General features: G+C 37.8%; 87 protein-coding genes, 4 tRNA genes, 1 rRNA gene and 1 pseudogene (2 of these 93 cut by a window edge). 77 read left to right on the top strand and 16 right to left on the bottom strand.

What is annotated here, in order from left to right; genetic code table 11:
- From HHT355_RS11030 to HHT355_RS11020, 3 genes are all read left to right on the top strand, one after another.
- Nucleotides 1-1,672 (top strand): 23S ribosomal RNA (locus HHT355_RS11030) (it extends 1,235 nt beyond the left edge of the window).
- Nucleotides 1,673-1,761: 89 nt separating this feature from the next.
- A tRNA-Asn gene (locus HHT355_RS11025) sits at nt 1,762-1,833 on the top strand.
- A gap of 29 nt (nt 1,834-1,862) precedes the next feature.
- Nucleotides 1,863-1,933 (top strand) — tRNA-Cys (locus HHT355_RS11020).
- A 122-nt stretch (nt 1,934-2,055) separates the two neighbouring features.
- On the opposite strand, the gene HHT355_RS11015 is transcribed toward HHT355_RS11020, so the two are convergent.
- On the bottom strand, nt 2,056-2,739 hold the full coding sequence (locus HHT355_RS11015; protein WP_103203501.1) for a SanA/YdcF family protein: 684 nt from the start codon (nt 2,737-2,739) through the stop codon (nt 2,056-2,058).
- Nucleotides 2,740-2,976: 237 nt separating this feature from the next.
- Between HHT355_RS11015 and HHT355_RS11010 the strand changes: the two genes are divergently transcribed.
- Nucleotides 2,977-3,047: transfer RNA gene (locus HHT355_RS11010), tRNA-Cys, on the top strand.
- Between the two features lie 177 nt (nt 3,048-3,224).
- Entirely contained in the window at nt 3,225-4,163 is a 939-nt protein-coding gene (locus tag HHT355_RS11005) for a DUF1848 domain-containing protein (RefSeq protein WP_103203500.1), read from the top strand.
- 186 nt (nt 4,164-4,349) lie between these two features.
- On the opposite strand, the gene HHT355_RS11000 is transcribed toward HHT355_RS11005, so the two are convergent.
- The gene (locus tag HHT355_RS11000) at nt 4,350-5,030 is read right to left on the bottom strand and encodes a hypothetical protein (RefSeq protein ID WP_103203499.1); all 681 of its coding nucleotides are present in this window, start codon (nt 5,028-5,030) and stop codon (nt 4,350-4,352) included.
- 579 nt (nt 5,031-5,609) lie between these two features.
- Between HHT355_RS11000 and rbsK the strand changes: the two genes are divergently transcribed.
- From rbsK to HHT355_RS10935, 13 genes are all read left to right on the top strand, one after another.
- Nucleotides 5,610-6,566, top strand: a complete 957-nt coding sequence (gene rbsK, locus HHT355_RS10995) for a ribokinase (protein ID WP_334293594.1) — start codon at nt 5,610-5,612, stop codon at nt 6,564-6,566.
- A 48-nt stretch (nt 6,567-6,614) separates the two neighbouring features.
- On the top strand, nt 6,615-7,769 hold the full coding sequence (locus HHT355_RS10990) for a BMP family ABC transporter substrate-binding protein (RefSeq protein ID WP_103203497.1): 1,155 nt from the start codon (nt 6,615-6,617) through the stop codon (nt 7,767-7,769).
- A gap of 79 nt (nt 7,770-7,848) precedes the next feature.
- Complete coding sequence (locus HHT355_RS10985; protein WP_103203496.1) at nt 7,849-9,408, top strand: ABC transporter ATP-binding protein; 1,560 nt, start codon at nt 7,849-7,851, stop codon at nt 9,406-9,408.
- Entirely contained in the window at nt 9,396-10,493 is a 1,098-nt protein-coding gene (locus HHT355_RS10980) for an ABC transporter permease (RefSeq protein ID WP_103203495.1), read from the top strand. Before HHT355_RS10985 ends, HHT355_RS10980 begins: the two co-directional genes overlap by 13 nt.
- On the top strand, nt 10,490-11,428 hold the full coding sequence (locus HHT355_RS10975) for an ABC transporter permease (RefSeq protein ID WP_103203494.1): 939 nt from the start codon (nt 10,490-10,492) through the stop codon (nt 11,426-11,428). The genes HHT355_RS10980 and HHT355_RS10975 overlap by 4 nt, the downstream gene beginning before the upstream one ends.
- A 35-nt stretch (nt 11,429-11,463) precedes the next feature.
- Nucleotides 11,464-12,423, top strand: coding sequence for a nucleoside hydrolase (locus tag HHT355_RS10970; protein WP_103203493.1), 960 nt, complete (start codon nt 11,464-11,466; stop codon nt 12,421-12,423).
- Nucleotides 12,424-12,513: 90 nt separating this feature from the next.
- Complete coding sequence (locus HHT355_RS10965; RefSeq protein WP_242967660.1) at nt 12,514-13,140, top strand: YczE/YyaS/YitT family protein; 627 nt, start codon at nt 12,514-12,516, stop codon at nt 13,138-13,140.
- Between the two features lie 72 nt (nt 13,141-13,212).
- Nucleotides 13,213-14,220, top strand: a complete 1,008-nt coding sequence (locus HHT355_RS10960) for a nucleoside hydrolase (RefSeq protein WP_103203492.1) — start codon at nt 13,213-13,215, stop codon at nt 14,218-14,220.
- A 160-nt stretch (nt 14,221-14,380) separates the two neighbouring features.
- A complete protein-coding gene (locus HHT355_RS10955) occupies nt 14,381-16,306 on the top strand; it encodes a PfkB family carbohydrate kinase (RefSeq protein WP_103203491.1) in 1,926 nt (641 codons plus the stop codon).
- A gap of 428 nt (nt 16,307-16,734) precedes the next feature.
- Entirely contained in the window at nt 16,735-17,721 is a 987-nt protein-coding gene (locus HHT355_RS10950) for an ABC transporter permease (RefSeq protein WP_103203490.1), read from the top strand.
- Nucleotides 17,706-18,677, top strand: coding sequence for an iron chelate uptake ABC transporter family permease subunit (locus HHT355_RS10945; protein ID WP_242967659.1), 972 nt, complete (start codon nt 17,706-17,708; stop codon nt 18,675-18,677). Before HHT355_RS10950 ends, HHT355_RS10945 begins: the two co-directional genes overlap by 16 nt.
- Nucleotides 18,674-19,432 carry an iron ABC transporter ATP-binding protein gene (locus tag HHT355_RS10940; protein WP_103203489.1) on the top strand — a complete coding sequence of 253 codons (759 nt, stop codon included), beginning with the start codon at nt 18,674-18,676 and terminating at the stop codon, nt 19,430-19,432. Before HHT355_RS10945 ends, HHT355_RS10940 begins: the two co-directional genes overlap by 4 nt.
- Before the next feature lie 50 nt (nt 19,433-19,482).
- The gene (locus HHT355_RS10935) at nt 19,483-20,541 is read left to right on the top strand and encodes a siderophore ABC transporter substrate-binding protein (RefSeq protein WP_103203488.1); all 1,059 of its coding nucleotides are present in this window, start codon (nt 19,483-19,485) and stop codon (nt 20,539-20,541) included.
- A gap of 169 nt (nt 20,542-20,710) precedes the next feature.
- On the opposite strand, the gene hydF is transcribed toward HHT355_RS10935, so the two are convergent.
- From hydF to HHT355_RS10910, 4 genes are all read right to left on the bottom strand, one after another.
- A complete protein-coding gene (gene hydF / locus HHT355_RS10930) occupies nt 20,711-21,901 on the bottom strand; it encodes a [FeFe] hydrogenase H-cluster maturation GTPase HydF (RefSeq protein ID WP_103203487.1) in 1,191 nt (396 codons plus the stop codon).
- A gap of 46 nt (nt 21,902-21,947) precedes the next feature.
- Complete coding sequence (gene hydG, locus HHT355_RS10925) at nt 21,948-23,366, bottom strand: [FeFe] hydrogenase H-cluster radical SAM maturase HydG (protein WP_103203486.1); 1,419 nt, start codon at nt 23,364-23,366, stop codon at nt 21,948-21,950.
- An 873-nt stretch (nt 23,367-24,239) separates the two neighbouring features.
- Entirely contained in the window at nt 24,240-25,295 is a 1,056-nt protein-coding gene (gene hydE / locus HHT355_RS10915; RefSeq protein WP_199179191.1) for a [FeFe] hydrogenase H-cluster radical SAM maturase HydE, read from the bottom strand.
- A 612-nt stretch (nt 25,296-25,907) separates the two neighbouring features.
- A complete protein-coding gene (locus HHT355_RS10910) occupies nt 25,908-27,038 on the bottom strand; it encodes an FprA family A-type flavoprotein (protein WP_330403398.1) in 1,131 nt (376 codons plus the stop codon).
- 443 nt (nt 27,039-27,481) lie between these two features.
- Here HHT355_RS10910 and HHT355_RS10905 point away from each other — a divergent pair, with 443 nt between their 5' ends.
- The 11 genes from HHT355_RS10905 (at nt 27,482) to rpsR (ending at nt 40,120) form a co-directional block, all read left to right on the top strand.
- Nucleotides 27,482-28,018, top strand: a complete 537-nt coding sequence (locus HHT355_RS10905) for an inorganic diphosphatase (protein ID WP_103203482.1) — start codon at nt 27,482-27,484, stop codon at nt 28,016-28,018.
- A 251-nt stretch (nt 28,019-28,269) separates the two neighbouring features.
- Entirely contained in the window at nt 28,270-28,650 is a 381-nt protein-coding gene (locus HHT355_RS10900; protein ID WP_103203481.1) for a GntR family transcriptional regulator, read from the top strand.
- Between the two features lie 78 nt (nt 28,651-28,728).
- Entirely contained in the window at nt 28,729-29,481 is a 753-nt protein-coding gene (locus tag HHT355_RS10895; RefSeq protein WP_330403397.1) for an ATP-binding cassette domain-containing protein, read from the top strand.
- 15 nt (nt 29,482-29,496) lie between these two features.
- Nucleotides 29,497-30,237 carry a hypothetical protein gene (locus HHT355_RS10890; protein WP_103203480.1) on the top strand — a complete coding sequence of 247 codons (741 nt, stop codon included), beginning with the start codon at nt 29,497-29,499 and terminating at the stop codon, nt 30,235-30,237.
- Between the two features lie 533 nt (nt 30,238-30,770).
- On the top strand, nt 30,771-33,581 hold the full coding sequence (locus tag HHT355_RS10885; protein WP_103203479.1) for a glycoside hydrolase family 48 protein: 2,811 nt from the start codon (nt 30,771-30,773) through the stop codon (nt 33,579-33,581).
- 139 nt (nt 33,582-33,720) lie between these two features.
- On the top strand, nt 33,721-36,699 hold the full coding sequence (locus HHT355_RS10880) for a glycoside hydrolase family 9 protein (protein WP_103203478.1): 2,979 nt from the start codon (nt 33,721-33,723) through the stop codon (nt 36,697-36,699).
- Nucleotides 36,700-37,079: 380 nt separating this feature from the next.
- Nucleotides 37,080-37,919 (top strand): FGGY family carbohydrate kinase, encoded by an 840-nt coding sequence (locus HHT355_RS10875; RefSeq protein ID WP_103203477.1) that lies wholly within the window; start codon nt 37,080-37,082, stop codon nt 37,917-37,919.
- A gap of 391 nt (nt 37,920-38,310) precedes the next feature.
- Nucleotides 38,311-38,832: an STM3941 family protein gene (locus tag HHT355_RS10870; protein ID WP_103203476.1), complete on the top strand. Its 522-nt coding sequence runs from the start codon at nt 38,311-38,313 to the stop codon at nt 38,830-38,832.
- A gap of 204 nt (nt 38,833-39,036) precedes the next feature.
- Nucleotides 39,037-39,327 (top strand): 30S ribosomal protein S6, encoded by a 291-nt coding sequence (gene rpsF, locus HHT355_RS10865; RefSeq protein WP_103203475.1) that lies wholly within the window; start codon nt 39,037-39,039, stop codon nt 39,325-39,327.
- A 42-nt stretch (nt 39,328-39,369) separates the two neighbouring features.
- Nucleotides 39,370-39,816, top strand: coding sequence for a single-stranded DNA-binding protein (locus HHT355_RS10860; RefSeq protein WP_103203474.1), 447 nt, complete (start codon nt 39,370-39,372; stop codon nt 39,814-39,816).
- Between the two features lie 34 nt (nt 39,817-39,850).
- Nucleotides 39,851-40,120: a 30S ribosomal protein S18 gene (rpsR, locus tag HHT355_RS10855; RefSeq protein ID WP_103203473.1), complete on the top strand. Its 270-nt coding sequence runs from the start codon at nt 39,851-39,853 to the stop codon at nt 40,118-40,120.
- Nucleotides 40,121-40,348: 228 nt separating this feature from the next.
- Here the strand turns inward: rpsR and HHT355_RS10850 are convergent, their stop codons facing one another.
- Entirely contained in the window at nt 40,349-41,098 is a 750-nt protein-coding gene (locus HHT355_RS10850) for an SDR family oxidoreductase (RefSeq protein ID WP_330403396.1), read from the bottom strand.
- Nucleotides 41,099-41,440: 342 nt separating this feature from the next.
- Between HHT355_RS10850 and HHT355_RS10845 the strand changes: the two genes are divergently transcribed.
- From HHT355_RS10845 to HHT355_RS10825, 5 genes are all read left to right on the top strand, one after another.
- On the top strand, nt 41,441-42,061 hold the full coding sequence (locus tag HHT355_RS10845) for a DUF2284 domain-containing protein (protein ID WP_158245958.1): 621 nt from the start codon (nt 41,441-41,443) through the stop codon (nt 42,059-42,061).
- A 225-nt stretch (nt 42,062-42,286) separates the two neighbouring features.
- Nucleotides 42,287-44,344 carry a DHH family phosphoesterase gene (locus HHT355_RS10840; protein ID WP_103203470.1) on the top strand — a complete coding sequence of 686 codons (2,058 nt, stop codon included), beginning with the start codon at nt 42,287-42,289 and terminating at the stop codon, nt 44,342-44,344.
- Between the two features lie 40 nt (nt 44,345-44,384).
- Nucleotides 44,385-44,831: a 50S ribosomal protein L9 gene (rplI, locus tag HHT355_RS10835; protein ID WP_103203469.1), complete on the top strand. Its 447-nt coding sequence runs from the start codon at nt 44,385-44,387 to the stop codon at nt 44,829-44,831.
- Between the two features lie 24 nt (nt 44,832-44,855).
- Complete coding sequence (dnaB, locus tag HHT355_RS10830; protein WP_103203468.1) at nt 44,856-46,184, top strand: replicative DNA helicase; 1,329 nt, start codon at nt 44,856-44,858, stop codon at nt 46,182-46,184.
- 307 nt (nt 46,185-46,491) lie between these two features.
- Nucleotides 46,492-47,175 (top strand): helix-turn-helix domain-containing protein, encoded by a 684-nt coding sequence (locus HHT355_RS10825; RefSeq protein WP_103203467.1) that lies wholly within the window; start codon nt 46,492-46,494, stop codon nt 47,173-47,175.
- An 83-nt stretch (nt 47,176-47,258) separates the two neighbouring features.
- Here the strand turns inward: HHT355_RS10825 and HHT355_RS10820 are convergent, their stop codons facing one another.
- Nucleotides 47,259-47,426 carry a DUF362 domain-containing protein gene (locus HHT355_RS10820; RefSeq protein ID WP_103203466.1) on the bottom strand — a complete coding sequence of 56 codons (168 nt, stop codon included), beginning with the start codon at nt 47,424-47,426 and terminating at the stop codon, nt 47,259-47,261.
- A gap of 204 nt (nt 47,427-47,630) precedes the next feature.
- Here HHT355_RS10820 and HHT355_RS10815 point away from each other — a divergent pair, with 204 nt between their 5' ends.
- On the top strand, nt 47,631-47,831 hold the full coding sequence (locus tag HHT355_RS10815; RefSeq protein WP_103203465.1) for a DUF1858 domain-containing protein: 201 nt from the start codon (nt 47,631-47,633) through the stop codon (nt 47,829-47,831).
- A 94-nt stretch (nt 47,832-47,925) separates the two neighbouring features.
- Here HHT355_RS10815 and HHT355_RS10810 read toward each other — a convergent pair whose 3' ends face one another.
- Nucleotides 47,926-48,681, bottom strand: coding sequence for an adaptor protein MecA (locus HHT355_RS10810; protein WP_103203464.1), 756 nt, complete (start codon nt 48,679-48,681; stop codon nt 47,926-47,928).
- Nucleotides 48,682-48,978: 297 nt separating this feature from the next.
- Here HHT355_RS10810 and HHT355_RS10805 point away from each other — a divergent pair, with 297 nt between their 5' ends.
- From HHT355_RS10805 to HHT355_RS10775, 8 genes are all read left to right on the top strand, one after another.
- Nucleotides 48,979-50,352: a serine/threonine-protein kinase gene (locus HHT355_RS10805; RefSeq protein ID WP_103203463.1), complete on the top strand. Its 1,374-nt coding sequence runs from the start codon at nt 48,979-48,981 to the stop codon at nt 50,350-50,352.
- The gene (locus HHT355_RS10800) at nt 50,349-50,972 is read left to right on the top strand and encodes a hypothetical protein (RefSeq protein WP_103203462.1); all 624 of its coding nucleotides are present in this window, start codon (nt 50,349-50,351) and stop codon (nt 50,970-50,972) included. Before HHT355_RS10805 ends, HHT355_RS10800 begins: the two co-directional genes overlap by 4 nt.
- 720 nt (nt 50,973-51,692) lie before the next feature.
- A complete protein-coding gene (locus HHT355_RS10795; protein WP_103203461.1) occupies nt 51,693-53,399 on the top strand; it encodes a glycosyl hydrolase family 18 protein in 1,707 nt (568 codons plus the stop codon).
- A 112-nt stretch (nt 53,400-53,511) separates the two neighbouring features.
- Nucleotides 53,512-54,240 (top strand): N-acetylmuramoyl-L-alanine amidase CwlD, encoded by a 729-nt coding sequence (cwlD, locus tag HHT355_RS10790; RefSeq protein ID WP_103203460.1) that lies wholly within the window; start codon nt 53,512-53,514, stop codon nt 54,238-54,240.
- Between the two features lie 139 nt (nt 54,241-54,379).
- Nucleotides 54,380-55,438 carry an L-threonylcarbamoyladenylate synthase gene (locus HHT355_RS10785; protein WP_170124941.1) on the top strand — a complete coding sequence of 353 codons (1,059 nt, stop codon included), beginning with the start codon at nt 54,380-54,382 and terminating at the stop codon, nt 55,436-55,438.
- An 18-nt stretch (nt 55,439-55,456) separates the two neighbouring features.
- Nucleotides 55,457-55,927 carry a low molecular weight protein arginine phosphatase gene (locus HHT355_RS13750; RefSeq protein ID WP_170124942.1) on the top strand — a complete coding sequence of 157 codons (471 nt, stop codon included), beginning with the start codon at nt 55,457-55,459 and terminating at the stop codon, nt 55,925-55,927.
- Nucleotides 55,924-56,355 (top strand): ribose 5-phosphate isomerase B, encoded by a 432-nt coding sequence (gene rpiB, locus HHT355_RS10780; protein WP_103203459.1) that lies wholly within the window; start codon nt 55,924-55,926, stop codon nt 56,353-56,355. Before HHT355_RS13750 ends, rpiB begins: the two co-directional genes overlap by 4 nt.
- A gap of 107 nt (nt 56,356-56,462) precedes the next feature.
- Nucleotides 56,463-57,269: a YwmB family TATA-box binding protein gene (locus HHT355_RS10775; RefSeq protein ID WP_103203458.1), complete on the top strand. Its 807-nt coding sequence runs from the start codon at nt 56,463-56,465 to the stop codon at nt 57,267-57,269.
- A gap of 163 nt (nt 57,270-57,432) precedes the next feature.
- On the opposite strand, the gene HHT355_RS10770 is transcribed toward HHT355_RS10775, so the two are convergent.
- Complete coding sequence (locus HHT355_RS10770) at nt 57,433-58,668, bottom strand: hypothetical protein (protein WP_103203457.1); 1,236 nt, start codon at nt 58,666-58,668, stop codon at nt 57,433-57,435.
- A 264-nt stretch (nt 58,669-58,932) separates the two neighbouring features.
- Between HHT355_RS10770 and HHT355_RS10765 the strand changes: the two genes are divergently transcribed.
- The 3 genes from HHT355_RS10765 to HHT355_RS10755 all read left to right on the top strand — a co-directional run bounded on the left by HHT355_RS10765 (nt 58,933) and on the right by HHT355_RS10755 (nt 63,723).
- Nucleotides 58,933-61,506, top strand: coding sequence for a cysteine peptidase family C39 domain-containing protein (locus HHT355_RS10765; protein ID WP_103203456.1), 2,574 nt, complete (start codon nt 58,933-58,935; stop codon nt 61,504-61,506).
- A 66-nt stretch (nt 61,507-61,572) separates the two neighbouring features.
- Nucleotides 61,573-62,691, top strand: coding sequence for an aminopeptidase (locus HHT355_RS10760; protein WP_103203455.1), 1,119 nt, complete (start codon nt 61,573-61,575; stop codon nt 62,689-62,691).
- 15 nt (nt 62,692-62,706) lie between these two features.
- Nucleotides 62,707-63,723 (top strand): glycosyltransferase family 2 protein, encoded by a 1,017-nt coding sequence (locus HHT355_RS10755; RefSeq protein WP_103203454.1) that lies wholly within the window; start codon nt 62,707-62,709, stop codon nt 63,721-63,723.
- A gap of 154 nt (nt 63,724-63,877) precedes the next feature.
- On the opposite strand, the gene HHT355_RS10750 is transcribed toward HHT355_RS10755, so the two are convergent.
- Nucleotides 63,878-64,564: a phosphatase PAP2 family protein gene (locus HHT355_RS10750; protein WP_103203453.1), complete on the bottom strand. Its 687-nt coding sequence runs from the start codon at nt 64,562-64,564 to the stop codon at nt 63,878-63,880.
- Nucleotides 64,565-64,808: 244 nt separating this feature from the next.
- On the opposite strand from HHT355_RS10750, the gene HHT355_RS10745 reads away from it, so the two are divergent.
- The 20 genes and pseudogenes from HHT355_RS10745 to HHT355_RS10650 all read left to right on the top strand — a co-directional run bounded on the left by HHT355_RS10745 (nt 64,809) and on the right by HHT355_RS10650 (nt 84,013).
- On the top strand, nt 64,809-65,987 hold the full coding sequence (locus HHT355_RS10745) for a phosphopentomutase (protein WP_103203452.1): 1,179 nt from the start codon (nt 64,809-64,811) through the stop codon (nt 65,985-65,987).
- 22 nt (nt 65,988-66,009) lie between these two features.
- A complete protein-coding gene (locus HHT355_RS10740; protein ID WP_103203451.1) occupies nt 66,010-66,498 on the top strand; it encodes a DNA-deoxyinosine glycosylase in 489 nt (162 codons plus the stop codon).
- A gap of 44 nt (nt 66,499-66,542) precedes the next feature.
- Complete coding sequence (gene dtd, locus HHT355_RS10735) at nt 66,543-66,989, top strand: D-aminoacyl-tRNA deacylase (RefSeq protein WP_103203526.1); 447 nt, start codon at nt 66,543-66,545, stop codon at nt 66,987-66,989.
- Nucleotides 66,990-67,126: 137 nt separating this feature from the next.
- Entirely contained in the window at nt 67,127-67,903 is a 777-nt protein-coding gene (locus HHT355_RS10730) for an ABC transporter ATP-binding protein (protein ID WP_103203450.1), read from the top strand.
- Between the two features lie 2 nt (nt 67,904-67,905).
- A complete protein-coding gene (locus HHT355_RS10725; RefSeq protein ID WP_103203449.1) occupies nt 67,906-69,123 on the top strand; it encodes an ABC transporter permease in 1,218 nt (405 codons plus the stop codon).
- 340 nt (nt 69,124-69,463) lie between these two features.
- Nucleotides 69,464-71,170, top strand: a complete 1,707-nt coding sequence (locus tag HHT355_RS10720) for a S8 family peptidase (RefSeq protein WP_103203448.1) — start codon at nt 69,464-69,466, stop codon at nt 71,168-71,170.
- A gap of 45 nt (nt 71,171-71,215) precedes the next feature.
- The gene (locus tag HHT355_RS10715; protein WP_103203447.1) at nt 71,216-72,919 is read left to right on the top strand and encodes a S8 family peptidase; all 1,704 of its coding nucleotides are present in this window, start codon (nt 71,216-71,218) and stop codon (nt 72,917-72,919) included.
- Between the two features lie 137 nt (nt 72,920-73,056).
- A complete protein-coding gene (spoVT, locus tag HHT355_RS10710) occupies nt 73,057-73,602 on the top strand; it encodes a stage V sporulation protein T (protein ID WP_103203446.1) in 546 nt (181 codons plus the stop codon).
- Between the two features lie 185 nt (nt 73,603-73,787).
- The gene (mazG, locus tag HHT355_RS10705) at nt 73,788-74,495 is read left to right on the top strand and encodes a nucleoside triphosphate pyrophosphohydrolase (protein WP_103203445.1); all 708 of its coding nucleotides are present in this window, start codon (nt 73,788-73,790) and stop codon (nt 74,493-74,495) included.
- Between the two features lie 76 nt (nt 74,496-74,571).
- The gene (locus tag HHT355_RS10700) at nt 74,572-74,847 is read left to right on the top strand and encodes an HU family DNA-binding protein (protein ID WP_103203444.1); all 276 of its coding nucleotides are present in this window, start codon (nt 74,572-74,574) and stop codon (nt 74,845-74,847) included.
- Between the two features lie 126 nt (nt 74,848-74,973).
- Nucleotides 74,974-75,213: an RNA-binding S4 domain-containing protein gene (locus HHT355_RS10695; RefSeq protein ID WP_103203443.1), complete on the top strand. Its 240-nt coding sequence runs from the start codon at nt 74,974-74,976 to the stop codon at nt 75,211-75,213.
- A 95-nt stretch (nt 75,214-75,308) separates the two neighbouring features.
- Nucleotides 75,309-75,596, top strand: coding sequence for a sporulation protein YabP (gene yabP / locus HHT355_RS10690; RefSeq protein ID WP_103203442.1), 288 nt, complete (start codon nt 75,309-75,311; stop codon nt 75,594-75,596).
- Between the two features lie 9 nt (nt 75,597-75,605).
- The gene (gene yabQ / locus HHT355_RS10685; RefSeq protein ID WP_103203441.1) at nt 75,606-76,199 is read left to right on the top strand and encodes a spore cortex biosynthesis protein YabQ; all 594 of its coding nucleotides are present in this window, start codon (nt 75,606-75,608) and stop codon (nt 76,197-76,199) included.
- Between the two features lie 23 nt (nt 76,200-76,222).
- A complete protein-coding gene (locus HHT355_RS10680) occupies nt 76,223-76,507 on the top strand; it encodes an FtsB family cell division protein (RefSeq protein ID WP_158245957.1) in 285 nt (94 codons plus the stop codon).
- An 80-nt stretch (nt 76,508-76,587) separates the two neighbouring features.
- Nucleotides 76,588-76,661 (top strand) — tRNA-Met (locus tag HHT355_RS10675).
- 300 nt (nt 76,662-76,961) lie between these two features.
- Nucleotides 76,962-79,277: pseudogene (gene spoIIE / locus HHT355_RS10670) on the top strand (stage II sporulation protein E); the annotation flags it as partial.
- Between the two features lie 146 nt (nt 79,278-79,423).
- Nucleotides 79,424-80,857, top strand: a complete 1,434-nt coding sequence (gene tilS, locus HHT355_RS10665; protein WP_103203438.1) for a tRNA lysidine(34) synthetase TilS — start codon at nt 79,424-79,426, stop codon at nt 80,855-80,857.
- Nucleotide 80,858: 1 nt separating this feature from the next.
- Nucleotides 80,859-81,374 carry a hypoxanthine phosphoribosyltransferase gene (gene hpt, locus HHT355_RS10660; RefSeq protein ID WP_103203437.1) on the top strand — a complete coding sequence of 172 codons (516 nt, stop codon included), beginning with the start codon at nt 80,859-80,861 and terminating at the stop codon, nt 81,372-81,374.
- A gap of 72 nt (nt 81,375-81,446) precedes the next feature.
- On the top strand, nt 81,447-83,273 hold the full coding sequence (gene ftsH / locus HHT355_RS10655) for an ATP-dependent zinc metalloprotease FtsH (protein ID WP_103203525.1): 1,827 nt from the start codon (nt 81,447-81,449) through the stop codon (nt 83,271-83,273).
- 311 nt (nt 83,274-83,584) lie between these two features.
- Nucleotides 83,585-84,013 (top strand): putative ABC transporter permease, encoded by a 429-nt coding sequence (locus tag HHT355_RS10650; RefSeq protein ID WP_103203436.1) that lies wholly within the window; start codon nt 83,585-83,587, stop codon nt 84,011-84,013.
- Nucleotides 84,014-84,095: 82 nt separating this feature from the next.
- Here the strand turns inward: HHT355_RS10650 and HHT355_RS10645 are convergent, their stop codons facing one another.
- Nucleotides 84,096-84,989 carry a DUF2156 domain-containing protein gene (locus HHT355_RS10645; protein ID WP_103203435.1) on the bottom strand — a complete coding sequence of 298 codons (894 nt, stop codon included), beginning with the start codon at nt 84,987-84,989 and terminating at the stop codon, nt 84,096-84,098.
- A gap of 201 nt (nt 84,990-85,190) precedes the next feature.
- Between HHT355_RS10645 and HHT355_RS10640 the strand changes: the two genes are divergently transcribed.
- Complete coding sequence (locus tag HHT355_RS10640; RefSeq protein WP_103203434.1) at nt 85,191-86,939, top strand: B12-binding domain-containing radical SAM protein; 1,749 nt, start codon at nt 85,191-85,193, stop codon at nt 86,937-86,939.
- Nucleotides 86,940-87,056: 117 nt separating this feature from the next.
- Entirely contained in the window at nt 87,057-87,755 is a 699-nt protein-coding gene (gene nth, locus HHT355_RS10635; RefSeq protein ID WP_103203433.1) for an endonuclease III, read from the top strand.
- 55 nt (nt 87,756-87,810) lie between these two features.
- Here the strand turns inward: nth and HHT355_RS10630 are convergent, their stop codons facing one another.
- A complete protein-coding gene (locus HHT355_RS10630; protein ID WP_103203432.1) occupies nt 87,811-88,425 on the bottom strand; it encodes a hypothetical protein in 615 nt (204 codons plus the stop codon).
- 340 nt (nt 88,426-88,765) lie between these two features.
- Between HHT355_RS10630 and HHT355_RS10625 the strand changes: the two genes are divergently transcribed.
- From HHT355_RS10625 to HHT355_RS10600, 6 genes are all read left to right on the top strand, one after another.
- On the top strand, nt 88,766-90,325 hold the full coding sequence (locus tag HHT355_RS10625) for a VanW family protein (protein WP_103203431.1): 1,560 nt from the start codon (nt 88,766-88,768) through the stop codon (nt 90,323-90,325).
- A gap of 22 nt (nt 90,326-90,347) precedes the next feature.
- The gene (locus tag HHT355_RS10620) at nt 90,348-91,331 is read left to right on the top strand and encodes an AIR synthase family protein (protein ID WP_103203430.1); all 984 of its coding nucleotides are present in this window, start codon (nt 90,348-90,350) and stop codon (nt 91,329-91,331) included.
- A 133-nt stretch (nt 91,332-91,464) separates the two neighbouring features.
- Nucleotides 91,465-91,947 (top strand): Lrp/AsnC family transcriptional regulator, encoded by a 483-nt coding sequence (locus HHT355_RS10615; protein ID WP_103203429.1) that lies wholly within the window; start codon nt 91,465-91,467, stop codon nt 91,945-91,947.
- Complete coding sequence (locus tag HHT355_RS10610; protein WP_103203428.1) at nt 91,944-93,113, top strand: aminotransferase class I/II-fold pyridoxal phosphate-dependent enzyme; 1,170 nt, start codon at nt 91,944-91,946, stop codon at nt 93,111-93,113. Before HHT355_RS10615 ends, HHT355_RS10610 begins: the two co-directional genes overlap by 4 nt.
- Nucleotides 93,114-93,162: 49 nt before the next feature.
- Nucleotides 93,163-93,630: a chemotaxis protein CheX gene (locus HHT355_RS10605; RefSeq protein ID WP_103203427.1), complete on the top strand. Its 468-nt coding sequence runs from the start codon at nt 93,163-93,165 to the stop codon at nt 93,628-93,630.
- Between the two features lie 11 nt (nt 93,631-93,641).
- Nucleotides 93,642-94,139, top strand: a complete 498-nt coding sequence (locus HHT355_RS10600; RefSeq protein WP_103203426.1) for a tRNA (cytidine(34)-2'-O)-methyltransferase — start codon at nt 93,642-93,644, stop codon at nt 94,137-94,139.
- Nucleotides 94,140-94,164: 25 nt separating this feature from the next.
- On the opposite strand, the gene HHT355_RS10595 is transcribed toward HHT355_RS10600, so the two are convergent.
- The 3 genes from HHT355_RS10595 to HHT355_RS10585 are packed head-to-tail and all read right to left on the bottom strand — an operon-like array spanning nt 94,165 to nt 98,725.
- Nucleotides 94,165-95,574: a sensor histidine kinase gene (locus tag HHT355_RS10595; protein ID WP_103203425.1), complete on the bottom strand. Its 1,410-nt coding sequence runs from the start codon at nt 95,572-95,574 to the stop codon at nt 94,165-94,167.
- Between the two features lie 38 nt (nt 95,575-95,612).
- Nucleotides 95,613-96,329: a response regulator transcription factor gene (locus HHT355_RS10590; RefSeq protein ID WP_103203424.1), complete on the bottom strand. Its 717-nt coding sequence runs from the start codon at nt 96,327-96,329 to the stop codon at nt 95,613-95,615.
- 20 nt (nt 96,330-96,349) lie between these two features.
- Nucleotides 96,350-98,725, bottom strand: coding sequence for an endonuclease MutS2 (locus HHT355_RS10585; protein WP_103203423.1), 2,376 nt, complete (start codon nt 98,723-98,725; stop codon nt 96,350-96,352).
- Between the two features lie 276 nt (nt 98,726-99,001).
- On the opposite strand from HHT355_RS10585, the gene HHT355_RS10580 reads away from it, so the two are divergent.
- The 3 genes from HHT355_RS10580 to rlmD all read left to right on the top strand — a co-directional run.
- The gene (locus HHT355_RS10580; RefSeq protein WP_103203422.1) at nt 99,002-100,411 is read left to right on the top strand and encodes a S1C family serine protease; all 1,410 of its coding nucleotides are present in this window, start codon (nt 99,002-99,004) and stop codon (nt 100,409-100,411) included.
- A gap of 386 nt (nt 100,412-100,797) precedes the next feature.
- Nucleotides 100,798-101,751 (top strand): 3'-5' exoribonuclease YhaM family protein, encoded by a 954-nt coding sequence (locus HHT355_RS10570; protein ID WP_103203420.1) that lies wholly within the window; start codon nt 100,798-100,800, stop codon nt 101,749-101,751.
- 27 nt (nt 101,752-101,778) lie between these two features.
- On the top strand, nt 101,779-102,329 hold the 5' portion of the coding sequence (gene rlmD, locus HHT355_RS10565) for a 23S rRNA (uracil(1939)-C(5))-methyltransferase RlmD (protein ID WP_103203419.1). The gene runs 808 nt beyond the window's last position; 551 of the gene's 1,359 nt are visible here — the first part of the coding sequence; its start codon is at nt 101,779-101,781; its stop codon lies off the right edge, out of view.

The raw sequence follows: 102,329 nt of genomic DNA, 5'->3' as shown, positions 1-102,329 counted from the left end.
TCTTAAATCGGCGAAGCTGTACCGGAAGGAGCAGTGGAGATTTAAGAAGAGAGAATGCCGGAATGAGTAGCGAGATAGAAGTGAGAATCTTCTAGGCCGAATATCCAAGGTTTCCAGGGTAAAGCTGATCTGCCCTGGGTAAGTCGGGACCTAAGGCGAGGCCGAGAGGCGTAGTCGATGGATAACAGGTTGAAATTCCTGTACCTCATACAGACAGAACTGTGGGGACACGGAAGGGTAGGAAGAGCCGGGAAAGGAAAGACCGGTGCAAGCACAAAGGCGAGCCATAGAGGCAAATCCCTAAGGTGATGCTGAAGTGTGATGCGGAGCGAAGATAGAAGTAGCGAAGCTTCCGAACCCATGCCGTCGAGAAAAGCCGCTATTGTTCTGTATGAGCCCGTACCGTAAACCGACACAGGTGGATGAGGAGAGAATCCTAAGGCCGACGGGTGAAGCATTGTTAAGGAACTCGGCAAAATGGCCCCGTAACTTCGGGAGAAGGGGCGCCTGAGAGATCAGGCCGCAGAGAAATGGCCCAAGCAACTGTTTAGCAAAAACACAGGTCTATGCGAAACCGAAAGGTGAAGTATATGGGCTGACGCCTGCCCGGTGCTGGAAGGTTAAGGGGAGAGGTTAGCCGAAAGGCGAAGCTTTGAACTTAAGCCCCAGTAAACGGCGGCCGTAACTATAACGGTCCTAAGGTAGCGAAATTCCTTGTCGGGTAAGTTCCGACCCGCACGAAAGGCGTAATGATTTGGGCACTGTCTCGACAATGCACCCGGTGAAATTGAAATACCAGTGAAGATGCTGGTTACCCGCGCCAGGACGGAAAGACCCCATGGAGCTTTACTCTAGTCTGATACTGGGACTCGGTAGCACATGCACAGGATAGGTGGGAGGCTATGAAGCGGCAACTCCGGTTGCCGTGGAGCCGCCGTTGGGATACCACCCTTGTGTTACTGGGTTTCTAACACGCGGCCGTGATCCGGCCGGTGGACAATGTCAGGCGGGGAGTTTGACTGGGGCGGTCGCCTCCGAAAGGGTATCGGAGGCGCTCAAAGGTTCCCTCAGAATGGTTGGAAACCATTCGAAGAGTGCAAAGGCATAAGGGAGCTTGACTGCGACACCGACGGGTGGAGCAGGTACGAAAGTAGGACTTAGTGATCCGGTGGTATAAAGTGGGATTGCCATCGCTCAACGGATAAAAGCTACCCTGGGGATAACAGGCTGATCACTCCCAAGAGTTCACATCGACGGAGTGGTTTGGCACCTCGATGTCGGCTCATCGCATCCTGGGGCTGTAGCAGGTCCCAAGGGTTGGGCTGTTCGCCCATTAAAGCGGTACGCGAGCTGGGTTCAGAACGTCGTGAGACAGTTCGGTCCCTATCCGGCGCGGGCGCAGGATATTTGAGAGGATCTGACCTTAGTACGAGAGGACCGGGTTGGACGAACCGCTGGTGTATCGGTTGTACTGCCAAGTGCACCGCCGAGTAGCCAAGTTCGGAAGGGATAAACGCTGAAGGCATCTAAGCGTGAAGCCTCCCTCAAGATAAGATATCCCATAGCGTTAAGCTAGTAAGACCCCTTGAAGACTACGAGGTAGATAGGACAGAGGTGTAAGTGTGGTAACGCACTAAGCTGACTGTTACTAATAGGTCGAGGGCTTGACCTAAGTAAGGTTTGGATGTTTAGACGTATGGAAGTTTTCAAAAAGTATCTGATGAGAATTTTTGAAAACACTCTATGTGTAGTTATTAATATTCCTCGATAGCTCAATGGTAGAGCACGCGGCTGTTAACCGCGGGGTTGTAGGTTCGAGCCCTACTCGGGGAGTTATTGTTATATTAAGAATAATTATAATCGGCGACATAGCCAAGTGGTAAGGCAAGGGTCTGCAAAATCCTGATCACCAGTTCGAATCTGGTTGTCGCCTTAAAAAAGCAGATGTATCACTATATGTGATACATCTGCTTTTTTTTGGTGTCAGGTACTGTAAATAAAGTGTTAACAAAACTACTATCTTTGTTCACAATTTGTTAACAGTGCCTGACACCATTAATCGTTTGTTACGTCTCCGTTACCGCTTACCGGGATGCTGTCTCCAAGATAAGTTGGCTTAGGTTTTACAATTACATAAAAGAAATCTTTTACTCTGGCAAGAATTTCTCTGACATCCCGTGCCCGCTGTCCCACATACTGGCGGGGATCTGAGGCGACTCCATATGCTTCAAGACCCAGCTTGTCTGCTACATATAAGGCTCTGTACAGGTGATATTCTTGTGTTACGATAATTATCTTTTTAGCCTGAAAAATATCTCTTGCCCGGTAAAGGCTTTCATAAGTTGAAAAACCTGCATGATCCATGAAAATATGGGATGATAATACGCCTTCATTTATAGCATACGATTTCATTACATTTACTTCATCGTAATCTTTTCTGCCGTGATCTCCGCTCATAAGTAAACGGTCTGATACACCCTTTTTATATAACTCAATACCGAAATCAAGACGGTCCTGAAGCATAAGGGTAGGCCTGTCTCCCCATACACCTGCACCCAGTATCAGGATGCAATCTATTCCTTCAAGGTTTGAGGCTTGATCAAAGGATATAATTCTCTTTTTTGCTGATGATTTTATATAGGCATTTATACTGAAAACTCCTGCAGCCGCAAGTGCCACAAATATCATAAGTATAATAAATGTTCTTAGGATTATTTTTTTAGCAGATAATTTATGCATAACCTGTCGACCCTTTTTATACGAAGTATAATAATGGATGTTTGTTTTATACAATATAACATAATCATATGTAAAAATAAAGCATATACGGAGAACTGAATGTGTGGAATTGCCAATGACATGAAAAAGACAAGGTTTAAAAGATATAACATAATAAGTTATATTTTATATTTGTTAGCTATTGACGTATAAATGGACAATTGCTATAATAAAATAACCATAAGAAAACATAATTATGGCGACATAGCCAAGTGGTAAGGCAAGGGTCTGCAAAATCCTGATCACCAGTTCGAATCTGGTTGTCGCCTTGAATATGAAATCTCTAAACCTTAATAGAATAGGGTTTAGAGATTTTTCTTTTGTTATTTAGTATTTTGTGATAGTATAAATATATAAATACTTAGCAAATTTAGTTAACAGCTTTATCTGTATAATAGTTAAACAGAATATTTGTGAAAAATACTTTATTTCATAGAGGTAATAATATGATTTTAAGTGTAAGCAGACGTACGGATATACCAAATTATTATTCTGACTGGTTTTTTGAACGTATAAAAGAAGGATATATACTGGTACGCAATCCTTTCAACATGCATCAGTTATATAAAATCTCACTGTCTCCGGAGGTTATTGACTGCATTGTTTTCTGGACAAAAAATCCTCTGCCTATGATGTCCAGGTTAAACGATCTTGATAAATATAAATATTATTTTCAGTTTACCTTAACCGGTTACGGTAAAGATATTGAACCTAACGTACCTCATAAAAAGGATGTAATGATACCGGTCTTTATAGAGCTTTCAAAAAGAATAGGAAAAGAAAGAGTTATATGGAGATATGACCCTATATTAGTAAATGACAAGTATACCGTGGAATATCATGAAAAAGCTTTCGGGCAAATTGCGGAAAGGCTTTATCCATATACGAATAAGGTTGTAATAAGTTTTATTGACTTATACGCCAAGACCAAAAGAAATACAAACGGTTTGTCAATTGAAGAAATAAATCCGGACATTATTTTTGATATTGCCGGACGGCTTTCTAAAATAGCCAAAGAATATAATTTAGTTATCCAATCCTGTGCCGAAAAATTTGATCTTTTGCAGTTTGGTATTAAGCACGGAAGCTGCATTGATAAAGAAACTATTGAGAATATTATAGGATGCAAAATCAATTGCGGGAAGGACAAGAATCAGCGACCTGAGTGCGGATGCATTGAAAGCATAGATATAGGCACTTATAATACATGCAAAAATGGCTGTAAATATTGCTATGCAAATTTTAATGAGGATATGGTAATAAAAAATTCTAAGTTGTATGATATCCATTCACCTATATTATGCGGGGAAATAACAGATAAGGATCTTATAACAGAAAGACAGGTAAAAACATTAAAAGATAGTCAGCTCAGCTTTTTTACTTAATAATAAATTTGTACAACAATAAATTTTTCTCTCCATTCTAAAATATTATGTTCTTATAGCATCTAATACTGTCTTATTTCTACGTTATAAGAGTATTTTCTATGAAAACAAATATACATCCAAAATGTTATTATGCCTAACATTTTGGATGCAGTTCATACTAAAAACAGAGTTTGTCATATTGTTTCAGTTATTAAATAAGGATATTTCCTTTTCTCCTAAAATAAATTTTACATCACTTAATCTGTAAGGTGATTTTATTAAGAGATAAGCCCGCTTTTTTTCATTCGTTTTTGAGTCGGCAATTTCGACAATTCTTCCGCCGATAACTCCGTCCGGTATTAATTCACAATCAACAGGATTAATAAAGTGGTTAAAAATTTTTATGTCATTCATTATATCAGCCGAAAAAGTTTGTAAAAATAGTATATTTTCTTCCACGGCATATACATACATCATATCACTTGATAACGGATGTAAAAATACATAACTGCCGTCTTCTGATACAAGAGTCTCACAGTAATTATCTCCTTCAATATAATGACAATCTATATATTGCAGATCCAGTGTTCTATAAATGCTTTCCGTATCAATATTATACACAAACAATCCGGTATTGACTCTAAAAATAACAAATTTATCGGATGCAAAATATAAATTTGAAAAATCGGGTGCCAAAACAGGATCGTTTTTGCTCCAGCTTACAGGTACTGCTTCTGCTTTATTGGATTTCTTAAATAAATTACTATATACATTTTTTCTGTAAATTTTAGAAGATAAAAAAGATATAAATAATATGCTTATAATAATTGCAGAGAAAATAAACATAATCATTAATGAGAATAACTTATGGTTTTTATTAATCATATAAACTTACTCCCATAAAGAATATATATTATAGAGTTATTTGATATTTGAGGAGTTGCAACCTTTGATAAATGTTATATTAAAAAAATTTCACAGCAGCGTCAAGAAGATAATGTAAAATATTACCTGTATTTGTACTTGCATCAGTTAAATAAATTCACATTATTAGCCTTGAAATTGGGAAAACTTCATATGCTCTGGACCGTATTTTTTAATCAATGCAAAAGCTATAAACAGTACGGTCTAGAGTATTTTTTTAACTGTTATTACGAGTAGTATATTGCATTAATCTAAAACCGATGTATAAACTCCCTAAATTACCAAGTATTTTTATTATATCGGTATTCTTTAAACTGACTTGAGTAAAATGGATACAGATTCCAATTATATGGGAAAAATGCAACAAGCACAATAAAAAATACAATTTATGGATAATAGTTTGTTTATAATATACAAAATAGGTCTTAAAATATTGTGGATATATAATAAACATTATAAACGTTATTGACAGAAATAATAAACAGAGTTATATTTTATATAAAGAAATATGTTTAGGAAAGTATTTTCGTAAAAGGGAGAATGACATTGAAACAGAAGATTTTAGTAGTTGGAAGCTTGAATATGGATATGGTTATTGACATGGTACAAATGCCTGCGGTGGGAGAAACTGTACTTGGATCATCACTAACCTATAATCCGGGAGGAAAGGGAGCAAACCAAGCTTGTGCTGCGGCAAGACTGGGAGGCAATGTGAAAATGCTTGGTTGTGTCGGAAATGACGAATTCGGTGAGCTCCTCAAAAAAAATCTTTCCCGCTGCGGAGTAGATGTTTCAGATATAAAGACGGGTTCTAAAAACACAGGGTTGGCATGTATCTATGTGGACAGTCAAGGTAATAACAGTATCGTCGTGATACCCGGTGCAAACCTTGAATGTGATGTGGAATATTTAAAAGCATGTGATAAAGCATTTCAGGAATGTGATTATTTGATACTTCAGATGGAAATACCCAAAGAAGCAATTTACTATGCGATAAACAGGGCAAAGGAACTGAGTAAAACCGTTATATTAAATCCGGCACCTGCACCGGATGAATTTCCTGAAGACATATTTCAGAAGCTGGATTACATAACACCGAATGGCACAGAGCTATTGAAGCTTGGCGGCGGATCGGGAAATACTATTGAAAAATATACTCAGGTGGCTAGGAAGTTGGTTGATAAAGGAGTAAAAAATGTATTGGTCACTATGGGGGAAAAGGGAGCTTTGCTGGTCAGCGAGAAAGGTGCTGAAATTTTCCCGGCCAGAAAGGTTACGCCGATTGATACTACTGCAGCAGGTGATTGCTTTAACGGTGCTTTTCTGGTGGCACTTTCGGAAGGGATGGACCATAATAAGGCAGTGATGTTTGCCAATGCTGCCTCGTCGATTGCGGTTACAAGAAACGGTGCACAGGCATCCATTCCGGACAGAAATGAAACAGATGAAGTTTTAGAAGACTGGATTTATAAAATTTCAAAAACTTCATTTGAATAAAAGTAAAAGACAACTAATCTTGTAGGGAAAGAAAGAGAGGTAATGTTAATGAAAAAGTTTTTAGCAGTATTACTTGTTGGGGTTATGATGCTAGCACTTGTAGCATGCGGTACAAAGAAAACCGAATCCAACAACAATAGTAACCAACAGAATACCGGTAGCGATACCAAAACAACAACCGAAACACAGACAAATGACAATCAAACCGGCGACAAAAAGAAAGCTATTCTTATTGTAAACGGTAACCTTGGTGATCTTGGTTTCTTTGATTCAGCCAATGCAGGTATGCAAAGGGTGAAGAGCGAACTGGGACTTGACATTCAGGTAATTGAAACAGGCGATGATGAGTCAAAATGGGAACCTGCCCTTGCAGATGCTGCAGAGGAAGATGTAGATTATGTTATTGCAGTATCACCTTCCATGGTTGAGCCTATTATGAACATAGCTCCGCAGTATCCTGAAAAGAAATTCCTGCTTCTTGATAACACTGTAGACTATTCAGCAGGAGATTTCAGCAATGTTTACTGCGCAACCTTTAAGCAGAACGAAGGATCCTTCCTTGCCGGCGCAGTTGCTGCCATACTTGCAAAAGAGACAGGCAAGATCGGTTTTGTAGGCGGTATGGATATTCCTCCTATAAATGATTTCCTTGTAGGTTATATTGAAGGCGCACTTGCCATTAATCCTGATATCAAAGTTATTGCTACATATCCCGGTGATTATTATGATCCTGCAAAGGGTAAAGAACATGGTATCGTATTAAGTGACCAGGGTGTAGAAGTAATATTCCCGGCTGCAGGACCTACCGGACTTGGTACTATTGAAGCTGCTGTAGAGGCTGACAGATATGTCATCGGCGTTGACTCCGACCAATCTTTGGGTTATGCTGCAAACGGCGATATGCAGACAGCACTAAAGATTGCTACATCTATGATGAAGAACGTAGGAGATGCAATTTTCAGAGCAATCGAACTGGATTTAAAGGGAGAGCTTAAGATGGGTCAGACCGAAAGCCTTGGTATAGCTGAAGGCGGAGTGGGCCTTGCAAAGAACGACGTTTATAACAGCACTCTGACTGAAGAAGAAAGAAAGCAGATTGAGGACTTAGAAGCAAAAGTTGTCAGTGGAGAACTTAAGGTTAGCACAGCTATCGGTATGACAACCGAAGAACTTGATAGCTTAAGAAACAGTGTAGCTCCGTAAAAGAAATAGGTTAATATTGAGGATGTCCTCATATTATAAAGGGCATCCTCAAAATTTAGTAAAGGACATAGGGTATCGTATGAAGGAGAAAGTAATATTAAAAGTTGAAAACATATTAAAAGTATATCCTAACGGCATAGTAGCCAACCGTAATGTAAATTTTGAAGTTTATGAGGGCGAGATACATGCGCTTATTGGTGAAAACGGCGCAGGAAAATCCACCCTGATGAAGATACTTTTTGGTATAGAAACACCTGAGGAGGGCAGAATCATCCTCAATGGTGAAGAGGTAAAGATAGAGAATTCGAAGAAAGCTATAGGCCTTGGTATCGGTATGGTACATCAGCATTTTATGCTGGTGGATTCCCTGACAATTGCAGAAAACATTGCCCTTGGTAACGAACCGAAAAAACGTGGCCTGTTCATCGATAAGGCCAAAATGATAAAGCAGGCTGAGGAATATGCAAAGAAATACAATTTCAAAATTAATGTTACCGATAAAATTGAGGACGTAAGCGTAGGCGTAAAGCAAAAAACTGAAATTTTAAAAGCACTGGTTAGAGGAGCAAAGGTTCTTATTCTGGACGAGCCTACAGCAGTACTCACGCCACAGGAAACCAGAGAACTTTTTGCCGAGCTAAAAACCCTTAAGAAACAGGGCCATACCATTATATTCATCTCCCATAAGCTGAATGAGATAATGGAGATATGCGACAGGGTAACAATTATGAGGCATGGTACAACAGTGGAAACATGCTATGTAAAGGATACCAACCCACAAGAGATCTCCAACAAGATGGTAGGAAGAGAAATAGTTCTGCATGTAGACAAAAAACCGGCAAAGCGCGGAGAAGTATGCCTTGAGGCCAATAACCTTGTATACGTAAACGGCATAGGAAAGAAAATGCTTGACGGAGTCAGTTTAAAGCTAAGAAGGGGCGAGATCTTAAGTGTAGCCGGTGTTGAAGGCAACGGTCAGGCAGAGCTTGCGGAAGTTTTAACCGGCATGAAGGTACCCATTAACGGTACGATAAAAATACTGGGGAAGGAAATCAAAACCTTTACTCCCGCTACAATGCGAGGCAACAAGGTGACATACATTCCGGAAGACAGAATGAGAAACGGCTGTGCTGCAAAGTTAAGTATTATGGACAATTTATTTACCGATAAAATAGAAAAGTATTTAAAATTAAAAATTTTCCTGGACAGAAAAAAGATGAAAAAGCAGTCTGAAGAATTGGTAAAAGATTTTAAAGTTAAATGCAGCTCAATAAACAATCAGGTCCAGGTACTTTCGGGCGGTAATATACAGAAGGTTGTTGCAGCAAGGGAATTGACTGAGGAAGCCCAGATTATCATCGCCGAACAGCCTACCAGAGGAATTGATGCGGGCGCATCCGAACTTATAAGAAGAAAAATAGTCGAATACAGAGATAAAGGTGCTGCAGTACTGCTTATTTCTGCAGATTTGAACGAAGTACTGGAATTAAGCGACAGTGCTATTGTAATGCATAACGGCAGGATTAATGCATATTTCAAAGATACAAGTACACTTACGGAAGAAGAGCTTGGTTATTACATGCTTGGAGTTAAGAACCAGTCTGAAGAGGAGGTGAATGCAATATTATGCGAAAAGTAACAAAAATGAGCGTAAACCGCTTTAACACATGGTTTGAAGTATTGAGATTTTTAATTGCGATTTTCATTGCATTTGCCATCTCCTTCATTATAATGAGTTTTTCGACAGATTCACCGTTTGCAGCAATCGGCAACCTGTTTATAGGACCCTTAACTTCAGTCAGAAGGTTTAGTACAGTACTGGAGATGATGATACCGTTAACCTTTGCCGGCCTTGCAGTAAATGTTATGTTTAAGGCCAACCAGTTTAACCTTTCTGCAGAGGGTGCCTTTTTCATGGGAGCACTGATATCGGCAATACTGGCAATATATATGCCTGGTCAGGCAAAACTTGTCCTCATAATAGCGATTATTGCCGCAGGCATCGTAGGCTCTCTGGTATGTGCAATTCCCGGAGCACTTAAGATTAAATGGAACTGCAGTGAGATGGTAGTATCTCTGATGCTTAACTATGTTATGCTATATTTTGGCACATATATTTTTAACCAGGTTGCAAGGGATCCGAATTCTGCATATAAGGCTTCTTATAAATTCAGGACGGGTGTGGGCTTGTCAAACATTATTCCGAAAACCCGTCTGCATTCGGGAATCTTTATAATGATTGCATTTGTAATATTGACCTATATATTCATGTACAAAACCAAATGGGGATATAAGCTGAGGATGACCGGAAGCAATATTCATTTTGCAAAATGTGCCGGTATAGGTGTTTCAGGTGTTATTATGAGCTCCCAGCTTATCGGTGGCTTTATTGCAGGCGTAGGCGGAAGCGTTGAAATGCTTGGAATGTATACCAGATTTCAGTGGTCGGCACTTCCGGGTTATGGTTTTGACGGTGTTATCCTGAATATTATAGCAAAAGAAAATCCGGCCTTTATTCCGGTTGCCGCATTCTTTGTAGCATACTTAAGAATCGGGGCTGACTATATGTACAAGCAATCCGATGTTGCAGCGGAAATTGTATCAATAATTGAGGGACTGGTTATTGTTCTTGTGGCTGCAACCGCATTCCTGGCAAAATTCAGGCACAGGATGACGACCAAGGTTTCCAAAAATATGCTGGAGGCAGGAGGTGCTAAAGAATGAGCCAGGTATTTGAATCAATATTTAGTACAGGATTTTTCTTTTCAGTTATTCGTGTGGCGACACCATTGATATTGGCATCAATGGGTGCGGTAATAACCTCAAATGCCGGAATAACCAATATCGGTATTGAAGGTGTTATGCTGGTTTCCGCCCTTACAGGTGTTTTTGCCAGCGCTTATGGCTTTGGCCCCTGGTTTGGACTTTTGATATCCATAATTACGGGTGTTCTTTGTTCACTTGCCATTGGTTATGTATCCATGAGCCTTAAGGCAGACAGTGCCTTGACATGCATAGCCTTCAATACTATGGCTGTAGGCGGTACCGTATATTTCATGTATGCTGTTGTAAAAGACAAGGGAACTACCATTGCCCTTAATTCAGGAAAGCTTCCTTCGCTGGAAATACCTTTGATTAAGGATATTCCGGTTTTAGGAGAGATTTTGTCCAACCACAATGTGGTATCATATATGGCTCTGGTAATGATTTTTGTGGTGTATGTTTTACTGTATAAAACACCGTTAGGGCTTAGAATCAGATCAGCCGGCAAGGCACCGAATGCACTTTCGTCCGTCGGAGTAAGCTTTTTAAAGACAAGATATATAGCGCTTGGAATCTCGGGAGTTTTGGGTGGAATGGCAGGTGCTTTCATGTCCATGGGATATGTTACATGGTTCTCAAAGAACATGACAGCGGGACGCGGCTTTATCGCACTGGCGGCAGATGCTATGGGAAACTCTACACCGTTAGGCGCCGCATTATCAGCCATGCTGTTTGCCATAGCGGAAGCACTCTCATATGCCCTCCAGATTACAACAATATCACCGGAACTGGTACAGATGCTTCCTTATGCAGTGACCATATTAGGACTTATTATATATTCGGTCAAAAAGAGTTCATCCGACAAGAAGAAACGCGAACAGCTTGCCAAAAATTAAGTGCAGGTGACGCAACTTAATACAAGGAGGTAATCATGAGTAAGAAAATCCCTATAATAATAGATTGTGATCCGGGTCATGACGATGCCATGGCTATACTGTGGGCATTGGCATCCGATAAGCTGGAGCTTAAAGCCGTGACAACGGTTGCGGGCAACCAGACTATTGAAAAGGTGACCACAAATGCAATAAAGGTACTGACAAAGGCCCGCAGATACGACATTCCGGTCGCAAAAGGAGCCGATAAGCCCCTAATCAGAAAGCTTACCGTAGGCGGCGAGGTTGTTCACGGAAGCTCAGGCCTTGAAGGGCCGATACTGCCGGAGTGCGGTTTTGAGCCAAGTAATCTTAGCGCATTGGAATTGCTGATAAAAACCATAGAAGAATCCGATGAAAAGATTACGCTGGTACCGATCGGTCCGCTTACTAATATAGCAACCCTGCTTATAGTAAGACCTGACCTTAAAGAAAAAATCGAAAGACTTTCAATTATGGGCGGCGGAGCTTATATGGGCAACTGGACACCGGCAGCCGAATACAACATATGGGCTGATCCGGAGGCTGCCAAGGTAGTATTCAATTCCGGCTTACCAATTATCATGTCGGGCCTTGATGTTACCCATAAGGCTTACGTCACAAGAGAAGAAAACGAAATTTTAAGGGCTCAGGGCAATGAAATTTCGGTATTTGCCGCAGAGCTTATAGACTTCTTCAGCAAATACCATTATGAAGTGGAAGGCTTCCCCGGATGCACCCTGCATGACCCGACTGCTATCGCCGCATTAATCCATCCTGAAATATTTACAGGTGTACAATGCAATGTTGATGTAGAAGTAACCGGTGAGCTTACCACAGGAATGACAGTGGTAGATACAATCGGCTATAAAGAAAAGATATTCGGAGAAAAGGTGGACAAGAACACCTACGTTTTATTCAATGTAGACAGGAAGAAATATGTAGAGTACTTCTTTGAAGCTATGAAGGCTCTAAATTAAATAACATAATTAATTCATTGCGAAACTCTATAGCAAAGCTTGAGTTTCGCAATTACATGAACAGACATTAGAAGTAAGAGGAGATATACTGTGAAAAAGGATCATTTACTTAGAAGAATTTTTGTTGCTATAGTAGGACTTATGATTTGCGGTATCGGAGTAGGTATATTTTTATACAGCCAGTTGGGGGTTGATCCCGCCAGTGTACTTGAATTAGGGCTTGGAAATGTATTTAACATAAGCTATGGTACGGCTTCTGCTCTTACCAATGTTATTATACTTGTAATAGTATTTTTCGTGGATAAATCCTATCTTAACATATCCACTCTGCTTGCCATATTCGGCATAGGATACACCGCAGACGTGATGTCATTTATACTTGACTCTGTAATTACAGGAGAACTTAACCTGGCAGTAAGAATTATAATGATACTTGTAGGTTGCGTAATTATGGGAATAGGTATTGCTACATATATAAGAGCCGATCTTGGAGTAGGAGCCATAGATTTGGTTTCCGAAATAATTAGCGATAAAACCAAATTCCCTTACAGAATAGTCCGTATAGTCGGTGATGTTACATTTGTAGTAGTAGGATATTTGCTTGGTGGTACCGTAGGTATAGGTACATTGGTTGCTGCTTTCCTTACAGGTCCGGTGGTACAGTTTGTAAGGCCTTATGTATACAAAGTTACTGATAAAGTAATCGGTACGAAATAATAATGTATCAGCCCGGAAGTTTTACCGGCATTATGCCTGTAAATTCCGGACTATAAAAAAGAGGTGAATACTATGGTTGATGTTATTCTTGATATAGATTCCGTGGGTGATGATATACTCGCGGTTATATTTGGCGCGTTAAATCCGAAAATCAATCTGCTTGGAGTTACGACGGTAAACGGAGCCTGCGGAAGCATTGAACAGGCAGTTAATGTAGCGCTTAATACGGTAGAGCTTACCGGAAAAAATATACCCGTATACGCAGGTGCCGATAAAATGCTTTCTCCCAGAAAATCCGATGATGAAGGAGATCCCGTAAATTTTGACGAGGAGCTTAGATGGAAGTTTGGCGACAGGCTGGATAAATTCAATGAAAAAGCCCCGACTCCTGTAAGAAAGCCCGAACCTATAAGCGCCAAGGAGTTTCTTATAAAATCCTTTAATGAGCGGCCGGGTGAAATCACTCTGGTTACGACAGGACCGCTCACAAATATTGCACAGGCATTACTTGACGATCCTTCTATTGCAAGTAAGGTAAAGAGGGCTTATATCCTTGGGGGAGCCTTCAACATTTACGGAAATATTACACCGGTTACTGAGTATAATATCTGGGCTGATCCGGAAGCGGCTAAAATAGTATTGAATTCGGATATGAAAATTACCCTTGTTCCTTTGGATGTATGTGAAAATAACCGCTTTGCCGACGGAATGCTGACAAGAGACCATCTTGCGGATTTAACTTATGGCGGCAAGGGAAAAGTAATAGATTTTATAACGGACAAATTTCCGATATATATCGATTTGTGGCGTGAGTTTTTCCAACTGGGCGGTTTCCCGATGGATGATGTAATTACTCTTGCGCTTGCTGCCTATCCCGAATTATGCGAGTATACAGAAGAGGTATTTGTTGACGTGGAACTGGAAGGTAAGATATCTCGCGGACAGACAGTTGCATATTTCGGAAGGCAAATTATAAAGAATAAAATGCGGGAGCATAAAAATACCGTAATAGCCAAGAGCATAAAGGGCAAGGAGTTTATGGATTTATTTGTGAATACAATAATCGGAAAGGAAGTCTAAGGACTTTGCATAAAGCATCTTTTATGCGGCTTAATTTTACAGTCGGGGAAATTAGTCCGCATAACAAGATGCTTTAATTAATATTGCATTTTTTTTATAAAAAATAGATAATATATGCAAGTATTGTAATTTTAGATATGACAAAAGGGGGTGAAAAGCAATGAACATAAGAGATATAGCCAAAATATGCGGGGTTTCACCATCAACGGTATCGAAAATATTACATAACAAGGATCAGGATATAAGCGCCGAAACCAGAAAAAGGGTATTGGAAGTAATCAAGGAGTACCAATATGTCCCGTATTCAAAAGTAATAAAAAGTGTTTCTCCAAAGACTAACATTATCGGAGTTATTTTAACTGCGGATGCTTATGGAGTCCAGGATATTCTTTACGGCATTGAAAGAACAGCGGCGGACAACGGTTACAGTATAATGGTCTGCAATACGGACGGCAGCAGGGATAAAGCCGTAAAGTACATGAAAGTCATGGAAAACAAAGGTGTAGACGGTATTATTGCCGTTTATCAGGACGAGGACATTTTTAACGGCTCAGGTGTGCCGGCAGTATGCATATTTGACCATAAAGTGCCTTCACGGCAAAGAAAAACCGCCGATATCTATTATGAAATGAGCGATCTAGGGTATCTGGCAACAAACTGCCTGATTAAGAAAGGGCATTATAAAATCGGCGCATTGCTCACGGAAAAGGATACCGGAATCGAAGAAGGGTATTACCGGGCTTTTAAAGAAAGCTTTCTGTCCCCGAGAAAAGAATGGATATTCAGGGGTACGGATGAAGATATAATAAACATAGGAATTGACAGGTGCCTTAATAATGACGTTACGGCAATTTTATGTACCGATGCGGAGATAGGAAATATTTTATATGGCAGGCTTAGGGAACGGGGGGATATGATACCCGGCAAGGTGTCAGTAATTAGCGCCAGAGACAGCAGACTTGCCGATAAAATGAAGCCAAAATTGACAGCAGTCAGTATATCTCCGTCAGAAATCGGGAAAACATCCGTGGAAAGTTTAATTCATATTATTGAAGGCAAGAAGCCTGTACATGAATGCAGGAAAAAGATTGAAGCAAAAGTTATAATCAGAAACAGCGTTGATGTGCCGATTAACCATAAACAGGGCGGGAAGCTGGTCGTAGTCGGCAGCATGAACATGGACTGCATGATAAATGTATCAAATATCCCAACGGACGGAGAAACCATCAGGTCAAGTAGTATTGTTATGCTGCCCGGCGGAAAAGGCGCCAACCAGGCAGTAGGAGCCGGAAAACTGGGCGGACAGGTTTATATGATAGGGCGCCTGGGAAATGACAGTGACGGCAAAGAGATATATAACAGCCTTCTAAACAGCGGTGTAAAGACGGACGGGGTTGTTTTTGACGATTCCATACCAACGGGTAAGGCGTATATTAACGTTGCCGCCGACGGAAAAAGTACGATTGTAATATATTCCGGAGCCAACGAAAAGTTGGACAATGCCCAGATAAAACAGTTTGAGCATCTTTTGGACGACGCAAAATATTGCCTGCTCAATCTGGAGATATCAGAGCAAACAGCCGCATACGCCATTAAGAAATGCAAGAAAAAGAATGTGGAGGTTATTTTGAAACCTTCTTCAGTCGAAAAAATCAGTGACAGCCTGCTAAATAACATTGATTATTTTATACCTAACGAGAAGGAACTTAAGCAGCTTATTCCGGACGACACATCAATTGAGGAAAAAGCCGAAGCCCTTCTAAAAAAAGGTGTTAAAAATGTCATAGTCACCTTAGGCGAAAAAGGCTGCTATCTTCGTAATGAAAAATATTCAATGTATTTTCCGGCAGCCGATTTCCACCCTGTGGACACTACCGGTGCGGCTGACGCATTTATAAGCGCCCTTGCCGTATGCTTAAGCGAAGAAAATGACATCATATACTCTATATGTTTTGCCACTTATGCTGCAGGTATCAGCATAACAAGACAGGGCGTACAGCCTGCCATGGTAGACAGGGTCGGCCTGGATATATACAAAGAGGATATTAACGCACTCTATATGAACAGCCTGCAGCAGGTACAATAATCGGACCAATGGCTTACAAAAATTAATTATACATATTAATATGCCGCTTTTTGTGATGAATTAAATTCATCATATAAAGCGGTATTTTTTTGCTTATTTTCCAGTGTCAATTCAAATTACACTTAATAACTTTTTGGCTGCTCTATAACGTTTAATATTTTTTGACTCTTAAACAAGCAAAAAGCTACACGGAATATCACTAGCCTGCCAAGCTGATTTGTCATTTGGGCTAAAGTGTATAATATTTAAAATTTATAATGAATTGAATGATTCTAGAAACTAGATTCCGGTAAGTGGACAAGTATCAGCCTGTTAATTTACATATAATTGTTAAAATTATAACATATTATTGATATTGACATTCATTCTCATTTATGTTACATTATTGCAGGACTTAAAAGTGATATGCATATCAGCCGGAGGTGATAATGAATCTTAAGATTTCTAATTTGCTACATAGGAAGCTGTTTTGGCTAATTATCCTGATTGCAGCTTCTGTCTATTCCCTCACCTTGGGAGTAAAGGATTTTAGCCTTTTGGGCCTATTTACCCGAAACGGTGAGGACATCAAACTGGCAATTATCAGCAGGTTTCCAAGACTTATAAGTATTTTGGTGACCGGAGCCAGTCTTAGTATATCAGGTCTTATCATGCAAACTATTACCGATAACAAGTTTGTTTCCCCTTCGACCGCAGGAACAATGGAGTGGAGCAGATTTGGAGTAATGATAGCCATAATGTTTTTCGGCGGAGAGGCGAAACTGTTTAAAATGCTGATTGCCTTTATATGTTCGTTGTTTGGAACTCTTATTTTTATGCAGATACTGCAAACTATGAAATTTAAAAATGCCATGATTGTACCTTTGGTAGGTATGATGCTGGGAAATGTTATAAGTGCCATAACAAGTTTTATTGCCTACAGGTTTGATATTATACAGAATATGTCGTCCTGGCTGCAGGGAAACTTTTCTCTGGTAATTAAGGGCAGATATGAGCTTTTATATCTGGGGATACCGTTTTTGTTTATAGCTTATATTTATGCCAATAAACTTACTATCGCAGGTATGGGAGAAAGTTTCTCAAAAAGCCTGGGAGTAAATTATAAGGCGATTGTTCTTTTGGGTATGGTTATAGTTGCGGTTATTACATCCACCGTGGTCGTAACGGTAGGAAGCATTTCCTTTGTCGGCATTATTATTCCCAATATTGTTTCCATGATGATGGGAGACAACTTAAGAAATTCACTGCCTGTCACTGCATTATTCGGGGCACTGTTTTTATTGATATGTGACATGATTGGAAGGGTAATTATATTCCCCTATGAGATTTCCATCAGCCTTATAGTCAGCATTGTGGGCAGCATTATGTTTTTAGCTTTACTGTTTAGGAGGAAGAAGAAGTGGAGTACATCTTAAAAGACAAAAAAAGCAAAAAAGTCATAATCCTTCTGCTTCTTCTGGATATAATGCTGATTGCGGCATTTTTGTTGCCGGGGCTTACTCCTAAAAACTTTCATTTTTTCATGCCCAGAAGAATAACAAAGATTCTCGCGGTTATTATAGTCAGTTATGGTATCGGATATTCCTCCCTCATTTTTCAGACGGTAACAAACAACCATATCTTAACACCAAGCGTAATGGGTTTGGATTCGCTGTATCTGTTTATTCAGACTTTTATTATATTTGTTGCCGGTTCACAAACTCTGTCGCAAATGATTGGCTATAAGCACTTTATTATCTGTGTCGGATTAATGATATTTGCTGCCTGCATTTTATTTTTGCTGCTTTTTCGTGGCAGCAGCAAAAATGTGTATTTTCTGATCCTTACGGGTATGATTATGGGAAGCCTTTTTAACGGAATGGCTACCTTTATGCAGGTACTTTTGGATCCGAATGAATTTGCGGTATTGCAGGGAAGAATGTTTGCAAGCTTTAACAATATTAACTCCAATTTAGTAGGGATAAGTATACTTATCATAATTTTGGTCTGCATCATATCCGTAAAGGACTTACCCTATCTGGACGTACTGCTTTTGGGTCCGGAAAATGCAATCAGCCTGGGTGTTGATTATAAGAAGCTGATATTAAAGACATTAATCATTTGTGCAGTCTTGGTTTCAGTTTCAACTGCACTGGTCGGGCCGATAACTTTCCTTGGTATATTGATTGTTAATCTGGCAAGGCATATGCTGGGCACATATTCACACAGAAGCTTAAGCTTTGGAACTACGTTTCTGGGTATTCTGTTTTTGACCGGTGGGCTTTTAGTCACCGAAAGGATATTCAAGTTTGAAACTACAATGAGTGTAATTATTAATTTTATCGGAGGTATCTACTTCCTGTACCTTATGTTAAAGGAGAGAAAGCGATGATAGCGGTAAGAAACATAACAAAGATATATGGTGACAAAAAGGTTGTGGACAGTGTAGATTTGGATATTCCCAAGGGAAAGATTATTGCCTTCATCGGCAGCAACGGTGCAGGCAAAAGTACCTTGATATCCATGATATGCAGAACCTTAAAAAAAGACGACGGAGAAGTATATATTGATGATAAAGAGCTGAAAGACTGGAAGAGCAACGAGCTGTCCAAACGGTTGTCTATATTAAAGCAGTCCAATTTCCTGAATATCCGCCTGACTGTTCGGGAGTTGGTATCCTTTGGCCGTTTCCCATATTCAAAAGGACGGCTTAATGATGAAGACATAAGGCACATAGATAAGGCCCTGGAGTATATGGGGCTTAAGGAGCTGCAGAACAGATACCTTGATGAGCTAAGCGGAGGTCAAAGACAGATGGCTTATATAGCCATGGTAATAGCCCAGGATACGGAATATATTTTTCTTGATGAGCCGCTTAACAATCTTGATATGAAGCACTCGGTAAAAATAATGAAAGTGTTAAAAAGGCTGGTCGGAGAACTGGGAAAGACTATTATGGTTGTTATCCATGATATAAATTTCGTATCCTGCTATGCGGATTATGTAGTAGCCATGAAGGACGGCAAGATAATAAAACAAGGGGACACATGCCAGATAATACAAAGCGGGGTACTGTACGATATATACGGAATGAATATTGATGTGCAGAATTACTGCGGAAAAAATATTTGTTTATATTACAGCTAGTTGATGATGCAAACTAATACGTTTGATTTAATAAATGGAGGAGATTTGACATGAAGAAAATACTTTACGTTATTTTATCTATTTCCTTGATTATGAGTTTATTTGCCGGTTGCGGAAAGAAAGGCGAGTCGGTTAAAAGTGATGCCGATTCCCAAATTACAACGGAAGCAGGAAACAGCGAAGAAACGGATGAAAATAAAAACGAAGAAAACACCAATGTAAAAAATGATGACGCAGAAGAAAATAGTGATACAAATGGTACGGTTAAGAATTCTGAGATAACTATAGAACATACCAAGGGAACTGTTACAGTATCTGCTGATGTAAAGAAGGCTGTTGTATTTGATTTCGGAATTCTTGATATAATGGATGCATTAAAAGTTGAAGTGGAAGTTGCGGCTCCTGTAAGCAGCCTGCCTTCATACTTAAGTAAATATGAAAATGCTTACAATGCAGGGTCAATTATGGAGCCTGACCTGGAAGCTATATTTGAATTTGAGCCCGATGTTATATTTATAGGCGCAAGGCAGCAGAATTATTACGATCAGATGTCTGAGATAGCTCCTACCGTTTATGTGCAGACAGGCGCCGATACATATTTGGAGGATGTTAAAAAGAATATAGGGTATGTGGCACAGATTTTCGGTAAAGAAAAAGAAGCGCAGGATGCTATAAATTCGTTAAGCAGTCTTGTGGAAGATGTAAAAGCTCTTACGGCAAACAGTAACGAAAGAGTACTTATAATGTTAACCAATGACGGGTCTATAAGCGTGTACGGATCAGGCTCCAGATTTGGCATGGTTCATGACCTTCTGGGAGCAAAGGCAGCAGATGAAAATATCGAAGCATCCACTCACGGTCAGTCGGTAAACTTTGAATATATCGCAGACGTAAATCCCGATATTATTCTTGTTATTGACCGAACATTGGTTGTAGGCGGATCAAATACGGCAAATACCGTACTTGATAATGATTTGGTAAACGGAACCAATGCGGCTAAGAATAATAAAATCATATCTTTAGATCCGGACATCTGGTACCTGTCCGGTGGCGGAATTACATCAACAATGCAGATGATCACGGATGTTAAAAATGCCTTTGTAAACTAAAAAATTTGATGTAATATTTTTAAACAGTATTATTAAAAGAGATTTTATATTTGTATAAGATTAAGAAGATATAGATTAATAGTAATGCGTCGCTAAAATAACGTAATTAGTGTTAATAGAAATGCAATTTAATTCATATTCCCCGGATCAATATTATCCGGGGAAATTTTTATATACTTATTTTATTCAGGATTCCTGTTAAATGGGCAATAGCAATCCCGTAGTTTGTCATCGGTACTTTTTGAGCCTTTGCTTTGGCTACCCGGTTAAGTACAAATTTACGGTTAAACATACAGGAACCGCATTGGATAATAAGGTCAAAGGGTGTAAGATCTTCGGGAAAATCATTTCCGTGGACGTTAACTATTGTGATTCCGTTGCCGGCTTTTTCACGCAACATTCGCGGAATTTTTACGGTGCCGATATCTTCGTTTATGGGAACATGGGTACAGGCTTCGGCTATAAGTACTTTGGATTTAGAAGTTAAGCGGTCAATTACGGCCGCACTTTTTATAAAGTAATCGATATCTCCTTTTAATGCTGCAAAGAGTACGGAAAAACTGGTAAGCATACTTTCCTGCGGTTTAAGACTGTAAACCAAAGGAAAGACCTGTGAATCTGTTATTATTAACTTTGGAGGCTTTGATAAGGCCGAAAGGGCTTGAGGAAGTTTATCTGCCGTACTTGATACCACTATACATTTTTTGTCAAGCAAATCCCGTATAGTTTGTACTTGAGGCAAAATGAGCCTTCCCTTTGGGGCTTGTATATCCTGAGGCATAACAAGAAGCACTAAGTCGTCTTCTGCAACCAGGCTGCCTGTTATGCTTGTATTGTTATAATCATCCGGAAGTTTTCGAAGAATTGCCTCCCGTATCTGATCTATACCGGTTTTTGAAACGGCGCTTATAATGATAGGCTCTTCTTTGCATATTTCAATTATCTTACTGCGGATAGTATCTGTATTTTTTAGTATATCGGCTTTATTTATCAATGGAATAACCGGGGTTTTTCTTTCACGGAACTTATGTATCCATTCGGTTTCCTGTGTGATATCCACATCGGTAAAAAGTATGAGGGCAATATCTGTTTTTTCCATGGCAACCTTTGTTTTATCAACCCGCATAGATCCCAAATACCCTTCGTCATCAAACCCTGCCGTATCTATAAGCACACAGGGACCGATACCATAAATTTCGATAGTTTTATAAACGGGGTCGGTAGTGGTTCCGGCTATTTCAGATACCACAGATACGTCATGGCCGGTAAGGGCGTTAATTAAAGTTGATTTACCGCTGTTACGTTTGCCGAATATGCCGATATGGATCCGATTGGCTCTTGGAGTATCATTTAAACTCATAGGTTCTCCTTTCAAGTTATCTGGCAATAAATTTAAAATAAATATTCTAGAATCTGAAATCTCTGTGTCCCTGTTTGATAAGACGCAGTTTCTCAATAGTTAAATTTCTTACCTTTTCGTTTGGAATGTTTTTTAGTTCCTTTTCTATTAATGCTTCCCCTTTAAGTCTGGTATCGTCAGATGCATAGTCTTCAAGGTATTCCTTTAAGGTCATAAGAGCGTTAGGATGGCAGCAGTTTGCAATTTGGCCCGATTTTACCAAAGTCATAAAACGGTCGCCTGTCCGCCCTTCCCGGTAGCAGGCCGTACAAAAGCTTGGAATATAGCCCAGGGATAAAAGCCAATTGACCACTTGATCCAGAGTTCTTTTGTCTTCTACTTCAAATTGGGAAGTGTCTTCATCTACGGGTTCTTCTTCCGCATATCCGCCCACATTGGTTCTTGAGCCGCCGCTGATTTGGGATACACCAAGATTGAGAACCCTTTCCCGGCTTTTTTGGGATTCACGGGTTGACACAATTATGCCTGTATAAGGAACTGCAATTCTAAGTACTGCAACAATTTTAGCAAAAAGATCATCACTTATTCCGTTGGAAAACCGGCTTGGATCTATATCGTCTGCAGGGCGGATTCTCGGTACGCTGATGGTATGAGGCCCAACCCCGAAAGCGGCTTCAAGGTGTTCTGCATGCATCAGAATACCGATAAAATCATATAGGTAATTATTTAAGCCAAATAATACTCCAAGGCCTACATCATCTATTCCGCCTTCCATAGCCCTGTCCATGGCTTCGGTATGCCAAGCATAATTATGTTTCGGGCCTGTAGGATGAAGCATTTCATAATTTCCCTTATGATATGTTTCCTGGAAAAGGATATAAGTGCCTATACCTGCTTCCTTTAATTTACGGTAGTTTTCCACAGTGGTTGCGGCAATATTGACATTTACCCGGCGGATTGAGCCGTTCTTGTGCTTTACCGAGTAAATGGTTTCAATGCTCTCAAGAATATATTCAATAGGATTGTTGACCGGGTCTTCGCCTGCTTCAATAGCCAGTCTTTTATGTCCCATATCCTGAAGGGCAATAACTTCGTTGCGGATTTGTTCCTGGGTTAATTTTTTCCTAGGGATATGTTTGTTGACATAATGGTAAGGACAATATACACATCCGTTGACACAGTAGTTGGAAAGATAAAGCGGGGCAAACATTACAATTCTGTTGCCATAGAACTTTTCTTTGATTTTTCTGGCAAGCTGACAGATTCTTTCTATTTCATCCGGAATATCGCATTCCAATAAGACAGCCGCTTCTCTATGGCTTAATCCTTTCATATCTTCAGCTTTTTTAATAATTTCGTCAATCAAAGCCTTGTTGTTTTTGTTTGCCCTTGCAAACTCAATTGAGTCAAGAATTTCCTCATGGTTAATAAATTCTTCTGCTACTTTCGATTTTACGTCATACATGATAACAGCCTCCTTCTTACATCCGCATTTATCCGATTAATTTTTGTTCCGGACGAGTCTGAAGGGAAGTAAAAATCCCTGTGTCCAAAACTGCTCTAGACACAGGGTAAGTAGGAAGCTGTATGTTAAATATTTCTCAGATGAAAATATATTTCATGCAAGGATACAAAAGTCACGGCAATCAATACATTTCCATAAAAAATATTTAATCTAAGATTTTCCTAACATGCCTTCCTACTTGGGCGAACCCTTGTCGTCAGAACATTTGTTATTTATTTAACAAAAATTATATAACATTATAATAGGGTTGTAAATGTTAAATACAACCAATTTTAAGCTGAATTACTGCCCTTATATGGTATATTTGATGAAGTATATTAGTTAGTTTGTGCCAATATCATAATAATTTGTATTACGTAAGGAGTATTACAATAATTAAAGGCTTCCAGAGCCGGAAACTTTGGAAGCCTTGGTTTTTAACATTTTTAAAATGGATAACTAAAATCTTAAATGGCTCTAAATCAGTCCATTTCTATGATCACGTATGGTCTGTTTTGCATAATCTTCCAGCAATCCAATATCATGCAGCAACCACAATACGGTATAGCGGTCTTTTGTATTACAAAGATCTGTTGAATCCGGCATTAAAAGGCCGTATCGTTTTCTCAGATCCTAACTCTTCATCAGCGGCATGGAACAACATTTGTATGCAAAAGCTCTTTTCTTCATACAATTGGGCTAATGTTATATGACCAGCCCAACTAATATTTAAGGGAAAAGACTGTAAACAACATATATAGGTAAATACATATAAATCTGATTATTACATGAATTTAACTATTATATCTGAACTGATTGCTTTATGAGTATAGCTTAATAGCTTAGGGGCTTATAATCCCCACGGTCAACAACAATTCTGTAACCTATGCGGTTAATCCTTCGTTCCAGGCAGTACCTGCATTCTGCAGCTTCGTCACCGGTGCAGATCTTATTGTCATAAAGTTCGTAATTCTTTCTGACATATGTGGGAGAAAGATTTGGCATGACTACGTTGGCACCGGATAGAATGCCCATTTCCCTGCCCTCGGGGTGTATGGTTCCCAAAGCCGTTGTGGCAGGAAGAAGCACATTCGGCAGCATAAGGCGGATTATACTAAGAAGCATTAAAGTAAGCCGCAAAGAGCCGGCCGCTTCGTTTGAAAAAGGGGTTTGGTGGTGGGGAATAAAGGGGCCGATACCTACCATATGAGGGTTTAGTTCTTTTATAAATAACAGGTCTTCTATAATATGGTCTACAGTCTGATAGGGAGAACCCACCATAAAACCGGCTCCTACCTGATAGCCGATTTCCTTTAAATTGACAAGACACTGCTTTCTGTTTTGCAAAGACAAACTCGGCGGATGCAGTTTCTTATAATGTTCTTCATTGGCGGTTTCATGGCGAAGTAAATATCTGTCCGCACCTGCTTTGAATAATCTTGCATAGGTGTCAAAACTTTTTTCACCTATGGATAAAGTAATGGCGCAGTCCGGATATTTGTTTTTTATGGCTTTTATAAGATCTTCCAGAAAATCGTCTGTATAGTAAGGATCTTCTCCCCCTTGCAGGACAAAGGTCCGAAAGCCAAGGGAGTAACCTGTGTCGGCGCAATTTAGGATTTCTTCCCGGGATAAACGGTAGCGTACCACTTCTTTATTGCTTCGGCGGATACCGCAGTAATAACAGTCGTTTTTGCAGTAGTTGGTAAATTCAATTAAGCCTCTAATATAAATTTTGTTGTCAAAGTATTTTTGTGCTGTAGAACAAGCACGTTCTTTTAAAAAAGCCAATTCTTCATCGGATATTTCTGTAATTAATAAACGAAATTCGTCTTCAGATAATATCCGGTTTGCTTCCAGTTTTTCTATAAGATATTTTACGCTTGGCATATTCATCCTCGCTTCCTGCTGATTATATAAAAACCCTGTGTCCTTCAGACACAGGGTAGGCTTTAAATTGCATAAAAATAGCATTGTACTGTTCATTCCTTTGTGACAGCTTATAATTTTTAAATATCTGCTAAATCGAAAATAATTACAATCTAGCCGTCACGCAGAATAACGAATAGTACAAAACACAAATTTACACCTTCCCACTTGGGCATAACCCTTGTCGTCAGGACAGTTTTTGTTATTTTCTTAACAAAGATTATATAATATCGGAGAATAAAAGTAAATAGATATTAATAATTTTTTCTGTTTTTTATCTGTATATATTTTCATAATATTTATGATTTAAATCTTTTAAGAATACAGGGTTTATATTATTTAAGATCCTTCTTTGTGGAAATTAATGAGAAATTTTCAATAACTATTGATTTTATCGGAAAATTTATGTATTAATATTAAGTACATACTGTTGAGGATGGGTATTTTATTATCAGGTTTTATTATTTAATATGTTAATTTAACATACGTATTTTTATGTTATTTAACAGCAAACCCCGTAATATGCCATAGATGGCTACGGGGTTTTGGTTTTCATGATTATTAAAAACTTATTTAATCCTGCATTGACTTGTAAATAGCGTCAGCCAGGTCGTCAAGTTCCTGCTCTCTGTCCTCTCTTAAGGATGATTTAATATCAATCGGAGTTCCAACAATCTCCATATTTTTCATATTGCTTATCATTTCTGTCATTATCTTGAGTGCTGCCGAAGCCCAGGTGTGGTTTCCGATCAAGGAGACTTTGCGGTTGCTGATGTTAAGCACAGCCAGTTCTCTTAAGAGAGAATCCATAGGGAAGTACAGATTCATATTATAAGTCGGTGCCGCAAAGACTACATGACTGTATTTAAAGATGTCGGATATGATATAAGACGGATGGGTTTTTGATATATCATAAACTCTTATGTCCTTAATGCCTCTTTGGGACAGTTTTGCAGCCAAAGCATTTACGGCGTTTTCCGTATTGCCATACATGGAACCGTATGCCAGGACTACCCCTTTCTTTTCCGGCTCATAGTTACTCCATTTATTGTACTTGTCCATGATGTAAGGAATCATGTCTCCGCGCCAGATATGGCCGTGTAAGGCGCATATCATTTTAATATCAAGTCCGGAAAGCTTTTTGAATAATGCCTGAACTTGTGTTCCGTACCTTCCTACAATATTGGTATAATAGCGTCTTGCTTCATCAAGATAAAAGCTGTCGTATTCTACCTGGTCGGCAAAAATATTTCCTGAAATAGCACCGAAGGCTCCGAAAGCATCGGCGGAAAACAGGATGCCCTGGGTTGTTTCGTAAGTAACCATAACTTCCGGCCAGTGTACCATAGGGGCCATATAGAAACGCAGGTTATGCTTTCCGAGGTTTATTTCCTGCCCTTCCTTAACCTCAATGCAATTGTCTGACATATCCATAGTGTAATACTGCCTAAAAAATTGAAATGTCTTGGTGTTGCCGATTACTTTTACATTAGGGAAACGCCTTAATATTTCCTCAATATTGGCACAATGGTCAGGTTCCATATGGTTTATTACCAGATAGTCAAGCTGCCTGCCATTTAGCACATGGAGGATGTTTTCTATATATTCAGCACTGATAGCCGCATCCACAGTATCAAGCAAGGCTGTTTTTTCGTCCATAATTAAATATGAGTTGTATGCTACTCCGTGGGGCAGGGGAAACATGTTTTCAAAGCGCTCAATCCTCCGGTCACTTCCTCCAACATAATAAATATTTGATAAAATTTCATATGTCGTATTTATAGTAAACCCTCCTTATCATAAAATCTTTTTTATCAGATATCCCGTTTTAAAAAGCAATTATACTTATACAATATTCTACCACATTTATCAAGAAGGCGGTCATAATATTTATAATATTTTTGGAATATGTTTTATATCAGATTATTTTTAGCAAATCTAATCCGATATAAGAAATATTATTTAAACATAGCTAAAACATTGATAAGTAATTATCATAATTTTGCACCTATGCGGTAGCTTACTGCAATAAAAATATTAATGTTATAAATTCATCAAAATATTTGTATTTTTACTTTCTTTTGTTATAATACTATAGATTATTTGAATTATAAAAAAATTATAAAAAAGAAAGTGCAGGTGAATGTATGGTAAATATTTGGCACGATATAAGTCCTGACAGAATTAAGCCGGATGATTTTGTTGCCGTTATTGAAATATCAAAGGGAAGTAAGAAAAAGTATGAACTGGACAAGGAAACCGGTCTGATTATCCTTGACCGAATTTTGTATACATCTACCCACTATCCCGCAAATTACGGTTTTATTCCAAGAACTTACGGAGACGATATGGATCCGCTGGATGTACTGGTTTTGTGTTCGGAATCTATCGAACCATTAACTTTGGTAAGATGCTATCCGATTGGGGTAATGAATATGATTGACAACGGAATGGGAGACGAAAAAATCATAGCCATTCCTTTTAACGATCCAAACTTTAATATATATAAAAATATTAACGAATTACCGCCTCATTTATTCAGTGAAATGCGTCATTTTTTTAGTGTTTATAAGGAACTGGAAAACAAAGAAACGGCGGTAAATGAATTTAGCGGGCCGGAAGAGGCTATGAAAATTATAGAGTACTGTATAAAAAATTATAATAAAGTATTTAATTCAAAGTAATTTTATAATTAAAGATTAATTATTTACTTAAAATAGAATATATAGCAGTTTTACTATTGTAAATTTTAAATAACATTATACAGAATGGGACGGTTATCCCATTCTTTTTTATTTAATTAAGAAAATATTTGCCTGTTATCAAAAAAGTGCTTTCATTATTAATAAAAAGGTATTGACAAATAAAGTTAAACGATATACTATTATGGTTAGTTAGTTAAGTAATTAACCAGCACAGAAAGGAGGGCACGGATTTGCAGATAAACTTTGACAATGAACGGCCTATATTTATTCAAATAGCTGAATGGATAGAAGATGCGATTTTAGCGGGAGCATTTCCGGAAGAAACCCAGATTCCGTCCATAACAGAATTTTCCGTTAACTATAAGATAAATCCTGCTACTGCTTTAAAAGGAATAAATATTTTGGTTGAAGAAGGAATTGTATATAAAAAGAGGGGGATAGGAATGTTTGTTGCAGCCGGAGCGGTTAAGAAGCTGAAAGAAAAAAGGAAAGAACAGTTTTATGATAACTTTATCAGAAAATTGGTTGATGAAGCCAAGCGTTTAGAGATATCCAAGGATGAGGTAATAAATTTATTGGAAAGAGGATATGACCATGAGTATAGAAATTAGAAAAATTTCAAAAAGCTACGGAAATATATTTGCTTTGGATCAGGTAAGTTTTACTTTTGAGGAAGATAAAATCTCGGTTTGCTTGGTAGAAACGGTGCGGGAAAAACCACCCTGCTTAATATTATAACTAACCGCATTTTTCCGGATACAGGTGAGGTTTTGATAGACGGCATACCCGTAAAAGAAAATGACGATGCCTTAAAGAAAGTTTATATGATGAGTGAAAATAATTTTTATCCGGCAGGTATGAAGATAAAAGAAATTTACCGCTGGACAAAAGAATTTTATCCTGATTTCGATACGGAGTATGCCAATAAACTGGCCGATATGTTCGAACTTAGCCTGAATAAAACAGTAAAATCTTTATCCACCGGCTATAATTCGATTTTTAAAATTATTATAGCTCTCAGCGTAAACACACCCTATGTTTTTTTAGATGAGCCTGTGCTTGGACTTGATGCCAATCACAGAGATATGTTTTACCGCCTTTTATTGGAAAAATATAGTGAATCGCCTTCAACGTATGTATTGTCTACCCATCTGATTGAAGAGGTTTCAAATGTAATTGAACATATAATTATTTTAAAAAAAGGAAAGATTATCAAGGACGAATCAAGAGAAGATTTAATGTCTTATGGATATGCCGTATCCGGCAAAGTAAGCCTTGTGGATGAATTTATTATCGATAAAAATGTTATAGGTATAGATTCTATCGGAGGGTTGAAATCTGCTTATATTATGGGCCAGGTTCCTAAGGGAAATTTGCCTGAAGGGCTGGAAATAAGCAAAATGGATCTGCAGAAATTATTTATTAAGCTGACTGATAATTAGAAAGGAGGATAAAAAATGAGAGTAAAAAGCGTGATAAAATATCAATCTCATGATTATATAAAAGCGGCACGGGGTTATTACTTAACCTTCATTGGTATTACAGTTTTTTTTGGATTGATTCTTAGAGGAAGAGGAACTTATACTATAGGCGGATATGAGTTTTTGACTTGTATTTTTCTGTTTGTAGTTGGTTTATCATCTTTTAAGGAATTTTTTCTTATGATGCTGCAAAACAGTATTTCAAGAAAAACAATGTTTATCAGCAAACTGATTACAATACTTTTCATGGGCCTGATCTTGGCTGTGTCAGACAGGATAATTATACTTATCGGCAAATTACTTAGTAATATAAGCGAAAATATTGAGATATTAGGATTTTACGACAGGGTCTTTAAATCAAGAATGTCATTACTAAATCCGGTTGTATCTAATTTAGAAGCAATCTTTATTACTATATTTACGTATATTGCGGTAACATTAGTCGGATATTTTGTCGGAATTATTTATTATAAAATGAATAAGACTTTAAAACTGTTTGTTTCCATAGGAGTTCCTGCAACATTATTTGTCTTACTACCTTTGTTTGATTCGATGTTTTTTGGCGGAAATTTATCCAAGTTTATTCTTAAAGCAATACAGTTTATATTCAATGGAAAGAACCCTTATAATCTGCTTTTGGTATGCGTAGGAGTTATAGCGGTTTGCATCGTGTTATGCTGGCTTTTAATTAGAAGGGCTGTGGGAAAAGATAAATGATATTATTATGAATATGTCGATAGACACAGTTTAAGTTTAATTAATCAATATAATGTTATTCCTTAATCAACATTAAATTTACGCCCCTGTTACCGGAAGGTAATAAGGGGTATTTTTTATACAAAGCTGTCAGGGAAGTTAATCAATAGACATTTTCCAGTCAAAATCTAAGCCCTGACATTAACCCGGCTATGTTTAGTTAAAATGAGAATAAATTATTAAGTAATCAGATAACAGAATAAGTTGTGGCAAAATAATAAAAAAATTTACAAAATATGGTTGACAAATTATGTAGAATAATGTATCATAATGAACGCAAAGGAAAATATTGTATATTATTACTAAATATTTATATAAAGAAGGTGATGATATTTTGGCATATTATTCTGATCAGCTTATTTATTTGACTATGGATTAGAAAGCTGCGTAAGGGGGTGATGAGGGGATAATAGCGGCAAATCTGTAGTCAGATAATAAGTTGGATATATATTTGGTAACTGTAAATACTTTCGATTAGAAAGGGGATGAGGTATATGAAAAAAGGATTTAAGAAAAGAATTTCATGGGTACTGGTTTTATCACTTCTTTTGGGTTTTGTGACACAACTTTCCCTGGGACAAAAGCAGCTTACGGCTTATGCTGCTTCTGACAATCCATACAAACAAAGGTTCCTTGAAATATGGGAAGAACTTCACGACCCTGCTAACGGATATTTCAGTTCTCACGGGATACCTTATCATTCCATTGAAACATTGATTATAGAAGCGCCTGACTATGGACATGTTACAACCAGCGAAGCCATGAGTTATTATCTCTGGCTTGAAGCTATGTACGGTAAATTTACCGGTGATTTCTCTTATTTTAATAAAGCATGGGAAACCATCGAAAAGTACATGATACCTACCGAACAGGATCAGCCTAACAGAAGTATGGCCAGATACAACCCTTCTTCCCCTGCTACATATGCTCCTGAATGGGAAGAACCGAATTTGTATCCGGCCCAGCTTGATTTCTCTGCTCCGGTAGGAACAGACCCTATTCATAATGAGCTTGTAAGTGCATACGGAACAAATACGCTTTACGGAATGCACTGGTTACTTGACGTAGATAACTGGTATGGCTTCGGAAGACGAGCCGATGGGACAAGTTCACCTTCATATATTAATACATTCCAAAGGGGAAGTCAAGAATCCGTATGGGAAACTATTCCTCAACCCTGCTGGGATGATATGACTATGGGTGGAAGGAACGGATATCTGGATCTTTTCACCGGAGACAGTCAATATGCTGCGCAGTTTAAATATACCAATGCACCGGATGCGGATGCCAGAGCAATACAGGCTACATACTGGGCATATCAATGGGCAAAAGAATACGGAATTGATTTAAGCGAGAATGTTAAGAGAGCATCCAAAATGGGTGACTATCTGCGTTATGCAATGTTTGACAAATACTTTAGAAAAATTGGAGATTCCAAACAAGCGGGAACAGGTTACGATGCAGCTCATTATCTGTTGTCCTGGTATTATGCATGGGGCGGCGGAATTACGGCTGACTGGGCGTGGATCATAGGCTGTAGCCATGCTCATTTCGGTTATCAGAACCCTATGGCTGCATGGATCTTAGCCAATGATCCTGCATTTAAACCGGCATCAACCAACGGTGCCAGAGACTGGGCTGAGAGCTTGGATCGTCAGCTTGAATTCTATCAATGGTTACAATCGGCTGAGGGAGCTATTGCGGGCGGAGCCTCCAATTCCTATAAAGGCCGTTATGAAACTTTACCCGCAGGTACTTCCACATTCTATGGTATGGGATACGAAGAACATCCCGTTTACCATGATCCCGGAAGCAATACCTGGTTCGGTTTCCAGGCATGGTCAATGCAAAGAGTAGCCGAGTATTATTATAAGACTGGCGATACCAGAGCCAAGAACCTGCTTGACAAGTGGGTAAGCTGGGTTAAGTCCGTTGTAAGACTTAACAGCGACGGCACCTTTGAAATACCAAGCAACCTTGAGTGGTCCGGACAGCCGGATACCTGGACGGGCACATATACTGGCAATCCCAACCTCCATGTAGAAGTCGTTTCTTACGGTTTAGACCTGGGTGTAGTCGGTTCTCTTGCCAACACATTATTATATTATGCAAAGGCTTCCGGCGATGACGAAGCCCGTACCCTTGCCAAGGAATTACTTGATCGTATGTGGAATCTGTACAGGGATGACAAGGGGCTTTCGGCTCCTGAAGTAAGAGAAGATTATGTGAGATTCTTCGAACAGGAAGTATATGTACCTCAGGGTTGGTCAGGAACTATGCCTAACGGTGACAGAATTGAACCGGGCATTAAATTTATCGATATTCGTTCAAATTATCTGAATGACCCTGATTATCCTAAGCTGCTTGAGGCTTACAATTCCGGAAAAGCTCCCGAATTCAGATATCACAGATTCTGGGCACAATGTGATATCGCTATCGCAAACGGAATATATGCGATACTCTTTGAAGAAAGCGAAGAGCCTGTTAATAATTCAATAATTACACCTACCTCCGCTACATTCGATAAGAATGAAGATAATCAGGCTGATATTAATGTTACGGTAACATACAACGGTAATACTTTAGTCGGAATTAAGTCAGGAGACTCATATTTGACAGAAGGTACCGACTATACCGTAAACGGTAATATTGTAACCATAAAGAAAGAGTTCCTGGCAGAACAAGCTGTAGGAAGCCTAACCCTGGTATTTGATTTCAGTGCAGGACTTGATCGTACTTTAACCGTCGATATTATAGATACCACCGAAGAACCCGGTGAACCACAAGAGCCGGAAGAACCAGAAGAGCCAGAAGAACCTGAAGAACCTGAAGAACCGGAAGAACCTGTAGAAGGCGTACTTAATATTCAGTCATTTAACGCCTTAACACAGGGAGTAACCAATTCCATTATGCCGAGATTTAGAATCAGCAATACCGGAAATACAAGCATACCTTTATCTGAAGTTAAGATCAGGTATTACTATACCGTTGACGGTGATATTGCTCAGAATTTCTGGTGCGATTGGTCAAGTGTCGGCAGCAACAATGTAATCGGCACATTTGTGAAGATGGATACTCCTAAGGCGGGTGCCGATTATTATCTGGAAATAAGCTTTACAAGCCAGGCAGGAGATCTTGCACCCGGAGCTTCAATCGAGGTTCAGGGAAGATTTGCGAAGTCTGACTGGACAAACTATACACAGACCGACGACTATTCATTCAATCCGACAGCCACCTATTATGCCGATTTCAATAAGATAACGGCGTATGTATCCGGTAATCTGGTATTCGGTATTGAGCCGTAAAAATGCCGCAGCATTATTTATAAAAGTTCGGGTGCATGGTAATCATGCACCCGGACAATAAAAGAATTTATAATGTCGTGGATTTATACTAATAAAAAATTTATAGGAAGTTTTTAAAATAAATGAAGGGAGGAAATATATGCGTAAGTATTTATCACTGGTTCTGATTTTAAGTTTGATTGGTTCTGTTTTGATTAATGTGCCTAAAAAGGCGGAAGCGGCAGATTATAATTATGGGGAAGCACTGCAAAAGGCTATTATGTTCTACGAATTCCAAAGATCAGGTAAATTACCTGAAAACAAAAGAGACAACTGGCGCGGAGATTCCGGTTTGGAAGACGGAGCTGACGTAGGTCTTGATCTTACCGGTGGCTGGTATGACGCCGGTGATCATGTGAAGTTTAACCTTCCGATGGCTTACTCACAGGCAATGCTGGCCTGGGCCGTATATGAAGCAGAAGACGCTTTGGAAAGAAGCGGCCAGTTGGGATACCTTCTGGATGCAATAAAATGGGTCAGTGACTATCTTATTAAATGCCATCCTTCTGCCAATGTATTCTACTATCAGGTTGGTGACGGTAATCTTGATCACTCCTGGTGGGGACCGGCAGAAGTTATGCAGATGAAAAGACCTTCATATAAAGTAGATTTGTCAAGTCCCGGCTCAACTGTAGTAGCGGAAGCAGCTGCAGCTTTGGCATCCGCTGCGGTGGTATTTGCCGACAGGGATCCTTCTTATGCGGCTACCTGCATAAGACATGCGAAAGAACTGTACAACTTTGCGGAAGTTACCAAGAGTGACAGCGGTTATACGGCAGCTAACGGTTTCTATACATCCCACAGCGGTTTCTATGATGAGCTTTCCTGGGCCGGAGTATGGTTATATCTGGCAACAGGAGATGAAACTTACCTGGATAAGGCTGAGCAGTATGTAGCATATTGGGGAACAGAGCCTCAGACAGATATCATATCCTATAAATGGGCTCATTGCTGGGACGATGTTCACTATGGTGCATGCCTTCTTCTTGCCAAGATAACCAATAAGCAGGTATACAAGGATGCAATTGAAAGACACCTTGATTACTGGTCCGTAGGCTATAACGGAGAAAGGATAAATTATACTCCAAAAGGATTGGCATATCTGGATACATGGGGAGCCCTTCGTTATGCAACAACTACAGCGTTCCTTGCCAGTGTTTATGCGGACTGGGAAGGCTGCAGCAGTGAAAAGGCTAATATCTACAATGCTTTTGCCAAGCAGCAGATTGACTACGCTTTAGGTAGTTCTGGAAGAAGCTTTGTGGTAGGTTTCGGTGTTAATCCTCCTAAGAGACCTCATCATAGAACAGCTCATAGTTCCTGGGCCGACAGTATGAATACACCTAATTATCACCGTCATGTACTTATAGGTGCTTTGGTTGGAGGTCCCGGAAGCGATGACAGCTACACCGATGATGTCAGCAATTATGTTAATAACGAAGTGGCCTGTGACTATAATGCAGGCTTTGTAGGTGCTCTTGCCAAGATGTATGAAGACTATGGCGGAACTCCTATACCTAATCTCACAGCGTTTGAAGAAATAACCAATGATGAATTCTTTGTCATGGCCGGTATCAATGCACAAGGTCAGAACTTTATCGAAATTAAAGCTCTGCTTCATAACCAGTCCGGCTGGCCCGCAAGAGTCGGAGACAAACTTTCCTTCCGTTATTTCATCGATCTGACAGAGGTTATTGAAGCAGGATACGGGGTAAATGATATTACTATTTCAACTAACTATAACAGCGGAGCAAAGGTTACCGGACCTCATCCTTGGAATGTAGCTGAAAATATTTATTATATAGATGTTGACTTTACTGGAACAAAGATTTATCCCGGTGGCCAATCGGCATACAGAAAAGAAGTTCAGTTCAGAATTGCCGCTCCTATGAATACAAACTTCTGGAATAACGACAATGACTATTCGTTTAAGGATATTAAGGGAGTATCTTCCGGTAATACTGTTAAGACCGTTTATATCCCTGTATATGATGACGGTGTTCTGGTATTCGGTCAGGAACCCGGCAGTGGCAGCGGTGAGAATAACTCAACCATATCAATAACCAATGCTACATTTGATAAAAATCCTGAAAATCAAAAAGACATACAGGTTGTTATGACATTAAACGGCAATACCTTTAACGGAATTAAGTACGGCAATACTCAGCTTAGGGCCGGAACAGATTATACGGTATCGGGTAATACGGTAACTATATTAAAGAGCTATCTGGCTTCATTCGATACCGGTACCGTCCGTCTGACATTTGATTTCAGCGGCGGCATCGATCCTGTGCTGACAATCACTATTGTCGATACAACTCCGGAAGAGCCTGAACAACCTAATGCCTCTATTAGTCCTACTTCGGCTGAATTTGACAAGAATCCTGAGGCAAGCAGGGATATTAAGGTTACGGTTGATCCTAACGGCAATACTTTATTAGCCATCAAAAACGGCAATACGGTATTGGTTCAGGACAGAGATTACAGCATAAACGGCAATGAAGTTACTATCTTTAAAGAATACCTGGCAACACTTGCTACCGGAAGGGTAACTTTAACCTTTGATTTTGACGCAGGCGTTGATCCGGTTCTTACTGTAAACATAATAGATTCCACACAGGTTGAGACAGGAAATATTAAGTTAGAAATGTACAGCGGCAATACTTCCGATATAATTAACGGAATTATGCCGAGATACAGGATTACCAATACCGGAACCACACCTATTAGACTGTCCGATGTGAAGATCCGTTACTATTATACAATCGACGGTGAAAAGAGTCAGAATTTCTGGTGCGACTGGTCTACAGTCGGAAGCAATAATGTAACAGGCACCTTTGTCAAGATGGCAGAACCTAAGGAGGGCGCAGATTATTACTTAGAAACCGGATTTACCGAAGAAGCAGGTTATCTGCAGCCTAATCAAAGCATAGAGGTTCAAAACCGCTTCTCAAAGAGTGACTGGAGCGACTATAATCAGAGCAATGACTACTCATTCAGTACAAATAGCTCTTACGGCAGCAATAATAAAGTGACCGTTTACTTATCAGGAGTTTTGGTAGGCGGAATAGAACCGTGATATCCAAATAACTCATCTTTTATAATAAATAATTAATAAAGAAGCTGCCGCTTCAACCTTACATGGGATGAAGCGGGCTTCTTTTTTTGCTTTATTGCCGGTAACAGGCAGTATGATGCTATAAAGAGTATTTAGTATAAAGCTTTTTTATAATTGAAATATTTATTAAACCTCAAAATTTTGAAAGTAAAATATTTAAGCTATACCTAACTTTAAATAATTATTTTTTTAATCAAACTATATAAACCAAATATTAATGGGATAGGAAAATAAAAATAATTAAATTGAAGAGATAAAAAATAACAAGTTAACTTCAGGCATCTTTATGAAGGTATCTGCTTATTATTTAATAAAACATTTATTAATAAGAGGGATAATTTATGGGAGGTTTGTATTTGGTTGCAGACATAAATGAAAAGGAAGGATGTCATTATCTGGGCCGGTTGGAAGACGGAAAAATTAAGCTTGAAGAAGTATATAGGTTTGAGATAAAGCAAATACAAAAAAACGGGAATGAAATGTGGGATTTAAAATACATATTCGAGCAGATTAAGGCAGGTATAGCAAACTGCAGAAAAATTGGAAAACTTCCGGTTCTGGTAAGTATCGCTGCATGTGACGATTTATTTGTACTTCTTGATCAGGATAATAAGGTTATTGATGATATGATATTTAACCTTGATGAGCTTAAAAATCCTGAAACTTTTAAAAATGAATATTTACCGTATATTAAACAGGCCAAATGTTTTCTTATGTTGGCCGACTATTTTTGCTTTTTGCTTACAGGAAGAATGCAATGTAACTGTACATACCTTATTCCGGGGGGCTTGGTAACAAAAGATACGCTAAACTGGAATGAAGAGATTATTGAAAAAATGGGACTAAACAAATCTCAATTTCCTCCCGTATCCCGTCCGGGAAATGTAATAGGCAATCTGACTCTTGAGATAACCGACGAAATCGGATACGATTTTATACTTATGGAAACGCTGTCAAGACAAACTGCCGCTTCCATATTTAAATCAGCAGAGAATAGTATTGGTAAAGAGAATGAAAACATACAAGATACAGACCAAACTCAACAGACGGATAGAATAAGTATTCCTGACGAGCTGAAAATTATTATAGGGTGTCTATGTATACTGTTTATAATCAGTCATGAATTAAAGGATATGGATGCTGCCATAGAAACTATTCGAAAATATCTGTTAAGCCAATAATAGGATAATGAATTATCTTATGGGGCGCTCAAGGGAACCTGAGATATATTAATATTAAATTAAGGTGGGTTTGTGAGTCATAGACGAACTTTTACATCCGTCTATGACTCATTATATATGAAAATCTATTACAATTTATTATCCGGTATCAAGAAAATTATGGCTTATTTTATTTAATAGGAATATACGGATTTACATGAAAATTTTTTTATTATGTTAATTGAATATGTTAAACAAGAATTGTTTGTGTTTTACATAATCGGGTAATTATCTTGAAATGTCAGAATATTTATCGCTTTATTACCATAAAGTACTTGAAATTTGTAAATAAAACATATAGAATAAAGTAGATTAATTAAGTATGCTAATGATGGTAAGAGGGGTGAAGCCGGTGGGCGATATTATTATTGAAGAGACAAACTACAGGGCTTTTGTTATTATGATGGCGGATATTTTTATGCTTATAGCATCGATTGCTGTCATGATATTTGGTATTGCAAAAGAAAAAAGGCTCTGTATCTTTGTTGGTATTCTGGCAACAGTTCTATTTTTTATTGGATTGATTGCCGCCATACTAAAAGCTTCCGTTAAAAAAATATTTCTTACCATTACGGTTGACGGCATATTGGACAGTTCATCAAAAGGCGGTTACGGCTTCATACCTTATAAAGATATTGAAGATTTTGAGATAATAAACTATTACGGAACAGAAACTATTGCCGTTATACTTAAAAATCCGGAAGATTTCATTGCCAAATTACCATTAAGCAAAAAAATGCAGGCAAGAAGAAATTTAAGTTTAAAACTTCCTGCTGTTATATTACATACGGACCTTGTTAAAGACATGATACCCCAGGACATACTTACCCTGCTTACAAAAAGGCTAAGGGATTATAATAGATTATATCTTTAAACGAAATGGTGCATCTTGTATATAAAATTTTTCTATAATTGTAAAAAAAATAGGTTGTTTTATTTTAGAATCTATGGTAACATAACAAATTGTGATATGTTATACATTAATCCTTGCTCTTTTAATACATGATCTAAATGCAGCTTTCATGAAGATTTATGTAGTAAAAAGGGCCAGAAGTCCAGAAGGAGGTGCAACGCAACTATGAAGAATCAATATGAATTAGCCTTAGTTGTTAATGCAAAGATTGAGGATGAAGAAAGAGTAGCAACCTTAGAAGAGGCGAAAGAAATTATAACCAGATTCGGTGGCACAGTTACCAATGTGGAAGACTGGGGCAAGAAGAAACTGGCATATGAGATTCAGAAGATGAAAGAGGGCTACTACTATTTCATCCAGTTCGAAGCTGATTCTACTGTTCCTAATGAGGTTGAACGTAGAGTTCGCATTATGGAAAAAGTAATCAGATACTTATGCGTCAAAAAAGATGCTTAAGCGTACTACCTACTAAGGCGATAGAAAAGGGGGTAGTAACGATTGAATAAAGTGATATTAATGGGCCGTTTGACCAGAGACCCCATAGTGAGGTATTCACAAGGAGAGAATTCGATAGCAGTCGCCAGATTTACATTGGCAGTAGACCGCAGGTTCAGAAGAGCCGGCGATAATCAGGATGCCGATTTTATAAGTTGTGTAACTTTCGGTAAACAGGCTGAATTTGTCGAGAAGTATTTTAGACAGGGTATGAAGATGGCTGCTGTCGGACGTATTCAAACCGGCAGTTATACCAATAACGAAGGGCAGAGAGTCTATACCACCGATGTGGTAGTGGAAGAGATTGAATTTGCCGAAAGCAAATCAAGCAGCAGCTCTGGTATGGCCGATAATTATCAAAAGGATTTCATGCCTGAACCGATCTCTGCTATGGGTGAAGGATTCATGAACATCCCAGATGGAATAGATGAAGAATTACCGTTTAATTAATTGTTATATAAAGATCGGATAAGGAGGTCATGGTATGGCGCAAACAAAGAGCGAAAAGACTGATGCTCAGGCTAAGAAGAAAACGTTTACCCGTAGAAGAAAAAAAGTTTGTGTATTCTGCGCTGATAAGAACAATACAGGCATTGATTATAAAGATGTAAACAAATTAAAGAGATATGTTTCTGAAAGAGGTAAGATTCTTCCCAGAAGAATTACCGGTAACTGCGCAAAGCATCAGAGAGCTTTGACTGTTGCAATTAAAAGAGCAAGACATATCGCATTAATGCCTTACACAACTGAGTAAGGTCTTGATTTTCAGGGCTTTCAGGCTTTGATAAAGGCATAGTACACGATTTAGACACACTTTTTAAAGGACTCTTAATTAAGAGTCCTTTTTTATGCCATCAATCTTTGAAAATATGCCAGAAATTATTATCAATAGAGTTTAGCAGAACAGAAGCAAATAAATCTTTTTTTTCATGAATGATTTTTCAGTGTGTGTCTTCATACTGAGGGACGGAAATGTATTTTTTTACGGAAACGGGACTTGATAAGACCATCCATAATCCCCGTGGTAAATCATTTGCTTTGTCATACCGCCGTCGACGGTAAAGTTCTGACCGGTAATAAAGCCGGCTTTTTCGCTGCAAAGATATAAAACCATATCGGCGATATCATCGGGGACACCGATTCTTCCGGCCGGATGCTGAAGGTGATCGATTTCAGAATAAGGTAAATGACCTGTATCTATCCAACCGGGACTTATAGAATTTACTCTTGCCCTGCCCGCAAGAGTTATACTCATTCCATGAGTTAAAGAAATGATGCCTCCTTTGGCAGCGGTATAACTTTCGGTATCGGGCTGCGACATAAATGCCCTGGTAGAAGCTATATTTACGATGGAAGCATTGGGATTAAGATGCGGCATAAGCAGTTTGGTAAGATAAAAGGGTGCGCTTACTCCAAGCCGCAGGACATAATTAAAATCTTCATAGCTGCAAGTGTTTAAGCCGCCTTTTCCCACGCAGGCGTTGTTTACTATAATATCTACCGCAGGATAAAGTTTTAAAAGTTCGGCTACAAAGTCTTCTATTACATTCGGCTCAGTTATGTCACCATGATAAAACATAATAGATTCTGCCGGATACTTGCTTGTCAGTAACTCACATGCTTTTTTATCCACATCAATTACGGCAACAAAATTCCCTTCTTCAATAAAACGCTCAGTAATTCTTAGGCCTATTCCGTTTGCACCGCCGGTTACTATGCATACTTTTTTCATAAAAATCCTCCTGTATTTTAAATCTTTTAATTAAAATGATTTATAAATTAACATAAATAAAACCGGTTTGAAAAAGAATACCTGCCGGGATTTAAATTATTATAACAAATTTTTTGGATGTATATATTTAAGATCCAATTCTAAGGTATTATTTTAAGTATCTTTTTTCAAGGCTTTTTTAATTAAGGTCCGATTGATTCCAGTAAAATTTAGTGAGATTTTTTGAGAAAGCTGATATAATTAAACCACTTATATATGTTTATTTAATTTTAATACAAAAATTTATTTCAGATATTTACACATATCATGAAAATTCATTCAATAAGGAGATTATTAAAAATAATGAATATCCTTCAAGAATCAATTCAAGCGGCTACACCGCAGGCAAAAATAGAATATCAGATTTTTATTGCGGATGCCGGGACCGAAGAAATTTTTAAATATGAAGATAGAGAAAGGTTTAATGCCTTATGTCGGAACAGATGTGATAATTTCGGCCGTAAATGGAGTTGTCCCCCTTATGCCCCTGCTTATCACGAATTTGCCGGAGAATATAATCGCATATACATATGTTTGACTTTAGCTAAAACCGACCAATTTAATTATATAAAACATGACTACTTAAAGATTAAAGCTGCCAATACAATCTTAAAAAGCAGAATTGATAAAACTTTAAGAAAATTAATTGAAAAGGATGTCTATTATATATCGGGAGGCAGCTGCAGGTTGTGCAAATCCTGTAAATGTAAGTTTCAAGAATCTTGTATTCATCCTGAACTTATGACATACAGCTTTGAAGCGATGGGTATAAATGTGGATGATATGATTCGGGATATTTTTGGGATACCGCTTTTATGGTATAAGGAAAGCTTGCCCAAATACACATGTGTAGTTGCGGGCTTGGTAAGCAAAGATAAGTTTGAGGCAGAAACGATAATAGAAACCTTGAAAAGTTTAAATTGAATCCGGAGATATAAACCGCTTTTTAAGGAAGATAAATATATATAAATAAATGGTATAATTTGATCTAGGACAGTCATGTATTGCTTGAACTTTGTTCCCCAAGGCTTATATAGTATAAACAACAATTTAACGAGAAAAATAAGAACTTTAAATACTCATAATTTAATGTTATAATAATTAGGATAGGCTTATTAATTGAAATTTCCCCATCAAAGGAGATATAACATGGGTAGAAAGTTTAGATTGAATAGTACATTAAAAGCATACTTTTTGTGGCCGATTTATATGACTGTGCTTTTACTACTCATGAATCTTTGGATATATGTTATTAACAAAAAAGCAGGTTATGTAATGAGCGTATTTACCCTGCTGTATTTTTTACTGGCTTTATCCGTATTTTATTTAAAACGGAATCAGATATATACAGAGCTTATAAGATACGGCATGGATTTTGCGCAGGTGCAAAAACGCTTGTTAAAAGAAATGGTTGTTCCCTATGCCCTTTTAGATAATGACGGTAAAATACAATGGGGAAACAATGAATTTGCAGACCTGTTTCAGGGGAAGAAAGTAATCGGCAAAAACATTTCAAATATAATACCGGAAATTACGCAGGATGTTCTTCCTAAAACAGGAGCAGATGAAATAGCCCATGCAACTTTAAATAATCGTAATTACAGAGTAATACTGAGAAAAGTAATATCGCCGAGTTTTGACGATGATAACTGGACGTTTTATGAATCTGAAAATGCATGGGATACCCCGAATTCCATCATAGCCATGTATATGTTTGATGAAACGGAAATTATGCTTCTCCAAAAAGAGAACAAAAATCAGAAGCTGGTTGTGGGCCTTTTATATATTGACAATTATGATGAAGCCCTGGACAGTATAGATGAAGTAAGACGATCCCTGCTGGTGGCTCTGGTTGAGCGAAAGATTAACAAATATATGCAGGGTATAGATGCGATTATAAAGAAACTGGAAAAAGATAAATTTATATTTGTTTTTAAACAGAAATATCTGTCTGTTTTACAATCTACCAGATTCTCCATTCTGGAAGAGGTAAGGAATGTAAATATTGGCAATGAGATGGCTGTCACCATAAGCATTGGCTTGGGTGTTAATGCCGACAGTTATATTACCGGATATGAATATGCCAGAGCTGCTATAGATCTGGCCCTGGGAAGAGGAGGAGACCAGGCGGTTGTAAAAGACGGTGATAAGATTTCCTATTACGGAGGAAAGAGCATACAGGTAGAAAAAAGTACCCGCGTAAAAGCAAGGGTAAAGGCCCATGCATTCAGGGAATATGTTGAAGCAAAAGATAAGATTGTCGTTATGGGCCACGCTATCGGTGATGTAGACTCTTTTGGAGCTGCAATCGGTGTTTATAGGATAGGGAAAACATTTAATAAGAAAGTATATATTGTTATAAATGAGATTACATCATCCCTAAGGCCTATGATTAGCCGTTTTATGGAAAATCCCGAGTACGAGGACGATTTGTTTATAAATAACGATAAAGCAAAGGAAGTTGTGGATGCCAATACCTTACTCGTAATTGTGGATGTTAACCGTCCAAGCCTCCTGGAATGCGAGGAGCTTCTTAATTATACAAGGACAGTTATTATATTTGACCATCACAGGCAAACTAACGAAGCTATAGAAAATGCAGCCCTTTCATATATTGAGCCTTATGCATCATCAACCTGTGAAATGATAGCCGAAATTTTGCAATATATCGGAGGCAATTTGAAACTGCGGCCCCTGGAGGCTGATGCTTTGTATGCCGGTATAATGATTGACACAAACAATTTCCTTACTAAAACAGGTGTAAGGACTTTTGAAGCAGCTGCCTATTTAAGAAGAAACGGTGCAGACGTAATAAGGCTCAGAAAATTCTTCAGAACTGAGTTTACCGAATTTAAGATAAAGGCTGAAGCAATAAGCAGTGCCGAAGCATATTTGGACCAATTTGCAATCGCAATATGTGCCGCTGACGAAGCGGACAGTCCCACTGTTTTGGCAGCTAAGGTAGCAAACGAACTTTTGGATGTTAAGAATATAAAAGCGTCTTTTGTGCTTACCGAATTTAATAACAAGATATATATCAGCGCCAGATCCATAGACGAAGTAAACGTACAGGTCGTCATGGAAAAATTGGGCGGAGGTGGGCACTTAAGTGTTGCAGGCTGCCAACTGGAGGACATTACTATAGAAGAAGCGGTTATTAAGCTTAAAAACACCCTTGATACTATGGTTAAAGAGGGAGAAATCTGAATATTGCGTAAGAATTATCGTATAGAGAGGAGTAATACAAATGGAAGTAATTTTGATGGAAGATGTTAAAAACCTTGGTAAGAAAGGTGATATAGTTAAGGTTAGCGACGGATATGCAAGGAATTTTCTTTTGCCAAAGAAACTTGGAGTAGAAGCTACGAAACAGAATTTACATCAGTTAAAACTTCAAAAGGAAGCTGAAGAAAGAAGACAGCAGGAGATATATGAAGAAGCTAAAGAACTGGGGAAAAAGCTGGAAGCTGTTACTGTGAACGTTAAGATAAAGGCCGGTGAAGGCGGCAGAGCGTTCGGCTCGGTATCAACAAAAGAAATTGTGGCAGCTTTACAGGAGCAGGCCAACATTCAACTGGACAAGAAAAAAATACAGCTTAATGATCCAATTAAAAATGCAGGTATTTATAAGGTCGCTGTGAAGTTGCATCCAAAGGTCAGTGTGGAACTTACGGTGAAAGTCGAAGCGGTATAATATCGCTTTATAGGGGGATTACCAATGGATGAGGCTTTCATAAAAAAGGTACTTCCGCATAGTCTAGAGGCCGAACGGTCGGTTATAGGGTCTATGATTATGGACAAAGATGCCATAATTGTGGCTTCCGAAGTTATAAGAAGCAGTGATTTCTATGACCAACAGCTTGCAATCCTGTTTGATACTATGCTTGAATTATACAATGAGGGGAAACCGGTAGATCTGGTTACCTTGCAGGACAGGCTGAAAGAAAAAGATGTGCCCGCACAGCTAAGCAGTCTGGAATTTATACGGGATTTGGTTGCCTCGGTGCCCACTTCGGCCAACATAAAATACTATGCGCAAATAGTAAAAGAAAAAGCCGTATTAAGACGCCTTATTAAGATATCGGAAGAAATGGCAAATGACTGTTATCTTGATAAGGAAAAACTGGATGTAATTCTGGAAAAAGCGGAAAAACAGATTTTTGATATAGTTCAAAATCGCGGAACCAAAGAGTTTACAGATATAAAGGAAATTGTTCTTAGGTCCATCGACAGCATAGAAGCTGCGTCAAAAAACCAGGGAAGTGTTACAGGTATTGCTACCGGTTTTTATGATCTGGATTATAAGACTGCAGGCTTACAGCCTTCAGATTTAATATTAATAGCTGCAAGACCTTCAATGGGTAAGACGGCCTTTGCACTTAATATAGCAGAGTATGTGGCTTTACGCTCCAACATAACTACCGCCATTTTTAGCTTGGAAATGTCTCAGGACCAGTTGGTAAAAAGGCTTTTGGCTATGAACTCCAGAGTGGATTCTCAAAAGATACGTACAGGCAATTTGTCGGCGGAAGAATGGGCAAGCCTTATGGAAAGCGCCAGAATTATAGGAAATTCCAATTTGATTATAGACGATACTTCAGCCATATCGGTCAGTGAACTTAGGTCAAAATGCAGGAAATTAAAAATTGAGAAGAATCTCGGACTGGTTATTATAGACTACCTGCAGCTTATGACCGGAAGCAAACGGACCGAATCAAGGCAGCAGGAAATTTCTGAGATATCAAGGGCGTTAAAATCGCTGGCAAGGGAAATAAATGTTCCGGTTATAGCCTTATCCCAGCTTAGCCGTGCTGTAGAGCAGCGTATTGATAAAAGGCCTATGTTATCAGACTTAAGAGAATCGGGTGCAATCGAGCAGGATGCCGATGTGGTAATATTTATATACAGAGATGATTATTATAACCATGATACTAAAGAACCAGGAGTTTCTGAAATTATAATCGGAAAACAGCGTAACGGTCCTACAGGTACCGTAAAGCTGGCCTGGCAGGCGCAGTATACCAAATTTGCTAATTTGGAAAGATAGTTGCTCTAAAAGCTTAAATTTGATCAAAATATAATAATTATTATGAACTTAATAAATTATTACAACAATTTCAAATATACAAGACATAACATACTCGAAATATTATACATATTGGAGTAGAATTGTCATAATTAAATGAAGTTTGTGTTGAAAATTAGAGGCTTTTTAAGAGCCTCTCTTTTTTATGTCGACAAGTTAAATGGAAATATTAGTAAAAGATATTGAAATTAAGGTGAGCTATGTTATAATTTAGAAGTGGAAAAAAGTTACAAAGCCTAGGAGCTTAATAAATTATGGAGGATTATCAATGGAAGATGTTAGGTATATGATTTCGGAGGCCTCAAAAAGGGTTGGAGTAGAATCTCATACGCTGCGGTATTGGGAAGAGGAGTTGGACCTGCCTGTAAAAAGAAATGAAATGGGCCATAGGTATTATAAAGAATCTGATATCGAACTTTTTAAGATGATTAAAAAGTTGAAAGAGCAGGGCTTTCAATTAAAAGCAATAAAGTTGCTGTTTGCTGATATGCAAAAGATAGATTCTAATGATAATATCGCTATGATAAAGCTAAAAGAAGAGTTGAACGGGAAGGTGGATGACATGTGGAGTGACAATAATCTTACTGATATGGAAAAAGATACAGAAAAAGAGACAAGCCTTATAGCAAACAAAGAAAATGATGAGCTTGAAAAAGAAAATAAAGATAAAATGAGCCAGTTTAAAACTATAATGAACCAGATTATAGTATCGGCTTTAAAGGAAAATAACGCTGAATTATCGGAAGAAATAAGTTCAACAGTAACCGATAATGTTATAAAAGAAATGCATTATCTTATGAGGCTTCAGGAAGAAAGAGAAGAAGAACGCTTCAGAAAGTTTGACGCGACATTAAGAGAATACCAAAAAAGTAGGTTACATGCAGCAGCAGTTCTGGAAGGTAAAGGAAGAAAAAAATCCAAGTTTTTTAGAAAACATAAGGTTTACATATAGAATTAAATAAAGAAGAGGGTTAGCGTACCTTTAATTCAAGATACGGCTTAACTCTCTTCTATGTACTTACCATAAATGTTTAATTATGCTGAAATTGAACCTGTAGGGCAAACGTCTGCACAAGCCCCGCAATCAATGCAAGTATTAGGATCAATTTCATAGTGATTTGCGCCTTCAGAGATTGAGCTGGTAGGGCATTCTCCTGCGCAAGCACCGCAGCTGATGCAATCGTCACTAATTGTATATGCCATTTGATATACCTCCTTGGTCATAATTATAACAATCTATTTTATTTTAATATATGTATAAAAAATATGCAAGAGAAAAAACATATAGAATATATTCTTGACGTATTAAATTCAATAGCATATAATGTTGCCTAGGCTACTAAAATCTAGCCGAGTTTGGTTTATAATGTGGTTAACGATATAGCCACTGGTTAAGGAGGTTAATGTATGGCTGCTGTAACTAAGGACATGACAATTGGTCAGGCAATTGCCATGGATCAGAATATTATTCCGGTATTACTCGAAATAGGTATGCACTGTCTTGGGTGCCCTGCTTCTCAGGCTGAAACTCTTGAAGAAGCTGCCTTGGTGCATGGTATAGATCCCGATGAGCTTATTGACAGAATAAATGCTGTAATCGGTGAGTAATTTTTTCGGATACCGAATAATACTTATTTATAAGTAAAAAAAAGAGGATGCCTAAAAGTAAAACTTTTTGGCATCCTTTTTTTAGAAGTTAGTGCTACATAACAGCCAGTATTTGTAATGCTTTATTCTTAACAATTACCTCATAATGCTCATTATAGAAAGTTACGGTAGCGTAATTAATTCGCTCCGGTTTACCGTATTCGGAAATTATATTAATTATTTTATTGTTTTCTTCAGGTGTGTGACCTGAAATATTTACAACTAAATAATAGGTTGATGTAACCGGATCTTTATACAGCGAATTACTGCCGTCATATATACCCTGAAGTATTTTTGCCAATTCGATAACTTCGCCAAGAGAAGAAAAGGAGTAAACCTTTGTCAAATCTGAGGATGAAACGAATACACCTGATTTGTTTACTTCGATAGATTCCGGTACCGTCTCAACTTCATTGACAGGCTCTTCAATTTCGTCATCATATTCGTCAAAATTTTCAAACGGGTTTACTATTTCATCCGCATAAGCGTCATCATCGAATTTATCGGATAAATCATGAGTATGGAAGGAAGAAAATTTGGAGAAACGGGTGTCCAATTCATCCGGATCTTCAACCTTAGTTATAACCAAAACCAAGCAATCCGTAGAGATCGGAATAGCTTCAATCATTAAAGGTATATCGTCTACTTCAAAACCAAACTCATAAAATGCCTGCTGTATCATATCACGGAATAAAGCTCTGGCTTTTTCGGTTCCGTAAGCGAGCTCACTAATCTTCAATTCTCTGTCTATCAAATCGTCCTTACTCAAAGTGCATTTAATCTGGTTGTCATTGATCTTTTCTATTTTCACAGAGAACACCCCTTTCTGTACTAACAGGAACTGATCAAAAGATACATCTGTAACCAACCATTGGTGTAAAAAGAGTATAAGTTAAAAAGCATGTAAAGTCAATACGCCAAGTTGTGAAATTTGCATTAACAAATATGCTTAATTTATTAAAGTTTTCATATAGTGGCTTTGACATCATGTATACTAATAGATAATAATTTTGTATTATTATACAATACACCTTGTTTTACTTCCATATAATGGGTATAATAAAGTCGATGATCCTGGCTACAAATTTATAACAGGAAAGGAGGATAAATTGAGGACATAAACGAAATATGGTTCGATAAGTACCGCATTATTAAGCTTCTCGGTCTTGGAGGTTCATCCAAGGTCTATCTTGCAGAACATATCAAACTCAAATCATATCGAGCAATCAAATATATCCCCAAACATCATCCCATGTATAAATTGCAGCTTAAGGAAGCACAAATATTAAAAGATTTAAAACATTCATGCATTCCTATAGTTTATGATATTGAAGAAGATAAAGATGGTTCCTATATAATTGAGCAATATCTTGAAGGTATTACACTAAAAGAATATGTTAAGAATTCAAATTGCCTTAACAAAGATGTCATAATACATTTTGCCCTTCAACTTTGTGATTTAATCCGTTATCTTCACTCGGTAAAACGGCCTATTTTATACTTGGACTTAAAACCTGAAAACATCATAGTTTCCGGAATGAAGCTAATGCTTATAGATTTTGGAAGCGCCATATTCAGGGATGAAGCCGATAAATTTACCGAGTTTTATGCAACTGTAGGATATGCTGCACCGGAGCTTTATCGTAACAGTCTTGCAGACGAAAGATGTGATGTATACGGTATAGGTATTTTACTATATTTTATGGCTACAGGTAAGGTTTTAGAATTTGACACCGGATTGGAGCATATTGATTTTTCGGCAAATATTGATAAAAAACTTAAAAGGGTTATAAGCCGGTGCCTTAGATACAATCCGTCACAAAGATACGCTTCCGTTGCCCGTTTGGAAAAAGATTTATTGGAAATTGGCAAAAAGAAAAAATTTAAAATAAAATCAGGATCATCGGTTGAAATAGGGATAGCGGGAGCACAAAAGAGAATTGGCACAACCCATATGGCATTTCGTTTATGCAACTACTTTATTGCTAAGAATATAAGCTGCCTGTATATAGAGCAAAATGACAGCAGGTGTATATGGCAGATTAAGAACAGATATTATGATTTGAAAGGCGATCAGGGTGTAATAAAATTTAAAGGCATTCCTATGGTAAGCCATAGCGATGTCGAAACAGCCGATTTGTCCGAGTACAATATAATCATAAGGGATTATGGCAACTTAGATATGAAAAATAAAGAAGATTTTTTAAACTCTCATATAAAAATACTTGTACTCGGAGCAAAAGACTGGGAATTGGGTTTTTCCGAAGATGCGCTTGAAATTATAACAGAATATAAAGATATAATATTTTTATTTAATTTTCTTAACGGTAAGCAATTCGGGCAGATAATAAAACATATGCCTGACAGAAACTGCATGCGGATACCTTATGAGCCTGATCCCTTTGCCATGCCTAAAGATAAGGTCAGCAAAGAATTTTTTACAGAGCTTGTAAAAATTTGTACCGAGGAAGTGGCAAATTGAAAAGAAAGCCCATGCTTTTAAAAAAGTACTTGGAATATACAAGACTAAGAGAAAAAAGAACAATAGGCATAATAGGGGTAAACCGCGGTGCGGGAGCAACATATACGGGTATGCTTTTGGCCTTTTATTATGGAACAGAAAAAAGAGTTAAGACGGCCTTTCTGGAATGCAATAATCACGGAGACTTTAAGCGTATACAGGATGCCTTCGAATGGAGCAGGGAAGATGAAAGAACATTTTCTCTTGACCGGATAACTTTTTTTAAAGAGGTTGCATCAAATGAAATTCCTGAAATTTTTTCGGATGATTATGGGTGTTATATTATGGATTTCGGTACGGATTGTGAATCCTGGAAAGCCGAATTTAAAAGATGCGGTATAAAAATCATAGTAGGAGACAGGGCATTATGGAACCAGTCAAAAACAGTTGAGCTTGTAAAATCTCTGGAAAATGTCAGGGGAAGCGATAATTGGACTTACATTATACCTTATGCCAATAAAAAGATGCTAAAGCAAGCATCAAAAAAGACAGGAAAAAAACTTATTGCAATTCCTTATGAAACAGACTGTACCCTTTTATCCAAAGAAACTATAAAATTGTTTGATAGGCTGTTTGGCTAAAAATTACAGCTTTATAAAAGAATTTGAATATAAAAGTATAACATATCACATATCAGGCAAACAGGCATAGGAAATATTAAAATGCCCTAAATAATTAATCAAATGCCATACAACCTTCTTATCAGATCTAAATCTGCACCTCTAAATAATGGACTATAAAGTTATTTGGCCGGACAGCGGATAGTGGTCTTCTTTAAGCTGAGGCTTTTTGATTTTTGATTAAAAACCGAATACAAAAGTTAAGTCGGATCTAAAAGCCCTCTATACTTTGAATTAAAAGTAATATTTATAATATTTTATATGCTTATATATTTTTTTCTTTACTTTTGTATTTGGAGTTAATTGGGATGGCTTAATGTTGGGTTAGAAAAAATATTTAAAGGCATCTATGCATTCCCGAAAGATCTTTCGAAGATAAGGAATATGCCGGTATGGACATATCCTTAATATAAAGCATTAGATTTGCCGGGACAGCACAGATGCCTTGTTTTATAAAAAATTTATACATTATTTTATAATAAATAAAGGATTACCCAAGGAAACCATTATGTAAAAATATAAAAACGTACTTTAAGACCATTGGCGGTAGACTTTAAAATAAAAAGGTTTCCGAAAAGATAAGTCGAAATTTAGTAATGACGATTGTCAGATTAAGTGTTATAATTGGAGATATAAATTGTAAAAGTCATTTTATCAGCAAGTAAGCCATCGGAGGATAGTATGGAGAAAAAAACAAAAATTGCAATTGCCGGTATTGTTGTAGCAATTTTAGTTTTAACTATAGGGATAGGGGTAGCCGTAGTAAAAAGGCTGATCCCCAGTAAGGAAATTATGCCTCTTAACGAGTATTATGAGGTAAAGGATAATGAGGTTTTAATAATACTTCAGGATGAAATCTATGACAAATACGGCATTATAGCCGACCAGAAAGTTTATATAGATTTTGATACTGTGGCAAATAAATTCAATCACAGGTTTTATTGGGACAGTAATGAAAATATACTTACCTATACTACACCTACTGAGATAATTCAGGCCGATGCTGCCAGCAATAAATATACAGTTACAAAAAGCATGATTAAAACCGAGATGTCCTCCGATTACCCTATAATAAAACTGTTTGGTGATAAGGTTTATGTGGCCTTGGATTTTGTGCAAAAGTATTCGGATATGCAATATCGTTTTTTTACAGAGCCTAACCGTGTCGTAATCGATTATAAATGGGGAGAATACTTATTTACGGAGGTTGCTAAGGCTACACAGTTAAGATTTAAACCCGATATAAAAAGCCCTGTTTTGGTACAGCTTTCTGTAGGGGAGGAGCTTATGTATATTGTTAAGGACGAAGCTCCGAATAATGGTTTTGTAAAAGTCATGACCCAGGACGGTGTAATCGGGTATGTAAAAGAAAAACGTCTTAAAGAATCTTATTACAAAACAAAGGAAAGTACTTACCAGGCTCCTGAATATACTTCGCTAACAAGAAGTGAAAAAATAAATCTGGTTTTTCATCAAATTTTTAATAAAGATGCAGGTGCAAAACTTGAAGAGCTAATACGCCATACTAAAGGAGTTAATGTGGTAGCACCTACCTGGTTTAGCATAACAGATGTATCGGGAACCATATCGTCCCTGGCAAGCCATGAATACGTTGAAAAAGCCAAGGCGTTGGGGATTGAAGTCTGGGCTTTGGTAGATGATTTCAGTAACAATGTGGATATGCATGAGCTTCTTTCTTACACATCCCGCAGGGAAAATTTGGCCAATGCCTTAGTGGAAGCTGCCATTCAGTATAAAATAAACGGTATTAATATAGATTTTGAAAAAATACCTTCAAAAGCCGGAGAACATTTCATACAGTTTATTCGTGAGCTGTCAGTAAAATGCAGAAATAACGGAATAGTTCTGTCGGTAGATAACTATGTCCCTGCTCCGTACAATAAATACTATAACAGAAAGGAACAGGGAGAGATTGTTGATTACATTATAGTGATGGCTTATGATGAATATCATGCCGGCTCTGATGTTATTGGGCCCGTTGCTTCTCTTGATTATGTAAAAGCGGCTATTGATAACACTCTCGAGGAGGTTCCTAAAGAAAAAACCATAATAGCCGTTCCGTTCTATTCCAGGTTGTGGAAAGAGACCGAAGAAGGTGAAATTTCGAGTGAAAGTTTTGCCATGACACCGGCAGCTAAAATTCTTTCAGACAACAGCGTCGAGCCTAAATGGGATGCGGCTGTGGGAAGTTATTACGGCGAATATGAAAAAGACGGAGCGGTTTATAAAATGTGGCTGGAAGACGAAAAATCTATTGAGGAAAAAATGAAACTTATTTATGAGTCCGATTTGGCAGGCGTAGGAGCATGGAAATTGGGTTTGGAAAAAGAAGAAGTCTGGAATGTTATTATACGTTATATAAATTAATGGATTATGAGGCGGTCTTAATACCAGACAGCCTCATAATTGCATACTGGGAAGAATAGGTCCATAATTTTTTTCATAATATATAGGGAAACCTGTATTGAAGGCATGGACTATGAAAAGTAAATATTTCAGTATCATTTTTTTGCTTCTGATAATAATTGCACGGATTTTAGTATCAGACCGGTCGGTTAAAGTCATGAGATTTTATGAAAGCGATATGGAAGGAAAATATTCCGGAATAACTATAGTAGTTGATCCGGGCCATGGAGGAAGGGACCCGGGCAAGGTCGGGGTAAATGGGGTTTTAGAAAAAGATATAAATTTGGCTATTTCATTAAAACTAAGAGATATACTTGAAGAAAAAGGTATAAATGTAATTATGACAAGAACGGAAGACGAAGGATTATATTCCGAAAGTGACTCAAATAAAAAGCGGACTGATTTAAAAAATAGAATAGAAATAATTAATTCAAACAATGCTTTATTAGCTATTAGTATTCACCAGAACAGCTTTACAGAAGAATATGTAAAGGGAGCACAGGTTTTTTACTATGCACAGTCAGAGCAAGGGAAAAAATTGGCAGAAATTATACAGGAACAGATAAAGGAATATTTAAAAGACGGAAACCACAGAAAAGCAAAATCCAACACCAATTATTATATGCTTAAACATACCTCATGCCCTTTGGTCATAGTTGAATGCGGCTATCTTTCCAATCAAAAGGAAGCTGCGTTACTGGCTGATTCTGAATATCAGGAAAAAATGGCTCGGGCCATTTATCTTGGCATTGAAAAGTATTTGGATACTTTGGATACAACGAAAAAATCAAATTTCCGGTAAGTATTAAGAAATCTTTATAAAGACAAACTAATTATAAATTATAGATATATATGCATAAACATGTTATAATCCTCGTTATGAAGTTCGAAGAACAAAAGACAATTTTGCAAATTGCTTTAAAAAGGAGTATAAAATTAAAATGAACACATTAATTATACAAGCAACTGACGGTTCGTTAAAAGAGGATGACCTAAAAAAGGCGGCCGATATTATAAAAAGCGGAGGCTTAGTGGCATTTCCTACTGAAACTGTTTACGGACTGGGAGCGGATGCTTTGAATCCTGAAGCTTCAAAAAAGATTTATGAAGCAAAAGGCAGGCCTTCGGATAATCCGCTGATTGTACACATAGCCTATCCTAATGATATAGAAGCTATTGCAAAAGATATTCCTAAAGAGGCTTATAGACTGGCGGAAGTATTTTGGCCGGGACCGCTTACAATAATTCTTGGCAAAAAAGAGATAGTCCCTTATAATACAACCGGAGGCCTTGATACTGTAGCTATACGTCTTCCTGCAAATAAAACGGCCAGGGCTCTTATTGAACGTTCAGGAGGGTTTATTGCAGCCCCCAGTGCCAATTCGTCGGGAAAACCGAGCCCGACTCAGGCTAAACATGTTATCGACGATTTGTACGGCAAGGTTGATATGATTATTGACGGAGGCAAATCCACTCTTGGCTTAGAGTCTACCATAGTTGACTTGACCGGAGAAAAGCCGGTTATCTTACGCCCGGGTTGTATAACAAAAGCAATGTTAGAGAATGTAATAGGCAAGATCGAATACGACAAGGCAATCTTAAATATGAATATGGACGAAAATATTATTCCCAAAGCTCCCGGCATGAAGTACCGCCATTATGCACCGGAAGGGTGTCTTACTATTTATGAAGGAAATATAGGTAAGGTTGCGGAGGCTATCAATAAAAGGGCGAAGGAATGCCTTGAAAAAGGGAAAACCGTAGGAATTATTGCCACGGAAGAAACAAAGGACCTGTATCAATATGGTACCGTAGAAGTAATCGGTTCAAGAAAAGAAGAGGATTCTATTGCCGCAGGCTTATATGCGGTCCTTAGAAAATTTGATGAACTTCATACGGAGTATATATTTTCCGAAAGTTTTGCAGACAACGGCTTAGGACAGGCTATTATGAACCGCCTGCTGAAAGCGGCAGGATACAGGTTAGTAAAAGTAGAGTAGAAATTAAGGAGGTATTGAATGTCAAAATATAAAAAAGTGATTTTTGTCTGTACCGGTAATACCTGCAGAAGCCCAATGGCAGAAGCGATTTTCAGAAATTTGGATCGGGACAGCGATATAAAAGTATCTTCAAGAGGACTGGTTGTTTTATTTGGTGAGCCTATAAATCCTAAAGCCGAAATTGTGCTTAAAAATCATAATTTGGAACTGGTAAACCACAGGGCAAAGGGGCTAAAAGAATCGGAAATTGATGAAAATACATTGGTACTTACTATGACTCAGGACCAGAAAAGAAAGGTGCTGCAGAACTATCCGGGTGCGGTAAATGTTTATTCTATTAAGGAATTTGCCGGTGAAACGGGAGATGTGGTTGATCCCTATGGGGGCACTCTTGTAGATTATGAAGAGTGCTTTAAAGAATTGGCCATACTGGTAAAAAAGACTGTCTATAAAATAAACGAACAAAATCAAAAGGAGGATACATTATGATAGCTATCGGAAATGACCATACCGGATATGAGTTAAAAATGGAAATTATAAAATATCTTGAAGAGAAAGGTATTGAATATAAAGATTTCGGATGCGGAAAGATAGACTCAAGTGACTATCCGGTTTATGCAAAAGCCGTATGTAAGGCAATACAAAACAAGGAATGTGATAAGGGTATATTAATATGCGGAACAGGAATAGGAATTTCCATAGCCGCCAACAAAATGAAAGGAATCCGTGCGGCTCTGTGCCATGATTGCTTCAGTGCTGAGGCTACAAGATTACATAACGATGCAAATGTCCTTGCCCTGGGAGCAAGAGTTGTAGGCCCGGGACTTGCGGTAAAAATAGTAGATACCTTTTTGAATACAGAATTTTCCGGACAGGAACGGCATATAAGAAGAATTAAAATGTTAGAAGAAGAATAAAATTTTAATATTTATATAAGGCAATTTTTTATAAAAAATGCATATTTACCTCCGTCTTTGGGAATACTGACAGTTAGTTAAAAATTCCGAAGGCGGAGGTGATTTTTTTGGAAAAAACCCATCGGTTATCAGAAAATATAAAGCGCATTTTTTCTTTAAAAAGAACAAAAATTACATTATATACGGCAACTGTTTTATGGCTGGCGGTAATAACCCAGATTGTCGTAAACAGAGTATTTTTTAAAGGGTTTCAGATAGCAGAGGCGTTCGTTATAACCGGTACCGAAGACATGGAATGCAGTTTGGAAATTGTAGTTCAGCATCCGAATGAGTTCCTCAGTGAAAACGATAAAAAGGAAATCATCAGATATATTGCCGACGTTATCGGGCTTAATATAGATAAAGACATTGATATAATTAAAGATAATGACAGGACGGAATATGTATTTGAAAAACAGGCTAAGAAAGCTGCAACTTCCCTGAAAGTAGTAAGTCTGGTACAGGATGTGGATTCGGCGGTAAAAATGAAACATTATGTTATTGCAAGGCTGAAAATAAAGGAATCAATTCAAAGCCTGGAAAAGTACAAAAGACTTCTTGAAAATGCTTTTAATAAACTAGGTATAGATAAGAAACAAATTACCGTGCAGTATGAGGGCTATATATCCGGTTTAATGACTAAGGAAAGTAAAGAGGCTATGGCCCGTCAATTGGTCAATGAACTTAAGGGGGAAATCGCACTTGAATATTGGCAGGATGATAATTATACCGTATATGCGTATACGGGCCTTTTAGATGAATATATTGAATCGGCGGGATGTAAAATCAACATTCAAATTGCCATGTCAAATGACGAAGATACTAAAAAGACAAAGGTTTATCTGGCATCTCCTATAATAAACAGCGGGTGGTAACACAGTGCTTATAAAAAAGAGAGATAGCAGTCAGAAGTTAATGCAACATAAATCTTAAATATAGTCTCATAATGTTCGGGGGAAGTTACCAATAACAAAGCCGTTATTGAAAAAAGGACCCAGCGCTATCGCAACTGGGACCGGTAGGCTACAATTTTGTTGATTAAAACCAGCGTCTTCTGCTGCGATAGCGGCGCCTTCTGTTAAAAATTTCATTAAGCAGAATAATGGTTACAAGATCTCTCAGTAAATTCTGCCGATTTCTGGGTGGATAGAAGTAACTATTAATTTCAACCTGAGGAGCTTCTTCCAAGTCTTTAACTTTTTCATAAACACGATCTATAATCTTTTCTAAGGTTACTTTATCGGGGTATTCATCAAACATAACACTTCCGTCGTATTCAAGTTTATCGCACTCTTCATCAATTTCTTTTTGAATACGTTTGGCTGTGTTGGGATAAAGCTGCTTCAGGTAATTCAAATCCCTGTCCAGATCTTCGCAATTGTCATAACCGTAAAGAGGATAAAGAGGAATTCCCATAGGTGTATTATAAGGAGTTACTTTAGGCAAAGGTACATAATTCAAAGAGCCGTACGGCAAATAACTTTGAGGCATATTAGGAGTTTCGGGGCTGATATTGTTTTGAGGCATACCAGTAGGTGGAGTAGAGCCGTTCATGGGAGTACCGGTGCGAGGCAAGGTACCGTTCATGGGCATACCGGTACGAGGAGTAGAGCCGTTCATGGGAGTACCGGTGCGGGGCAAGGTACCGTTCATGGGCATACCGGTACGAGGAGTAGTACCGTTCATGGGAGTACCGGTGCGGGGCAAGGTACCGTTCATGGGCATACCGGTACGAGGAGTAGAGCCGTTCATGGGAGTACCGGTACGAGGAGTAGTACCGTTCATGGGAGTACCGGTGCGGGGCAAGGTACCGTTCATGGGCATACCGGTACGAGGAGTAGGGCCGTTCATGGGAGTACCGGTACGAGGTAAGGTATCGTCAGAAGGCATACCGGTACGAGGAGTAGAGCCGTTCATGGGAGTACCGGTACGAGGTAAGGTATCGTCAGAAGGCATACCGGTACGAGGAGTAGAGCCGTCCATGGGAGTACCGGTGCGGGGCAAGGTACCGTCGGAAGGCATACCGGTACGGTGATCGGTACGATCGGTGTTTTCGGTGTTGGCTTGATTCGTGCCGGCCGAAAGAGTTTTGGGACTTGGGGAATTATTACTGTTTTGCCATCTATTTGCATTGTCCGATACGGTTATGCTTTTTGCATCAGGATTTGTATCAAGACGGGGTATGGACACACTTTTTTCCTGTGTTTTTTCTTCATTTATTCGGTCGTTTTTTATATCACCATCCGATTTATGCATATAAGAAAAATTTTGCATCTATGTGCTCCTAAACTTTTTATTAATAATATATGCAGTCCATAATTGATTGTGAAGTTTGCAAATAATAATAGATATAAATTTATGAAAAGTGTTTGAAGGGTTCTATCAAATAAAATTTTATTGTGCTATAATATACTTTACAGGCAAAATGATTTATGAAAGTTATGGTATTTTTAGTACCAATAATTACATTAAGGCTTGTGTATAAAGCCGTACATATATTTATTTTAATTAAAATCAAATGGGGAAAGGAAATTTTAATTGTTAAAGCAGATTTATCGCATTCTAATTTTAATAGGGGTATTTATCGTTTCACTTTATTATTTTAGTAAGGATATTAAGGAAGTGGTATTTGATTTCGATAATACTACTATTATGGAAGAAACCACTTTCCCATTGATTACATTAAGGACCGAAGGGGTTATTGTTAACCGTCTGCATGGATACAGCAGCAATTTGAATGCTAATACTGTAAGAGAAGCGCTTACACCTATAGGAGCCGATGGTACATTTGAAGTAATTATAGACGAAAAAGCTTATGAAATAAAAAAACTCAATTTTGAGGTTCGGGAGTTTGTCGGAAACGAGCTGATTGAAAAAGGCTCGGTTAGTGTTTTCGATGAAGAAAATAACCTTAAGACTGCTAAAATCAGGATTGGAAGCGAGCTTGAAAACGATAAGGAATATGCTGTTAAAATAACCTTAATCACCAGTGAAAGCAGAAAGATATATTTCTATAACAGGATAAAAAAATACGACGGTGCAAATCTGGCTCAAAAAGTTAATTTTGTAATGGAATTTCATGAAGCTATAAAGGACAAAAGTAAGGCCGAGGAATATGCCATATATCTAGAACCGGACAGGAAAAAGGATAATACAACTTTGGCTAATGTAAATATTCATTCCGGTTTTGATTTAATTACATGGGGCAATTTAAATCCGGAATTTATAACGGAAGTAATTCCTACCGTCGTAGAGAATTATTCGGATATTGCATCCTTTGTACTGGAGTATGTGGTCAAATCTGAAGTATCAGGTGTTCCTGAGTTTTATAAGGTGAAGGAATATTACAGGATAAGATATACGCCCAGCCGGATGTATTTATTAAATTATGAGCGGCGCATGGAAGCCTTCTTTGACATAAAGCTTGCCAGCACATCTGTAAGCCAGCTTAAATTGGGAATTACATCCGATACGGATATTCCTTACATGGTAAGCGACGATAAAAAGAAAGTTGCTTTTGTAAGAAACAGGGAGCTGTGGTATTATGACCTGGAAATAAATCAAATTGTCAGGGTATTTTCATTCCGGCAGGAGAATACGGATTATATAAGGGATATTTTTGATCAGCATGATATCCGGATTCTAAATATTGACCCTGAAGGCAATGTTAATTTTATGGTTTACGGTTATATGAACAGGGGTCAGTACGAAGGAAGAGTAGCCGTTGTTTTGTATGAGTTTATAAGAGCTGACCGGAGGATAGAAGAAAAAGTATATATACCTGTGGACGAGCCTTATCAGAAGTTAAAAGAAAATATGGGAGAGTTTGCTTATGTAAACTCAATGGATGTTTTCTATTTCCATTTATACGACAGCATTTACGCATACGATCTTATAACAAGACATCTTACAGTCTTGGCTGAAAACGTAGATAAAGATCATGTGCTGACCTTTTATAAGGAAGGCTATGTTGTATGGCAGGAAGCAGAAGGGCCGGGTAAGACAAAGGATATAAAAATTATGGATATTGAAACCGGTGAAATTCAAACTATTGAATCCCGCCAAGGATATAAAATAATTTTATTGGATAAGATAGATTCTAATCTGATATACGGTTTTGTGCCTGAAGATGAGATTACAACCTTAATTGACGGTACTGTCATCGTACCGATGACAGGAATTGAAATTTGTACCACCCAAAAAGAGGTACTAAAAACATATTACAAGGATGGGTATTATATTACCGGAGTTGAGGTTAAAGATAACATAATCAGCCTTTACCGGGCACAGAAAGAGACAATCGGAGGGCAAAATATATATCTGAATGTATCCGATGATTATATCATGAATCAAAGTGTTGAAAGCACTCCTTTTATTAAAGTGGTACCGAGGATTTCCGAGGAAGCCTTAACTGAGTATTATATACAGCTTCCTTCAGGTTTTACAATGGATAAACTTCCGGAAACGGTAACGACCGTAAATACAATAATTTCGGAAGACCCCACTGTAAGGCTGCCTAAGGATATTAGAAATTCCGGCAAAGATGAAGAAGAAAAGAAAGACCAAATGAAGTTTTATGCCTTTATTATGGGAGAATTACAGGAGGCATACGATGAGGCAGCGGATGCCATTATAGCGGCCGATGAGGGGGCCGGAGTAGTTCTTTCAAGCGTAAATCATCTTGTCTGGGAGCGGGGTGTGAAGGCAAATAAGTCGGTATTGTCACAGGTAGAAAGCCTGAATATTCCCGCAGATCAGAATACCGTGGAAAGCTGTATAAAGATATTGGCCCGTTACCTTGGTAAAAATATTGACAATGAAAATTTAGATACAAGAAGGATTTCCGCTTATGAAATCCTAAGTAAATATACAGATAAAGTTCCGATACGCCTTACAGGCATATCATTGGATCAGGCGTTATATTATGTATCCAAAGGAAGGCCGGTTATTGCCATGACCGGTTACAGCGAAGCCGTTTTGATATACGGATATGATTCTTTAAATATCTATGTTATTGACCCCAAGCAGGGAAAAACCGTTAGAATGCCTTTACAGTCAGGCAGTGAATTATTTGAAAAGGCGGGTAATGTATTTATTTCCTATCTGGAATAACCTGCCTTATTAAAATAAAGCAAATACAAAATAATATATTAAAGAAAGGAAAAGGAGACGACATATATGGATGAAAGAATTAAAACACTTGCAAGCAATCTTGTAAATTATTCAATGGCTGTAAAAGAAGGTGATAAAGTATATATTCATTATATCGGACAGTCTACGGAAGATTTGGCAAGACAACTTGTTAAAGAAGTTTATAAGGCGGGAGGTGTACCTTTTGTACACTATACCAGCCCGAGACTTTTAAGAGAAGTTCTTCTTAACTGTACCGAAGAACAAATGGCTTTAATGGCACAAATTGATGCTTCCGAAATGGAGCAAATGGACTGTTATGTTGCTGTAAGAGGAAGTGACAATGTTTCAGAAAATGCAGATGTACCTGCAGATAAAATGAGTTTATATGAAACATATTATCAAACACCGGTGCATCATAATGTCCGCGTAAGGAAGACCAGATGGGTGGTTCTTCGTTATCCTAACGCATCTATGGCCCAGCTTGCTAACATGAGCCAGGAGGCATTTGAAGATTTCTATTTTAAAGTATGCAATCTTGACTACAGCAAGATGGAAAGGGCCATGAAAAACCTGGTTGACTATATGCAGCGTACCGATAAAGTCCGTATAGTAGGGCCGGGAACAGATTTGACCTTTTCTATAAAAGGCATACCTGCAATTCCTTGTTCAGGGCACAGAAATATTCCTGACGGGGAAGTTTATACCGCTCCCGTAAGAGAAAGCGTAAACGGTGTTTTAACCTATAATACACCTGCTGTATTCCAGGGCTTTACATTCGAAAATATATCTTTCCGCTTTGAAAACGGTAAGATTGTGGAAGCTACCGCCAATGATACAGAAAGAATTAACAAGGTATTAAACACCGACGAAGGTGCCCGCTATATCGGAGAATTTGCAATAGGTGTAAACCCTTATATTATCAAGCCGATGAAAGATACACTCTTTGACGAAAAGATCATGGGATCCTTCCACTTTACACCGGGCAACTGCTATGAGGATGAAGCTCCAAACGGAAATAAATCTGCAATCCATTGGGATCTGGTATGTATCCAGACACCGGAGTATGGCGGGGGAGAAATTTACTTTGACGATGTTTTGATTCGTAAGGACGGAAGATTTGTCGTTAAGGAATTGGAGTGCTTAAATCCCGAGAATTTGATTTAAGGAGGATAAGTAAGGATGAAACTTTTGACTGCAGCAGTGCCCTGCTATAATTCGGCAGCTTATATGAGGCGTGCCATCGACTCTCTGTTATCCGGCGGGGACTGTATGGAAATCATTATTGTAAATGACGGTTCCACGGATGACACTGAAAAAATTGCCCTGGAATATCAGGAAAAATACCCCGACATAGTCCGTGTAATAAGCCAGGAAAACGGAGGCCATGGGGAAGCTGTAAATACGGGTCTAGCCAATGCAACCGGTTTGTATTTCAAAGTGCTTGACAGCGACGACTGGGTAAACGAAGAGGCACTAAAGCAGGTTTTGGATACCTTATCGGAACTGATTGCCGACGGCAATAGCCCGGATTTATTTATAACAAACTATGTATATGAAAAAGTCGGGGCCAAAAGAAAAAAGATAATTAACTATAACTGGGCGTTACCGAAAAAACAGATATTTACTTGGGACGATATAATGCACTTTAGGCAAAGTCAAAACATCCTTATGCATTCCACCATATACAGGACTAAGTTATTAAAGGAATGTGGATTGAAGCTGCCAAAACATACTTTTTATGTGGATAACATATTCGTATATCAGCCTCTTCCTTATGTAAAAACCATGTATTATCTGGATGTAAACCTGTATCGTTATTTTATTGGCAGAGAAGATCAGTCGGTCAATGAGAAGATAATGATTAAAAGAATCGACCAACAGCTCAAAGTAACAAAAATTATGATAGAATCTCACAATCTTATGCAGATAAAAAGCAAAAAGCTCAGGAATTATATGATAAAATATCTGTCCATGATGATGGCAATCTGCTCGGTATTTTTGATTAAAGAAGGCAGTAATGAAAGTCTGGCTAAGAAGGAAGCTTTATGGGAATATCTGAAGAGTTATGACAAATGGCTTTATAAAAAGATTAAATCCCAAATTCTTGGCCGATCAATGAATTTGCCGGGAAGATTTGGGCAGAGAGTTGTGGAAGTGGGATATTCTATAGCAAGGAAGATATACGGATTTAATTAGATCGTAAATAAACCTTTATCTATTAGAGTAAAAGTTGCCGGTATCATCATGCACAAAAGCACAAGCTTCTGTGCCTTGATGACCGACAACTTTTAAATTAAATTATATTGTTATTTTATGAAAGAGTTCACTAATTCAAGCCGATAAAATTATATCAAATATTAGATAACTCGTGGTCTGCTTCTTTTGACCTCCTGCTCCAGGCAGGGATATAAACGGCGGCATACATGATTAAACTCAAAATTATTGCACCAAATACATCCAATATCGAATGTTGTTTTAAAAATACAGTGGACATGCATATAAGTACGGTAAGGATAAAGGCAGATATCTGAAGCCATTTAATTCGGCGTAAGCGTTCATTTTTCCTGATGGCAATCATAGCACCGATAGAATTATACACATGTATGCTGGGACATACATTCGTTGATGTATCTACTGTATACAGTAAACGGACGATTCTAAGAAGAATATTGTCCCTGCCGATAGCATCTATATCCACTCTCAAATAATGGCCGTTTGGCCATAAGGTATAAATAGTAAGGCAAATGGTCATACCTATAAAAAGAAAGGCGCAGCACTTGTAAAAATCCCTTTTTGAAGTAAAGAAAAAGTATGCCACGGTTACAAATATGTAAGCAAACCACAGCAAATAAGGGATTACGAATATTTCCATAAACGGTATATAATTATCCAGTTTTGAATATACCGGAGTAAATCTTGTAACCGACCGTTCAAGATAAGTAAACCAAATCATATAAAAGAAAAAGTAAACAAGTATAACTCCGTGCCTGTACCGACTAATAATTTGCTTTAGCTTTGACTTATCAGTAAATTTCATTCCATTGCACCTCTGTTTGGATATTGGCGAAAGTAATACCGCCCATTATCAAATTGACATAATTTACAGCTAACTAAGTATATCATAATATGCATATGACTACAATATACAGAAAATTACATTAAGCAAAAATTAAGAAATTTATTTTTATTTAATAGAAAATTTCTGATTTTCTGTTGAATAGAAGTAAACATAGAAAGAGTAAGATTTTAAGTTGTCTACCAAAAGAGAAGGAGGAAGAACTATGAAAAGAGTATTTTTGATAGTGCTGGACAGCGTAGGCGCAGGAGAACTTCCCGATGCAAAAGATTATAATGATGAGGGAAGCCATACCATATATGCCATATCTACCAGCAAATATTTCAATGTACCGAATTTGAAAAAATTGGGATTTCTTAATATCGACGGAGTAAGGGAAAAATTTGATGCTTCTTATGTGGCCGACAGCTTTGAAGGAAGTATTGCCAGGATGGCCGAAAAATCAAAAGGTAAAGATACAACTACCGGACACTGGGAAATAGCCGGTGTTATCTCAAGCAAACCCTTCCCCACTTATCCCAACGGTTTTCCGGATCAAATAATTAAAGAGTTTGAAAAAAGGACAGGTAGGAAGGTAATATGCAATCTTCCGTATTCAGGGACGGAAGTAATAAAAGATTACGGAAAAGAACATGTGGAAACCGGAGCATTGATTGTATATACTTCCGCAGACAGCGTATTTCAAATTGCTGCCCATGAAGAGGTTGTTCCCATTCAGGAATTATACAGATATTGTGAAATCGCAAGGGAAATCCTTCAGGGTGAACACGGCGTAGGAAGGGTTATAGCAAGACCTTTTGTAGGCGAATATCCCAATTTTACCAGAACAAGCAACCGCCACGACTATTCCCTGGCACCGCCAAAGACCATGCTGGATCAGCTTGTTGAAGCAGGATATGAAGTACTTGGGGTTGGCAAAATTTATGATATTTTTGCGGGCAAAGGTATTACCGATACCGTAAGGACACAGGATAATGCCGACGGTATAGAAAAGCTTATTGAAAGAATGGACAGGGATTTTGAAGGTGTATGCTTTGTAAATCTGGTGGATTTTGATATGATATACGGTCACAGAAATGATGTAGACGGTTATGCAAAAGCCTTAAGCTACTTTGACAGCCAACTTCCGAGAATTATAGAAAAATTAAGAGATGAGGACATCCTGATAATTACGGCTGATCACGGATGTGATCCTATAACTCCTTCTACTGATCATTCAAGAGAATATGTTCCCATGGTGGCTTACGGTAAGAAGATTAAGAAAAACAACAATTTGGGAACAAGAGAGACTTATTCTGATGTGGCTGCTACAATTCTTGAATATTTTAACGTTGACAAGGAAGTAGCGGGAACATCATTCTTGAGTGAGATATTAGAAAATTAATATTAATATAGGGAGGATTAAATTGGGCAATCGTTTGGTTCATCCCGTATCTCCGGTATATAACAGTGAATCAAAAATTTTGATATTAGGAACTTTCCCCTCTGTTAAATCCAGAGAGGGAGAGTTCTTTTATCATCACCCTCAAAACCGCTTTTGGAAGGTAATCAGTGTCGTATGTAATGAAAAACTTCCTGAGACTATCGATGAAAAAAAGAGCCTTTTGTTAAGAAATCATATTGCCTTGTGGGATGTTGTGCAAAGCTGCGAAATAGAAGGCTCGGCAGACAGCACTATAAAAAATGTGGTCCCGAATGATATTTCACCCATATTAAAAGAGGCTGATATACAAAAAATTTATGCTAACGGAAACATGGCCTATACCCTTTATAAAAAATATTTATATGACCGGGTCGGTAGGGATATTATAAAACTTCCCTCTACAAGTCCCGCCAATGCATCTTTTTCTTTGGAGCGATTAATTGAAATATGGAGTTGTATTCGTGATTATTAAATGGTATATTTTTACTGATAAAACTTAAGAGAAAGGACATGATTATGAGAGTTTTAATACAGCGGGTTTTGGAAGCAAAAGTAGAAGTTGAAGGAAGATGCACGGGAAAAATCGGCAAGGGTTTTTTAATTTTTCTAGGGGTCGGACAGAATGACGACAAGCAAATTGCGGACCGATATATTGATAAGATATTGAAATTAAGAATATTTGCCGATGACAATGGCAAAACCAACCTTTCTCTGCAGGATGTTCAGGGTGAAGTCCTGGTAGTATCCCAGTTTACTTTATATGCTGACTGCAGAAAAGGAAACAGGCCGGATTTTTTAAAAGCAGCAGGTGCTTCAAAAGCAAAGGAAATTTATGAATATTTTCTTGAACAGATAAAAGAAAGACTCGGAAATGTAGAAAGCGGAGAATTTGGAGCGGATATGAAAGTATTCCTGATTAATGACGGACCTTTTACTATAATACTTGATGAGGATTTAATATAATTTCTAATAAATTTTTAATTACTCGTTAAAGCTTTTAATTTAAATAATTTATATTATTGAATTGTAATATATGTCGGACAGCATTTTACAGGAAATACAATCTTGCATTTTATAAAAAATATGTTAGGTGGGATAGTATGATTCAAATCAATGAACTGACTAAGGTCTACAAATTAACCAAAAAGCAAATGATGGAACAAAAGACCAAAAAGAAAATGATGAAAGCTGTCGATAAGGTAAGCCTTGTTTCAAAACCCGGTGAGATTTATGGGCTTTTGGGACCAAACGGCGCAGGAAAAACAACGGTTCTTCGCTGTATTGCAACCCTTCTGAAACCCACTCAGGGAGAGATAAGTGTAAGCGGGTATGATACGGTTAAAGAATCTGAAGAGGTAAGAAAGAGAATAGGTTTTCTGACAAATGAAATTAAGCTTGACCCTCAATTCTCGCCCAAGTATATGTTTACCTTTTTCGGAAGGCTTCACGGCCTGGATGATAAAACCATCGAAGAAAGACGGGAAAAGCTGTTTGCATATTTCGGAATTAAGGATTTTGAAGATAAAAAAATTGATGAACTGTCAACCGGTATGAAGCAGAAAGCTTCTATAGCCGTAAGCCTTGTACATGACCCGGAAGTAATTATATTTGATGAACCTACAACCGGTCTTGACATTGTTACCGCAAGAAGTGTTACGGATTATTTAAAGATGATGAGAGACGAGGGTAAAACGGTTATTATCTCCACCCACATAATGACCGAAGCTGAAAAGTTATGCGACAGGATCGGTATAATTATAAAAGGAAATCTGGTATTGGAAGGTACCTTGGACGAGATTCTTAACAGCACCAATACCCGTGATCTTGAGGATGCATTCTTTGAGCTGTATAAGATACATAATAAGGAAGGGGAATAATAATGATAGGGATAAAGAACATTATTAAAAAAGAGTTAACCAGAGTATTTACAGACAGGAAAATGATTATCAGCTTGTTTATCCTCCCGGGTGTCCTGATAATGGTCATGTATAGTATTATGGGAAGACTTATTTCCAATATGGAACAGGATATAAAAGAACATATCCCGACGGTTTACATCCAGAATGCACCTGAAGATCTGGCTGATGTTATAAATTATGTAAATTTTGAAGGCAATATTACATATATGAATTCTTCTGACAATACAAATGCAATAAGAGACGGGATTTTAGCCGGTGATATAGACCTTTTGGTAGTATTTGATGAAGGATTTAAAGAAACAATTGATAATTACAAAAATGTGGGAGACCCCATTCCTGAGGTAAAAACATTTTATAATCCTTCGGAAGATTATTCTTCCGCTGCAAGAAGCAACTTTGTAGCAAGTGTTTTAAATACTTATCAGCAAATGCTACTTGAACAAAGATTGGGTAATATCGAACAACTTCAGGTATTTTATATAGACAGGCAACCCGAGTCTTCCGTTATAGTTGATGAAGACAGAGCAAGCGGCAAATATCTGTCGATGCTTTTACCGTTCCTGATTAATATTATGCTTTTCCAAAGTGCCATGGGACTTGGTATGGATGCCATAACAGGTGAAAAAGAAAGAGGCACACTTGCCAGTATGCTGCTTTCTCCCATTAAGCGGAGAGAGATAGTTTTCGGTAAACTGACTTCCCTTGGAATTTTAACAGGCTTGTCTGCTATCATATATGTAATATCCGTGGTAATTGGCCTTAAGAATTTATCGCAAGGCGCCATGGGCGGTATGACAAGTATAAAATTTACACCTGTTGAAATAATTCAGTTACTGTTAATTCTTATTATACTGGTTTATCTTTATGTGTCTTTGGTTTCTCTTGTTGCGGTTTATGCACGAACACAAAAAGAGGCAGGTACTTATGTGACTCCTTTATATATTTTGGTAATGCTGGGCAGCATTATGACTATGTTTAATGCGGGTGGTGACAAAGGACTTCAGTATTTTGCCATCCCCGTATATAACGGAACAGTTGCTATTCAGAAGCTGCTTTTAGGTGAACTTACCATGGTGCAATTTGGCATAACCGTAGGTTCACTGGCAGTGGTTGCTTTGGTGATAATATCGTTTATAGTAAAAGCTTTTAACGACGAAAGAGTAATGTTTAACGCATAGTGCCTGTATAGAAGGAAGTCATGTGCCGGCTACATTGGATAACCTGTCAATAATATTAGTGTTTATCATATCGTTTAAATCTTGCAGATATTTTTGCTACATTTCCTGATACGGGCATGAGGACATAGCCATATCAAATAGTGTAAAAACATTTTATATGTTTTTACACTATTTTTTTGTCAAAAAAATCATAATTAAAATATATTAATAAATACAGTACCTGTCTTGGTATAACCTGTAACTTGTATGTTTTAATCAGATTTTTATTTTTCTGAAATGAAGTACATACTTTAATATTTAAACGATATATATATTATAGATGTTAAAATGAGGTGCCAAAATGATACTGGACGACAGAGAAAGAATAGTAAGTGAAGATTATGCCGATCTGATTATAGAATATAATGGTGATACCACGGTCTTTGAAGAATTTCCGGACAGAACGGTGCAAATCTTTAGCCGACAGTATGCATTTGTCCATGTTCCGGCAGAATTTGTAACACAGGATATTGTATATAGATACGGCTATGGAGCGTTGCCGACCTGTTTCGGTATAATCAGCCAGTCAAGCCTGGAAGCTTCCGGGGTTTTCAGGTTAAGAAACATACCTGTCTTTAACTTAAGGGGGCAGGGGGTTCTGATAGGCATAATAGATACGGGAATAGATTATACCAATCCTATTTTTTGCTATGCTGATAATACTACAAGAATTGTATCCATTTGGGATCAAACAATAACAAGTGACAATCCTCCCCGGGGCATGCTCTACGGCACCGAATATACAAGGGAACAGATAAACGAAGCCTTAAAGAGCGAAGATCCTTTGTCGGTTGTTCCGTCTACCGACGAAGTAGGGCACGGTACAATGATTGCAGGAATTGCCGGGGGCAATGCCGTAGAGGAAAGCGGCTTTTACGGAGTTGCACCGGATGCAGAATTTGTGGTTGTTAAACTAAAACCTGCCAAAAGGTTTCTAAGAAATTTCTTTTTTATTCCCCAGGATGCGGTATGTTTTCAGGAAAATGACATTATGCAGGGACTTCGGTACTTATTTAATGTGGCTTTGAGGATACAACGGCCGATAGTTGTATGTATTGCCCTCGGAAGCTCTCAGGGTGCCCATGACGGGTTGGGCACCTTAAGTACCTATTTATCGATTTCGGCATCTATTCCCGGAATCGGTATTATAGTTGCAGCAGGAAACGAAGGAAATTCCAGAAGGCATTATAGCGGAAGAATTAATGCCGCTACAGGTTATGATACGGTTGAACTGAATGTGGCCGAAAACGAACCGGGCTTTTCTATGGAAATATGGGGAACTTCCCCGGATGTATATTCTCTTGATATTTTAACCCCTACCGGTGAATATATACCCAGAATTGCCGTGGGAAGAAACGAGCACAGGGTTATAACCTTTATTTTTGAAGAAACGGTTATATATATGGACTTTCAAATGGTTGAAGGGCAAAGCGGTTCACAGCTTATTTTATTGCGCTTTGACCGGCCGACGCCGGGAATTTGGCGCTTTAATATCTACGAAAGAGGAGGCCTTAACAGGGGATTTAATATTTGGCTGCCTATGGAAGGCTTTATATCAGACGGAACGTATTTCATAAGATCGGATCCATATACAACCCTTCTTACCCTGGGCAATGCATTAAATCCTATTACGGTAACGGCATACAATGATGCCGATGACAGTTTATATCTGAATGCCAGCAGGGGCTTTACCGCCATAAACAGGGTTAAACCCGAAGTTGCAGCCCCAGGGGTAAATGTGCTTGGGCCTACTCTGGATGGGGGATTTGCCCGCTTTACAGGAACCAGTGTTGCTGCAGCACACACTACCGGAATAGCGGTCCTTATGTTTGAGTGGGGTTATTTAAGAGGCAATATACCTAATATGAGTACGGTAGAAATGAGAAATTTGCTGATCAGAGGAGCAAGAAGGGATGTAGACGCCGTATATCCAAACCGAGACTGGGGTTATGGGATACTCGACATATATAATGTTTTTGATGCCCTTAGGGGAGGTCTTAGTTTATAAAAATATATAAATATTAGTTGCATGAAAACATGAAAGGAGTATCCGATGCTCGGACAGGACAGGGATGTAATAATTGGGGATGAAGTCTTTGATCTTATAATTGAATACAGGACATATCCACAATTAATAACGTTGTTTGATAATGCCAATCTTCATGTTATGAATGAATTATATGCTATTCTTTATGTACCGATTAACCAGTTTAATGAAAATTTATCAGCGGTACGTTATTCGGAAATCCCCTTATTATACGGTCTTACCGATGAAACCAGCCTCAAGGCATCAAGGGTGCTTGATGTACGAAATACGGCAGCTTTAAATTTAAGGGGTGAAGGGGTAATAATTGCAATTATTGATACAGGAATTGACTATACCAATCCCATATTCCAAAGGCCGGACGGAACTTCAAAGATTTTATACATATGGGATCAGACCATCAATACCGGCCCATCTCCACCGGATGCCAATTTCGGAACCATTTTTACCAGAGAACAGATAAATCAGGCATTGGCATCAAACGACCCTCTTTCGGTAGTTCCCAGCATGGACGAAAACGGTCATGGGACCATGCTTGCCGGGATAGCGGCAGGAAACGATGTGGAAGAAGAGGGATTTTACGGGGTTGCCCCGGATGCGGACCTTTTAATAGTTAAACTCAGGCAGGCAAAGCAACCGGCCAGAAATTTTTTTCTGATTCCCGATAACGTGGTATGCTTTCAGGAAAACCATATAATGTGGGCCGTACAGTACTGTAATGACGTGGCAAGGCAATTGAACAAGCCTTTGGTAATCTGCCTTGGTATCGGGTCATCTCAGGGGCCACATATGGGGAGAACGCCTCTTGGTGTGATGATAAATTTAATTGCCGATTTGCCTGACAGAGCAATCATTGTTTCCGCCGGAAACGAAGGTAATTTGGGTAGACATTATTACGGAGTAATAGACCCTTCAATAGGGAGCAATACAGTTGAACTGAATGTAGATGAAAGCGATACGGGCTTTTCCATGCAGCTCTGGGGGGATACTCCCGGAATATATTCGATAGACATATTATCTCCTTCCGGAGAATATATACCAAGGATTCCTCCAGCCCTTAGGGTGAACAGGGTTATTTCATTTATTTTTGAAAAAACTATGCTTTATGTCAATTACCATACCATAGAATCCGAAACCGGAGACCAGCTTATATTGATACGTTTTGAAAATGCTTCTCCGGGTATATGGAGATTTAATGTTTACGGTCACGGAGACCTGGCTACGGGCTTTCATATGTGGCTTCCCATGGGCAATTTCATATCAAGAAATACTTATTTCATACAGCCCAATATATATACAACGGTTCTGTCACCGGGAACGACCTCCTATGCGATAACAGTCACTTCTTACAATCCGGCCAACAACAATTTGTATGTCAACTCCAGCCGGGGATATACCAGGGATAATTTTGTAAAACCGGAAATAGCCGCTCCGGGTGTTAATTACTTGGCACCAACCCTAAATCGTACCTTTCAACCCTTTTCAGGTACATCCGTATCCGCTGCCCACACGGCAGGAGTAGCTGCGCTTATGCTGGAATGGGGTACGGTTAGAGGAAACAATCCGGGTATGGACAGCAACGTTTTGAAAAATTTTTTAATACGTGGAGCAAGAAGAAGGACTAATCTGGTATATCCTAACAGAGATTGGGGTTACGGAATTTTAGATATTTTCAGCGTGTTTGAGAACATGAGAGAAGACTACGGCATATAATTTTATTTAAAAAAATGATTAAATAAATTATGGCTGATAAATGTATAAACTTTCCCATTTTACAAACAATATTAGTAGATTAAATTTATACACAAGTTACTTATAATAACAATCTGAAAAATGGAGGAAGAATATATATGAAAGCTACCGGTATTGTAAGAAGAATAGATGATCTTGGACGTGTCGTAGTTCCTAAGGAAATCAGACGTACATTGAGGATTAGGGAAGGAGACCCTTTGGAAATATTCACAGACAGAGAGGGAGAGATTATCTTAAAAAAATACTCCCCTATCGGTGAATTGGGCCAGTTTGCCAAGCAATATGCCGATTCAATGGCTCAAACGACAGGCTATATTGTAGCAATTTCCGATAAAGACCAGTTTATCGCCGTAGCAGGGTCGGTTAAGAGTTTGTTGTCCAAAGGAATAAGCCGTGAACTTGAATCTGCCATCAATGACAGGGAAACGATTATAGCTTCAAGTGATGACAAGAACTTTATAAGAATTACCGATGAAGACGAAACAGAATTTACTTATCAGGTAATTTGCCCTATTATAAGCGAAGGTGACGCTATCGGTTCGGTTATTATATTGACTAAAGATCCTAAAGTAAAATTCGGGGATACGGAAGTTAAATTAGCAAGCACCGCAGCAGCATTTTTGGGAAGACAAATGGAACAGTAGTAAAATAAATAAGAGAAACTGACTGCCGGGACGAAAAAGTCTTGGCAGTTTTTATTAACTAAAATATGGATTAAGACAGCATATTTTTCGTGGAAAGTTTAAATTTGCTATGTTATAATATGGTTTAGACAAGCAGGCAAATGTTAGCTTTATCTTTTTAAAAGATTAGTGCCAAGGAGATAAATATGAAAAAAGCATACAGTTTCGAAGACTTTATGGATATTATCCGTAAATTAAGAAGCAAAGACGGTTGTCCATGGGACAGGGAACAGACCCATGAAAGTTTGAAACAGTGCCTGATTGAAGAATGTTATGAAGCAATTGAAGCAATTGATAATAAAGATTATAAAAATTTATGTGAAGAATTAGGCGATATTCTTTTGCAGGTTGCAATGCATAGTGTGATTGCCGAAGAAGAAGGGGTATTTACCGTAAATGACGTGATTTCTGATGAAAGTGATAAGATGATTCGCCGTCATCCCCATGTTTTCGGAGAAGGCTCAGCCAATACTTCGGAGGAAGTATTAAAAAATTGGGAAAATATAAAAGATAAAGAGAAGAAGGACATAAATTTGAAAGAAGAACTTCTAAGTATCCCGAGAGCATTTCCGGCTAATATCAGAGCGGAAAAAGTGCTTAAAAAGGCAGTAAAACATGGTTTAAACCCGGGTAATGTGAGTGATATAATTGATGATATTACAAGCAGCTTATCAGAGCTTAAAAAGGATTATGAATTAGGAGAAAAGTCCCGGATTTTCGATGAATATGGCTCTGTTCTTTTAAAAATGATAAAATTATCGCTTGTTTTACAGATAAATGCAGAAAATTCCTTGACAAATGCTACTAATAAGTTTATAAATAGACATATAGATAATGTTTACCTAAACGGGTAAAAGATAAAGTTTAAACGTTATGCAAAGCATTAAAGCTTTGCAACTAAAAATATTACATTAGAGGAGGAGCAAATCCATGAACAAAGCAGAATTAGTTGCAGCTATTGCAGAAAGAACAGGATTTTCAAAGAAAGATTCAGAAAAAGCTTTAAAGGCATTTATCGATGTAGTTACCGAGGAACTTGCAAAAGGCGGTAAGGTGCAATTAGTTGGTTTTGGCACATTTGAAGTTGTTGACAGGCCTGCAAGAACAGGAAGAAATCCTTTGACAAATGCACCTATAACAATTGCTGCTTCCAAGGCACCTAAATTTAAAGCCGGAAAAGCTTTAAAGGATGTTGTTAACAAATAGTTAATTTAAAATCATTTAACTATTGAGCTGTTTTAAAATCCGAACTCTTTGGGGGTGTAGGGTATTTAAAGCAGCTTTTTACTTGATTTTAATTAATGAATTAGGCAATTTAAGATTGGAGTATTTATGAGACTGGATAAGTTTTTAAAGGTAACCAGGCTGATTAAAAGAAGAACCGTAGCAAATGAAGCCTGTGATGCCGGAAGAGTTCTTATTAACGGTAAGGTTGCAAAAGCTTCATCACAGGTTAAGGTAGGAGATATAATTGAAATTGCTTACGGAAGCAAATCGGTTAAGGTTGAAGTTTTGAACGTGGCTGAAAACGTGAAAAAAGATGAAGCAACAGAATTAATTAAGTATCTATAAACCCGTCATTAAGAAGGACACCTCCTCATATACTTAAGCAGATGGCACATGATTCTTTTTAGGCTGTCTAAAAAAATATATGAGGAGGCTTTTCAATGGATGAAAGACAACAGAATTTAAAAGGACATAAGTTATATATCAATGCCAGAAAAACCGTTGCCATAACCGGCGTGAATGATGTATTGTCTTTCGACGCAGGGGAGGTGTTGCTTCAGACCGAGCAGGGGATGCTGATGATACGGGGGAGTGAGCTGCATGTTAACCGTCTGACCCTTGAAAAAGGAGAGGTTGATATTGACGGTAAAATAGACAGCTTAACTTATTCGGATGCTGCAAACTATGGAAAATCCGGAGAGTCTTTGCTTGGCAGGCTTTTTAAATAGGAGGCCTGTATGAGTCAAAGTATAATTATTGAGCTGAGATTTTTTGCAATTTCAATCCTGTGGGGGGCCTTGGTACTTCTGGCATATGATCAATTAAGGGTTTTAAGGAGGATCATCCGGCACAATAGTTTTTGGATAGCCGTTCAGGATTTGATTTTTTGGATATTTGCCAGTGTCTTTATATTTGCAATGATATATGATAACAACAGTGGAATCATACGGGGTTTTTCAGTCATGGGAATAGTCATAGGAATGATAGTATATCATTTCCTGTTAAGCGACTTAGTAGTAACGCTTATAAGCCGTGGGATCCTCTTTTTACTTTACCCGGTTTCTATTGTCTTAAAGTATATAAAAAAAGTACTTAATTTAATAATTAAAAAATGCGGAAAATATACATACAGAATATTTATGCAATTGAAAAAACTAGTAAAATCGGTTAAAATTAATTTTATAAAACATAAAGAAAGCACTTCTAAAAAACGGGAGAATAAAAAAAGAAAAAAACAAGGAAAAATCAGAAAAGAAGCAAAGAAAGAAACAAAGAAAAAAGTTAAGAAAAAAGCTAAGAAAGCAAAGGAAATAGTTAATAGGCAAAATTAGTTTTTAAGGACGGTGTGGCCACGGTGAGAAGAAGTAAAAAAGGGACAGGCACCGGTATAATAGTGTTTGTCGTATTGTGTATCTTCGGTATTGTAGCTTTCGGAAAAGTCAGGCTTGAAGAAAGGAAAAAAGAGCTGAATTTAAAAAAAGATAGCCTTGAAAAGCAAATTGAAGAAGAAAATGAAAGAGCCGAAGATATTAAAAATCTTGAGGCATATGTTCAAACAAAAAAATATATAGAAAAAATAGCAAGAGAACAATTGGGATTAGTCTATGAAGATGAAATAATCTTAAAAGAAGATGATTAATAAGCTGAATTTATGCTTAAAAATTAATTTTTGCCGTTGACAATCGGTTATAAAGAAGATATAATAAAGCTCGTGGTTTTGGCGAAGTAGCTCAGTTGGCGAGAGCATGCGGTTCATACCCGCAGTGTCGGCGGTTCAAATCCGTCCTTCGCTATTTTTTATTGTAAAAATGAATGTAGTTATTGCAGTGGAACTAAAAACAGTAGTTTTAAAAACATACGGCGGGTGTTTCATAGTGTTTTTTGAACATTATGAAACACCCGCTTTCTTAATTTCTTAAAAATAATGAAGTCCCTATATTCGATTCATTTGGTCTTTTGACAGAATTATTGTCAAAAAGTTTTTTTATGGAAGGTATTGATTTTGACAAACATTTTGCTGCGTTGTGCCTATAATAAAGCGGCATATAAAACATGCCCAATAGAAAACTAACAACACAGTTAGCAAAAAGGAGCGTAGCAGAATGTATAATCTAATCAGGACAAAATTAAGAAACAACATAATCTTGGTTTATATTATCGGATTTGTAATAGCCAGAGCATCATTCTTAGGAATAAGTCCGCTGGCTATAGGATACTTTGCGGCTGCATATTTTGAAAAAGCAAGTACAGGCCTGCTTTTTGTAACAATACTTTTAGGTATCGGAACGGTCATGCCGCCTACAATGGTGCTAAAATACCTGCTTACACTGGTAAGTTCTATAGTAGTTTTTGAATCCCCTATATTAAAGAAAAAGGAACTGCCTGCTCGGGTATACTTTTATATACCTTCCGTAATATTGGGGGTTTTTGCCATGATGGAGGCAGCCGCATACGGGTGGAACATTGATTTGATAATAATGGCCGTATTGGAAGCGCTGATTGCATATGTATCCGGTGTTATATTCAGTCAGGGTACGGGATTTTTGATAAAGCAGCCTAAAGGGACGAAAATGACAAATGAAGAGATGATAAGTTTAAGTATTATGGTGGCCGTAATAATTTATGCGACACCGGAATTTGGCAGTCCTTATATTGCACCTATAGAAACCGTTGTATATTTCATTATATTACTGTTTACATACAAGTACGGTGTCGGGCAAGGGGCGGTTACGGGGGCGGTAGCCGGCTTTGCCTTAACCCTTCGGGGAGAGCCTGTTCACGTTGTAAGTATGCTTACATTGATGGGAATCATACCGGCATTATTCAGAAGCCTCGGAAGAATTCCTACAGCTACAATTTTTTCGCTTATAGCGTTTATTTTAGGTTTAATTTACGAGGATATGACAGTTTCAGTAAGAGAAATCGGAGCCATATGTTCGGCAATACTTGTGTTTGTCCTGTTGCCCAAAAGTATTATATACAGGGTAGATTATGACAATGATGAGCCCGGGAATGTTTTGCTTTCCGCAGAGAATGTAAAAAAGCTGGCAAATGCAAGAATGAAAATATTTTCGGATTCTTTTCTGAAACTTTCAAAAATTCTGGACAGCATAACAGACAGGCAGTCCAAAACCGGCAGGAAAGAGCTTGATGATATATTTGAAGACCTGTCTGAAAGGCTGTGCAAAAATTGCGATAACTGTAGTTTTTGCTGGGATGTGCATTTTGAAGAAACATATAAATCTGCCTGCCAATTATTTGAGGTAGCTGAAAAGAAAGGATATATCGATAAAAAGGACATTCCTTCATATCTTATGGAAAATTGCATTTGTACAGATGAATTGGTGTTGGAAGCAAACAGGGGATTTGAAATTGCCAGACTAAACAATATCTGGGCAAACCGATTGGCAGAAAGCAGAGAAGTAATTGCAGGACAATTGAGGCAAATTTCTGATGTCATTCACTCATTGACCGGGGATATTTATAAGGCCGCAAGAGTTATGGAAAAAGAGGAGGATAAAGTAGTAAGAAAATTAAAAATAAAGCATATAGATGTAAAAAACATAGCTATATTTGAAAAAGCGGATAAACACAAAGAAATAATTATAAATGCCGCTCTTGGAAGAAACCGTTTTATTACTACAAAGGAAGTGGCTTCCCTGATTTCGGATGCCCTGGGAACAAAGTTTGTGGTGTCTCAGGCATCAAAATCTATGTTGTCCAAAAAATATGAAGAATACATTTTTGTGGAAGACACTAAATTTAAATTGTTAACCGGAATGGCAAGAGCCATGAAGGATAATATATCCGGGGATAATTTTTCTGTTTTAAGGCTGGAAAACGGAGAAGTGATGCTTGCACTGTCTGACGGTATGGGAACAGGCAAAGAGGCAGGGGATGAAAGCGAAACAGTCCTGGCTCTACTGGAACAGCTTTTGGAGGCAGGATTTGATTCGGAAATAGCTGTAAGACTTATAAATTCCAACTTGGTTTTAAAAGCAGACAGGCAGACTTTTTCCACCCTTGATATGGCAACAGTAAATTTATACACGGGGGTGTGCGAGCTTGTAAAAATAGGGGCAGCGTCCACATTTATAAAGAGGGACGGCTGGGTTGAAACAATAAGCTGCTCTACTCTCCCTATCGGGATGTTCAAAACCGTGGATTACGACTCGGTCAACAAGAAGCTGTATGAAGGGGATATAATTATTATGGTTACGGACGGCGTATTGGATTGTTTCCCGGAGGAAAATAAAGAAGCCTATATGGAAAAGCTGATTATGGATATTAACAGCAATAATCCGCAGGAAATTGCCAACCGCATACTGGAGCATGCCCTGTCTCAAAAGAATTATATTCCCATTGATGATATGACAATAATTACTGCCGGGATATGGCGGAAAAATTAAACAAAATGAAGCTTGCCGGGACAAGGGAATATTAACAGGCATAAGGTAAAATATAAAGTATTGGGCGTTGAAATTTCATAGGGAAAAGTTTAGAATACAAATAAAGCAAATAAATCAGTTAATATAATTTTGAAATAAGGTAAGCCATGACTGAAAAAGTATTTGAATTTATAAATACAAATAATCTTATAGAAAAAAAAGACAGAATTCTCATAGGAGTATCCGGAGGAGCTGATTCTGTCTGCCTGATGCATTTACTGGCCGAAGTATATAAGGATACAGATATAAAACTGTTTGTTGTCCATGTTCACCACGGAATTAGGGATGTTGAGGCGGACAAGGACGAAGCTTTTGTAAAAGGGCTTTGTGATAAGCTTAAAATCCCTTTTTTCGCATATCATTATGATGTTAAGGCGATAGCAGCTATGGAAGGCCTTTCGGAAGAGGAAACGGGCAGGAAGGTGCGTTATGAGGCCTTTTTCGATGCGGCAAAAAAAAATAACTGTAACAAGGTAGCGGTGGCACATAATAAAAACGATAATGCTGAAACTATACTTCTAAATTTGTTCAGAGGAAGCGGCATTAAAGGACTTACAGGAATTAAACCTTTAAGCACCATGGTGACCGAATTTGGCTGTATAACCGTTATACGCCCGCTTTTACCAGTAACCAGAAAGGAAATAGAGGGGTATTTGGCAGAAAGGAATATATCCTATCGGACCGATTCGACCAATCTTGAAAATATTTATACCAGAAATAAAATTCGTAATATTATTATGGATTATGCGGCCAAAGAGATAAACAACAATGTGATAGAACATATTACAGGTGCGGGAGCAAACCTTTACGAAGCTTATAATTTTATTGAAAAAAATATTAATGACCGTTTTTGTGCCATAGTCAAAGAAAAGCAAGGAATTTATGAATATGATGTAAATATATTAAGTAAAGAAGATATAATAATTCAGAAGGGTATAATACGTAAAATTCTTGAACAAGTGGCAGGTAACTTAAAAGATATAGAAGCCGGGCATGTAAACGATATTTTAGCCTTAGGAAGCAAGCAGGTAGGAAAAAAACTTAATCTTCCCTACGGAATGATTGCTCAAAAAAAATATGGTATAATTAGCATTGGAAAAAGCTCGAATTTAGTAAGTAACAGGCATATTGAAAAACCTGAAGAAGAAGATATTAAAATACCGGGAAGAACATATCTTGAATCATACGATATTTATATTGAAACCGAGATTATAGAAGACAAAAAAAATAAAACCTTTCCTAAAAACAGTTGTATGAAATGGTTTGATTATGATAAAATAGAGAATACTCTTAAACTAAGGACCAGAAAAACGGGGGATTATTTGCAAATTAACAGTCAGGGCGGAACAAAAAAACTTAAAGATTATTTTATTGATTTGAAAGTTCCCAAAGAAGAAAGGGATCAGGTACTTCTTGTTGCAGACGGCAGCCATATATTATGGATATTGGGGTATGGCGGAAGAATCAGCGAAAAGTATAAAATTACTGACCAAACAAAAACCATTTTATCTATGAAAATTAAAAATGCAAAGGAGAAATAATATGGCAGATAATATTAAGGTCTTAATTTCTGAGGAACAGATCAACAAAAGAATAAAAGAATTGGCTGAGCAGATTAGTATAGATTACGCCGGAAGAAGCGTACATCTTATTTGCATTCTTAAAGGCAGTGCATTTTTTTGCTGTGACCTGGCAAAATTGATTACGGTACCGGTAACCATGGACTTTATGTCAGTATCCAGTTATGGGGATGAGAAAGTAAGTTCAGGAAGAGTAAGGATACTTAAAGATCTTGACGAGTCTATTCAGGATAAAGATGTATTGATTGTAGAAGATATAATTGATTCCGGAAGGACCCTGTCATATCTTACTGATTTGCTGGCAACAAGATCACCCAGAAGCTTGAACATCTGCACTTTGCTTGACAAACCTGAACGCAGGGTTACCGATGTTTATGTAAAATATGTAGGATTTGAAATTCCCGATGAATTTGTTGTTGGATATGGCTTGGATTATCAGCAAAAATACAGGAATTTGCCCTTTGTTGGTGTTATATAATCCTGGACTTTAATATATCTATCTTAGATAGATAAATATACGTATTTAGGAGGTTATTTGGTGAGAAAACAAATGAAGGGCTACGGGTTTTACCTTGTTATTCTCGCTATCATCTTTGCGACGGTTTTCCTATCCGATAATTTTGACAACTATAATCAGAACACATATAATTACCTGAGATTTGTCAATGATGTTAATGACGGGAAGGTAAGTTATGTTGACATATATCCCAACGAGGAAGTATATACCGGTGAAGTCAAGGTAAGATTTAGTGACCGAGACGGCAAGGAAAGCTTTCATGTGCTGGATGTAAGGGAAATAGAAAATATCGTAAAAGAAGCGGGTATAGAGTTTAGAGTACATGACATATCAAAGCCAAACTGGTTTCTAAGCTCGGTACTTCCGTATGTTTTGGTACTTGTAGCCGTAATTGCCTTATTTTCCTTCCTGACAAACCAGGCAGCCGTAGGAGGAGGAAACAATAAGGTAATGAATTTCGGTAAAAGCCGGGCTAAGTTGATGACAGATACAAATAAAACTATCACTTTTAAAAATGTTGCCGGACTTGACGAAGAAAAGGAAGAACTGTGGGAGATAGTTGATTTTCTTAAATCTCCCAAAAAATATATACAGTTGGGAGCAAGAATACCCAAGGGAGTTCTCCTTGTTGGACCTCCGGGAACAGGAAAAACTCTGCTTGCCAAGGCTGTAGCCGGTGAAGCGGGAGTACCTTTCTTTTCTATTTCCGGTTATGATTTTGTTGAGATGTTTGTCGGTGTAGGTGCTTCCAGGGTGAGGGATTTGTTTGAGGAAGCCAAGAAAAATTCACCCTGTATCGTATTTATAGACGAAATTGATGCGGTAGCAAGACGCAGGGGTACAGGTATGGGCGGAGGACATGACGAAAGAGAGCAAACACTAAACCAGCTCCTTGTTGAAATGGACGGTTTCAGCTCAAACGAAGGAATTATCGTTATGGCCGCAACCAACAGGGTAGACATTCTTGACCCTGCTATACTGCGTCCCGGCAGATTTGACAGAAAAGTAGCAGTAGGCCGCCCCGATGTTAAAGGCAGAGAAGAAATACTTCATGTTCATGCAAAAGGAAAACCCCTGGCCGACGATGTGGATCTTAAGCAGATAGCTCAGACAACAGCCGGCTTTACCGGAGCAGATCTGGAGAATCTTATGAATGAATCCGCCATAGGGGCTGCCAGGGAAAACAGAAACTATATAAACAGCGAAGACATTAAAAAAGCATTTATAAAAGTCGGCATTGGCACGGAAAAGAAGAGCAAGGTTATCAGCGAGAAAGAAAAGAAAATAACCGCATACCATGAAGCCGGTCATGCGATTTTATACCATGTACTTCCAGATGTGGGGCCTGTATATACGGTGTCTATTATACCGACCGGAAGCGGGGCTGCAGGATATACCATGCCTCTTCCTGAGAAGGACGAAATGTTTTTGACAAGAGGCCAGATGCTCCAGGAGATAATCGTGGGCCTGGGCGGAAGAGCCGCCGAAGAGATGGTGTTTGAGGATATTACAACGGGAGCATCTCAGGATATTAAGATGGCTACAAAAACAGCCAGGGCTATGGTAACCCGTTACGGTTTTTCGGAAGCCATAGGTATGGTCAACTATGAGCAAAACGAAGACGAAGTATTTATCGGCAGGGACTGGGGTCAGACTAAATATTACAGTGAACACATAGCAATGAAAATTGATGAAGAAGTAAGGAAAATCATAGATGATTGCTATGCCGAAGCAAAAAGGATTCTTAACGAGAACCGTGATGTGCTTGATGCCTGTGCCGAGTTGCTTATAGCGAAAGAACGTATAACCAGAGAAGAGTTTGAAGCCTTATTTGAGTCAAAAAAACAAGAAAAATTGTAGGATTTGACGAAAAAATGCTATAAATTTTGTAAAGTTTGTGCAGACTTATATTAGTTTATATGATATACTTATAACCGTAAACCCCAATACATTATATAGTTTTTTGCTACACCCCCATAAGTAACAAAATACCTTCTCCGAAAAAAGAACAGTTCTATGAACTGTTCTTTTTTTGGCTTTTAAGATAAATTTAAAAATATTGATATTTTTTTACTATGAACTTTATGGAATACAGCCTTTTGTAAGATAAACTTAAAATTATATGAGCATATTAATATAGCCAATAAAAATATTAAAGGGATGAATGGATTATGCTGGTAAGGTATAATTCTTTTCTTAAATATATTATGTTGTTTTTTACAGGCGGGTTTATCTATGGAGGAATTGAAATAGCCTTCAGAGGATATTCCCATGTTTCCATGCTGGTCGCAGGAGGAATATGTTTTATATTGATAGGTTTAATAAACGAGGTTTATACCTGGGAAATCGCTCTGGTCAGTCAAATGGTTATATCATCCTTTGTTATAACCGCAATTGAATTTATATCCGGCCTTATAGTAAATGTATGGCTGAAACTGGATGTTTGGGATTATTCCGACCTGCCCTATAACTTGATGGGGCAGGTTTGTATTCTGTTTTCAGTTATATGGTTTTTTTTATCACCGTTGGCAATCATATTGGACGACTATCTGCGATACTATTTACTGGGCGAAGAAAAACCCAGGTATAAGATTTTTTAAATGTCATTCATTTAGCCAAGTCAAAACCCTAGAATATTATCTAATGTATATTTTGCTTTTATGGATTTTTGACCCCTGACTTTTAGTCAACAGGGACAAGAACGCAGTATTTGTTTAAAAGTTTGTAGGGATGGTATGATAGCTTTGAGGTTCTTAAGCCTTCGTCTCCGGCATCGTCTTCCCGGTTAATATACTTAACCTCGTCTGTTACGTTGTTTTTCGCAAATTCCTTAACTATCATCTGGTAGGAGCCGTGATAATTGCGGTCTGCTTTCTCAATATGGCAATAAAGGGTATCGTTTATAATTTCCCCGACGGACATAGCAACAATTTTACCTTCAACTTCAATAAAACCTCCGACGAGATTAAATTTATTAAAATAGTCCATTAATTCAATGGCTCTGAAAAGCTCTTCTTTGGCTAATTTAGAGGTTTTTTTAAAGTCTTTTTGATATTCGGTCAAAAATTCAATGACCCGGTTAATATTGGCCTGGGTTATTTTTTCGTATTTGTAATCCGGGTATAGTTTTTTGAATCTGTTTATATGGTTACGCTGGCCGCTGTAACGCCTTCCCGCCATTTCGGCCAGGTCTTCGGCCAGGTACAGATAGTCGGCAAAATCCCGGTTAGGTTCGCCGGGTACAATTCCTTTATATTTATCCACTAATATGGAAACCGCTTCTTCAGGTACAGTGCAAAACCACAGAGGAATGTTATTTTCCCTGCAGTATGCTTTTAAAGCTTCCATAGCTCTGTCAATAGAACCTGAACCGGCAGGAAGAGTAAACGAGGTCCTTCCCATAAATTTGACCTTATACATTATCATATCTTCAAATATAGCATACTGGGTATCAAAATGATTTCGCCACATATACATAGCGCCTATTGTATAGTCGGCAGTGCGGCTGATTTTATATTTAAAATACTCGGCTGTCTTTAGAATATTATCTGAATTTATCGGTTCAAAGTGCAGCATATTTTCCTCCGTAATACAATTTTAGCTGAATGATTTAGTAAATATATGTAGAATTTTAATATACCACATAATTTGAATAATGTCCAATCAATGCTAATTTTATGATATTGTAAAAAAATAATAAAATGTTATAATTAAAGACCAAAATAGTCTTTATTGGATTATAATTAATTATTATAAACCGTTAGAGGGAAGATAAAAATGAAAATTTTATTAATAGCGGTAGATTCCAAGTTTATTCATACAAACATAGCCGTCCAAAGCCTGAAAGCATATTGTGGTGAATATAAGGAGAATATACATCTTGCTCATTTTACCATAAACAATACTAAAGAAGAAATCTTAAGGGGCATTTATAAGGAGTATGCGGATGTGGCGGCTTTTTCCTGTTATATATGGAATATAAGTTTGGTTTTGCAAATTATTGAAAATTTGAAAAAAGTTCAGCCCAATATAAAAATTTGGCTTGGAGGACCGGAAGTTTCTTATAATCCTAAAGAGTATCTTACTAGATATAAAGAGATTGACGGTATAGTAATAGGTGAAGGTGAACAGACATTTTATGAACTTGTCAGGTATTATCTTGGATTACAAGAAGAACTGGCACATATAAAAGGAATTGCCTATAAACAGAGCGCCAAATTAAAAGTTTCAGGAGCAAATCCTGATAATGAGGTGATCATAACCGGGCCGAGAGAGGCGATAAGCCTTGATGATATCCCTTTTCCCTATGAGAATGTAAATGATCTGAAGAATAAAATCATTTATTACGAAAGCAGCAGAGGCTGTCCGTATGGCTGCAGTTATTGCCTGTCGTCTGCCCAGCGGGGGGTAAGATTTCGCAATATGGACCTGGTCAAAAAGGAATTGAAGATATTTTTGGATAATAAGGTTCCTCAGGTTAAATTTGTTGACAGGACATTTAACTGCAACAGGAAAAGGGCCATGGAAATATGGAATTTCATAAAGGAAAATGATAACGGGATTACGAATTTTCATTTTGAAATAACGGCGGATTTGCTTTCTGAGGAAGAGCTTAAGCTACTTGAAACTTTAAGGCCGGGGCTTGTCCAATTTGAAATTGGGGTACAGACTACAAATCCCGAAACTATGAAGGCTATTAACAGGACGGTGGATTTTAGGAAACTGGCCGATAACGTTAATTATTTAAGAGAAAAACGTAATATTCATCAACACCTGGATTTAATAGCCGGGTTACCTTTGGAAGATTATAAATCTTTTGAAAAATCCTTTAATGATGTATACAGGTTAAAACCTGACCAGCTTCAATTGGGATTTTTAAAAGTCCTAAAAGGGTCGTTGATTGAGAAGGACTGTGAAAAATACGGGATAGAATGCTGTAATTTCCCACCCTATGAGGTGCTTTTTACAAATCATATAACCTTTGATGAAATACTTGAGCTTAAAGGCATAAGCCATATGATTGATATATATTACAACAGCGGCCAGTTTACAAACTCCATGGAATTTATGGCCCATTATTTTGGTTCCCCGATGAAAATGTATCTTTCCCTGTATAGGTTTTATGATAAGAAAGGGCTTAATACCATGGAACATTCCAGGATAAAAAGATATGAAATTTTAATCGAATTTTTTGCCGATATAATAAATGCCTATAATAAACCGTCGAATGAGGAATTAAACGTATTTAAAGAAATTCTTATTTATGACTATTGTTTAAGAGAAGGATTAAAAAACAGGCCTTACTTTGCGGGACAGCCTGTAGAATATCATATATTCAAAAAAATTTGCCTTGAACATAACATCGATAAATCAAAGGCTCATATTGAAAGTTTTAATTATGATATATTGGAATCTGTTAGGAAGGGCGTTGGGGTAAAGAAAAATAGCCTGGTACTTTTTGATTACAGTAAAAGGGATCCAATAACCCGATCAGCCCAAACCAGTATTATTACAGAAAGCTATTAAATTCTGATGAAAATCAGGTAAATTAAGTAAGATAAGAGAGGCTTTATAGATAATATTAATAAGTTAAATATAATTATTATCAGCAAATTAATATTAATATAAAAGGCAGGTAGACAAATGTCAGAAGTGAAGTTGTCAAAAAAGGAAAAAGAACGGATCAGCGGTATTATTTCAGAGCTAAACAGAGTATACGGTACGGAAGGGCGATGCTTCTTAAATTATGAGACCCCATGGCAGCTGTTGATAGCTACGATACTTAGTGCCCAATGTACCGATGACAGGGTAAATCAGGTTACAAAAGACTTGTTTAAAAAATATAAAAGTCTTGAAGATTTTGCATCGGCGGACCAGAAAGAACTGGAAAATGATATCCGATCAACCGGATTTTATAAAAACAAGGCAAAAAATATTATAGCCTGTGCAAGAAGGATCTTAACTGACTTTAACGGTGAAGTGCCAAGAGATATAGATGATTTGGTCAGCCTGGCCGGGGTAGGGAGAAAAACAGCCAATGTGATAAGGGGTAATATTTATAAAGACCCAAGCATAGTAGTAGATACCCATGTAAAAAGGGTATCCGGGCGCCTTGGCCTTACTAAAGAAGTAGATCCCGTTAAAATAGAATTTGATTTGATGAAAAAACTGCCTAAAGAGCAATGGATACCCTATAATATTCAAATAATAACTCACGGAAGGAGTATATGTACGGCCAGAAATCCAAAATGCGGCCAGTGCTTCTTAAGGGAATTCTGTAAATATGGAAAGACGGGGAAAAATAATCTTTCCGGTAAAGAAAATATACCAAAAAACCCTTGAATGATAAAAGAAAATAACATAAAATATAAAACAGCCTATACATAAAAACTGAATATTATATTTTATTTTTTATATTGTTTAATTTTAATACGAGATTTTCTTTACCGGCTATATTTATACGGTTTATAGCATCAATCAAATTATCAATTTTATCAGGGGAGCCATGAGCCATATAAATTTGAGCCAGCAATTCGTAGGTTTTACGGACATCAGATTTGCAATCTACGGCAGCTTCAAGGACTGCCAAAGCCTCATTATGATACCCTTGCTGGTAAAGGCGTTCGCCCCACTTATGGAGAGTTGCTACCAAGACAGTAAAATTATTATCATATTCGGAAAGTTTGGATAAATTGGCAGCTCCGTATTTAAGTTTCAGTTCGGTGTTTGAAAAACCGCTTAAATTTAGTATTTTTTTATCCGATTGTGAAAGAATAGTATCACGATAAAAATTTATGGTATCGTCGGGAGTATCATTTAAGGGAAGTTTTTCATACGGTATTCTGATATAATCAAGGTTCGAAATATCGGTTTTCCGTGACATATTGGCATTGGCTTCCTTTTCCCAAAACTCCTCACTGCTTTTTTTAGCAAGACGGTTGTTTTTTCTTATTTCATAATTCAACCAAAGGACAAATATAATAACAATACCGAATGTTACAAAAAAACCCATAAAAATTGCACAGCCTTTCTTTATATTAAGTCAAATCTATATATATTTTAAGAAATTATTATAATAATAAAAGAAGGTGAAAACATGTTAAGATTAAGCAGCAGAAAAACAAGAAAAATTATTTCAACTGTTATTGTAATTTTACTTATTCTTTCAATGACAGTTCCTATGATACTTAGTTTATTTAACTAATATATATAATTAAAAATAAAATGTCAATTAAAAAAGTTAGTGGTTGAATATTCCGTTCTTTATGCTACAATAGGAAGAAACTATTAAAAACACCGATGATAAGTGTATAAGGCTCATATAGACTTAAAATTATAAAGGAGGAAATATAATGAGCAAACGCCTGGTTATGTGCTGCATTGTTTTGGTTTTATCCGGATTCATGGCGTGCACGCGAAGCATTTTTTTTGCTTTTGCAGCCGATGATAACAGGATTATCAAAGGTGTTTTTATAGACGAAGTGGACGTAGGCGGAATGACAGCCGAAGAGGCCGAAAAAGAGGTTATTAAATTTGTAGAGGAATTAAAAAATAAGAAAGTTTCAATTCAGGCAAATGATCAGTCAGTGTCGGCAACGTTAGGAGATTTGGGATATACTTATAAAATTAATAATATTATAGAGACAGCGCTTGGCCTTGGAAAAACTGGAAATCTTATAAAAAGATATAAGGACATAAAGGATATAGAAAATGAAGGAATTAAGCTGCCTTTGGAGTTTGTACTGGATGAGAACAAGGTAAGGGAGTTTGTTTCTTCAAAATCGGATATTTTTAATGTAGAGCCTGTAAATGCATCAGTATCAAGAAAGAACGGGCAAATGATTTATACGGACCATATTCCGGGCAAAAAACTGGATGTAGAGGCTACTGTTTTAAATATAGTTGATTTGATTTCTAATTCCTGGGACAGAAATGATTTGACAGTGGAAGCATTTTTAGAGGATGTGGAACCTGTATATACCAGGGATATAGTTGAAAAATGCAATACAATATTGGGAACTTTTACTACCGAATATGCTGATTCGTCTGAAAGCCGGGCTAAGAATTTGGCTAACGGCGCCAGGCTGATAAACAATACGGTGGTATATCCGGGAGAGGTTTTTTCGGCCTATGAACATCTTGCACCATTTACCAGGCAAAACGGATACCATGTAGCCGGAGCTTACTCAAAGGGCAAGGTAATAGACAGTATCGGCGGAGGCGCATGTCAGGTTACAACTACTTTGTATAATGCCGTGTTATATGCCGAACTGGAAGTTGTCCAGCGGCACGAACATTCTATGACTATCAGCTATGTTGACTTGTCCAGAGACGCGGCTATAGCCGGGACATATAAAGACTTTAAATTTAAAAACAATACCGATGTCCCTATTTTGATTGAAGCATATACTAAAGGACGTACAATAACTTTCAATATATGGGGACATGAAACCAGAGATACAAAAAACAGAAAAATTAAATTTGAAACCAGAGTATTGTCTAAAACTGCTCCTCCTCCGGATGTTATAGAAGAAGATCCTACTAAGCCTGTAACCTACAAAAAGGTGACTCAGGCAGCTCACACCGGTTACAAAGCCGAGCTTTACAAGATAGTCTATGAAAACGGAGTTGAAGTAAGCCGTACCCTTGTAAATAAAAGCACTTATGCACCTGCCCCTCGTTATATAACGGTGGGAACCAAGGAAGTAGAAGAAGATAAAAATAAATCGGACAGCGATAATAAGAACGGAAAGAATACACAGACCGATAATAGAGAAGACAGTTCTTCCGTCGATGATCAAACAGAGGATAGTATAAACAGCAATATTAACCAGGACACACAACAGCAAATTATTAATGACAACATCTATTGGGATCCGGAATGGGACGATGAAGGACCTGAGGATGAATAAAGGCTAATTTGGGAGGTACGACATGAATATCGGCAAGATACCCCAAACCGTCCTGAAAAGATCCGTTTTAAATCAGATAAGGCACAGAAGAGAAGAAGTACTCTTAGGTCCTGCTGTCGGAGAAGATTGCGGTATTATTGCTATAAATGGGGACGATGCAGTTGTTTTATCTACGGACCCTGTTACCGGAACTCTGCAGGATATAGGTATCTATGCCGTTCATGTGGCTGTCAATGATATTGCCTCCAGCGGAGCAGAACCTATAGGAATAATGCTTACAATATTGATGCCTGAAAATTATAGTGAATCAGATCTCAGAAATTTAATAAATAATGCGGAAAGTATTTGCAGGCATCTTAATATAGAAATTATCGGTGGTCATACCGAAGTTACAAAAGCCGTAAATCAACCGGTTATAACGGTTACCGGTATCGGTAAGATAAAAAAAGAAAATATTGTTAAGACATCAAAAGCCAAACCCGGTCAGGAAATTGTTATGACAAAATGGGCCGGGTTAGAAGGTACTGCTATTTTGGCAAAAGAAAAGGAAAATGAACTTATAACAAAGTATCCTGCCGCTTTTGTTGACGGGGCAAAGAAGATGATAGATTATTTGTCCGTTGTACCGGAAGCAAAAATTGCCGTAGAAATCGGGGCTTCTTCAATGCATGATGCGGCAAAGGGCGGTATATTCGGGGCCCTGTGGGATATAGGGGCGGCATCCAAAACAGGTTTGGAAGTAGATTTGAAAAAAATACAATTGAAGCAGGAAACTGTGGAAATATGTGAGTTTTATGATTTAAACCCATATATGCTGATATCCGGCGGGTGTTTGCTGATTGTAACGGACCGCGGCAATATGCTAAAAGACCGGTTGAAAGCTGAAGGCATACCTGCCGCTGTTATCGGACGGATTACAGAGGGCAATGACAGAATTATATTAAACGGTGAAGAACGGCGTTTTTTGGAACCGCCCAAAGCGGACGAATTATATAAAGTGATTTAGTGCATATTCGTAAAGAATTTTACCGCATCTCGTTAAATTATAGTTTGCCTATAAAGGCTAAATTAATTATAAACTCCTGGATTATCTATGCAAATGATAATTTATATAAAAAGTTTAGAAGAGAGGAATTGGGATGAGGGAAAAGATTTTGGCAGCAATTGATAAAAACAGCAAGTTGACGGCTAAAGATTTGGCGACTATGCTGGGTTCCACTGAAGAGGAAGTATCTAATATTATCAGGCAGATGGAAGAAGAACATATTATATGCGGATATCCTACCTTAATTAATTGGGATAAGGTTCAATGTGAAAGAGTTACCGCCTTGATTGAGGTTAAGGTTATTCCTCAAAGAGGGTTGGGATTTGACAGAATCGCCGAAAGGATTTATAAGTTTGACGAAGTACAATCGGTTTATTTGATGTCCGGCGGATTTGACCTTACAGTTATAATTGAAGGTAAAACCTTAAAAGAAGTTGCAAATTTCGTATCCGCAAAACTGGCACCTATGGAAGGGGTACAGAGCACCGCGACCCATTTCGTATTAAAAAAATATAAAGAACACGGTCTTCCTCTGGTAGAAGCCAAAAAAGACGAAAGGATGTTGATTAGCCCTTGAGAAATCCGTTATCCAAAAATGTGGTTAATATCAAGCCTTCAGGAATCAGAAAGTTCTTTGATATTGTCAGTGAAATGAAAGATGCCATTTCTCTGGGTGTCGGGGAGCCTGATTTTGATACACCATGGCATATAAGAGAAGAAGGCATCTATTCATTGGAAAAGGGCCGGACTTTTTATACTTCCAACTCCGGTCTTAAAGAATTAAAAATTGAAATCTGCAACTATTTACATAGAAGATTCAATCTGAAATATGATTATGAACGGGAAGTTTTGGTGACAGTCGGGGGAAGCGAAGCAATTGACCTGGCATTTCGGGCCATGCTTAACCCCGGGGATGAAGTATTGATACCTCAGCCTTGCTATGTATCTTATCATCCTTGTACTTTGCTGGCAGGGGGAGTTCCCGTAGTAATTGAGCTAAAAGAAGAAAATAATTTCAAACTGACAAAGGAACAGCTTCTAGCTGCTATTACGGACAAAACCAAAATATTAGTATTGCCATTTCCAAATAATCCTACGGGAGCTATCATGGAGTATGATGACCTAAAGGATTTGGTGGATGTAATTATCGAGAAAGATATAATTGTCGTTTCCGATGAAATATATGCAGAACTTACCTATGGAAAAAATCATGTATCCATTGCCTCATTTCCGGGTATGCGGGAGCGGACCGTTGTTATAAACGGTTTTTCAAAATCCTATGCCATGACAGGGTGGAGATTGGGGTATGCGGTCGGTCCTGCCATGATTATCGAACAGATGACAAAGATCCACCAGTTTGCTATAATGTGTGCGCCTACAACCAGCCAGTATGCTGCAATTGAGGCATTAAGGAACGGAGATTCCGATGTCGAAACGATGAGAGATGCTTATGATAAGCGTAGAAGATTTCTTGTACATGCTTTTAATAACATGGGACTTAATTGTTTTGAGCCTTTCGGCGCTTTTTATGTCTTTCCGTGCATTAAAAGCCTTAATATGACATCGGATGAATTTGCAACTAAATTGCTTATGGAAGAAAAAGTGGCGGTTGTACCCGGAACGGCATTCGGAGATTGCGGTGAAGGTTTTTTGAGGATTTCATATGCTTACTCAATTGAAAATTTAAAAATAGCAACTGAAAGAATAGAACGTTTTGTAAATAAAATAAGAAAAAATCAATAAAATAAAAATTACTAAAGATAAGTTTTTCAATACACCGGGAGGTATTTTTATGACAGTAAATGTTGAATATATCAATCCTTTTTTGATGGCATCATCAAGAATTATAAAAGAGATGTGTTTTGTTGAAGCAAAGATAGGTAAACCGTATATTAAAGAACCTATTTTCCTTGATAATACTATAATTATAATAATAGGTTTTACCGGCAAAATAAAAGGACAGGTTTTAATTGCTTTTGAACATGATGTTGCCTGTGATATTGCATCCAAAATGATTATGATGCCGGTTACCGAAATGGACGATTTTGCAAAGAGTGCAATCAGTGAGCTTGGAAATATGATTCTTGGAAATGCAGCAACTATCTTTTCAACTCAGGGCATATCCATGGATATAACCCCTCCGACTGTAGGAACAGGTTCTATGGCTTTCACCCATGCACAAGCTACAAATATTTGCATTCCTTTGGAATATGATAATAACAAAAAAATAGAGATTAATATCGCTATAAAAGGAGTCTGACGATTAAAAATATGAATATAGTACTATTGGAGCCGGAAATTCCGGCAAATACAGGAAATATCGGAAGAACATGTGTAGCCACCAATACCAGGCTTCATTTAATTGAACCTATGGGTTTTAAACTGAATGAAAAACAGATAAAAAGGGCGGGACTGGATTATTGGAAAGACCTTGATTATGTTGTATATGACAGCTATGAGGATTTTTTGAAAAAGAACAATTATCCTAAAATCTATATGGCTACAACTAAAGCACTTAAGCCTTATACCCATGTAAAATATGAACCGGATTGTTTCATTATGTTTGGGAAAGAAAGTGCAGGAATACCCGAGGAAATTTTACTTTCAAATAAAGAAAATTGCATCCGTATACCGATGGTAGGAAATATCAGATCACTTAACCTGGGTAATTCGGTTGCAATTATTCTCTATGAGGCTTTAAGGCAGAACAATTTTGAAGGTATGAAACTTCAAGGGGAACTGCACACCCACAAATGGAATGAAGTGTAAATCGGCGCTATTTTTTTGCGTTGATTTACTCAGACGATTTTTTCAGAGTGAATATAAATTCCGATCCTACACCCTCAGTGCTGATTACATTAATATTTTCATTATGAGCTTGGATAATTTCCTTGGCAATGGAAAGTCCAAGCCCCGTTCCTTTCTTATCTTTTCCTCTTGATGCATCAGTCTTGTAAAATCTGTCCCAAATTTTCTTTATCGCATCTTTCGGGATTCCGATACCGTAATCCTTAACCGATACAAAAACTTTTTCACCCTTTTCTTCAGTAGATACTTTGATTTCAGAGTTATTGTGACTGAATTTTATGGCGTTGTCTATAAGGTTATAAAGTACCTGCTGAATTTTGCCCATATCCGCTTCAACATATGTTTCGGGAGAAGAAAAAATCAGATTCAGGGTAATTTTTTTTGCCTTGCATGCGCCTTCAAAACTTTCTGCAGTTTTCTTTATAATATAATTTATATCAAAGGTAACTATATCAAGCATGGCGCTCCTGTTGTCAAATCTGTTAAGCTCAAGAAGGCTTGAGGTCAGTTTGTTTAGCCTTTCGGTCTCAAAAAGAATTATATTCAGGTATTTATTCTGCATATCGGGAGGAATAGTCCCGTCCATTATGGCTTCCGCATATCCTTTGATTGAGGTCAATGGAGATCTGAAGTCATGAGAAATATTGGCCACAAACTTTTTCTGATAATCGTCCAGCTGGCTTATTTCTTGCGCCATAAAGGATAATGCTGCCGCCAGATCCCTGTATTCACTGGGGCCTTTAATATTTATTTTATAATTATAATTGCCGGAACCGTATTCTACGGCAGCCTTCATAAGATGCTTCAACGGTTTTGCCGTAATATAGTATATATAAATAAATATTAAAAACAGCAGAGGGAAAATTATCAAAAAACATATATTGATTACATCCATATAGATATAAGCCTTATTTTGGATTTCACTCATCGGTGAGTGAAGTACAATATAACCCCGCAGCCTGAAGTTATAATCAACTCTTCGGATAATACTTAACATAGGTTCGTTAAAAAGGCTTTCAAACATTGTATTTTCGGAAATTGTTTTATTTAAAAAGCCGGGGTCAAGGTCATTTAAATTTACATTAGGAGGATTATCTATATTGGAGGAATCCGCTACAATCTGTCCGTCCCTGTTTACAATCCAGACGCGGATATTTAGGTATGTATTTATGGACCTGAATTGGGAAGCAAGATTATCCGGGCTTTGTTCATGATCAAATAAGGTACCTCTGTATGAGGCAGATATTAATGAAGCCTCTTTATATAAAAGGTTGGTTTGGTCTTTTTTTAGTTTTTTTTGCAGCAAGGCCATACCGTATGTATTGACAAATACAAAAACCAGCACAACCGAAATCAGATAGCATGTAATTAATCTTGCCCAAAGAGTTTTTTTCATGGCATGCACCTGCCTGTCCTTTTATTGTAAATAAAATGTTATCTTCCCGGATTCTTTACCTCAAATTTGTAGCCGATTCCCCAAACCGTGGCTATACTCCAGTCGTTATGGTCTTTAATTTTTTCCCTTAATCTTTTTATATGTACATCCACTGTCCGGGTGTCTCCGAAATATTCATAACCCCATATATGGTCAAGTAATTGCTCTCTTGTAAATACCTGATTGGGATTTGAGGCAAGAAAATATAAAAGTTCAAGTTCTTTCGGAGGCATTTCAATATTTTTGCCGTAATATTGAACCGAATAATTGCTGATATTTATTATAAGGTCAGGATATTTTACATATTTGCCTGTAATCTTTTCTTCTTTATCCTGTTCGGGAATCGGGTTAAATCTTCTTAATACCGCTCTGACTCTTGCTACCAGTTCTTTGGAATCAAAAGGCTTAATAATATAATCGTCGGCGCCAAGTTCCAAACCCAGTACCTTATCAAAGACTTCGCCTTTTGCAGAAAGCATTATAATTGGGACTTTGGATGTCTTTCTGATTTCACGGCATACTTCATAGCCGTCGATGCCGGGAAGCATCAGATCAAGCAGGATTAAATTGGGCTGATAATTTTCAAATTCTTTTAATGCATCTTCACCGTTATGAACAATTCTGGTATCAAAACATTCTTTTGTCAGATACAAAGATATCAGTTCGGCAATATTAACATCATCGTCTACAATTAATATTTTCTGTTTTGATATCATAACTACCTCCATCTATATAATTATTTTAATTCAACAATTGTAGCGCCTGTATTTCCTTCGTTGTAGCCACCGATTCTAAAGTCTTTAACATATTTAGAACGCTTAAGGTAAGAATGGATAGCGTTTCTTAAGGCCCCCGTACCTCTTCCGTGAATAATGGTAACCTGAGGCAAATGGGCAAGATATGCATCATCCAGATACTTGTCAAGTTCAAACAAAGCTTCATCTACGGTTTTGCCTATCAGGTTAAGTTCCGGACTTATGGAGGCCGACTTTGACATTCTGATTTTTCCGCTTTGGGTAGAACTGCTTATGGCGGGCCTATTTTCTTCCTCCTCTGCCGGTTCAAGATCCTTAATATTTACAAGGGAGCGTAAAATTCCCATCTGTACATATAAATCACCTTTGGCATTGGGCAATGTACTTACCGTTCCTTTTATTCCGAGACTTGAAACAAATACGGTATCGCCCACCTTTAAATTCTTGGGTGATAATTTTTTTGCCGGTTTATCTTTTTTCTTAGGAAGGCCTTCGTCTTCGCTTAAGCGGTCACGAATCTGGCTGCGGGCAGCCTCCATATCTTTTATATTGCCACCCTCCTGCATCCAGCGGTTAAATTTTCGTATGCTTTCGTCCGCAAAATCTTTTGCTTCCTGAAGGATTTTGGCAGCCTGCTCTTTGGCTTCCCTAAGAATTCGCTCTTTGTTTGCTTCGATCTTTTCATTCTTTTTGCTAAGTTCGTTTTTTAACCTTTCTATTTCTGCTTTATAACGTGAGATTTCCTCCTGTTCCTTTTCTATGGTTTTTCTGCTGTTTTCCAAGTCACTGATAAGATCTTCAAATGTTCTGTCCTGTCTGCCGATCCTGGTTTTTGCATCTTCTATGATAAATTCAGGAAGGCCAAGTTTTTTTGATATGGCAAAAGCATTGCTTTTACCCGGGATTCCGATAAGAAGCCGATAGGTAGGCCTTAATGTTTCAACATCAAATTCGCAGGAGGCATTCATAACGCCTTCGGTGGACAGAGCATATATTTTAAGCTCGCTGTAATGGGTGGTTGCCAGTGTCCTGATGCCCATTTTATTAAGATATGAAAGTATAGCCATGGCAAGGGCAGCACCCTCCGTAGGGTCTGTTCCCGCACCTAGCTCATCCAAAAGCACCAAGGAATCTTTGTCTGCATTTTGCAGAATAGTAACAATATTGGTCATATGGGCTGAAAAGGTACTTAAGCTCTGTTCTATGCTCTGCTCATCCCCTATATCGGCGTATACTTCTTTAAAGATAGCAAGTTCAGAATTATCGAAAGCAGGTATATGAAGGCCTGCCTGCCCCATCAGGGTAAGAAGGCCTACGGTCTTTAAGGTAACGGTTTTACCTCCGGTATTGGGCCCGGTTATAATCAGCATGTTGTAATCCCGGCCTATTCTTACGTCTATGGGGACTACTTGCTTAGGATCAATTAAAGGATGGCGGGCTTTTTTAAGGTTTATTATGCCATGATTATTGAATTTTGGCTCTGTTCCCTTCATCTTAAGGGAAAGCTTAGCTCTGGCAAAGATAAAGTCCAGTTCCGTTAAGGTGTTATAATTATATTCCAGTTCGTTTATATATTGGGCAGCCGTTTCTGACAAGGCAGCAAGAATTTTTTCAATTTCCGCCTGCTCCTGTATGGCAAGTTCCCTAAGTTCATTGTTAAGGCGTACGATGGCTATAGGTTCGATAAACAGGGTTGAACCTGAAGAGGACTGGTCATGAATCATGCCCTGGAACTGGTTTTTGAATTCCGCTTTAACGGGCAGGCAATATCGGCCGTTTCGCATGGTAATTATATGTTCCTGAAGCATATTCCTGGAGGAAGTTAAAATTGAGGACAATTCGGTGTGTATTTTATCGTTAATGTTACGAATTAGCCTGCGGATGTTTTTTAGGGCAGGGGAGGCATCGTCCGCAATTTCTTCCTCGGATATTATGCAGCGTTTAATTTCATTATTAAAAGGAGTTAAGGGCTCAAGACCGGCAAAATGTTCGGTAAGGGAATCGGCAGATACTTCTTCGTCATCCTTACCGGTATATCCCCCATATGCCTTGATACGAAGAGTTGTATCAAGTATGGAACTTATACGGAGCAGCTCAATCGCATTTAAGGCAGAACCCACCTTAAGGCGCATAAGGGAGGGCCTGATATCGTGTATATCTGAAAATGAAATGTTACCTTTACGCAGCAAACGGGATTGGGCGTCGGAAGTTTCTTTTTGAAGACGCATAATAACCGACAATTCACTATGCGGCAATAAATTTTCGCAAAGTTCCTTTCCTCGGCTTGAGGCCGCAAGTTCGGTCAACATATTTATTATTTTATTATATTCAAGTGTTCTTAACGATTTATCATTCATGTCCGATCATACCTTTCAAGGTTTATGTCATATTCAGATACCATATTATATCATATTCTATTTTACCTTAGTTTGTGGGAAAATAAAACAAAAAAATCGTATTTATATAGTTTAGACTTGTATTATAAGGCTGTCGGTATTATTATCATATAAAGCATGGTTTTTGTTTACAAACTATTCATAATATGTTCATAAGTAGCTGATAAAATAGGACTTACGTACCAACTTTTAATATATATATGATGAGGTTTTTCTTTGATAATAAGGAGAAAAATTATGTCCGATAAATTTAATGAAAATAAGGATTTTGTATTCATTAAAGAGCAAATACGCCCAAGGAAGCGAAGGTTTGTCAATAAATTTCTGCTTCCGTTTTTAACGATGGTTTTTATGGCGGTTGTATTTGGGCTTGTTGCTGCGGTAACTTTTTGCATTGCCGAGCCCAGATTATATAAACTTCTTCATAAGGAAGAATTAAATACCAATAAAAATACAGTCCAGGCTACGACCAAGATACCGTATAAAAACAACGGGGAAATTGAAGACACGAATGATGAGTCGGATGACAATGACAAGCAAAAACCCGGAAATATACGGGAAGACGAAGATGATAATAAAAACCAAACAGAGGATACAAACAAAGTTCCCGTACAGGAGGAAAGTGAGCCTAAAGAGGAGCTTCAGCCTCTTATGGTAGAAACATTTGATGCAGATATAAAAGATTATATTGCTATATATAACGACTTAAAGAGGCTGTCTTATGAAACGGCAAAATCTATTTTAACGGTATCAAGTATTATTCAGGGCAAAGATTGGTTCGGAAATCCAATTGAAAAAATGATAAATACTACAGGTGTGGTAGTGGAAAACGACGGCAGCCGGTTAAAACTGCTGGTAAGCCTTGATAGGGTTAAGGATGCTAGCAGCATTAAAATTATGATAAATGAGTTATCTTACGTAGATGCGGATTTACTTGATTACGAAACAGAGCTTAATCTGGCTGTTATTGCCGTGAATATAGCAGATATTCCGGTTAAAGCTTATGAAAATATTACTGTAGCAAGCTTTGGGGAGTCATATTCTCTTACGACAGGTAGTCCCATAATTGCTTTGGGAAATCCAAACGGTTATACATCCTCAATTGATATCGGTATTATTACCAGCAAGGGAAGTACAATAAGCATAACAGACAATGAACTGGATTTATTCCTCACAAATATGAGTTTCAATAATGAAAGTGACGGTGTAATAGTAAATCTTGAAGGAGAGATTATAGGTTTAATAACCAGAACCCTGAAGAAAGGTTTAAATAAAGAGTTAAGCACAGTAATAGGCATCAGTAAAATAAAACCCTATATTGACAGAATGCTTAGCCAAACTTCGAGGGTATATTGCGGGGTAATTGCGGAGAATTTGCCGCAGACTGTCAAAAAGGAATATGATGTAACAAACGGAGTTTATGTTTATGAAGTTATAAAGGATTCTCCCGCTTTTACTGCAGGCCTTATGAGCGGGGATATTATTCTTGCTATAGGAGAGCGGACCATATTCAATATGAACAGTTTTTACAGTGCTATTTCAGAATATGAGCCCGGCACAGAAGTAACCTTTATTATAAAAAGAACTTCCGGATCTGAGGATAAGGAGCTGGAGTTAAAGGTTATTCTGGCTGAAAAGCAAAAATAAGAATTTAAAAGGCTGATGCCAAGAAGTAAAGGCAGCAGTCTTTTTTATACTTTAAATTTATCCCCAACTTATTGCCATAGACAGCACTCAAATCAGTAGAAAATCCGGAATAAAATTTTTTAATAAATCTCATATATTTAATAAATTTCAAATAATAAATTTTGTTTTCTCTGACCCATATCTTTTTCTCTGATTTAAAATGGGGCAACTTGCCAAAAAATACTACTATTTTCCTATTGATTTATAAAAGCAATTTGAATAATAAAATCTAAATATAGCATAGCTGATTTGATTGAATGGATTAATTATTCACTTTATATATTTTTTGTGGTAGGCTATAATAGAAATAAGCTTATTTATCAAGTATTAGAAAGGTCAAGGTAGAGATGAAATACATCCGGGATTTAAGAGAGGGAGACATAATAAAAAACGAAATATATCTGTGCAAATCTAAGCAGATTTTGACCGGTAAAAGCGGAAAAGAATACGTATCTTTGATTTTACAGGACAAAACAGGTACAATCGATGCGAAAATATGGGACTTTAACTGTGAAATCGGACCTTACGAAGCGATGGACTTCGTACATATAGATGCGAGGGTGACCAGTTTTCAGGATGCGCTTCAGTTAAATGTAAGCAAAATATATAAATGCAGAGAAGGCGAATATTATCCTGAGGATTATTTCCCAAAGACCAGCAAAGATATCGAAGAAATGTACCAAAAAATAAAGAAGTATATAAGTTCTATCAAGGACTTAAATCTAAGGTTGCTGGCAGAAAGATTCTTTATAACCGACGAAAAGTTTGTTAAAAAATTTAAAAACCATTCGGCCGCCAAAAGTGTACATCACAGCTTTATAGGAGGTCTTTTGGAACATACTTTAAGTGTAGTTAATTTATGTGATTATTATGCGGCCAATTACCCTATAATAAACAGGGATCTGTTACTTACGGCTGCTCTTCTTCATGACATAGGGAAAATGGAAGAGCTTGCTCCTTTCCCGAGAAACGATTATACTGACAAAGGGCAATTATTGGGGCATATTTTTATAGGAGCCAATATGGTATCCGAAAAAATAAAAGAAATAGTATGTTTTCCCGATAAGCTGGCCAGCGAATTGATACACTGCATACTGGCTCATCACGGAGAACTGGAATACGGTTCGCCTAAAAAACCTGCAACAATTGAAGCTATGGCACTGCATTTTGCAGATAATACCGATGCTAAGCTTCAAACCATGTCCGAATTATTAAATTCCTGCGATGCAAGTGTTGAGTGGATGGGATATCAACGGCTTTTTGATTCAAATATAATGAGAAGCTCAAAAAGTATTGAATAACAAAAATAAAGGAAAGCAGCAGAAGATATGGTAAAGAAGAATGATCAACTGGTTGTTACAATAGAAGATATAGGTTCAGAGGGAGAAGGCATAGGAAAATATGAAGGCTATACCCTCTTTATAAAAAACACGGTAGTAGGAGACAAGGTTCTTGTTAAGGTAATGAAGGCCGGAAAATCCTACGGTTATGCCAAATTATTGGAGGTTATCGAAGCTTCCCCATACAGGGTTATTCTTCGATGCGACAAGGCAGAAAAATGCGGCGGATGCCAGATAATGCATATAGATTATGCAAAGCAGCTTGAATACAAAGAAAATAAAGTAAGAAACTGCCTGGCAAGGATAGGGGGCTTTGAAAACATTCCTATGGAGCCTATATTAGGGATGGAGAAACCTTATTATTACCGGAATAAAAGCCAATTTCCCGTAGGCAAAAACAAGGAGGGTAAAGTAATTATCGGCTTTTATGCTGAAAGGACTCATTCGATTATAGATACAGACCATTGCTATATCGGCGCTGAAATTAATATGCCGATTATCCGCTTTATGCGGTCCTTTATAGAAAAGTATAATATTGA

The organism is Herbinix hemicellulosilytica (assembly GCF_002904165.1).
GTDB lineage: Bacteria > Bacillota > Clostridia > Lachnospirales > Lachnospiraceae > Mobilitalea > Mobilitalea hemicellulosilytica.
This window is presented reverse-complemented; position numbering and strand designations above follow the sequence as displayed.

Bases quoted from the DNA above. Each gene is read 5' to 3' on its own strand.
- hydG (WP_103203486.1), bottom strand. From the start codon at position 23,366: ATGTATGACGTAAAATCGAAAGTAGCAGAAGAATTTATTAACCATGAG.
- dtd (WP_103203526.1), top strand. From the start codon at position 66,543: ATGAGAGTTTTAATACAGCGGGTTTTGGAAGCAAAAGTAGAAGTTGAA.
- HHT355_RS10905 (WP_103203482.1), top strand. From the start codon at position 27,482: ATGGTAAATATTTGGCACGATATAAGTCCTGACAGAATTAAGCCGGAT.
- rbsK (WP_334293594.1), top strand. From the start codon at position 5,610: ATGACATTGAAACAGAAGATTTTAGTAGTTGGAAGCTTGAATATGGAT.
- HHT355_RS10885 (WP_103203479.1), top strand. From the start codon at position 30,771: ATGAAAAAAGGATTTAAGAAAAGAATTTCATGGGTACTGGTTTTATCA.
- HHT355_RS10585 (WP_103203423.1), bottom strand. From the start codon at position 98,725: ATGAATGATAAATCGTTAAGAACACTTGAATATAATAAAATAATAAAT.
- dnaB (WP_103203468.1), top strand. From the start codon at position 44,856: ATGGATGAGGCTTTCATAAAAAAGGTACTTCCGCATAGTCTAGAGGCC.
- HHT355_RS10715 (WP_103203447.1), top strand. From the start codon at position 71,216: ATGCTCGGACAGGACAGGGATGTAATAATTGGGGATGAAGTCTTTGAT.
- HHT355_RS10570 (WP_103203420.1), top strand. From the start codon at position 100,798: ATGAAATACATCCGGGATTTAAGAGAGGGAGACATAATAAAAAACGAA.
- HHT355_RS10695 (WP_103203443.1), top strand. From the start codon at position 74,974: ATGAGACTGGATAAGTTTTTAAAGGTAACCAGGCTGATTAAAAGAAGA.
- HHT355_RS10820 (WP_103203466.1), bottom strand. From the start codon at position 47,426: ATGGCATATACAATTAGTGACGATTGCATCAGCTGCGGTGCTTGCGCA.
- HHT355_RS10940 (WP_103203489.1), top strand. From the start codon at position 18,674: ATGATAGCGGTAAGAAACATAACAAAGATATATGGTGACAAAAAGGTT.
- HHT355_RS10955 (WP_103203491.1), top strand. From the start codon at position 14,381: ATGAACATAAGAGATATAGCCAAAATATGCGGGGTTTCACCATCAACG.
- HHT355_RS10620 (WP_103203430.1), top strand. From the start codon at position 90,348: ATGAATATCGGCAAGATACCCCAAACCGTCCTGAAAAGATCCGTTTTA.
- HHT355_RS10580 (WP_103203422.1), top strand. From the start codon at position 99,002: ATGTCCGATAAATTTAATGAAAATAAGGATTTTGTATTCATTAAAGAG.
- HHT355_RS10825 (WP_103203467.1), top strand. From the start codon at position 46,492: ATGGAAGATGTTAGGTATATGATTTCGGAGGCCTCAAAAAGGGTTGGA.
- HHT355_RS11015 (WP_103203501.1), bottom strand. From the start codon at position 2,739: ATGCATAAATTATCTGCTAAAAAAATAATCCTAAGAACATTTATTATA.
- ftsH (WP_103203525.1), top strand. From the start codon at position 81,447: ATGAAGGGCTACGGGTTTTACCTTGTTATTCTCGCTATCATCTTTGCG.
- HHT355_RS10960 (WP_103203492.1), top strand. From the start codon at position 13,213: ATGGTTGATGTTATTCTTGATATAGATTCCGTGGGTGATGATATACTC.
- HHT355_RS10970 (WP_103203493.1), top strand. From the start codon at position 11,464: ATGAGTAAGAAAATCCCTATAATAATAGATTGTGATCCGGGTCATGAC.
- HHT355_RS10845 (WP_158245958.1), top strand. From the start codon at position 41,441: ATGAATATCCTTCAAGAATCAATTCAAGCGGCTACACCGCAGGCAAAA.
- HHT355_RS10840 (WP_103203470.1), top strand. From the start codon at position 42,287: ATGGGTAGAAAGTTTAGATTGAATAGTACATTAAAAGCATACTTTTTG.
- HHT355_RS10645 (WP_103203435.1), bottom strand. From the start codon at position 84,989: ATGCTGCACTTTGAACCGATAAATTCAGATAATATTCTAAAGACAGCC.
- HHT355_RS10595 (WP_103203425.1), bottom strand. From the start codon at position 95,574: ATGAAAAAAACTCTTTGGGCAAGATTAATTACATGCTATCTGATTTCG.
- HHT355_RS10615 (WP_103203429.1), top strand. From the start codon at position 91,465: ATGAGGGAAAAGATTTTGGCAGCAATTGATAAAAACAGCAAGTTGACG.
- hpt (WP_103203437.1), top strand. From the start codon at position 80,859: ATGGCAGATAATATTAAGGTCTTAATTTCTGAGGAACAGATCAACAAA.
- rpiB (WP_103203459.1), top strand. From the start codon at position 55,924: ATGATAGCTATCGGAAATGACCATACCGGATATGAGTTAAAAATGGAA.
- HHT355_RS10745 (WP_103203452.1), top strand. From the start codon at position 64,809: ATGAAAAGAGTATTTTTGATAGTGCTGGACAGCGTAGGCGCAGGAGAA.
- HHT355_RS10590 (WP_103203424.1), bottom strand. From the start codon at position 96,329: ATGATATCAAAACAGAAAATATTAATTGTAGACGATGATGTTAATATT.
- HHT355_RS10760 (WP_103203455.1), top strand. From the start codon at position 61,573: ATGGATGAAAGAATTAAAACACTTGCAAGCAATCTTGTAAATTATTCA.
- HHT355_RS10770 (WP_103203457.1), bottom strand. From the start codon at position 58,668: ATGCAAAATTTTTCTTATATGCATAAATCGGATGGTGATATAAAAAAC.
- HHT355_RS10850 (WP_330403396.1), bottom strand. From the start codon at position 41,098: ATGAAAAAAGTATGCATAGTAACCGGCGGTGCAAACGGAATAGGCCTA.
- hydF (WP_103203487.1), bottom strand. From the start codon at position 21,901: ATGAGTTTAAATGATACTCCAAGAGCCAATCGGATCCATATCGGCATA.
- HHT355_RS10990 (WP_103203497.1), top strand. From the start codon at position 6,615: ATGAAAAAGTTTTTAGCAGTATTACTTGTTGGGGTTATGATGCTAGCA.
- yabP (WP_103203442.1), top strand. From the start codon at position 75,309: ATGGATGAAAGACAACAGAATTTAAAAGGACATAAGTTATATATCAAT.
- HHT355_RS10880 (WP_103203478.1), top strand. From the start codon at position 33,721: ATGCGTAAGTATTTATCACTGGTTCTGATTTTAAGTTTGATTGGTTCT.
- spoVT (WP_103203446.1), top strand. From the start codon at position 73,057: ATGAAAGCTACCGGTATTGTAAGAAGAATAGATGATCTTGGACGTGTC.
- mazG (WP_103203445.1), top strand. From the start codon at position 73,788: ATGAAAAAAGCATACAGTTTCGAAGACTTTATGGATATTATCCGTAAA.
- HHT355_RS10630 (WP_103203432.1), bottom strand. From the start codon at position 88,425: ATGGGTTTTTTTGTAACATTCGGTATTGTTATTATATTTGTCCTTTGG.
- HHT355_RS10600 (WP_103203426.1), top strand. From the start codon at position 93,642: ATGAATATAGTACTATTGGAGCCGGAAATTCCGGCAAATACAGGAAAT.
- HHT355_RS10980 (WP_103203495.1), top strand. From the start codon at position 9,396: ATGCGAAAAGTAACAAAAATGAGCGTAAACCGCTTTAACACATGGTTT.
- cwlD (WP_103203460.1), top strand. From the start codon at position 53,512: ATGAAAAGTAAATATTTCAGTATCATTTTTTTGCTTCTGATAATAATT.
- HHT355_RS10650 (WP_103203436.1), top strand. From the start codon at position 83,585: ATGCTGGTAAGGTATAATTCTTTTCTTAAATATATTATGTTGTTTTTT.
- HHT355_RS10890 (WP_103203480.1), top strand. From the start codon at position 29,497: ATGAGAGTAAAAAGCGTGATAAAATATCAATCTCATGATTATATAAAA.
- rplI (WP_103203469.1), top strand. From the start codon at position 44,385: ATGGAAGTAATTTTGATGGAAGATGTTAAAAACCTTGGTAAGAAAGGT.
- HHT355_RS10605 (WP_103203427.1), top strand. From the start codon at position 93,163: ATGACAGTAAATGTTGAATATATCAATCCTTTTTTGATGGCATCATCA.
- tilS (WP_103203438.1), top strand. From the start codon at position 79,424: ATGACTGAAAAAGTATTTGAATTTATAAATACAAATAATCTTATAGAA.
- rpsF (WP_103203475.1), top strand. From the start codon at position 39,037: ATGAAGAATCAATATGAATTAGCCTTAGTTGTTAATGCAAAGATTGAG.
- HHT355_RS10785 (WP_170124941.1), top strand. From the start codon at position 54,380: ATGAACACATTAATTATACAAGCAACTGACGGTTCGTTAAAAGAGGAT.
- nth (WP_103203433.1), top strand. From the start codon at position 87,057: ATGTCAGAAGTGAAGTTGTCAAAAAAGGAAAAAGAACGGATCAGCGGT.
- yabQ (WP_103203441.1), top strand. From the start codon at position 75,606: ATGAGTCAAAGTATAATTATTGAGCTGAGATTTTTTGCAATTTCAATC.
- HHT355_RS10720 (WP_103203448.1), top strand. From the start codon at position 69,464: ATGATACTGGACGACAGAGAAAGAATAGTAAGTGAAGATTATGCCGAT.
- HHT355_RS10935 (WP_103203488.1), top strand. From the start codon at position 19,483: ATGAAGAAAATACTTTACGTTATTTTATCTATTTCCTTGATTATGAGT.
- HHT355_RS10975 (WP_103203494.1), top strand. From the start codon at position 10,490: ATGAGCCAGGTATTTGAATCAATATTTAGTACAGGATTTTTCTTTTCA.
- HHT355_RS10640 (WP_103203434.1), top strand. From the start codon at position 85,191: ATGAAAATTTTATTAATAGCGGTAGATTCCAAGTTTATTCATACAAAC.
- HHT355_RS10815 (WP_103203465.1), top strand. From the start codon at position 47,631: ATGGCTGCTGTAACTAAGGACATGACAATTGGTCAGGCAATTGCCATG.
- HHT355_RS10625 (WP_103203431.1), top strand. From the start codon at position 88,766: ATGAGCAAACGCCTGGTTATGTGCTGCATTGTTTTGGTTTTATCCGGA.
- HHT355_RS10755 (WP_103203454.1), top strand. From the start codon at position 62,707: ATGAAACTTTTGACTGCAGCAGTGCCCTGCTATAATTCGGCAGCTTAT.
- HHT355_RS10985 (WP_103203496.1), top strand. From the start codon at position 7,849: ATGAAGGAGAAAGTAATATTAAAAGTTGAAAACATATTAAAAGTATAT.
- HHT355_RS13750 (WP_170124942.1), top strand. From the start codon at position 55,457: ATGTCAAAATATAAAAAAGTGATTTTTGTCTGTACCGGTAATACCTGC.
- HHT355_RS10910 (WP_330403398.1), bottom strand. From the start codon at position 27,038: ATGTTTCCCCTGCCCCACGGAGTAGCATACAACTCATATTTAATTATG.
- HHT355_RS10725 (WP_103203449.1), top strand. From the start codon at position 67,906: ATGATAGGGATAAAGAACATTATTAAAAAAGAGTTAACCAGAGTATTT.
- HHT355_RS10750 (WP_103203453.1), bottom strand. From the start codon at position 64,564: ATGAAATTTACTGATAAGTCAAAGCTAAAGCAAATTATTAGTCGGTAC.
- rpsR (WP_103203473.1), top strand. From the start codon at position 39,851: ATGGCGCAAACAAAGAGCGAAAAGACTGATGCTCAGGCTAAGAAGAAA.
- HHT355_RS11005 (WP_103203500.1), top strand. From the start codon at position 3,225: ATGATTTTAAGTGTAAGCAGACGTACGGATATACCAAATTATTATTCT.
- HHT355_RS10950 (WP_103203490.1), top strand. From the start codon at position 16,735: ATGAATCTTAAGATTTCTAATTTGCTACATAGGAAGCTGTTTTGGCTA.
- HHT355_RS10700 (WP_103203444.1), top strand. From the start codon at position 74,572: ATGAACAAAGCAGAATTAGTTGCAGCTATTGCAGAAAGAACAGGATTT.
- HHT355_RS10795 (WP_103203461.1), top strand. From the start codon at position 51,693: ATGGAGAAAAAAACAAAAATTGCAATTGCCGGTATTGTTGTAGCAATT.
- HHT355_RS10730 (WP_103203450.1), top strand. From the start codon at position 67,127: ATGATTCAAATCAATGAACTGACTAAGGTCTACAAATTAACCAAAAAG.
- HHT355_RS10875 (WP_103203477.1), top strand. From the start codon at position 37,080: ATGGGAGGTTTGTATTTGGTTGCAGACATAAATGAAAAGGAAGGATGT.
- hydE (WP_199179191.1), bottom strand. From the start codon at position 25,295: ATGCCAAGCGTAAAATATCTTATAGAAAAACTGGAAGCAAACCGGATA.
- HHT355_RS11000 (WP_103203499.1), bottom strand. From the start codon at position 5,030: ATGATTAATAAAAACCATAAGTTATTCTCATTAATGATTATGTTTATT.